The sequence below is a fragment of the Streptomyces sp. HUAS MS02 genome (assembly GCF_055702265.1).
Window position 1 is genome coordinate 1,760,009 of sequence record NZ_CM146747.1, and the last position, 115,343, is coordinate 1,875,351.

Here is a 115,343-nt window from a genome sequence, read left to right on the forward strand (position 1 = left end):
GTTCTCCCACCCCTCGACCTGACCACTCGCAAGGAGAAACACACCGTGACCACCGAGGGCAGCACCGTTTCGGGCTCCTCATCTCAGACCGTGCGCGACGCCGTCTTCGACGTGCTGCGCCGCCTCGGGATGACGACCATCTTCGCCAACCCGGGTTCGACCGAGATCCAGTTCCTCACCGGCCTGCCCGACGACATCGCATTCCGACTGGCACTCCACGAGGGCTCCGTGGTCGGTACGGCCACCGGATGGGCGATCGCCACCGGCCGCCCGGCCTTCGTGAACCTCCACACCACCGCCGGCCTCGCCAACGCCGCCGGAGCTCTCGCCACGGCACGGACCAACCGGGCACCGCTCGTCGTCGTGGTCGGACAGCAGGACCGGCGCCATCTCGCGTACGACCCCTTCCTCGCCGGACGGCTCGAAAGCCTCATCGGGGACTATCCCGTGTGGACCGGCAACCCCCTGCGCGCACAGGACGTACCGGCCGCGATCGCCCGAGCGCACCACGAGGCGATCACAGGCGCGGGGCCCGCCATCGTCGTGGTCCCCATGGACGACTGGGTTCAGCCCGCCGAAAGCCGCCGCGGCGCCGCGCCGCTCGACCTGCGCCGTGGCGCGGCCACACTGGGCGCCGAGCTCGACGACTTGGCACAGCTGATCGACGGCTCCCGCAACCCGGCGCTGGTCGTCGGCGCGGCCGCCGACGATGCCGCGAGCTGGGCCGCTCTGACGGCTCTGGCGGAACGGCTTGCGGCGCCCGTCTGGCAGGAGCCGTTCGGGGCACGGGCAGGTTTTCCGCAGGACCATCCGTCCTTCGCCGGACACCTTCCGCCCGGCCGATCGGGCGTACGGACGGCACTGGCCGAGCACGATCTGCTCCTCGTCCTCGGCGCACCCGTGCTGCGCCAGTACCCCTGCGAACCCGGCGACCTGGTGCCCGAAGGCGCGACAGTCGTCCAGGTCACGCCGTACGCCGACGAGGCGCACCACAGCATCGCCGATCTCGCTCTGGTCGCCGATGTGTCCGGGACGTGCCGTGCACTCGTCGAGCGGATCGGAGGCCGGACCGGCGCGCCTGCTGCGTTCCGTGTCCCGGCGGTCCCTCTGCCGGAGCCGACCGGTGGAGAGCCGATTCGTCCTGGGCACGTGTTCGACCTGCTCGCCGCGAGCCTGCCGGCCGACACGATCCTCGTCGAGGAGTCGCCGTCGAGCCGTCCCGAGCTGCACCGGCGTGTGCCCGCGCGTGCTCCGCTCGGTTTCGTCAGCGCCGCCGCCGGCGGACTGGGCTTCGGCCTGCCGGCCGCGATCGGGCTCAAGTCGGGTGCCCCCGAGCGGCCGGTGGTGGCGGTGCTGGGCGACGGCTCCTCGATGTACGGCATCCAGGGCCTGTGGAGTGCGGCCCATTACGAGATCGGCGTGCTCTTCCTGGTGCTGTCCAACGGCGGCTACGCCATCATGGACCGGCTTGCGGAGCAGTCCGGCCAGGGCAAACCGCCATGGCCGTCCTTCGCCGAGGTGCGGATCTCCGACATCGCCGCCGGTCTGGGCTGCCCGGCTCTGCGGGTCGACTCCTACGAGGAGCTCGCCTCCACCCTCCCGGAGATCCTCCAGGGCCTCGCCACGAGGACCACGCCGCTGGTCCTCGACATCGCCGTGGCCGCCGACCTCACCTACGGATAGGCCGGATCGGCGACCGACACACGGCATCCGCCGGCAGCGCCGAGAGCGCGCCGGTGATGCCGTGCGCCCGCCATCGACACGGTGCGACGGCCAGCCTTCCCCGCGGATGACGGAGAACGTCTGCGCTCGTAGCGGATCGCCGACTCGTGATGACTCTCATGGTCTGGGCGATCTCCATCCTCGGCGTCCTGGAAGGCGTTGGGGATGCCGGGCCACCGAGCCGTGAAACGCGTCATGGTGTCAGAACCTGAAGAACTCAACCGGATTGGTCACCAGCAGCGGCCGGGACAGCGCGTCGGTGGGCGCCATAGGCTCGATGAGGTCGACGAGTGCGCCGTCGTCGGGGGCCGCGCCGGTGATGTTGACGTGGGGGTAGACCTGCCCGTGGCCCTCACACCGCCGGCCGCGGGTGGGCCCTAGCCGCCCAGTTCCTGGTGGCGGGTCGACAGGTGGGTGCTGCCCTGATCCGTCAGGGAGCCGAAGAGGCGGAGGCGGGAGATGCCGCCGTCGGGGTAGATGTCGACGCGGGCGTGCGTGGCCAGGGCCGGGGCCGCGAGGACGAAGCGGTGGTTGGTGTCGGGCTGGAGGCGGGTGCGCGGGAGGATTTCCGTCCACTCGCCGTCGTCCCCGTCCTTCACCGAGACCGTGGCCCAGCCGGCCGCGTTGCCCTTGAGGTACGCCGTGTCGATCTCCAGGGCGCGGATCTCGGCCTGGGCGGCCAGGCGGTAGCGGATCCAGTCGTTGCCCTGGTCGCGGCGGCGCCGGGTCTCCCAGCACTCGTGCATCACCCGGGCGCGGCCGGGCTGGATGGTGTTGGTGGCGGGCGAGTAGAAGAGGTTGGAGGCGTCCTCGGCCCGGCCGCCGTTCTCCAGGGCGACCACGTCGAACGTGCCGAGAGCCGCGAGCCAGGCCGGGTCCGGTACGACCTCGCCGTGGACCCGGAGGCGGGCGATGCCGCCGTCGGGGTGCTGGTTCAGGCGGAGGTGGGTGAAGCGCTGCTCGACGGAGACGGCGAAGCCGTTGGCGGCGTGGCCGCCGACCGGGGTGCGCGGGACGAGCGTCGTCCACTTCACGTCGTCGGCGAGCAGTTCCTCCGGCGACGGGGAACCGGCCACGCAGGCGCCCTCGACGGACACCGCCTGCGGGTAGTTGCCGCGGAAGTGGGCCGTGTCGACGACGATCCCCCGGATCACACCGGGCGCGCCGAGGCGGATCAGCGCCCAGTCGTGGTCCTCGGCCGTCGGCCAGGGGTGCTCGGCGGAGGCACCCCGGCGGCGGCGCGTCTCCCAGCCGTCCATGACCTTGCCCTTGTGCCCGAAGTGCTCGGGGTCGAACTCGGCGCGCTCGGGCACCAGCAGGTTCTCCCGGTGGGCGAAGAACTCGTCGTTGGCGGCGATCACACCCGCGCCGAGCCTGCGGTCGGCGAGGTCGGCGTACTGGGTGAAGGGGAAGTCGGCGGTGCGGTAGTCCGCGTACGGGTCGCCGCCGACGTAGGGGTGCGCGTCGCCGGTGAAGCCCGCGAGCGGGGTGTGGTGCTGCGCCGTCACGATGATCAGGTCTGCCTTTCGGTGGTGGCCGCCGCGGGTGCGGGGGTGAATCAGGGTGTGCGGGTGAGGAGTTGTCCCTTCGGTTCGGTGAACTCGCCGTCGGCGACGATGCGTTCACCGCGCAGCCAGGTGGACTTGACCACGCCGTACAGGGTCTTGCCGGCGTAGGCGGTGACCCGGTTGCGGTGCTGGAGCGCGGCCGGGTCGACGGTGAAGGTCTCGTCGGGGGCGAGGACGGCGAAGTCGGCGTCGCGGCCGGGCTCGATGGCGCCCTTGCGGTCCAGTCCGACGAGGGCGGCCGTGCGGGTGGACATCCAGCGGACCACGTCCTCCAGGCCGTGGCCGCGCCTGCGGGCCTCCGTCCAGACCGCCGCGAGGCTCAGTTGCAGGCCGGAGATGCCGCCCCAGGCGGTGGCGAAGTCGTCGGTCTTGAGGTCGGCGGTCGACGGGGAGTGGTCGGTGACCACACAGTCGATCGTGCCGTCCGCGAGGGCCTGCCAGAGGAGGTCCTGGTTGGCGGACTCCCGGATGGGCGGGCAGCACTTGAACTCGCTGGCCCCGTCCGGGACTTCCTCGGCGGTGAGGGTGAGGTAGTGCGGGCAGGTCTCCACGGTGATCCGTACGCCCTCCCGCTTGGCCTCGGCGATCAGCGGGAGGGCGTCGCTGGAGGAGAGGTGGAGCACGTGGACGCGTGCGTCGAGCCGCCGGGCCTCGGCGACGAGGGCCGCGATGGCGGTGTCCTCGGCGTCACGCGGGCGGGAGGCGAGGAAGTCGGCGTACCGGGGGCCGCCCCGCTGGGGAGCCGCGTCGAGGTGGTGGGGGTCCTCGGCGTGGACGATCAGCAGTCCGCCGAAGCCCGCGATCTCGGCCAGGGAGCGGGCGAGTCCGTCCTGGTCGAGGTGCGGGAACTCGTCCACGCCCGACGGCGACAGGAACGCCTTGAAGCCGAAGACCCCGCTGTCGTGCAGCGGGCGCAGGTCCTTGACGTTGTCGGGCAGGGCGCCGCCCCAGAAGCCGACGTCGATGTGGGCCTTGTCGGCGGCGACCTCGCGCTTCGTACGGAGGTGGTCGACCGTGGTGGTCGGCGGGAGGGAGTTGAGGGGCATGTCGACGAGGGTGGTGATGCCTCCGGCCGCCGCCGCGCGGGTGGCGGTCCAGAACCCCTCCCAGTGGGTGCGGCCGGGGTCGTTCACATGGACGTGGGTGTCGACGAGGCCGGGCAGCAGGACGTGGTCGCCGAGATCCTCCAGGCGCGCGCCGTACGGGATGTCGGCGTCGTAGGGGAGTACGGCCGTGATCCTGCCGTCGGCGACGGCGACCGCGGCGGGGCGCGATCCGTCGGGGGTGATGACGCGCGTCGAGCGCAACACCAGTTCAGCCTCGGACACCGGGACCCCTCTCGCCGTACCGCTCTTCACTTCCGCGTAACGGTATTTACTTCCATGTAACGGAATTCAACGTTCTGTTGAAGGAGTTTTCACCCCTCCTCGCGCCCCGTCAAGGGCACCCCACTCCACTCTGCCTCCCATGGCACGCATGCTGCTTGTTTTCGCAAGACGGAATTATCATTCCACTGAGCAGAACTTAATGACGTACGAGCTCGTAGTCAACGAACCGCCGGGTAGGCTGCGACCTCGCCCGCCATCTCGAAAGGACCGCGCCCGTGCCGATGTCCAGCGCCAGCGCCCACACGACCGACTCCGCCAAGTCGTCCTCCGGTGGTGTCCAGTCCCTCGAGCGCGCCTTCGATCTGCTGGAGCGGATGGCGGACGCCGGCGGCGAGGTGGGCCTGAGCGAGCTGTCCGCGAGCAGCGGCCTGCCGCTGCCGACGATCCACCGGCTGATGCGGACACTGGTCGTCTGCGGCTACGTGCGCCAGCAGTCCAACCGGCGCTACGCCCTCGGCCCGCGCCTGATCCGCCTCGGCGAGTCCGCGTCCCGGCTGCTCGGCACCTGGGCGCGCCCGTACCTCGCGCGCCTCGTCGAGGAGACCGGCGAGACGGCGAACATGGCCCTGCTGGACGGCGACGAGATCGTCTACGTCGCCCAGGTGCCGTCCAAGCACTCGATGCGGATGTTCACCGAGGTGGGCCGCCGCGTCCTCCCCCACTCCACGGGGGTCGGCAAGGCGCTCCTCGCCGGGTTCCCGGCCGACGAGGTGCGCGCGCTGCTGGCCCGTACGGGCATGCCCGCGGCCACGGACAAGACGATCACCACGCCCGAGGGCTTCCTGAGCGCCCTGGAGGACGTCCGCCGGCTGGGATACGCGGTCGACGACAACGAACAGGAGATCGGCGTCCGCTGCCTCGCCGTCTCCGTCCCGAACTCCCCCACCGCCGCGGCCATTTCGATCTCCGGCCCGGCGGGACGCGTCACGGAGACGGCGACGGAACGGATCGTGCCGGTGCTGCAGCAGGTGGCGGTGGAACTGTCGGAGGCGCTGGCGAGCTCGGGCGCGGGGAGCTGAGCGGCGGGGTTCCGCTCATGTCTCCCGGTGCGTTGTCGGGTGCGGGTGCGTGGGGCTTCTCGCGCAGTTCCCCGCGCCCCTGAAAAGCAGGGCTTCACCCCGTGCTTTCGCCCCTGAGTGGCCGTAGGCCCTCAAGGGGCGCGGGGAACTGCGCGACCAGCCCCCACCGGACGGACGCCTGGGGGTCAAAGGGGCACAGCCCCTTGGTGGGGGCACCTCCCGCTCGAGCGAAGCCGAGAGTGGGGGAGGGACGGGTAGGGGCGGCGGGGGCGGAATACGCGGCGGTCAGCGGCGAGGCGGCTCGCCGAACAGCTCCACCGCCGTACGGACATCCGCCAACCCCTTCGCCAACGCACTCACCGACCCGATCGACCCCGCGATCAACAACAGCGACCGCCGCAACCGCGGAACCTCCGGCATCCCCGTGACGGCCATCGCCGCGAGCGCCGCCAGCTCGTCCTCCGCTATGCCCCGGTCGGGGAACTCCGCCGGATGCGCGGCCAGTTCACGACGCAGCCGGGACACGGCCGAGCTCAGCTCCGCCACTCTCGGATCCTCGTCACCGCCGGTCACTGGCCTCTGCCCCAAGCTCCGCAACACAGCCCTCTCCCCCCTCGCCCACGCCTTCGTGCACGAGTCATGGCCGTGCGACGGCGCACGGCCGCCCGCCCCGTGGCGTCGGTCGGGCGCCGGGGGTGGCGCGGGCCAGTAAACGCCAATCGGTGTGGCGAGCGCCACTGCGGGGACCGAAATTCAGTCCCCGGGCACCACAAAGACGGCACCCGGTCCGTGGGGCTTCGCGGGACGCCCGCGCCCGGTCGGGTATGCAGGGGACATGACGCACCACCAGTCCCGGAACACAGCCCGTAACACAGCCCCTGGCACGGCCTCTGACACAGCCCCCGACCCGGCCCACCCGGCGTCCGCGAGCGAGGTCGTCGGCCTGCTGCTGGCCGCCGGCGGCGGGCGGCGCCTCGGCGGTCGCCCCAAGGCCCTGCTCACCCACCGCGGCCGCCCGTTGGTCGAACACGCGGTCGGCGTGCTGCGGGCAGGCGGCTGCACCCGGGTCCATGTGGTCCTCGGCGCCGAGTCGGCGGCCGTGCGCGCCCGCGCCGACCTGCCCGGCTGCGTCCTGGTCGACAATCCGGACTGGGCCGAGGGAATGGGCTCCTCGCTGCGAGCCGGACTGGAGTCACTGACGGGGACGGGAGCGGATGCCGCCCTGGTGTCACTGGTGGACCAGCCGGGCATCGGGCCGGAGGCGGTGGCCCGCGTCCTCGCCGCGCACGGTTCGCGCCGGTCGCTCGTGGCGGCCGCGTACGACGGCGTGCGGGGCCACCCCGTCCTCTTCGGCGCCGACCACTGGGCCGGCATCGCCGCCACCGCCACCGGCGACCGAGGGGCACGCGCCTACCTGAAGGAGCACGGCGACACGATCACCCTCGTCGAGTGCGGGGACGTGGCACGGCCGTACGACATCGACACCGAGGCCGACCTCGTCCACCTTGAGTGAACGGGGTGACACTCAGCGCCACCCTGACTCGATCCGGAGAATCTCGACATCAACAAAACATTGAACTTCCACCATGAGGAAACTACTATCCACTGTTCAGAAGCGTCCCGCCCGTCCGGGGGCGCCCACAGCCCGACCCGGGTCGACTGACACCCGGTGCCACGCCCGCTGAAGGAAGTGACAGCTCATGTCCGCACCAGCGCCGTCCCCGCTGGCCATCGTCGACGCCGAGCCCCTGCCCCGCCAGGACGAGGTCCTCACCCCCGCCGCCCTCGCCTTCGTGGCCGAGCTGCACCGCCGGTTCACCCCCCGGCGTGACGAGCTGCTGGCCCGCCGCGCGGAGCGGCGCGCCGAGATCGCCCGTACCTCCACGCTCGACTTCCTCCCGGAGACCGCCGCGATCCGCGCCGACGACTCCTGGCGGGTGGCCCCCTCCCCGGCCGCGCTGGACGACCGCCGTGTCGAGATCACCGGCCCCACCGACCGCAAGATGACGATCAACGCCCTGAACTCGGGGGCGAGGATCTGGCTCGCGGACTTCGAGGACGCCTCCGCGCCGACCTGGGAGAACGTGGTCCTCGGCCAGGTGAACATGGCCGACGCCTACACGCGGAACATCGACTTCACCGACGAGCGCACCGGCAAGTCCTACGCGCTGCGCCCGAACGAGGAGCTGGCGACGGTCGTCATGCGCCCGCGCGGCTGGCACCTCGACGAGCGCCACCTCGTCGACAGCGCCGGCGACGGCCGGGCGGTGCCCGGCGCGCTCGTCGACTTCGGGCTGTACTTCTTCCACAACGCCCAGCGCCTGCTGGACCTCGGCAAGGGCCCGTACTTCTACCTCCCGAAGACGGAGTCGCACCTGGAGGCCCGCCTCTGGAACGAGGTGTTCGTCTTCGCGCAGGACCACCTCGGCATCCCGCAGGGCACGATCCGCGCCACCGTCCTCATCGAGACGATCACGGCCGCGTACGAGATGGAGGAGATCCTCTACGAACTGCGCGACCACGCCTCGGGGTTGAACGCGGGCCGCTGGGACTACCTCTTCTCCATCGTGAAGAACTTCCGGGACGGCGGCGCCAAGTTCGTCCTGCCGGACCGCAACGCGGTGACGATGACCGCCCCGTTCATGCGCGCGTACACCGAACTCCTCGTCCGCACCTGCCACAAGCGCGGCGCGCACGCGATCGGCGGCATGGCCGCCTTCATCCCGTCGCGGCGCGACGAGGAGGTCAACAAGGTCGCGTTCGAGAAGGTCAAGGCCGACAAGGACCGGGAGGCGAACGACGGCTTCGACGGCTCCTGGGTGGCCCACCCCGACCTGGTCCCGATCGCCATGGCCTCCTTCGACGCCGTCCTCGGCGACAGGCCCAACCAGAAGGACCGCCTCCGCGAGGACGTCGACGTCAAGGCCGCCGATCTGATCGCCGTCGACTCCCTCGACGCCAGGCCGACGTACGCCGGGCTCGTCAACGCCGTCCAGGTCGGCATCCGTTACATCGAGGCATGGCTGCGCGGCCTCGGCGCCGTCGCCATCTTCAACCTGATGGAGGACGCGGCCACCGCCGAGATCTCCCGCTCCCAGATCTGGCAGTGGATCAACGCGGGCGTCGAGTTCGAGCGCGACGGACAGACGGTGAAGGCCACGCCGGAGCTGGCCCGCGAGGTCGCCGCCGAGGAACTCGCCAATCTGCGGGCGGAGTTGGGCGAGGAGGCGTTCGCCGCCGGGCACTGGCAGCAGGCCCACGACCTCCTGTTGGAGGTCTCCCTCGACGAGGACTACGTCGACTTCCTGACCCTGCCGGCGTACGAGCAGCTCAAGGGCTGAGCTACGACCCGCCGATCTTGTCCGAGTGGCCCAGGGACCTTCCCGGGGCCACTCGGTCGCGTACGGCCTGCTTGACGGCGGTGGGCTCGGGGAAGCCCTGGTCACGGCGGTCCCAGACGACCTCGTCGCCCACCCGGACCACGAAGACGCCGCCCGTGCCGGGCTTGAGGGACAGCTCCGTCAGTTCGCTCTCGAAGGTCGTCAGCAGCTCCTGGGCCAGCCATGCGGCCCGGGGCAGCCAGCGGCACTGGGTGCAGTACTCGATCTCGACCCGCTGTGTCCGCGTCATCCCAGGTGCACCGACCAATCCTGTTCCGCCGCCGGCTTGCCGTGCAGGTCGGGGACCCGCTTCAGCCAGTCCGGCCGGCCTCGCTGAGTTTTCGCCGCGCGCAGGGCCTCCTCGGCGGCGAGTTCCTCCCGGGTGGGGAAGTCGGTGGGGAGCCAGCCGGCGGAGGCGGCCACGCGCGCGTGGAGGTAGCGCACATAGGCGTCGCGGACCTCGTCGGGCGAGGTGAAGCCGTCCTCGACGGGCAGCCAGCCGTCCGGTACCTCCGCGACGATGCGCCGCAGCAGGTCCTCGGTCACCTTCGGCGCGAGCTCCGCGTCGGCCGCGCGCACGTCCGGGGCGTAGTGGCCGAGGGCGTGGTGGCGGAAGTCGTAGGCCTTCGTGGGGTCCGAGGCGTCCCAGCGGTGGTGGAAGACGAGGGCCGCGCCGTGGTCGATCAGCCAGAGGCGCGGAGGCGCGATGCCGAGGGTGGGCCAGATCATGAGGTTCGAACTGTGCACGGTGCGGTCGACGTTGACCGTGAGGGCGTCGAGCCAGACGATCCGGCCGGCTTCCAGCGGGTCGACGCGGAACTCCCGCGCGACCTCCGGGGTGAAGTCCGCTGCGCCCGGCAGATAGTCCATGCCGAGGTTGAGGCCGGCGCTCGCCGCGTGCAGTTCCCGTACCTCCTGGTGCGGCTCGCTCTCGGCGATCGCCGGGTCGAAGCGCGCGAGGACCAGCTCCGGGAACCGCATCCCGAGCGCCCGCGCCAGCTCCCCGACGATCACCTCGGCGACCAGCGCCTTGCGCCCCTGCGCCGAGCCCGTGAACTTGACGACGTAGGTGCCCAGGTCGTCGGCCTCGACGATCCCGGGCACGGAGCCACCGGCACGCAGGGGGGCGACGTAGCGGGTCGCGGTGACCTCTCTCAACATCTTCCGCTCCCGGCCTTCGGCATGAAGGGACATAGTAACCAGGCGCCGTCGCCCGCCCGGCGGCCCCCGGTCACGGCATCGCCGTGACCGGGGCTCGGGATCAGCTGCGGCGGCGGGTGCCGGCCGCCGCTAGTTCCGGTACCGGAACACGATCCGGCCGCGTGTCAGGTCGTACGGCGGGAGTTCCACCAGCACCCGGTCCGCCAGCACGATCTTGATGTAGTTCTTGCGGATCTTCCCGCTGATGTGGGCGAGCACCTGGTGGCCGTTCTCCAGCTCCACCATGAACATGGCGCTGCGCAGGCACTCGACGACCCTGCCCTCGACCTCGATGACGTTCTTGTTCCTCGTCATCGCACCAGCTCCAGGTTGCTGCCGGCCCGCCGGGCGCCGACGCCTTCGAACAGCGCCGAGGCGGCGTGGTTGGACTCCTGCACCTCGGTCCACGCCTCGGTGAACCCGGCGCGGTGCAGGGTGCCCAGCGCGTGGCCGAGCAGCGCTCGCGCGATGCCCCGGCGCCGCTCACCGACCCGGACCGCGAGCAGCCCGATGCGCGGTCGGATCGGGATCACCACCCGGATCAGCCCGAGGTAGCGGTCCGGCGCCGCGGCCACCGCGTAGGTCGACGGGTCGACGACGGTGTCGCCCCCGGGGCCGTGCACCACCTCCGCGGGCATCGACTGCCACCCGACGGTCGCCTCGATCTCGTCACGGATCGCGCGGTCCACCGCCCGCAGCAGACCCTCGTCCGCCCGACCGGCGGGGACGATCGTCACGTCGGAAGGCGGCAGGACCTCGTCGAGCCCTGTGGCCCTCGGGTCGGTCGGTACGACGTACTCCCACTCGCGGCGCCGGATCGTGAATCCGGCCCGCCGCAGGCGGGCCGTCAGCTCCGCGTCGGCCTCGTCGACCACGGTGTGCAGCGGCGCCGGCAGGTCCGCCGACATCGCCTCGGCGAGCCGGTCGAAGGGCTCGTCGTGCCAGGCGTCGACGCTGACGAACAGCCGTCCGTCGGGCCGGTGCCGTGCGTGCCCTCGGCCGACCACCAGGTCGTCCTCCAGGGCGTGCCACTGCCCGTCGGCGACGCGCGTGATCATCACGGCGTTCTCGCCCGGACCGGCGGTGCAAGGTTTCGTTCTCATCGGAGTGTCCCTCCAGGAGTGCCTCGGTCTCAGGCGCTCCCGGCGACACCGAACGTCAGCCGCCGGACCGTGACGGGTTGAGGGAGCACCCATGGGTGACTGTGTTCACGGGGCTCACCTCCCTACGACGACTTCACGGTCCGCCACGAACCTAGCAACGGGGAACCGTCCGGCTCAAAGCATTTATCCGGCTCGCCCGAGGGCTGCCGCCGGTCAGAGTCTGCGCACCACGCGGGTGGCGACCGTGGCGTACCCGATGCCGACCGCCAGGGAGGCGAGGAGGGCGAGGACGGGGAAGTCGTCGCGGAGGAGGGGGTAGACCTGGAAGTGGGTCAGATAGATGTAGAGGGAACTGCTCGCCAGGACGCCGGCGACGCGGTTGAGCGGGCCCAGGCTCGGCAGCGTCGGCACCCAGATCAGCAGGGTCAGGCCCGCGACGACCAGGAGCGTGCGCTGCGGCTGGTCCTGGAACAGGCCGGGCGTGGTGAGCAGGAGCACCGCGGTCAGCAGGACCCGTTGCCGCGCGCTCGTCGCCCGCGCCGCCGCCCAGCCGAGCGCGAACAGCCAGAACACCACGGTCGGGCCCAGGTGGAAGCGGGCGGGCGCCAGGCCCAGCAGGTCGTAGCGGCCGACCAGGCCGATCGCCACGAGCGTCAGCGGGACCGCGAACGGGTGGCGCCGCTCCAGCCGGTCCAGCAGCGGCACGGCCAGCAGCGCGCCCAGCACGACCAGGAAGTGGACCAGCGCCTCCACGAACCAGTAGTGCCACTCGTGGCGCTCGGTGCCCTGGTCGAGGAGGCTGTTGACCAGCAGGGCGTTGGCCGGGTCGTACAGGCCGGTCAGCAGGACCGCGCAGGTGATCCACACCATGCTCGGCAGAGCTATGCGGGCGACGCCGCGCCACAGGTGGCGTACGCGGTCGCGGTGGGCGGCGGCGGTCAGGTGGAAGCGGGCGAAGTTGTAGCCCGCGACGCCGATCAGGATGTGGGCGCTGCCCTGGAGCGTGAAGACGGGGATGTGCGAGCCGACGACGAGCACGATCCCGACCGCCCGCAGCGCGATCCCGGTCTCCAGGGAACGCCGGGCACCTCGGGAGCGGGTCTCGCGCGCCCCGGTGTCCTCCTCCGGACGGTCCCGCAACTCCGTTGCCAGGGAGGCCAGTTCGCGAATCGGTCGCGCGGGCCAGTCCGTGGGGAGGGTGCCCAGGGCCTCCTCCAGCCGCAGGGACATCTCCACGTAGCAGAGCGAGTCGCCGCCCAGGCCGACGAAGCTGCTGTCGTCGGTGACGTCGTCGCGGTCGAGTATGTCGGCGTAGAGGCTCCGCAGCGCGGCCCCCGGGTCGGTGCTCCGCGGGGCGGTGGCCGGTTCCGCGCCCGCCTCTCCCGCCTCGCCCGCCGGGTCCGCCGCCGGGGGCCGCGGACGCGTGAGACGGCGCACGGCCTCGTGGTCGGGCTTTCCGCTGGCCAGGCGGGGCAGTTCCGGAACGAGGCGCACCCGGACGGCTCGTGGCGGGATCCCGCACTCCTGTGCCACCAGGCGGCGCACGCGTGTCTCGTCGGAGCGGCTCCTGCCGCCGTCCGTCAGCGCCGCCACCGCCAGCGCGTCCCCGTCGGCCACGCAGAACGCGGTGATCCCGTGCCGTTCCAGCAGGGCCTCCACGCGCTGGGGATCGATCCGCAGGCCGCAGATCTTCGCGAACCGGCTGCGGCGCCCGACTATCTCGTACAGCCCGTCGGGCGCGCGCCGCGCCAGGTCGCCCGTGTGCAGTTCCTGGACCGTGCGCCCGAGGGCCAGGTCGGCCGGGCCCCGCGCGTAGCCGAGCATGACGTTCGGGCCGGAGTAGACGAGTTCGCCGACGTCGCCCGCGTCGGGGCTCCCGGCGGTCCCCGGGTCTGTCGGCGTGTCGACGGGTGCCAGACGGAAGGAGCCGCCGGGGATCGCCACGCCGACGGCTTCCGGGCGGGATGCCGCGAGGTGCGGCGGCAGATAGGCCATGCGGGCCGTCGCCTCGGTCTGCCCGTACATCACGAAGAGTTCCCAGCCCGCCCGGCGCCCCTGTTCGGCGTAGCGGGCGACCCGTTCCGGCGCCAGCCGGCCGCCCGCCTGGGTGACGCGGCGCAGGTGCGGCAGCTCCATGTCGGCGAACCCGACGCGGTCGAGGAGGTCGAAGGTGTACGGCACACCGGCCAGCGAGGTGCCGCGGGCGGCGCGGAACTCCTCCCAGAACCCGGCGTCCGCCACCGACCGGTCGGTGAGGATCAGCCCGGCGCCGCGCACCAGGTGGCTGTGGATGACGGAGAGGCCGTAGCAGTAGTGCGGGGGCAGGGTCGTGGCCGCGCGGTCGGTGTCGGTGATGCCGAGGTACACGGCGATGGACGCGGCGTTCGACTGCACGTTGTCGTGCGAGAGCCGTACGAGCTTCGGGGAGCCGGTCGAGCCTGACGTGCTCAGCAGCAGCGCGAGGTCCGGGTGGAGGGTGTGGGCGGTGCCGGGCCTGCGTTCGTCGAGGGTCACGTGGCCGTGCTCGTCCTGACGGGCCACCACGTCCGGGTCGTACGCCTCGGTCAGCGCGCCGATCGTGCTGTCGCTGTCACCGGGGACGAGCAGGACCGGGTGTCCGGCGGACAGGGCGGCGAGATGGACGACGAGGGCGTCGACGCGGTTGGCGCCGGCCAGCAGGACCAGGCGGCGGACGGGGCCGAGGCGCCTGGCCGTGGCGGTGACCCGCCGGGCGAGCTCTCGGTAGCTGAGTTCACCCGAAGGCGTGATGAAGGCGACACGGTCGCCATGGGCGGCGAGTTGGCGCGCGAAGGTCACTCCGTGCGGTCCGGCGGAGGGCCGGACCGGCGGTGCCGACAGAGGGATCGGAGTCGAGAAGGGGCTCGCGGCCGGCGCCCGGAAGGGAGCGCGAAGGGGCTCGGGCGGTGAGATCACGGGCGCGCAACCTTTCTGCGGCAGCGTCCGCAAAGAGCACAGATCCCTTGACGCTTAGGCAAGGTTTACCTTATTCATAGCATGTTCATAGTTGGCTTGAAAACATCATTTCTCCGCCCGCCGACCGACCCCGCGCCCAGCGGTTCGCCGGTGGCTCCCGCAGGAAGGCACATCACCATGCGACGCCCCCTGGCTCGCCGGATCACCGCGCTCGTCGCGGCCGGCCTGCTGCTCCCCGCCCTCGCCGCCTGCGGCTCCGACGACGACACGAGCACGGCCGGGGAGGGGGGCGACTCCGCCCTCGTCATCTACTCCGGACGCAACGAGAAGCTGGTCAAGCCGCTCCTCGACAAGCTGGAGAAGGCGGTGGGCACCAAGGTCGAGGTGCGCTACGGCGACAGCGCGGAGCTCGCCGCCCAGATCCTGGAGGAGGGCGAACGCACCAAGGCGGGACTGTTCTTCTCCCAGGACGCCGGGGCCCTGGGCGCCCTCTCCAAGGAGGGCATGCTGAAGAAGCTCCCGCAGTCCTCGCTCGACGAGGTGGACGAGGCATACCGCGGCGGCGACGGCGATTGGGTGGGTCTGTCCGGACGCGTCCGGGTGATCGCCTACAACCCTGACGACCTCACCGAGGATCAGGTTCCGGACAGCGTCCACGACGTGGTGAAGCCGCAGTGGAAGGGCAAGGTCGGCTTCGCGCCCACCAACGCCTCCTTCCAGGCCTTCGTCACCGGCATGCGCGTCCTGGAGGGCGACGACGCCACCCGCGAGTGGCTGACGGACCTGAAGGCCAACGGCGCGAAGACCTACGCCCACAACCTCGCCACCCTCGACGCGATCGAGGCCGGCGAGGTCTCCCTCGGCCTGGTCAACCACTACTACTGGTACGAGCGGGTCGCCGAGAAGGGCGAGGACAAGGTCAACGCCAAGCTCCACTTCCTGCCCGGCGGGGACCCCGGCGCGCTGATCAACGTGGCGGGCGCGGGCATCCTGAAGGACAGCGGACAGACCGAGGCCGCGCAGAAGGCCGTCGACTACCTCCTCTCCGAGGAGGCGCAGACCTACTTCGCCGACAAGACGAAGGAGTACCCGCTGGCCGCCGGCGTCACCAGCACCGTCGAGGGACTGCCGCCGTTCGAGTCCCTGGAGTCCCCCGACATCGACCTCGGCAAGCTGGACTCCCTCCAGGAGACCCTGGCGATGCTCCAGGACGTCGGGCTCGTCTGACAGTCGTGAACACCACCGCATCCACGGCACCCCCGGCCGGCGCGGACGCTCCGGCCGGGCGCCGACGGGTCCGCGCCGCCCGGGGGGCCACCTCCGACGCCGGGCGCCGACCGCCCCTCGTCCTGCTCGTTCCCGCCTGCGTCGCCGCGCTGTTCGCGCTGCTGCCGCTCGGCTACCTCGCCGTGCGCGCCCTCGAACGCGGGCCCGCCTTCGCCTGGGACGTCGTCGCCGACGAGCGCACCCTCGCCCTCCTCGGCCGCAGCCTCGGCCTCACCGTCGTCGTCGTGGCGGCCTGTCTGGTCCTCGGCGTCTCCCTGGCCTGGCTGACCGTGCGCACCGCGCTGCCCGGCGCCCGCGCCTGGTCGGTGCTGGCCACGCTGCCGCTCGCCGTGCCCAGTTACGTCGCCGCCTTCGCGTGGTTGGCCGCCGAGCCCGACCTCGCCGGCTTCGGCGGCGCCGCGCTCGCCCTGACCCTCGTCAGCTTCCCGTACGTGCTCCTGCCGGTCGCCGCCGCGCTGCGCGGCACGGACCCGGCGCTGGAGGAGGCCGCCCGCTCCCTCGGACACGGACCCCTGCGGACGTTCTGGCGCGTCACCCTGCCCCAGCTGCGGCCCTCGGCGGCGGGCGGCGCCCTGCTCGTCGCGCTCTACGTCCTCTCCGACTTCGGCGCGGTCTCCCTCATGCGCTACGACACGTTCACCCGCGCCATCCACACCTCCTACCGCGCCTCCTTCGACCGCACCCCGGCCGCCGCGCTCAGCGTCGTGCTGGTGGTGATGACGGTGACCCTGGTCGCCGCCGAGGCCCGTACGCGCGGACGCGCCGGACACGCGCGGACCGGCAGCGGCACCGCCCGACCGGCCGCCCCGCTCCCCCTGGGCAAGTGGCGGCCGGTCGCCCTGCTGTGGTGCGCCGCCGTGACCGCCGCGGCGGTCGTCTTCCCGCTCGCCACCCTCGGCTACTGGCTGGCCGCCGGCACCTCCGCCACCTGGGACCTGCCCCTGCTCACGGACACCGCCCTGGCCACCCTCGGGGTCGCCGCCGCGGGTGCCGCCCTCACCACGGTCCTCGCCCTGCCGGTCGGGGTGATCGCGGCCCGCCACAAGGGGCGCGGGGCTCGGCTGCTGGAGCAGTCGGCCTACGCGGGCCACGCGCTGCCCGGCATCACGGTCGCGCTGGCCCTGGTCTTCTTCGCGGTCCGCTACGCCTACCCCCTCTACCAGCAGCTGCCGCTGCTGGTAGGCGCGTACGCCGTCCTCTTCCTGCCCGTCGCGGTCGCCGCGACCCGCGCCGCCGTCCTCCAGGCCCCGCCCGTGCTGGAGGACGTCGCCCGCTCGCTCGGCCGGCGCCCCTGGCAGGTACTGCGCGAGGTCACCGTGCCGCTGGCCGCGCCCGGCGTGGCGGCCGGGGCGGCCCTCACCTTCGTGGTCTGCATGAAGGAGCTCCCGGCCACCCTCCTTCTCCGGCCGACGGGCATGGACACCCTGGCCACCCGGCTGTGGACCGAGACGGGCGCCGGCTCGTTCGCGGCCGCCGCCCCCTACGCGGCCGCGCTGATCCTGCTGGCGGCCGTTCCCTCCTACCTCCTTGGCAGGCACCGCCCATGAACGCTCTCCGGATCGAGGGCCTGACGAAGTCCTACGGCCCCGACGCACCCGTCCTGCGCGGCCTCGACCTCACCGTGCCGTCCGGCAGCCTGGTCGCTGTCCTGGGCCCCTCCGGCTGCGGCAAGACCACCATGCTCCGGGTCGTCGCGGGCTTCCTGCGCGCGGACGCGGGCACCGTACGGATCGGCGACCGGGTGATCGGAGGTCCCGGGGTCCACCTGCCGCCCGAGCGCCGCCGGATCGGCATCGTGCCCCAGGAGGGCGCGCTGTTCCCGCACCTCAGTGTGGCCCGCAACGTGGCCTTCGGCCTCAAGGGCGCCGACCGAACCGAACGCCGGAACCGTACGGAAGAGATGCTGGACCTGGTCGGCCTCGCCGGCTACGGCGACCGCATGCCCCATGAGCTCTCCGGCGGCCAGCAACAACGCGTCTCCCTGGCCCGCGCCCTGGCCCCGCGCCCCCAACTCGTCCTCCTCGACGAGCCGTTCAACGCCCTGGACAGCGCCTTGCGGGCAGGGGTGCGGGCGGATGTGCGCACGGCACTGCGGGCGACGGGCGCGACGGCGGTCCTGGTCACCCACGACCAGCAGGAGGCCCTGTCCACCGCGGATCTCGTCGCGGTCGTCCACGCGGGCCGGGTCGTCCAGTGCGCCACGCCGCAGGACCTCTACCGCCGGCCCGCGGACCCCTGGGTGGCGGGGTTCGTCGGGGAGGCGGTACTGCTCCCCGCCACCACCACCGGCGGCGACAACACGGCCGACACGGCACTGGGCCGCGTCCCCCTCACCGGCCCGCCCACCGGCGTCCGGGAGGGCACGGTCCTGCTGCGCCCCGAGCAACTCCGGCTCACCGACCCCGCCACCGAGGGCGCCGTCCGGGGCCGGGTGACCGACATCAGCTACTACGGCCACGACGCCATGGTCACCGTGACCGTCCCGCACCACGGCTCGCCCATCGACATCCGCGTCCCGGGCCAGCCGCCGGTGAGGCCCGGGGAGGAGACGGGCGTACGGGTCACGGGCGAGGCGACACTGCACGCGAACGTCCCGTCGTGACGGCCACCCGCCGACGCCGGTCGCGGCCCGTGCGCGCGGCCGGCGGGAGGCGGGAGGCCGAGTCGGGGGCAGGCCCTTCAGGGCGTCGTTCCCGCCGTCTCCGAGGAGAAGCCCTCGCGCAGCTGCAGGGGTGCCATGCCGTGCCAGCGGCGGACAGCCCGGCGCAGGGCGCGTTCGTCGGAGAAGCCCGCCTGGCGGGCCACCTCGCGGAGGGTGAGGTGAGGGCGGTGCAGGAGCAGTTCGACGCGCTCCCGGCGGACGCCCTCGACGATCGCCTCGTAGGAGGTGCCGCAGTCGGCCAGGCGGCGGCGCAGCGTCCGCTCGCTCGACGCGTGTCTGCGGGCCTGCTCGGAGAAGGAGGGGACGAACGGGAGGCTCTGCGCGACGGAGATCTCCAGGATCTCCAACAGGTCCTGCTGACGACGGCGGGAGGCCATCTGTCCTTCGAGGAGTTCGAGGGTCGCGGCGTAGGTGACCGGATCGCGGCCCGGCATCGGCCGGTTGATCCATGCCTGCGGTACCACCAGCCGGTTGCGGGTGGCGCCGAAGTGCAGGGGGCAGCGGAAGAGGTCGAGGAAGGGCTGGACGTCGCGCGGGGCGGCGAAGGCGAAGTGGACCTCCTGGGGTGCGAGGCCGGCGTCGGCGGCGAGGCGGCCCAGGGTGACGACGCTCGAGAACGCCTCCTCGACAAGGAAGACGGCGACGTTCGGGTCGATCATCGGGTCCGGGAGGTCGGCTCGGATCACGTAGTCGGAGCCCTCCCGGCCCGCCGACCAGACCGTCATCGCCCCGGACACGTTCTGGAAACGTACCCCCGTCTCGATGGCGACCCGGAGGGTGTCGCCGGCGAGCATGGCGAAGCCCACCAGCCCCCAGGCGGTGAGGTGCTGCGCGGCTCCGACCCGCAGGCCCAGGTTCTCGTCCCCGGTGAGTTCGACAGCGCGCCGGATGACGGCACTGCCCTGGCGGTAGGAGACGCGCAGGGCCGCCGAGCGCATCAGGGTCTCGGTGAGACCGACCTGGTCCAGTTCCGGCTGCAGGTCGACTCCGTACTCCTCGGTGATCTGGTCCAGGTAGCGCAGGATGTTCGGGGAGATCGTCGCCGACGTGCTGCGGGTGGTGCCGTTCTCCGGACGGGTTGCCTCGGTCATGGCTTCTCTCCAGGGCCGTACTCGCGACCACTCTAGGCACCGGCGTCCGGTTTCGGCCGCGCTAGCGGGTGCGGATCCAGACGGTCTTCTCCCTGGTCCACTGCGCGAAGGCGTCGGTGGACCGCTCCGCCCCGCCGAATCCGGACTGTTTCCAGCCGCCGAAGGGGGCGGTGATGTCGCCCTCGCTGTAGGCGTTGACGGAGACCACTCCGGCCTGGATGCCGCGGGCGAGACGGAAGGCGGTGTCGAGGTCGTGGGTCCACAGTGAGGCGGCAAGGCCGTAGGGGGTGGCGTTCGCCGTCCGGATCGCCTCCTGCTCGGAGGCGAAGGTCTGGACGGTGGCCACGGGGCCGAACAGTTCCTCGGTGAGGACCCGGCTGCCGTCGGGGGCGCCGACGACGACGGTGGGCGGGTAGTAGGCCCCGTGCGGGTGCAGGCCCGCCGGCAACCCGGCGGTGTGGGCCACGGCGCCGGCGTCGACCGCCTCGTCCACGGCGCGGGCGACCCGGTCTCGCGCCACAGTGCTGATCAGCGGTCCCGTGCGGGTGTCCGGCTTGGCCGGGTCGCCGATGACCAGGGCCCCGGCGGCGGCCGTGAACCGTGCGACGACGTCGGCGGCGATGTCCTCGTGGACCAGGATCCGGGAGCCGGCCGTGCAGTTCTGTCCCATCGTCAGGAACGCGGCCTCGATCATGTCGTCGATGAGGTCGGCGCCGAAGTCGAGCGCGTCCGGCATCAGCACCTGGGGGCTCTTGCCGCCCATCTCCAGGGAGACCCGCTTGAAGTTGGTCTCCGCGGCGTCGGCCAGGATCCGCCGTCCGGTCGCCGTCGAGCCGGTGAACGAGAGCGCGCCGATCCCGGGGTGGCGGGCGAGCGCCCGGCCGGCTTCCGCGCCGTAGCCGGGCAGCACGGTGAGGGTGCCGTCCGGCAGCCCCGCCTCCGTCGCCAGCCGGGCCACGTGGAGGGCCGAGCGCGGGGTCGCCTCGGCGGGCTTGAGCAGCAGGCTGTTGCCCGCGGCGAGGGCGGGCCCGATCTTCCAGGCGGCCATGGCGAGCGGGTAGTTCCAGGGGAGGACGGCGGCGACCGCTCCGACGGGTTCCCGGCTGATCAGACCCAGGTGGTCGTGGCTGGTGGGGGCGGTGCGGCCGAAGACCTTGTCGGCCGCCTCCGCGAACCAGCGGATCGACTCGATCGCCCCCGGCACATCGCCGGTACGGCACTCCGTGATGGGTTTGCCCGCGTCCTCGCAGTCCAGGCGGGCCAGGATCTCGGCGTCGCGTTCCATCAGCTCGGCGAGGCGCAGCAGGACCGCGGCCCGCTCCCGGGGCGGCCGAGCCGCCCACACCCCGCTCGCGAAGACGCGGTGCGCCTGGTCCACGGCCGTGTCCACCTCGTCCGCGGTGGCGGCCGGCAGGGTGTCGAGGGTCTCCCCGGTGGCTGGGTTGACGACCCGGAGCAGGCGGTCGTTCGCTTCCGTGGTCATGATCATGCCTCCTTCACGAGTTCCCAGCGGCCGTCGACCTGCCGGGCCAGTCCTCTGCGCCGCAGGTCCTCCAGGTACCGGGCCAGGCCGCGCTCGCCGCGCTTGCGGAAGAGCGGGAGAAGGCTGGGGAGAAGGTTCGGCACCAGCATGGAGAAGCGGACCAGGAGCGATTCGCCGGCGCGTGGATACGCCTCGAGCCGGGGCCGGTCGAGCAGGCTCACCACCGCGGCGACGACGTCGGACGGCTGCTGCGGCGGGTCCTGGAACTGCAGCGAGTTGCCGCCGTCGACGGCCTCCCGGCGCAGCATCGGGGTGTCGGTGGCCGACGGCAGCACCGAGCCGACACGAATGCCCTTGGCGCCCAGGTCGAGGGCGATGGACAGCATCGCGCCGCGCAGCCCGAACTTCGACGCCGCGTAGATCGGGGTCTCGCCCTGGGGGAAGATGCCGGCGAGGGACACCGTGGTGACGACGCGGGGATCGGCGGAGGCCGTCAGCAGGGGAATGGCCAGCCGGGTGGCCACCAGCGGGGAGATCATGTTGAGGTCGATCTCCCGCTCGATGGTTTCCACGGCGCGTACGTCGAACCGCTCGGTGCTGGTCATGCCGACGTTGTTGACCAGCACATCGAGGCGGCCGAAGGCGGCGGCGACCTGTTCGAAGAGGTCCGCGACACCGGCCCGGTCCAGCAGGTCGCAGCCGAGGCCCAGGTGACCGGTGCCGGGCAGGCTGTCCGCGACCCGCCGTGCACGCTCACCGTCGATGTCGACGACGACACACACCGCGCCGCCGCTCGCGAACCGCCGGCACAGCGCGCTGCCGATGCCGCCCGCGCCGCCGGTCACCAGCATCACCTTGCCGGTGCAGTCGTAGCCGCTCATGCCACCGTCTCCTTGCTGCGGGCCACCGGCGCCGCCGGAGCACGTCCCTCGGTGGGCCAGCCCATGGCGGCGGCGACCTTGGTCAGGTACTTGGTGTACGCGGCGCTGTCGACGTAGCCGGTGTGGCGCGGGGAGTCCACGAACCGCAGACCGCCCGACAGGTCCGGGCGGTCACCGCGGATCATGCGGGCGAACCGCGCGGCGCTCGGAGTGCCCCGGCGGCTGTCCTGGATGAAACCGGCGATCAACTGGGCCTGGGAGTCGAAGAGTTGGTAGGCGCCGGAGTTGGTCTCGATGAAGCCGACGCCGAACAGCCCCTCGTGCTCGCGGGAGAACGACGACAGGTACAGGTCGGGGTGCTGCTCGTCGCCGAAGTAGCGCTGGGCGACGGGCACTTTGTGGACGTAGCCGGTCGCCAGCAGGATCAGGTCGAAGTCGTTGCTGCTGCCGTCGGTGAAGTGGACGGTGCGGCCCTCGGCGCGCAGGACGCCCGGCCGCGCGGTGATGTCGCCGTGCTGCAGGTGGTGCAGGAGCATCGAGTTGACCGTGGGGTGGGTCTCGAAGAGCTTGTGGTCCGGCTTCTGCAGGCCGAGGCGGGTCGGATCGCCGTTGACGATCCGCAGGAGCGCGCCGAACAGCCTCTGCTCCAGCCACTTCGGCATCCGGGGACCGACACCTTCGAGGGTGTCCACGGGCCTGCCGAAGAGGTGCTTGGGGATGAACCAGTAACCGCGGCGCATGCTGATCTCCGCGTGGTCGGCGGCACGGGCCGCGTCGCAGGCGATGTCGCAGCCGGAGTTGCCCCCGCCCACCACCAGGACCCGCTTGCCGCGCAGTTCGTCGCTGCTGCGGTAGCCGACCGTGTGCCGGATCTCGCCGCTGAAGTCACCCGGGATCTCGGGGATGTTGGGGTGCCACTGCGAGCCGGTGCAGACCACCACCTGCGCGTGGCGGCTGGAGTGCCCGTCGGCTCGGGTGACCGTCCAGGTGCCGTCCGTGTTCTTCGCCACGTCGCGCACCGCGGTGCCGAACTCGATGCGTTCCGAGAGCCCGTACGCGTCGGCGAACGACGTCAGATACGACAGGATCTGCCGCTGCGGCGGGTAGTCGGCGAAGTGGTCGGGCATCGGCCAGCCGCCGAAGCCCGAGAGGGTCTTGCTGGAGACGAAATGGGCCGACTCGTACATCGGGCTGCCCGGGTTGTCGATGTCCCACAGGCCGCCCGGACCGGTGTGCCGCTCGATGTGCGTGTAGGGAAGCCGTCGCTCACCGAGTGCCCGTGCCACTGCCAGCCCAGCGGGACCGGCACCGATGACACACGTGTCGAATTCGGACTCCTTCACGAGTCCACCTCCTCTCGTCGCCACTGTCGGCGTGGGAGGAACTTAGGCAGCACGCAAGCACCGGCGGACTGGCCCGTGCGGCCACAAAGGGGGCCGCAGCGGCCAGCCCACTGACCGTTGGGCTGTTGGCTCCTGGTTGCCCGGGCCGTCGCCGCTGGCCGCCAGGGCCCCCCATGTGGCCGTCGGTGTCCTCCGGCGGGCCGGTCCGGATTTCTACGGTTGCCCCCATTCGCGCACGCCGGCCCATCCACGGTCCGTGACAGGAAGAGGGTCCCCCATGAACGCATCCGTCGGAGCGACGGCTCCGCCCCGGTCCGTGAGCGGCGGCTCGCTCGCGGGAGCCCGTCGGGTCACGGCCACCGTGTTCGCCGCCCAGGGCGTGGCGGTGGCCGCCGTGTCCACCACCGTGCCTGCCGTGGCGAGCCGTCTGGGGCTGTCGTCCCTGGCGATGACCGCCCTCACGATCGCCCTGACCCTGGCTGCGGGCGCCGGCAGCTTCGCGGGACTGGCCGCCGTACGCCGCTCGGGTCCCGTCGCCGTCATGCGTGCGGCGGTGCTGACCGCGGCCGCGACCCTGCTGTCCGTGGCGTGGGCACCCGGCCCGGTCACCGCCTCGGCGGCCTACGTCCTCTTCGGGCTGGCGCTGGGCGTCATCGACGTGTCCGTCAACACCCGCGCGGCCACCGTCGAACGCCACTACGGGCGCAGCATCCTCTCCTCCTTCTACGCCGCATGGAGCGCCGCGGGCGTGGCTGCCGCGCTGCTGACGGCGGGCGCCTCCCGGCTGGGCTGGCCTGTCCAGTACGTCCTGACCGCGCACGCCGTACTCGTGGCCCTCCTGGCGCTGACCGTCCGGCCCCACGCCCTCGCGCCCGTGCCCTCCTCGGCCGGCGACCGACCGGCGCCGGACGACGAGATCCCGGGGCGGCGGGTGTGGGCGCGGCTCGTCCCCTTCGGTGTCGTTCTGCTCGTCGCCTACGTCGTCGACTCCGCGGTCTCGGCCTGGTCGACGGCCTACCTCCACCAGACGCTCGCCGCGTCCCTGGCCACCGCGCCCCTCGCGTACGCGGCCTACCAGGCGGGCACGGTGACCGGCCGGGCGGGCGCCGACCTCATGGTGCGCCGGGTCGGGCCGGTGGCGGTGGTCCGCGTCGCGGCCCTGCTCACCGCCATCGCCCTGGCCGGCCTGGCGGTGGCCCCGAGCTGGCCGTACGCGGTCGTCGCGGCATGCTGCGCGGGCCTCGGAGTCGCCGCCCTGATCCCGTTGTGCGTCGCCGCGGCCGGCCGGCTGCGCCCCGGTGCCCCCGAGACGGTGCTGGCCCGGCTCAACGTCTTCAACTACGTCGGCGTGCTCGTCGGAGCCGGCGCGAGCGGGGGTCTGGGGGCTACGGGCCACTTCCGCATGGCCTACGCGACAGCCGCTACCCTCGCCGTGGCCCTGGTGGCCACGGCGCACTTCTTCCGCCCGGGCTCGGCCCACGTCCTCCCCGTGTCCGTGGATGGTCGTAGGCCCTGACCGCGTTTTCCCGCCCGCCCGGCGGGGATCAAGCGGCTGCAGCGCACTGCTCTGCCGCGATCACGCGACCCGCACGACCACTGCTTCACCGACTGGCTCCACGGCCCCACCGCGCCGGCCCAGGACCCCTCGGCCCCCGGGGCGTCGTACGGGCCACGCGGAGGTCATCGGCCGCCGCGACCCGGCGGCCGGCGGAACGGGTTGGGCAGGGGGAGGTAGCGCGCCGCCGCGCCGTCCGCGCCCGTCCATCTGAGCAGCAGATTCGTCTTGCCGGGCAGCGTGGGCGAGTCGAGCAGGTCGGCGACCTCCGGTACGTGGCCGTGGCGCTCCAGCTCGCGTCGTACGGCGGGCCGGGGGTCGAGCGCCGGGTGGTGTTCGGTCAGGGCCGCCGCGATCTCCAGGAGGTTGTTGACGAAGAGGCAGTAGACCAGCCGTTCCCAGCCGGCCGCGCGCGTGACGTCCGGGAGGAGCTTCACCCCCTCGGCGTCGCGGTAGACCACCTGGACGGGGGTGCCCGAGGCGTCGCAGGCGACGACCGTGTTCTGCAGGTGGGCCTCCAGCACGACGCCGTGGCCGTGGAACGCGGCGAGGGCCGGGGGGACAACCGCCCTGAGATACGCCTCCCACCACGCCTCGGGGTCGGTGGTGCACGGGAGCGGGTTCCCCGGGAAGACCCCGGCGCTCTCGGTGAGGGCGGCGGCGAGCAAGGGGGTCGTGCCGGGGGGCACATGGCCGCCCAGGCCGTCCCGCACCAACACCGCCAGCTCCTCGAACGCGAAGGCGGCGGTGCGGTAGCCCCGGTCGCTCAGCCAGGCACCCGGCGACCCGGCGAAGGCCTCCGTGACCGCCCGGTCGGTGCGGCGCAGCCTGAGCAGGTCGTGCCGCCACAGCCGGCGGATGTCGTTGGTGATCCGCACATCGAGGCTGAACTTCAGGAAGAGGTCGGAGCGGGGACCGCTGACGGCCTCTGGTCCCGCCTCGAGTACCGCCTCGGGTACGGCCATGGGCACGTACACCGTGCGGATCGCCGCCGTCGGCCACGTCCGCCCTCGCGTCCGGCCCAGCCGTACGAGGCGGCCGTCCGCGAACGCCTCGCCCAACTCGTCGCCCACCAGGTCGAGTTGCCAGGGATGGGCCGGCAGGAGCCGATAGCCGGGCGGGGCCGTGCCCAGGGTGTCGAGGGCGGTGGTGTCGCCCTCCTCGACCACGGCGTCCTCACGGACGCCGAGGAGGACCAGCGGGAACCGGACATACGCCTCCGGGGCGTAGGGCAGCCAGGTGGCGGCCGGCCCGCCGCCGCGCGCCTTGGGCGCGGGATGGTACGGATGACCGGTGATCAGGGACTGTTCGGAGCGCCGGTACGGGTCCTCGGGCACCGGCGCGTGGGCGCGCCGGGTCAGGAGGGCGGCCACGGCCTCGCGGCTGTCCAGCATCTCGGCGGGCAGTTCGGAGTTGGCGAGGCCGGTGAGGGCACGCAGTTCCTCGGCGACGAGTTTGACGAGGTCGGTGTGGGTGAGAGCGTGCCAGCCGTCCTCCGTGCGCACCTCGGGATGGGTGGGGCGGCGGGTGCCGCGCACCCGCAGGAGGCGGCCGCTGCCCCTGAGGCGGTGCACCACGGTCACGCCCGACGACCCGGCCGGCTCTCCGTCCGGCCCTTCCTCCGGTCCTCCCCCCGGCTCCCCCTCCACCGCACCCGCCGGCTCCCCCGCCTCCCGCAGAAGGCAGTTGAGCAGGGGTGCGGCGGCGTGGGCGTCGGCGACGGCGCCGATGCTGTCGCGGGGCGGGGTGGCGTCCACGGGGTCCATTCGTTCCTTACGGTGCACTCGTGATCAGTATGTCTGCCCCTCACGCCTCGTCGCGAAGCGGCCATGAGGCGTCCGCCCGCGATGCCGTCATGCGTCGCGGAGGAGAGGGACGGGCAGTGGTCGTACGCCGACGTTCGAACCGACATCCCTGTCGCTACCCGTACCCGCCCGGCACCGCGCCCGCACTCGCCGCACCCGCACCCGCACCCGAGGAGCCCCTCCGTGGCCCGTCCCTCCGTGACCGACGCCGAAGCCGACGCCGAGGCCTCGCTCGGCGCCGAGTTGGGCACCGTACGCCCTGATCTGACGCTGCCGTACACGACCGCGCTGCCCGGCGCCCGGGCGGCCGTGCTGACCCGGCTGTGGCGCGGCCTCGTCCACGAACCGCTGCCCTGGGTGATGCGGCGGGAGACGGCCGGAGGGGACGGGGTCACGCTCCACCTCGCCGACGGCCGCCGGCTGCACGGCCCGGCCGTGGACCCGTACGGCACCGCGGCCCAGGTCGAACAGGTGTGGTTCGACGAGCGGCCGTACGACCGTCCGGCGCGGCTGATGAGCGCGCTCGCCGTTCCGCACAGTGCCGCCTTCGCCGCTGAACTCGACCACAGCGTGGCCTCGTTGGCCCTGTCGCGCGCCAACCGGGGTGCGCCGCCCGCCCCCTTGGCGAACTCGGCCCCGAGGGCGGGCTGGGAGTGGGAGCAGGCGATCGTCGACGGTCACCCCTTCCACCCCAACTGCCGTTCCCGGCCCGGTTTCTCGGCGGGCGACCAGCTTGCCTACGGGCCCGAGCACCGGCAGGTGGTACGGCTGGGGCTGGCGCCCGTCGACGACGCGCTGGTCGTCGGGGAGTGGCCGGACGCGCTGCGGGACGGCGGACGGGTGCTGGTCCCGGTGCATCCGTGGCAGGCGGCCCATGTCCTCAAGTGCCCCTTGGGGGAGGTGATCGAGGCCCATCCGCTGATGTCGCTGCGCACCCTCGCCCTCGCGGACGGCGGTCCGCACGTCAAGACCGCGCTCAGCGCCCGGCTGACCTCCTCCGTGCGGGACATCTCGGTCTACTCGATCGAGACCTCGGCGATCGTGTCGGACTTCATGGCCGAGGTCGCGGCCCGCACCGAAGGACTGCTGCACGTCACGCGCACGCTCGGCGCGGTCACCGCCGGTTCGCCGGATCTCGCGGCGGTGCTGCGCGAGTCACCGGACACGTACGCGGACACGGCGGCCGGTGAACGGATCCTGCCGGTGGCCGCCCTGGCGACGACCGAGCTGCCGCGGTCGCCGTCCTGGCTGGCGGACTTCACCCGTCTCGCGCTCACGGTCTCCCTCCGGCTGCTCGACGTGGGCGTGGCCCTGGAGGCGCACGGCCAGAACCTCCTGGTGGTCCTGTCCCCGTCGGGTGCCCCCCGCCGTCTCGTCTACCGCGACCTCGCGGACATCCGGGTCAGCCCGGCACGCCTCGCCCGGCACGGCATCGCGGCGCCCGCGATGACCGGCCGCATCGTCACGGACGACGAGAGGACCCTGCGCCGCAAGCTGTTCGGCGCCCTGATCACGGGCACGCTCGGCGCGACGGCCGGTTCGACGCCCGTCCTGCGCGAGGCGCTCGCAGCCGCCGTACGGGAGCTGCCGCGCACCGCGGATCTGGGCACGTTGCTGCAGGGCCCGGTACCGACGAAGGCGTTGACTCTGATGCGACTTTCGCCGGAGCGGCCCGGCGACATCTGGGCGGAGGTGCCGAGTCCGCTGCGGTGAACGGCCCGTCAACAGCGGGTCTCGTTTTGAAGCACGGCCCTCCGGATCAATAGGATCCGCCGATGATCACAAGACAACGGCTGGCAGCAGGGGTGTTCGCCCTGCTCGCCGCCCTGACGGCCGGGATCGCGGTCCCGACCACGGCCGTCGCCGACGAGACCACGGCCACCGCGCCCAAGGTCAACCTCCTGCTGGACGTCAGCGGTTCGATGCGGGCCCAGGACATCGACGGCGAGTCCCGCATGGCCGCGGCGAAGCAGGCGTTCAACGAGGTGCTGGACGCCACGCCCGAGGAGGTCCAGCTCGGCATCCGCACGCTGGGCGCCGACTACCCGGGCGACGACCGGAAGACGGGCTGCAAGGACACCGCGCAGCTCTACCCGGTGGGACCGCTGGACCGCACGGAGGCGAAGACGGCGGTGGCGACGCTCACGCCGACCGGCTGGACCCCGATCGGCCCCGCGCTGCTGAAGGCGGCCGACGACCTGGAGGGCGGCGAGGGCACCAAGCGGATCGTGCTGATCAGCGACGGCGAGGACACCTGTGCCCCGCTCGACCCGTGCGAGGTGGCCCGTGAGATCGCGGCGAAGGGCATCGGCCTGACCATCGACACGCTCGGCCTGGTCCCGAACGCCAAGCTGCGCGTCCAGCTCAGCTGCATCGCCGAGGCGACCGGCGGCACGTACACCTCGATCGAGCACCGTGACGAACTCACCGACCGGGTCAACCAGTTGGTCGACCGGGCCGCCGACCCCGTGGTCGTGCCGAAGGCCGTGGAGGGCGCCGAGCGTTGCGCGCAGGCGCCCACGCTGGCGTCCGGCCTCTACACGGACCGCCAGGAGTTCGGGCAGCAGCGCTGGTACCGCGTCGACCTGAAGCCGGGCCAGGAGCTGCGGGCCTCGGTGAGCGTCGCGGCGGACCGTGACGTCAACCCCGACTACGGGGTGCTGCTGCGCGCCGTGACCACGAAGAACCGTGAGATCGTACGCGGCGAGGCGGCCGGCACCGGCCGCACCGACGTCATCTCCACCGGTCTGCGCCATCCGAAGCCGGAGGCCGAGAACGCGGAGGACTCGGCGGACGAGGACGTCGCCGAGACCGTGTGCCTCCAGGTGACCCACTCCTACTCGCCGGCGAGCGGTGTCAAGACCACGCCCGGTCTGCCGCTGGAGATCACCGTCGATGTCGTGGACGGGCCCGACCAGGCCGCCGACGTGGCCTCCTTCGGCCTCGGCCGCGGCTGGTGGCTGCTCGGTGTGCTGGTGCTCGTCGGGTTCGTCGCGGGTGTGCTGTGGGGCTGGCTGTCACGCTGGCGGGTCGCGGTCTGGAGGACCAACTGATGCGGATCACACGTGTGTTGAGCGCGGCCCTGATGGTGCTGGGCCTGGCCGTCTCCCCGGCGGTAGCGGACTCCACGCCCTCGGCGAGCCCCTCGGACGGCGGTGACGCGCCCACCGAGGCGGGCACGTCCTTCCGTACGGCCGCGGAGTTCGAGCAGGGGCAGACCGCGACGGCCGACGCCTCGACCGGTGACTACCTGTACTGGTCGTTCCCGGCCGACGCGGGGCAACGGCCCACCGTGCGGGCGACCGTCGAGCTGCCCGAGGGGGCCGAGTCCTCCTCGACCTGGCAGATCGACGTGTACGACGGGCTGCGGCGCCGCCAGGCCTGCCAGTACGGCGCGCAGACCCGGACCGCCGGGGCGGGGGCGGGCTCCGTCGAGCTGTCCTGCACCCTGCGTACCGTTCGCGCGTGGTCGGAGGAGTGGGCCGACGACCCGCTGCCGGGCACGTACTACCTCCGGCTCACCACGACCCGGCTGGCCACGGCCGACCTGGGGCTGCCGGTCGGCGCCGAGGTCGAGGTCGACTCCCAGGACATCGGCGGGTCGGCGGCGGTCGACGGTTCGCTGGCCCAGCCACTGGTTCCGGGGATAGCGGTGACGTCCCGGCAGGAGGACGACGAGGACTCCTCGGCCGAGGCGGTCCTCTCCTCCCTCGAACCCGACGACGGGTGGGCCTCCGGCTGGTGGAGCGACCGCTGGGTGTGGACCGCGCTGGGGGCGGTGCTGGCCGCGCTGGCGGGGATCGGCGGGTACACGCTGACGCGGGGCACGGGACGGCCGACCCGGGTCCCGCCACCGGGAGCCTGACGGCACGTCGAAGGCCCGCCGAACCGTGCCGGTCCGGCGGGCCATTCGCCGGGCTGGGCCAGGAGGGGCCTCCGGGCACGCGCCGGCGGCGCCGGAGTGCGCGGGAGCCCTGCGGTCACTCCTCCGGCGTGTGGACGCCGAGGTCGTCGACGAGGCTTCCGCCGTCCGCGTCGAGGATTCCGCACAGGCGGTTGACCGGTGTGTACGAGGGCCTGGCGTCGGAGTCGACGCCGTCCTCGTCCTCGAAGTCGAAGAGGCGGTCGAACGGCAGGATGACGAACGGCGCCACGACCGGGTCGACCGTGACGGAGTCGGGGTGGTACTGCCACTGGGTGCCGCAGGTGCGGTTGTGGACCTCTCCCACGTACCAGGCGGCCGTCTGGAGGAAGTCGCTGCCGCGTGCCTCCCATGCCTGGTCGCTGCCCGCGTAGCGGGAGCGAACGAGTACCTCCAGGCGGTCGAGGGAGGTGGGGGTGAAGTCCCAGTCCCCTTCGTGCTGCCGGGCCCAAGCGGGGAACTCCTGCCGCCGGTCCCGGAGCCAGGTGTCCAGGACGGGATTGCTGGAGCGGATCCGGTCCAGTTCGGCCAGTTCCCGGTACTCCTCCTCGGTGATCTCCATACCGCCCGACCCTACCCGGCGACTGTGCGGATACCGCGAAGACGGGGCGTGGCAACCCCAAGCCGGTTGCATTCACAAAGAGTTGCGGTACAGACTGCCCGTCATTGGCGGTGTCATGTCACGGGGGCTCACACCGCCCTCACACGTCCCCCAAGCCCCCACAGGTAAGGGACAGAAGAGTTGAAATCCATACGTCAACGCGTGAGAGCGCGACTGGCCGCCGCTGTGGCGGTCGCCGCCGCGGCGACCCTCGCGCTCACCGGCCTGCCGAGCCTCACCTCCAACGCGGATGCCGCGCCGGGCAAGAAGCCGCCGAACCCGGGCATGCCGTGCCGGGACTACTTCGACCTGGCGGAGGACCTCCAGGCCGTCGTGGAGCTGCCCGAGGGGGACGCCTCGCGGGCCAAGTCGCAGTGGGACACGTACGAGTACGTGAACCCGGGCAAGCAGTACGACGGTCTCGGCGCACCGTCCGAGGACGACATCAAGCGGCTGCAGAAGGAGGCGAAGGTACCGCCGAAGTCCCGGCCTGTCGACCGGATCTGGTGGAGGTGGATCAAGGCCAGGGAGAAGAACCCGAACGCCTTCGGCGACTGGACCCACTGGCGCGACAACATCCAGATCAGGAACACCGGAAACGACCCGCGCGGCAAGGCGTTCGAGAAGAAGATCATCAGGGACCACGGGCTCGTCGGCGACGACTGGATCTGCCAGAAGGAGTTCGACTTCGTCGACCCCGACACCGGCGAGACCCACCGGCGCCAGTTGGACGCCTGGAACAAGCGCACCGGAAAGAGCCTGGAGATCAAGTCCAACGGGACCCCGGACACCAGGCAGAAGCCTGGCGACATCGCCTGGTCCAAGCAGAAGAACAGCCCGGTCACATCCCTGAAGTACGTCTTCGCCGAGCCGCAGGACAAAGCGGCCAGGGACCACCTGAACGAGCTGAAGAAGAACGCCCCGGGCAAGGTCACCGAGTACAACTACCGTTCTCGGAAGGTCGAGTTGGCCCCGGGCGGCGGTGTGCGGGACAAGACCACCACCTTGCAGCCCCCGGGTTCCAAGGGTGTCACGGGGGGCGGTGCGCAGGATCTGATCCGTGAGTCGCGCCCGAACCCGAAGGCCATGAAGGAGTTCCTGGACCGCAAGAACGCGGCCGACCCTCACCGGCTCCAGCCCAAGGGCCCCGGCGGGGTGGACTTCTCCACGCTGGAGCTGCGGTACATCGGCAAGCCGGTCAAGGGCAAGGGGGTCGACTACAGCTTCTCCGCGAAGGAGGTTCCGGAGGACACCGCCGGCTGGGGAGGCAAGGAGAAGTCGCAGCTCATCAATGACGCGTTCTTCACCTGGCTCGCCCTGACCCCGGAGAAGTTCTGGGTCAATCTCAACCCGGACCAGCCCGACAAGATCATGGACAGCGCGTTCGGGAAGACCGACGCCGGACGGGTCCTGCTGGAAGCGGATCTGGAACTGAAGAAGGACTTCGCCGATGCGATGAACCCGACCAAGCGCCCGGAGGCCGACCAGTACTGGAAGTCGCTGCCCCGCGACGCCGACGGTGTCCCCTGCTGGTTCCAGGTCCGCAACTGGATCGAGCCGGACACCGCGGTGGTCCGCGAGGAGAACGGCGGCATCCACATCCTGGACACACCGCTGAAGGTCCAGGCCCAGTACCTGAAGATCGACAACATGCCGGGCGACCCGTACTTGTGCGAGTTCGACGAGGCCGAGAAGAAGGCCACCGAGGACCGTATGAACCGGCTGATCATGCCCGAGGTCGAGAGGCGGGTGAACACCGACCCGCGCTACGCCGACCTGCGCCGCGTCTACACGGCCCGGGTGGCGGCGGAGTTCATCCGTCAGCAGGACGCCGCGTCACCCACCGACTACCACAAGGTCATCAACAGCGACGACGTGTCCGCGTGGCCGCTGCGCGGTGAGCACAAGGACTGGACGCGCGAGAGCGTCTACCAGGCGTATCTGAAGTCGCTGCGTGAGGGCGAGCAGCAGTGGGAGCACGACGCCGGCGGCGGTCCGTACACCATGAGTGTGGGCGGGGTGGACTTCTCCAAGCAGCCCAAGCGGAACATGAACAAGCTCAGTTTCGACACCGAGCACCGCTATCTGCCGCGTGAGACGAAAGCGTCGGTGCGCACGCTGGCGGACAACACCAAGGACGGTGACGCGAACCTGCTGCTCCTGGGCGGCAACACCGTCGCCTCCGATGTCTCCGGCGGCGACGACACTCCCGGCCCGGGACCGGATCCGACTCCGAAGCCGACGCCCACCGATGCGGACGATCCGACGGACAAGCCGTCCGACCCGGCGACGCCCCCGGCCGGCGGCGGCAACGGCGGCAAGGACGAACAGGACCCGACGGGCGACCTCGCCGACACCGGTACGGGCGCCCCGATGGGCCTGATCGGCGGACTCGCCGCGGCCCTGGCCGCCGTCGGTGGCGCACTGGTGTGGTGGAAGCGCCGCCGCACCGCCGACCAGGAGTAGACAGGACGTCAGGAGCGGCGCGAGGGTTCCCGCAACGGCTTTGGCCCCACCCGTCCAGCCACGGCTGGACGGGTGGGGCCAAAGCCGTCCAGCCGTTAACCGTCAGCCACGGAGCACACCGGCCGAGGGCGCCGTCCGCGCCCACCTCGACTCCCCCTGGCTCACCCCTCCCGCAACTCCTTCGCCAAGGCCCCGTCGCCCTCCATCTCGACCCGCCCCTGCCGTACGGCGTCCCGCAGGCTCAACTCCCCGCGGGCGAGCGCCCCGCAGGTCGCCACGTCGATCGACAGCCGGACGTCCGGCGACTCGGGCGCGGCCCCATCGCCGTAGACCTGCCCTTCCTCGGCTCCGACCCACACATGGAACAGCCCCTCCTCCAGCCCCACTTCCACGAGCCCGGCGGCACACCCGTCGAGCCCGCGCAGCAGCGGCAGGGCGAACCAGTGCGCACGTACGGCGTCTGTGGCCCGGCGCTCACCCAGCGCGGCCGCACCCCACTCCCCGAGCTCCTGCAGAACGGGCAGCAACTCGCGCCCCCGCCTGGTGAGTTCGTACACATACGCGGCACCCGGTGGGGGGAGCCGGCGCCGTGTCGTCAGTCCGTCCCGTTCCATGTCCTTCAGCCGGGAGGCGAGGACGTCGGTGCTGACTCCCGGGAGGTCCGCGTGGAGGTCGGTGTAGCGACGCGGCCCGGCCAGCAGTTCGCGCACGATCAGCAGGGTCCAACGGTCACCCACGACATCGAGGGCGCGGGCGGCGGAACAGTACTGGTCGTAGCTTCGGCGAGGTGGCATGCGACGCAGTCTAGACATGTCGTTGGACTTTCCAAGCTGGAACTTGGTAAAACCAAGCAACACACGAACCGGAGGGGCGAGCGCGCATGGAGTTCCGGCAGTCGAACAAACTCAGCGAGGTCTGCTACGAGATCCGCGGGCCGGTGATCGAGCACGCCGACGCACTGGAGAAGGCCGGGCACAGCGTGCTGCGCCTGAACACCGGCAACCCCGCGCTGTTCGGTTTCGAGGCACCGGAAGAGATCCTCCAGGACATGATCCGGATGCTGCCCCAGGCTCACGGCTACACCGACTCGCGCGGCGTCCTCTCCGCCCGCCGGGCCGTGGCGGGGCGCTACCAGACCCTGGGCCTGGAGGTGGGCGTCGACGACGTCTTCCTCGGCAACGGCATCTCCGAGCTGATCTCGATGGCCGTACAGGCGCTGGTCGAGGACGGCGACGAGATCCTGATTCCCGCCCCGGACTTCCCGCTGTGGACGGCCGTGACCACTCTCGCCGGAGGCAAGGCGGTCCACTACCTCTGCGACGAACAGGCCGACTGGTACCCCGACCTGGAGGACATGGCGTCGAAGATCACGGACCGTACCAAGGCCGTGGTCATCATCAACCCGAACAACCCCACTGGCGCGGTCTACCCCAAGGAGATCATCGAGGGCATCCTCGACCTCGCCCGCCGCCACGGCCTGATGGTCTTCGCCGACGAGATCTACGACCAGATCCTGTACGACGACGCCGTGCACCACTCGGTCGCGGCGCTCGCCCCCGACCTGGTCGTGCTGACCTTCTGCGGGTTGTCGAAGACGTACCGGGTGGCGGGCTTCCGCTCGGGCTGGCTGGTGGTGACCGGCCCGAAGCAGCACGCGAAGAGCTACCTGGAGGGCCTGACCATGCTGGCCTCCATGCGCCTGTGCGCCAACGCGCCCGCCCAGTACGCCATCCAGGCCGCGCTCGGCGGCCGGCAGTCCATCCACGACTTGACGGCCCCGGGCGGCCGGCTGTACGAACAGCGCACGGTGGCCTGGGAGAAGCTCAACGAGATCCCCGGTGTGTCCTGCGTGAAGCCGAAGGGCTCGCTGTACGCCTTCCCCCGCCTCGACCCCAAGGTGCACAAGATCCACGACGACGAGAAGTTCGTCCTCGACCTTCTCCTGCGCGAGAAGATCCAGGTCGTCCAGGGCACCGGCTTCAACTGGCCCACCCCCGACCACTTCCGCATCCTCACCCTCCCCCACGCCGAGGACCTGGACGCGGCGATCAGCCGGATCGGCCGGTTCCTGAGCGGGTACCGGCAGTAGGGGCCGAGGGCGGGGCGGTCTGGTCACACGCGTTGCCGACCGTCTTGTCGTCCCCCAGCCCCTGGTAGTAGGCCTCGCAGGTGGGCCGTTCACCGGGCGCGGCAGTCCTGGAGACCTTGAAGACAGCCACGGTGTGCCCCTCCGGTTTCTCGCGGCGCTCCCAGCTCAGGTCGATCTGCCCTCCGGCGCCCCGCCCCTCCGTCTTCAGCAGCTCCCCGTTGATGAACTCCGGCCGGAAGCCGGCCTTGGCCCCCGCCTTGTACAGGACGGTCGTGGCGTCGTACGCGAGGGCGATCGTCCCGTCCTCGAAGATCGGGTCGGTCACTTTCGGAAGCTTCCTGACCTCCAGTACCTCCGCCAGGTGGTCAGGCAGGGGCGAGGAGCCGAAGGTGTGGGCCGGCGCCGCCAGCGACGCGTAGTAGAGCGTCACGCCCTCGGGCATGTGCTCCCGGCCCTCCATGGCGATCGACTTGGTCACGTCGTCACCGGTGAGCAGTGCCAGCGGGCCGACGTCGCAGTTCGCGTTGTTCACCGCGTCGACCAGTCTGCCCAGATTCTCCGCCCGGTCGGTGAAGTACAGCGCCCTGACGTTCTTCCACTCGCACAGCTTCTCCCTCACCTCGTCCCACTCGCTGTAGCGCACCACACGGGGCGTCAGTTCCGCGGTCTCACCGAGTGCCTCCTTGGCGGCCCAGGCCTGCTGTCGGCTGTAGATGTCCTGTTCCGTACGGGACGGCGTGAGAATCACGGCCTCCCCCTTCTCCACATCCACCCGGCCTGCCTCGATCGCCTCCCGGAAGGCGCGGGCCTGTTCCTGGTTGGTGGCCGCGAGACTGACGAAGTTCTTCTCCTCCCGCGCCAGGCGGTCGTCTGAATTCTGGGGGCCACGACGTTCAGGCCCTCCTCGGCGAGACGCCGCACCGAGGAGTGCGTGTCCTCGTTGTCACGGCTGAAGCCCACCACCCCAAGCACCTGGCGCGGATGCTCACGCGCGTGCTCGATGATGTGGTCGACCGCCTTCGCCTGCTCCCCCATGAGGTGACCGCCGTTGGCCACCTCCACGACGACCTTGGGTTCTGTGCCGTCCTCGCTGGCGTTGAGGTACTTCTGCCTGGCGTGGACACCGGCCAACTCCCGGAGTCCGTTGAGCGCGGTCTTCGGGTCCTTCTTATGCGTCAGCTCACCCGCGTAGTACAGGATCACGTGCCGCTCGTCCCGTACCGCGTCGTTCTCGTTCTTGATGCTTCTCATCAGGCGCGCCACGTCGAACTGGGCGGCTCCCGCGCCCGTGCCGGGACGCCCGTACTTCCTGCCGTTCAGCCGCACACCACCGTTCGGATCGAACAGCACGGTGCCGTCCGAGATGCCGATGCACTGGCTCCCGACCTTTTCGGTGTCCTGGTCGAACAGGTGCAAGGACTCGGGATGGCAGCTCCTCGGCTGTGCGGCGGCGACCACGCCCCCGGCCGTCAGCACGCTCACGGCGACGCTCCCCGCCAGCAGGCGCGGAGCTCCACGCACCCAGTTCGGCGGACCGAGCGGAGACGCGTCGTGCGCCTCCGTGCCGCTCGGGGTGAGCAGGGTGTCGGGCAGGCGGATGGGCAGCACCCACGGCAGACTCGCGGCGGCGCTGGGCGACTGGCCGACTCTCAGGTGGTCGTGGACCCACGCCCGGTACAGCGCGGAGGGATCCGGTGTACCGGCCGGGTCGGTGAGCGGCGACGCCACCGCCGTACGGATGTGCAGGTCGGCCTCGTCCTGACGGGTGAGGCCGGCGACGACGAACAGCGGGTCGAGCCCGCTGCGACGGCTGCGTACGTCGCTGATGACCCTGAGGAGGACGACCCCGCCGTTCTCACGGGTGGCCCTGGGGATGAACACCATCGGTGGCAGCACATGCCGGCGCATGCGCAGCACCGGTCGGGGCCGGAAGTTGTGGCGCAGGTCGTCCAGGAAGGCCAGGGTGCGCAGTTCGAGATAGAACTGGCGAGCCCGCTCCCGTTCCGGCCCCTCGGGCCCGCCGACGGCCAGTTGGTAGACGTGGGCGACCTCGTTCACGCGGTTCGCCCGGGTGGCCCGGGACCGGCGCGGGCGCCAGATCGACCAGACCGGCGCGAAGTCGCCGACGACGGCCAGGAACGTCGTGGTCACCAGCCAGCGGCCGGCCGGTCCGTGCCAGGGCAGCAGCCCCTCGTGTTGCCGCGACCAGGCTCCGCCCACGACCGCCAGCACCACGGTGACCAGCACGAAAGGCATGAGTTCCGGGCTTTCGGCCGCCAGCGCACCGAGCGCCGCGACGACGGCGGCCCCGGCGAGGTGGAGCGGGCTCATCGCCGTCCGCAGCGCCTGCCGCGCCCAGCCGCCCGTGTCAGCGCCCACCTGCCGTGGCCGCCAGCGCATCCGCTCCAGCCGGACCAGGACGCTGTCCTCGTCGTCGGCCGCCACCGCCTGCTCGACGGCCTCCAGCAGCGCCGAGCGGGGGAAGCCGTAGGTGGCGGCATGCGGTCGGCGTGTGCTGTCCCACGGCTTTCCGGCCAGGTCACGCAGGACGGCCAGCCCTCGCTGGAAGTCGTCCCCGTCCTGGTCCGTCCTGACCACCCGGCACCGCAGCCCTCGCCGCAGGTGCATCGCGCGGAGGAACTCCACGCCCTTGCGTACGGCCGCGTCCGCCTCCGACGCGTCCTGGTCCGTCACCGCGCGGAGGGCCAGCAGGGGCATGGGTGTCCGTAACGGGTGATAGGTGGTGATCAGCTCCGTGCACAGTCTCATCACCCGGTCCGTGGCGCTGTTCGGCGCGTAGTCCGTCTCGCCCGTGCGCTGTCCCCACGCCGCCACATGGCCTCCCGAGGTCCACTCGTGTTCCCGGTGGTCGTTCGTTCTCGAAGGTAGGACGCTCCGGCAACGACGCCCCCGGGACCCCGGCGGCTTCACCCGCACGAGTGCTCAGGCGAGGGTGACCTCGCACCACACCGTCCTGGTGTACGGGTCTCCCCATGTCGTTCCCCAGTGCCCGGCCGGCGCCTCGCCGATGAGCAGGCCCCGCCCGGACTCCGCGTCGGGCGCCGGTGAGGGAAGGGAGCCGGGTCCGGCCGGGCGGCGGTCGGGGCGCGCGTCCGTCACCTCGATGCGGAGCGTGGCGTCCGGGCCGAAGAGCGTCAGCCGGAGGCGGAAGTCCCGGCCCCTCTCCCGGCCGTGGAGCGCGGCGTTCGCGGGAGTTCGGCGGCGAGCAGCGCGGCGGTGTCGTTCGCCTCCGAGTCGTGCGGCCACCCCCACATGTCTCGAGGTCGCGAACGCCCCGGGCACCGTCCACGTACGGGACTCGAAGAACAGGCGTGGCCCTCGTCTCGCATTCGGTCCGGACCAGTGGTCGGCCTTCGTCGCCCATGCCGCCGCCGGTCACTGACCCGCCGACCACCCCCGCCCCACACCCCGTCGAGCACGGGGCGCGAGACGTCGGCGTACCCGGGGTCGGGGCGTCGGCGTACCCCGGAGGTGGGTAGCCCTTCCTCATGACGGATCGCCCGCTGCTCCTCCTCGACGTCGACGGCCCCCTGAACCCGTTCGGCGCCCGCCTGTGGCGTCCTCGCGGCTATGTGACCCACCGGGTGCGCCCGGCCTACTGGTCGTCCCGGCAGAAACCGGGCTCCCGGCGGCTCCGCCGGGGCCTGCGGATCCGGCTCAATCCGGTGCACGGCGAGCGACTGCTCGCGCTGCCCTACGAGTTGGCGTGGGCGACGACCTGGATGCACGAGGCCAACGAGATGATCGGCCCGGTGATCGGGCTGCCCCGCGACCTGCCGGTCATCGAGTTCGCCGGCCTCTTCGCCGAGGACCCGGACGGGCTGTACTGGAAGACCCGGCAGGTTCTCCGGTGGGCGGCGGGACGGCCGTTCGTCTGGGTCGACGACATGATCACCGACCTCGATGTCCGGCATGTGGCCGAGCACCACGACACCGCCGCGCTGCTGCTGCGGATCGATCCGCGCCGGGGGCTGCGGGAGGCGGAGTTCACGGAGTTGGAGCGGTGGGCCCGTGCCCTGTGAGGCGCGGAACGCCGTCGGGCGCCACGGACTCGTAGCCTGGGGGCATGGGTGATCTTCTTCTTGTGCGGCACGGTGAGACCGAGTGGTCGGTGTCCGGGCAGCACACCAGCTGGACCGACATCTCACTGACGGACCACGGCCGCGAGCAGGCACGCGGCCTCGCCCCGCTGCTCGGCTCGCACCGCGTCGGAACCGTGTTCGTGAGCCCGCTCAAGCGCGCTCGGGAGACCGCCGACCTGGCCGGACTCAGTGGAGCGCGCATCGACGCCGACCTCGTCGAATGGGACTACGGCGGGTACGAGGGCGTCACCACCGTCGAGATCCACCGCACGCGCCCGGACTGGTTCCTGTTCACGGACGGCGTGGCGCCGGGGCCGCCGGAGCACCCCGGGGAGAGCCCGGAAGAGGTCGGTGCCCGTGCCGACCGCATACTGGCCAAGGCCCACGCGGCGCTGGCGAACACGGAGGGCAGCGTGGTGCTCGTGGCCCACGGTCACTTCCTGCGCGTGCTCACCGCCCGCTATCTCGGGCTGCCCGCCTCCGGCGGCGCGCTGTTCCAGCTGGCCACGGGCACGGTCTGCCGGCTCGGCACGGAGCACGGGCGTCCGGTCCTCGCGGGATGGAATGTCAGACCCCCCTCGTAGTCTTCGTGTCCGTAGGCGTGACCCATGGCCGGTTCGGGTGAGGGAGGGTGCCGTGACACGACCGCCGACCGCCGCCCAGCGGCGCATCATCGACGCCGCCGAGCCCGTGACCGGGCGGCTGACGGGTACGGAGCACCAGCTCGCGGCCCTGGTGAAGCGGGGCCTGGCCTTCCGGCATCCGCGCCCGCCGCACGACCACTTCCTCACACCGGCCGGGCATCGCATACGGGAGACGGCGCCGGCACCGCTCCCGGAGACGGCCCCCCGGGAGCAAGCCCGGACGGACACCCCTCCCGCCGGTACCGGCGTCTTCGCCGCGCGGGTCGGCGGCGAGGAGGCCGCCGCCACCGGACCGGCTCGGGCCCGTGAGGTCCACAGCGCCTGGCAGGGGCTTCTGGAGCTGCGCCGGATGACCAACACCGGCGGCGCCACGGACCGCCCCTGCGGCTGGGAGCGCACGCATCTGGTGCAGGCCGCCGCACTGGCACTGGAGGCCGCGGGCCACCGGCCCGCCGGAGCGGACCCGGCGGGCGGGGGTTACCGCGTGCGGGCCACGCCCCAGCCCGAGGCCGTCGCCGTACGGGAGCCCGACGCGGAGGCGCTGCGGGCCTGCGGGGCGACGCTGGAAGAGGCGGGCTGGCACGCGGGCGAGCACACGGATCCACGGACGCGCGAGCGCTATCTGCTGGCTTCGCCGAGGCGCGTCTAGCGGATCGCCCATCGGGTCGGGTCGGGCAGGTCCCGTCGGGTCGGGTCGGGTCTGAGCAAGCGCTCAGTAAGCTGGTGAGCGTTCCGTTCGCCTCAGATAGGGGGAGTCATGGCCGAGCCCTTTTCCGTTCCGGTGACCGTGCGCGGGTACGAGACCGATGTGCAGGGGCACCTGAACCAGAGCGTGTACCTCCAGTACGGCGAACACGCGCGGTGGTCGCTGCTGCAGGCCGCCGGGATACGTCAGGCCGACCTGCTGGCGAAGGGAGTCGGCCCCGTGGCGCTGGAGACGACGGTCCGTTACCGGCGCGAGCTGCTGGCCGGTGACGAGGTCGAGGTGACGTGCGCGTTCGTGTGGGGCGAGGGAAGGACGTTCCGCGTCGAGCAGACCGTACGCAGGACGGACGGCACGGTGGCCGCCGAGATCACCGGTGTCGGCGGGCTGATGGACCTGAGGATCCGCAAGCTGGTGGCCGACCCCCGGGAGTACTTCCGGGCCCTGGCGACGGACCCCACCCTGTTCGGGCTGTAGGCACGCCGACGGACCACGCGCCGCCCGGGGCTCGGCAGGGCTACGGGTCCTGGCGTCGCCGACCGGGCTCGACGCGGGGACGGGTCCCGGCGTCGTGGAGCGAGGGCTCGCGCTCACGGCCCACGACACCGGGGACTCACGACCGGTGGCCGCTCAGCCCAGCGGGTTCAGCAGCTCCGGATCGTTCTCGAAGGCGAAGAGCAGCAGGTCCGCCATGGTGAACCTGCCCTTCCGGTGGGAGGGGAGGCTCGGGCGCCAGCCCGGGTGCTTCACGATCGACCTCCGGCTGCCCTCCATCGCCCGGTGGAAGACCTCCGCGACGAGGGTGCCCCCGACCCCGGTGAGGCTGCCGGGGCGCGCTTCGTTCACCTCGGCCTCGCGCAGCACGTAGAACCACAGCGGGGTGTGCTCCACGAGCTGGGTGCGCTCGGCGTCGGTGAAGCCGTCCAGCACGGCTCCGCCGCTGCCGCGCAGGATCTGGTCCTCCGTCAGGGGCTTGAACCCCATCTGGGCGGCCAGTTGCGGCCCGGTGGCCAGCTCGACCATCGAGGCCCGCACCAGGTTGCGGAACGCGAGGTTGCGCTGGATCGGCGGCGGGGCAGGGCGGCCCCGGCCGTCGAAGGTGCCGGTGGGCAGCGTGGACAGGGGGTCGACGAGCAGAGTGTCCAGCCGCTTGGCCACGTTGAACTCGCGCTCCGGCACGACCAGGTCCTCCCGGCCGATCTCGCCGAAGTCGAACAGCCGGCGGAAGTCGACGATCCAGTTGCTCGGCAGCCGCAGGTTCTCCCCCGAGTCCGGGTCGTCGAGGTCGCTCAGGTCGTCCGGTCCCGGGGTGAGGTTGCCCGCCGTCCCGCTGAAGCGGAACAGCAGTCCGAGCGAGGCGATCGGACCGGGGCCACCCGCACGGAACACGCTGTTCCACTGGTAGGCCCCGCGCACCATGCTGTGCCCGAGGCGGTAGGCCGCCACCGAGAACTCGATGGGCATCGTCGGGAAGTCGCCGGGGCGGACGTACCCGGGGCGCTCGAAGTGCCTGCGTCCCCGGGTGAAGACCCGCTCGACGATGTCCGGGTCGACGATGCGCGGCAGGAAGTCGGTGCGCAGCACCCACTGGTAGTGCTTCACGACGAGGTCCCGGGCCGCCTGGAACAGCCGGTGCTCGGGCACTCCGCGCTCGGCGAGGTGGTCGACGACCCGGTTGTGGAAGCGGATGAAGGCCAGGTGGAGCTGGCCGACCGCGAGGTTCTCGTCGTTGCGCGCGTCCGGGATGAGCGGGGCGCGCTGGTCGGCCCGGGTGCCGCCGGCCGCCTCGCCGGCCCTCGGCAGGTCGAAGCCCTCGCGGTCGATGTTGGACGTCGACTCGGGCGGGAAGTCCACCCCGAGCGTCGTGCCCACTCGCAGACGGCCACCGGGCTCGTAGAAACGGGCGCTGCCCGCATGGCGCGGGCCCATGCCGTAGAGCGAGTCCAGGTCGAGGGCGGGGCTGCGCCCCTGCACCAGGTCCTCGACCGGGACCGGTTCGCCCAGGCCCACCTGGGTGCGGTCCAGGGTCAGGTCGTGGTCGACGAACTGACCGAGATATGTGAACCCCGCCGGGACCGACGCGCCGGGCTCCCCCGAGTCCGGGTCGGCGCCGCCGGTGCCCGTGGTCATGGCCACGGCCAGCTTGCCGAGCAGTTCCTCGTCGAGCTGGACCCCCTTCTCGCCGAACCGGGAGAAGCGGAAGGCCATCTGCTGCTCGGTCGCGCTCGGCACGCGCGCGACCGCCGCCCCCTTCTCGAACTCCAGGATCCGACCCTCGTTGACGACGTAGTAGGTCTCGCGATGGTGTCGGTGCACCATGTGTGTCCCCGTTCTGTCCCCCGGCTCCGCGAACGGTCACAACCGGACTTACCGGTTCTCCCCGTCGGTACCGGCCCCCACCGGACGCGAAGCGATCATTCGGATAAATCCCTGTTTCCCGACAACGCGTCGGCCGCGAGGAGCGGTTCCCGAACCGGGAAATCTACTCATATTGGCGTAGGAAGCAGCCGTTCACGTCGGGTTCTCCCCCGTGTGGCCGCGTGTCCGCGCACAAGTGGGGTGTCGGCGGGTATTCCTCCCACGGCGTACCCCCCACCGCACCCCCGGAGACACCATGCCGCTCGCCCGCCGTGCCCTGCTCACCGCGTTCGCCGCCGGTTCCGCCGCCGCCTGCACCACGGCCCGCGCGATCCCCTCGGACGACGCGCCCCGCACCGACAAGGCACAGCGCACGGCCTCGGTGGCGACCAGAAGGCTGCTGCCGGACCACTGGCGGCAGATCACCTTCCTGGAGGGCAGGGAGAAGGACACCTTCCGCGTCTCGGGCAGCACGGGCCGCATCACCGTCGCCGGTGACACCCCGGCCACACAACTCACCGGTCTCAACTGGTACTTGAAACACGTCGCGTACGCCGACATCAACTGGGCGGGCGAGCAGACGGACCTCCTGCCGCGTGAGCTGCCGGGCCTCGACCAGGCGGTGAGCCGCCGGGCGAACGTAGTCCACCGCTTCGCCCTCAACGACACCAACGACGGATACACGGGCGCGTACCTGGACTGGGGGTACTGGGAGCGCGAGCTGGACGTGCTGGCGCTGCACGGCTACAACGAGGTCCTCGTCTACGCGGGCGCGGACGCGCTGTACCACCGGGTGTTCCAGGAGTTCGGGTACGGCGAGGAGGAGCTGCGGGCGTGGGTGCCGGGCCCGGCCCACCAGCCGTGGTGGCTGCTGCAGAACCTGTCCGCCTTCCCCTCCCCCGTCTCCCGGCAAATCCTGGACGCGCGGGCCGTCCTCGGCCGCCGGATCGCCGACCGGGCCCGGGAGCTGGGGATGACACCGGTGTTCCCCGGCTACTTCGGGACGGTCCCGGCGGGCTTCGCGGAGCGGGTCCCGGGGGCACGGACCGTGCCGCAGGGCGAGTGGATGGGCTTCGCGCGCCCCGACTGGCTGGACCCGCGCGGGGCCGAGTTCGCCACGGTCGCTGCCGCCTTCTACCGGGTGCAGGACGAGATGTTCGGTCCGTCGACGCTGTACAAGATGGACCTGCTGCACGAGGGCGGCGACCCGGGTGACGTCCCCGTGGCCGACGCGGCGAAGGGCGTCGAGCGCGCGCTCCAGCGGGCGCATCCGGGGGCCACCTGGGTGATCCTCGGCTGGCAGCACAACCCGCCGCGGGCGATCGTCGACGCCGTCGACAAGGAGCGCATGCTCGTCGTCGACGGCCTCTCCGACCGCTTCCCCACGGTCACCGACCGCGAGGCCGACTGGGGCGACACCCCGTACGCCTTCGGTTCCATCTGGAACTTCGGCGGGCACACCGCGCTCGGCGCCAACACCCCCGACTGGGCCGCGCTGTACGAGAAGTGGCGCACGAAGGACGGCAGCAGGCTCCGGGGGATCGCCCTGATGCCGGAGGCGGCGGACAACAACCCGGCCGCCTTCACCCTGTTCTCGGAACTCGCCTGGCGAGAGGGCGAGTTGGACCTGAAGACCTGGTTCGCCGAGTGGGCGCACGCCCGGTACGGCGCCCTCGATCCGCATGCCGGGGCCGCCTGGGACATCCTGCGCCGCACCGCGTACGGCACCACCCGCGCCGACTCCTGGAGCGAGGGCGCCGACGGCCTGTTCGGTGCCAGGCCGGCCCTGAACGCCGTACGGGCCGGACGCTGGTCCCCGAAGCAACTCCGTTACAGCGCGGCCGAGTTCGAGCCCGCCCTGGACGAACTGCTGCGGGTGCGGCCCGAGTTGCGGGTCTCGGCGGCGTATCGCCGCGACCTCCTCGACGTGGCCCGCCAGGCTCTCGCCAACCGCAGCCGGGTGATGCTGCCGCAGATCAAGGCGGCCTACGACGCGGGGGACACCGCGCTCTTCGCGAGGTCGAGCGCGGACTGGCTGTCGCTCATCGATCTGCTGGACGAGCTGGTGGCCACCGACTCCCGTCATCTGCTGGGCCGTTGGGTCGCTCAGGCCCGCTCCTGGGGCGCGGACGCCGCCGAGCGGGACCAGCTGGCGTACGACAACCTGTCGCTGCTGACCGTGTGGGGGACCCGGAAGGGAGCGGACGCGGGGCTGCGGGACTACGCCAACCGGGAGTGGGCGGGACTGGTCGGTGGGCTGTACCGGTTGCGCTGGTCGACCTACTTCGCGGAGCTGAGGGCCGCGCTGGCCGCGGGCCGGACACCGGCGAAGATCGACTGGTTCGCCCTGGAGGACCGCTGGGCGCGGAACCCGGGGACGCTCGCGACCGAGCCGGCCGGCGACACGTACACGGTCGCGACCCGGGTCCGGGACCGGCTCGCGGCACTCGCCTGACGGACCCCGCCGGCGCGTGCGGCCCACCCGGGACGGCCCGCCCGGGACACCGTTCCGGGGCGCGCACGCGCGTGCGCGCCCCGGAGACGGCTGCCGTGGACCTCACCGAGGTCCACGGCTCTGGTCGAGGGCCGTCCCCCTCGACCAGAGCTCAGCGGGTCAGGCCCCGGCGGCGATCCGCGCCAGCCGCCGTGCCTCCTGCCGCGTCGAGCGGGCGATCGCGTCCTCGTCGACGTGCAGCAGACGGTTGTTCTCCACGATCTGCCGGCCGTTCACGAACGACGCCGTCACCGGGGCAGCCGCGCCCAGGACCAGGGCGGCCACCGGGTCGGCGATCGAGGCGTGCGCGAGCGTGTCGAGCTTCCAGAGGACCAGGTCGGCGAGCTTGCCGGGCTCCAGGGAGCCGATCTCCCGCGCCCGGCCCAGGACCTGGGCGCCGCCGAACGTGCCGAGCCGGAGCGCCTGGCGGGCGGTGAGGGCGGCCTCGCGGTGGGCGCCGAGGCGGTTGATCAGGAGCGCGTTGCGCAGCTCGGTGTGGAGTTCGCCGGACTCGTTGGAGGCCGTGCCGTCGACGCCGAGGCCGACCGGGACGCCGGCCGCCAGCATGTCGGGGACCCGGGCGATCCCCGCCGCCAGCCGGGCGTTGGACGACGGGCAGTGGGCGACACCCGTCTTCGTACGGGCGAAGGCCTCGATGTCGGAGTCGTTCATATGGACGCAGTGGGCCATCCACACGTCCTCGCCGAGCCAGCCCGTGGACTCGAAGTAGTCGGTCGGGCCCATACCGAACAGCTCGTGGCAGAACTTCTCCTCCTCGACCGTCTCCGAGCCGTGGGTGTGCAGCCGCACCCCGAGGCGACGGGCCAACTCGGCGCCCTCACGCAGCAGTTCGGTGGAGACCGAGAACGGCGAGCAGGGCGCGACGGCCACCTGGGTCATCGCACCGAAGGAGGCGTCGTGGTGCTCCTTGACAGTGGCCTCGGTCGCCGCGAGGGCGCCTTCGAGGCTCTCGACGGCGAAGTCCGGGGGCAGGCCGCCGTCCTTCTCGCCGCGGTCCATGGAGCCGCGGGCCAGGGTGAAACGGACGCCCGTCTCGCGGGCGGCGCGGATGATCGCTCCCGACAGGTCGCCCGAGCCCTTCGGGTAGACGTAGTGGTGGTCCATCGCGGTGGTGACGCCGCCGCGGGCCATCATCGCCAGGGAGCCCTGGGCCGCCGCGTGGACCATCTGCTCGTCGATGCGGGCCCAGGTCGGGTAGAGCGCGACGAGCCAGTCGAAGAGGTTGTGGTCGGTGGCGAGGCCCCGGGTGATCCACTGGTAGTAGTGGTGGTGGGTGTTGACCAGGCCGGGGGTCACCAGGTGGCCTGTCGCGTCGATACGGCGTACGACGTCCGGCAGGTCCTCGGGGGCCCGCCCGCTGCCGAGCGACTCGATGCGGTCGCCGGCGATGACGAGATGGCCGGTGGCGTACTCGGTGTCGTCGGCGTCCACGGTCGCGATCGAACAGTTCTCGATCACGATGCGCTGAACTGATGTCATGGTGCGCCCCTCAGAGGTTGGTCAGGTCCGCCGGGATCTTCGCCTCGCACCCGTCCCGCAGGACCGTGGCCTCGATCAGGCCGTAGGGGCGGTCGGCGGCGAAGTACACCTCGTTGTCGTTCTTGAGCCCGAAGGGGGCCAGGTCCACCAGGAAGTGGTGCTTGTTCGGGAGGGAGAAGCGGACCTCGTCGATCTCCTCGCGGTGGTCGATGATCCGTACGCCCATCTGGTAGAGGGTCTGCTGGAGCGAGAGCGAGTACGTCTCGGCGAAGGCCCGGAGCAGGTGCTGCTTCACCTGCTCGTAGGACGCCTCCCAGTCGGGCATCGGCTGCTCGTCGTCGGTCCAGTTGAAGCGCCAGCGGCCGGAGACCTCGGTGGCGAGGATGCGGTCGTGCGCCTCGGGCAGGGTCGTGTACTTGTCCTTGACGTACCCCCAGAACTCGGAGTCCGTCGAGTTCATCACCGTGAGGTCCTTGAGACCGGAGACGACCTCCCACGACGAGCCGTCGTGGGTTATCTGGGTCAGCCGGGTCTCCTGGCCCTGCCGGACGAAGGAGTGCGCGCCCTCGCCGCCGTGCTCGATGCGCTCCCAGGCGTACTGCTCGATACGGATGCGGGCCCGGTGGATGGCCGGCTGGGAGGTCACGAAGTGCCGGGCGAGATGGATGCCGAACTGTTCGGCGGACTCGATGCCGTGCTCCTTGGCGAAGGCGTACACGGTGTTCTTGGTGGTGTCCGTCGGCAGGACGTTCGCGTTCGAGCCCGAGAGGTGGACCTCGTCCATGTCGCCGCTCAGCGAGACCGAGACGTTGAGGTCCTTGATGTGGTGGGTGGCGCCGTCCCGCGTGATGCGTACGACGCGGTTCTCGGCCTTGCCGTACTGGTTGGGTCCAAGGATGGGCATAGCTAGCTCCCTCGATAAACGGAGTAGCCGAACGGGTTGAGCAGCAGCGGTACGTGGTAGTGCTCGCCGGGTGTCACCGTGAAGGTGATGACGACCTCGGGGAAGAACACGGCACCGCTGTCCCGATTCGCGGGGGCGTCCTGCTGCGCATCGGCTTGCTTGTGCACGGTCTGTGCGGCGTTCCGGGCGAGGTACGGCTCGACCTCGAAGTCGAGTCGCACCTGTGTGGTGCCCTCCGGCAGGGCCGGGAGGTCCTTGCAGCGGCCGTCGGCGTCGGTCGCCGAGCCGCCGAGCGCCCGCCAGTCCGCTTCCCGTCCGGAGCGGGCTGCGACGTGGACGGCGACGCCCGCGGCGGGACGGCCGACGGAGGTGTCCAGGATGTGCGTGGACACCGAGGCGGTCGTGCTGGTGCTCATGATCGGGCTTCCTCTTCGACGTCGACGAGCCGGGCCAGGCGGATGCGGTTGATCTTGCCCAGTTCGGTGCGGACGATCTCGCGTTCCCGCTCCGGCGCGTTGCCGATCCGGTCCCGGACCGCGTCGCGCATCTGCTCGCCGGTCCGGCCGGTGGCGCAGATCAGGAAGACATGACCGAACTTCTCCTGGTAGGCCAGGTTCAGTTCGAGCATCTCCGCCCTGAGCTCGTCGGAGGCGCCGGCCATGCCGCGCTGCTCACGGGCCGAGGTCGGGTCGCCCGGCTTCGGACGGCCGATCGGGGGATGCCCGGCCATGGCCTGCGCCAGATCCTCCTCGCTCAGCTCGGCCATGGCGGCGTCACTGGCGGCGAGGAGGTCCTCGACGGCGGCGTAGGGGCGGCCGGCGAGGAGTCTGCGCCCCCATGCTTCCGAGGCGCACGCCTCGTGGAGCGCGGCGACGGCCGCGTGCTCCTCCAGGGCGTTGAAACGGGCGAGGCCCGGTGTCGAGGAACGCGAAGTACGCGAAGTCACGGGAGCCTCCGTCGCCGTGGTGCTGGACTGGCTACGGCAAGCTAACGCCCCGCGGCGACATCGCGTCAACAGTTTGTTGAAAAATCGCGGTTACGGCACTCGGCCGTGGGGCTCAGGACTCTTTGTCCCGGTTTAGGTAGTTGTAGACGGTGAAGCGGCTGACCCCGAGGGCGCTCGCGACGGTCTCCACGCCGTGGCGCACGGAGAAGGCGCCGCGCGCCTCCAGGGTCCGTACGACCTCCTGCTTGGCCCTGCGGTCGAGGTCGGCGAGCGGCCTGCCCTTCTGGCGCTCCATCGCGGCGAGGATGTGATCCAGCGATTCGGCGAGCTGCGGCAGCCGTACGGCGACGACGTCGGCGCCCTCCCAGGCCAGGACGACGTCGTCGGGGCCGGCCTCGTCCGGCGGCAGCATGAGGCCGCCCATCGCGTCGACCAGCGGCTTGACGGCCGCGACGAAGCGCTCCTCGCCGGCGCCGGTCACTCGCCGCCCTCCCCGATCACATTGACCTGGAGCGAGATCCGAGTGGCGCCGGACTCCAGGGTCCGGCGCAGCAGGGTGTCCACGGCCGTGAGCACGGCGTCGGCCCGACCCTCCGCCGTGTTGCCGAACGGGCCGACGTCGACCGCGTCCAGGTCGGCCGCCTCGACGACCTCCCGCGCCACGAGCGCGTGCGCCGGGGCCTCGTCGAGGTCGAAGGGCTCGGTCGTGAACTCCACTCTCAATCGCACGCGCACAACCTAACGCGCGGTGCCGTTTTCCATCGAGCCCTCTTGACAAGCTCCGACCGCCGACGGCAATCTTCCATTAAGCAGAAACTAGATTCCATCATACGGAATATTGTCCGGATGGAAGCAGCGAGTGCACGGAAGGGAGCGTCCGAGGCCCCATGGGATTCGCGGAGCAGCGCTACACCGTCAACCTGTCGATCCTCTTCACGGCACTCCCGCTCCTGGAGCGCCCCGCGGCCGCCGCCGCGGCCGGCTTCACCGCGGTCGAGCTGTGGTGGCCCTGGGTCGACTCCCCCACTCCCCCTCGGTCCGAACTCGACGCCCTGCGGGGCTCGTTGCAGGACGCGGGCGTGCGGCTGACCGGGCTGAACTTCTACTCGGGGGTGCTGCCGGGGCCGGACCGGGGCGCGCTGTCGATCCCGGGCGAGGAAGCGGAGCGCTTCCGCGCCAACGTCGACGTGGTCGCGGAGTTCGCCGAGTCCGTCGGCTGCGGGGCGCTCAACGCCCTGTACGGCAACCGTGTCACCGGTGTGGACCCGGCCGAGCAGGACGCCCTGGCCCTGCACAACCTGGTCCTGGCCGCCCGGGCCGCCGACCGGATCGGCGCGATCCTGCTGATCGAGGCCCTGAACAAGGTGGAGTCACCGCTCTACCCCCTGGTGTCGGCCCCGGCCGCCGTCGCCGTCGTCGACAAGGTCAACGAGGCCTCGGGCCTCGGCAACGCGCGCTTCCTGATGGACCTCTACCACCTGTCCATGAACGGGGAGGACCTCCCGCGGGTGATCGCCGAGCACACCGGGCGGACCGGGCACGTGCAGATCGCCGACAACCCCGGCCGCGGCGTCCCCGGCACCGGGGCCGTCCCCTTGGAGGACCTCCTCGACCAGCTGGGCAAGGCCGGTTACGAGGGCCTGGTCGGCCTGGAGTACAAGCCGGGCGACCGGCCGAGCTCCGCGGCCTTCGAGTGGCTCCCCCGGGAGGCCCGCGCGGCCGGCTGAGGCCCACCCCACCGCCGTAGCAGAGCAGTCAGAGAGGCCCCCTCACCATGAGCAATCTCCCCAAGGTCGCGTGGATAGGCCTCGGCATCATGGGCTCCCCCATGTCCGAGAACCTGATCAAGGCGGGTTACGACGTCACCGGCCACACCCTGGAGCAGGACAAGCTGGACCGGCTGACCGCCGCCGGCGGGACCGCTGCGGCCTCCGTCGCCGAGGCCGTGCGCGACGCCGACGTCGTCATCACGATGGTGCCCGCCTCCCCGCAGGTCGAGGCCATCGCGTACGGCCCCGACGGCATCCTGGCCAACGCCCGGCCCGGCACCCTGCTGATCGACATGTCGTCCATCACCCCGCAGACCTCCGTCGACCTGGCGAAGGCCGCGCAGGAAAAGGGCATCCGGGTGCTCGACGCCCCGGTCTCCGGTGGTGAGGCGGGCGCCGTCGAGGCCGTGCTGTCCATCATGGTCGGCGGCGACCGGCCCGACTTCGACGAGGCCGCACCGCTGTTCGAGGCGCTCGGCAGGACGATCGTGCTGTGCGGTCCGCACGGTGCCGGGCAGACCGTGAAGGCCGCGAACCAGCTGATAGTCGCCGTCAACATCCAGGCGTGCGCCGAGGCCGTGGTCTTCCTGGAGAAGTCGGGTGTCGACCTGGCGGCTGCCCTCGACGTCCTGGGTGGCGGGCTCGCCGGCTCGACCGTGCTGACCCGCAAGAAGGACAACTTCCTGAACCGGGACTTCAAGCCGGGCTTCCGCATCGACCTGCACCACAAGGACATGGGCATCGTCACCGACGCGGCCCGCACCGTGGGCGCCGCCCTGCCGGTCGGCGCCGTGGTAGCCCAACTGGTCGCCTCGCTGCGCGCCCAGGGCGACGGCGGCCTCGACCACTCCGCCCTGCTGCGGGCCGTGGAACGCCTCTCCGGCGCCCAGGTCTGAGCGAGCCCGCACCCGAACTTCCGGTCCGCGGCGGCGCCGACATCTGTCCTGTCGCGCCCAGGCGCCGCCGCGGGCCGGAACCGCCGTCCCGGGTACGCCGACTTCCTGAGCGACGTCGGCGGGCCCGCCTCGACGGCCGTACGACCCCTGACGGGGGGTGAAGCTCGGGCCGTCGCCGGCGGGTGTGCAGTGCGCCCCGCCCCGGCGATCGACTTCCTCCATCCCCTGCCATCCCCGATCGGCGTCCGGTCCCTGGTGGACACCCATCAGCCACCGGACGCACCGCCCGCGACCGTTTCCGACCGACCCGGATGAGGGGTGAGCGTCGGCCGCTCGCGGGCAGGGCACGGACCGCGGCGGCACTGCGCGCCAGTGCGGTGGTGAAGGCCCCGGCCCGCGTCTCGACGTGAGGGACGCGAGGCCGGAGCCGCCGCGGCCGCCGCGGTCCGACCCGTCGATCCGACCCGTCGTTCTCGCTCCGCCCGCGCACCGCCCAGCCGGTGCCGGGCCTTTCGCGATCAGGGTGCGACACCCCGATCACCGGCGGCCGTCGGCGCCCGCTGCCTACGCAAGGCTGCGTAGAGCGTCTACGGAACCCTCAAATCAACCTCTGAAAGCACGCCTGGGGGCTTCAACTGCCCCTGGGGCAGGGCACATTCTCGACACACGAGGCCCGCCGGCACGGGGGCGGCGGGCCTCGACGGGGGAAAGCCCCACGGGGGAAAACGGGGGCACGGGGGAAAGAGCCCCACGGGGGAACCAACGGGGGAATCAGGGGAAACGCAAGAACGGGGGAACGGGGGAACGGGGGAAACGGGGGAAACGGGGGCCCGGGGATCGGGGGTGAACCGGGGCAACGGGGGAGGCCGAGCGCGGCGGCGCGACAAAGCGGCTCGCATCACGCGAGGTCACGTCGCCGCAAGGCCTCCCTTCTCCCTGTCCGCCCGCCCTCTCCGAGACGCTCGGCGCCGTACGAGGACCCGGGCACGGGACGGGGCGGCCCACCCCCCGGATGAGCCGCCCCTGAATCCAGCGAAACACCGCCGACGCCCTGGTCACCGGCGATGCTCCACACCACCGCGGATGCCCTTCAGACCCGCAGACCCGCAGACCCTCAAGCCTTCAGGCCCTCAGACCCGCAACGGCTTGACGGACGTGGGCGCGTGCCCCGGCTCCGTCGCGGTCTCCTCGAACTCGACCACGTTGCCGATGTCGTTCGTCGTCGACATCGCGATGTTGGTGACGCGCTCCAGGATCGCCTCGACGACCACCGGCACCCGGTACTCCGCCGCGAGCTTCTTGGCCTGCTCGAACGCGGCGCCCAGGTCGGCCGGGTCCGTCACCCGGATCGCCTTGCAGCCGAGGCCCTCGGCGACCTTGACGTGGTCGACGCCGTAGACGCCCAGCTCGGGCGAGTTGACGTTCTCGAACTCCAGGTTGACCTGGAAGTCGATGTCGAAGGCGCGCTGGGCCTGCCGGATGAGGCCCAGGTAGGAGTTGTTGACCAGGACGTGGACGTACGGGATGCGGTGCTGTGCCCCGACGGCCAACTCCTCGATCATGAACTGGAAGTCGTAGTCACCGGACAGGGCGACGACGGAGGCCTCCGGATCGGCCTTGGCGACGCCGAGCGCGGCCGGCACGGTCCAGCCCAGGGGGCCCGCCTGCCCGCAGTTGATCCAGTGGCGCGGGCGGTAGACGTGCAGCATCTGGGCGCCGGCGATCTGCGAGAGGCCGATGGTGGAGACATACCGGGTCTCGGGCCCGAAGGCCCTGTTCATCTCCTCGTACACACGCTGCGGCTTGATCGGGATGTCGTCGAAGTGCGTACGGCGTTGGAGACGGGCCCTGCGGTCCTGCGTGTCGGCCGCCCACGCGGAGCGGTCCGGCAGCCGGCCGGCCGCCCGCAGCTCCCGTGCCACCGCGACGAACAGCTCCAGCGCGGCCTTGGCGTCGGAGGCGATGCCGTAGTCGGGAGCGAAGATCCTGCCGATCTGGGTGGGCTCGACGTCGACGTGCACGAACGTGCGTCCGGCCGTGTAGACGTCCAGCTTCCCGGTGTGCCGGTTGGCCCAGCGGTTGCCGATGCCGAGGACGAAGTCGGACTCCAGGAAGGTGGCGTTGCCGTAGCGGTGCGAGGTCTGGAGGCCGACCATGCCGGCGTTCAGCTCGTGGTCGTCGGGCAGGACGCCCCAACCCATGAGGGTGGGCACCACCGGCACGCCGGTCAACTCGGCGAATTCCACGAGGAGTTCGCAGGCGTCGGCGTTGATGATCCCGCCGCCGGCGACGATCAGCGGCCGCCGCGACGCGTTCAGCATCCCGATCGCCTTCTCGATCTGGGCGCGGGTGGCGGCGGGCTTGTAGACCGGCAGCGGCTCGTACGTGTCCGGGTCGAACTCGATCTCGGTGAGCTGCACGTCGACGGGAAGGTCGACGAGGACGGGCCCGGGGCGGCCGGAGCGCATCAGATGGAATGCCTTCTGGAAGACGCCGGGGACCTGCGCGGCCTCCAGGACGGTGACGGCCATCTTGGTGACGGGCCCCGCGATGGAGGCGATGTCGACCGCCTGGAAGTCCTCCTTGTGGATGACGGCCGTGGGCGCCTGGCCCGTGACGCAGAGGATCGGGACGGAGTCACCGATGGCCGAGTACAGCCCGGTGATCATGTCGGTGCCGGCGGGCCCGGAGGTGCCGACACAGACCCCGATGTTCCCGGGGTGGGTGCGGGTGTACCCCTCGGCCATGTGCGACGCGCCCTCGACGTGCCGGGCGAGGGTGTGCTGGATGCCGCCGGCCGCCTTCAGGGCCGCGTAGAAGGGGTTGATCGCGGCACCGGGGACCCCGAACGCGTCACGGACTCCCTCGCGCTTGAGGATCTCGACTGCCGCGCGGGCAGCGGTCATACGAGCCATTGCGTACTCCTGCTTCAGCTGCCGGACTCGCGCTCCCGTCGCGCCCCGCGGTGAGCACTTCCGTGATCTGTCGGTGTGAGTTCCGCAACTGCTCATTGATTCCACATTGCGGAAATTGTTTTCTACTATCTGGAAAGCAATGTAGGGGGCGGGTCAGGGAGCGTCAAGGGCGTGGGGCCCGGAATCCACCGGGGCGTCTCGGGGTGTTTCCCTGCCGGAGGGGCCCTGCCCGGGGGACGATGAGGAGGCGTTTTCGACGGGCCCGGCGGTGGGGTGGGGAGCATGAGCGAGAGCATGGCGGTGCGGTGCCCGGACTGCGGGCGGGAGCACCGGTACGCGGCCCCGGCCTACCCCTGTGCGTGCGGCGCCCCGGTCGCCCCGGCCCTCGACCACCGCGCCGCCCCCGCCACGGTCACCCACCGCACCTGGGACGAGGACTGGGTCACCGTCCGCTGCGGGAACTGCGGCCGCGCCGACCAGTGGCCCCACCCGGAGCTCGGCTGCTCCTGCGGGACCGTGCTGCGCGTGCCCGTGGCCGGCGCCCTGCGGCCGCTGGGCCCGGGCGACGCCGTGGAGACGACCGGGGCGGACGACGGCCCCCGGGCGGCCTTCCGCCCCGTCACCATCCGCACGGCCCGCGACGCGGTCACCGCCGTGGCCCTCTATCTGCGCTGGCTGGGCTACCAGGACATCCGCCGCGCCGACCAGCGCCAACCCGCGGGGATCGGGCTCGCCGCGCGGGGTGTCCTGGCCCAGGTGGACCCTTCGGTGCGCCCGGCCTCGCTGCGCGACGTCGAGTGCCTGTGGCTGACCGCCATGACGGAGTCCACCGACTGCGTGTACTTCTCCCTCGCCGGGTACGCGGACGACGCCCGCGACCGTGCCGACGGCCTGGGCGTCTCGCTGTTCGTCCTGGATCTCACGGGCACCCCGCAGCCGGTGAACCGCGCGGCGACGGAGCTGGTCGCCACCGGCGCGAGCACCTGAGCGACGCGCCACGCCGCACCGCACGCGCGGCCACGGACCACATGGCTATCCGGCGGCGTACCGCTCCCGCAGTTCGACCTTGCGCACCTTCCCCGACACCGTCATCGGGAAGGCGTCCAGGACGCGCAGCGCGCTGGGGATCTTGTAGTGCGCCAACCTCCCGTCGCAGAAGGCCCGCAGCTCCTCCAGGGTGGGTGGTTCGGCGGCCTCGCGCGGGATGACGCAGGCGAGCACCTCCTCGCCGTACCGCTCGTGCGGCACGCCCACCACCTGGACGTCGGCGATCTTCGGGTGGCCGTACAGGAACTCCTCGATCTCGCGCGGGTAGATGTTCTCCCCACCACGGATGATCATGTCCTTGATCCGGCCGACGATCTCGACGTACCCGTCCTCGCGCATCGTCGCCAGGTCCCCGGTGTGCATCCACCGTCCCGCGTCGACGGCCTCGGCGGTCTTCTCCGGCTCCTCCCAGTAGCCGAGCATCACGCTGTAGCCACGGGTGCACAACTCCCCCGCGCTGCCGCGTGGTTGTGTCGCCCCCGTCACCGGGTCGACGATCTTCACCTCGATGTGCGGCAGGACGCGGCCCACGGTGCCGGTGCGGTGGGCCAGGTCGTCGTCGCGCCGGGTCTGGGTGGAGACGGGCGAGGTCTCGGTCATGCCGTAGCAGATCGAGACCTCCGTCATGTGCATCTCGGCCACCACCCGCTTCATGACCTCCACCGGGCAGGGCGAGCCCGCCATGATGCCGGTACGCAGGGAGGACAGGTCGTGGGCGGCGAAGTCGGGGAGGTTCAACTCCGCGATGAACATGGTCGGTACGCCGTACAGGGAGGTGCAGCGCTCCCGCTCGACGGCCTCCAGGGTGGCCCGCGGGTCGAAGGAGGGGGCCGGGACGACGACGCAGGCGCCGTGCGAGGTCGCCGCGAGGTTGCCCATCACCATGCCGAAGCAGTGGTAGAACGGCACGGGCACACAGATCCGGTCCTGCTCGCCGTAGCCGAGCAACTCCCCCACGAAATAACCGTTGTTGAGGATGTTGTGGTGAGAGAGCGTCGCCCCCTTGGGGAAGCCCGTGGTGCCCGAGGTGTACTGGATGTTGATCGGCTCGTCGCAGGACAGGTCGGGGTACGGCACCGGTGTCCCGCGCGCGAGCAGCGCGTCCCAGCTCGGGTCGCCGATGTAGACCGTCTCCCTCAACTCCGGGCAATTGCCGCGCACTTGCTCGACCATGGCCCGGTAGTCGCTGGTCTTGTGACTGAGGGAGGCGAACAGGAACGAGACCCCGGCCTGCTTGAGGACGTACTCGACCTCGTGGGTGCGGTAGGCCGGGTTGATGTTGACCATGATCGCGCCGATGCGGGCCGTGGCGTACTGCACCAGCACCCACTCGGCGCAGTTGACCGCCCAGATGCCCACCCGGTCGCCCTTGGCCACACCGCTCGCGAGCAGCGCGTACGCCAGGTCGTCGACGTCCGAGGCGAAGCGCGCGTACGTCCAGCGCCGCCCGGACGGCACGTCGACGAGCGCCTCGTGGTCCGGCCAGGCGGCGACGGCCCGGTCGAGGTTGGCGCCGATGGTGTCGCCGAGCAGCGGGGTCGCGCTCGTCCCGTGGGCGTACGAGGTCACCGGAAGTCCTCCTCGCGGTACTCCGCGTCCGATCCCGCGGCCGTGGCCTCGCGCAGCGCGATGCGGCGGATCTTGCCGGAGACGGTCTTCGGGAGTTCGCCGAACTCCAGGCGGCGCAGGCGCTTGTAGGGGGCGAGGACCGTCCGGGAGTGCTCGAAGAGCACCTTCGCGGTGTCCGGGCCCGGTTCCCACCCGGCCGCGAGCACGATGTACGCCTTCGGCACGGCGAGCCGCACCTCGTCCGGCGCGGGCACCACGGCCGCCTCGGCGACCGCCTCGTGCTCCAGCAGGGCGCTCTCCAGCTCGAAGGGGCTGATCTTGTAGTCGCTGGCCTTGAACACGTCGTCCGCGCGGCCCACGTAGGTGAGGTAGCCGTCCGGGTCCCGGGAGCCGATGTCGCCGGTGCGGTAGTAGCCGCCGGCCATGGCCTCCGCCGTACGGTCGGGGTCTCCGTGGTAGCCGGTCATGAGGCCGACGGGGCGGCCCGAGAGGTCGAGGGCGATCTCTCCCTCGTCGGCGTCGGGGGCGCCGGTGACGGGGTCGAGGAGGACGACCTTGTAGCCGGGGGCGGGGCGGCCCATCGAACCGGTCTTCAGCTCCTGGCCGGGGCTGTTGGAGACCTGGACGGCGGACTCGGTCTGGCCGAAGCCGTCCCGGACGGTGACGCCCCAGGCGCGGCGGACCTGCTCGATCACCTCGGGATTGAGGGGTTCACCGGCCGCGACGACCTCACGGGGCGGGGTCCGCAGCTGACCGAGGTCGGCCTGGATGAGCATGCGCCACACGGTGGGCGGGGCGCAGAAGGTGGTGACCCGCGCGCGGTCCATCTCCGCGAGCAGTCGGCTCGCGTCGAAGCGCGTGTAGTTGTGGAGGAAGACGGTCGCCTCCGCGTTCCACGGGGCGAAGAGGTTGGACCAGGCGTGCTTGGCCCAGCCGGGCGAGGAGATGTTGAGATGGACGTCGCCGGGGCGCAGACCGATCCAGTACATGGTGGCCAAGTGGCCGACGGGATACGACACATGGGTGTGCTCGACCAGTTTGGGCCGGGCGGTGGTGCCCGAGGTGAAGTACAGCATCAGCGGGTCGGTGGCGTTGGTCGCGCCGTTCGGCTCGAAGCGGGCGGGGGCCGCGTAGGCCTGCTCGTACGGCCGCCATCCCTCGACCGTGGCGCCGACCGCGGTGCGGGTGTAACGGCCGGGCACGTCCGCGAACTTGGCCGCCTCCTCGGCCCGCGCGATCACGTGCCGGACCCGGCCGCGCTCCACGCGGTCCCGCAGATCGGCGGGGCCGAGCAGCGGGGTCGCGGGGATGACGACGGCGCGCAGCTTCATCGCGGCGAGGGCGGTCTCCCACAACTCCGCCTGGTTGCCGAGCATCACGAGGACGCGGTCGTCGGCGCGGACGCCCCGGTTCCGCAGCCAGTTGGCGACACGGGAGGAGCGTTCGGACATCTCGGCGAAGGAGAGACGGGTCTCGGTGCCGTCCTCCTCCACTAGGTGCAGGGCCGTGCGGTCGTTCCCGCGTGCGATCACGTCGAACCAGTCGAGCGCCCAGTTGAAGTACTCGGGGCGGGGCCAGTCGAAACCCTTGTAGGCCGTGGCGTAGTCCTCGCGATGGGCCAGCAAGAAGTCCCGGGCCGCCCGGAACTCCTCCGTGGCGCTCGTCCTCGCCGACATGTGTCCTCCTCATTGCCGGACCGTTGCCTGACATCGTGTAATGCGTGATACACGTCTCACTACCCCCGAACGGGGGTGCGCCGCGTGGAAGGGGCGAGTTCGTGGCACTGCATCCCTCGGATTCCGTCGGGCCGGCCTGGTCGGGCCGGGCGGACCTGCGCGGCGCACTGCACCGGCTGCGGCGGGTCACAGGGCTGCCGCTCGCCTTCGCCGGTCTGGTCGAGCCCGGTCCCGGGCAACTGCGCATCAGCGAACTCCAGGGGAACCGGACCACCTCGCTCCAGGGTCTGGCCGTGCACTCCGGCAACGGTCTCGGCGGCAAGGCGGTGGCCCTGGCCCGGCCGTGCTGGGTGACCGACTACTCCGTGTCGCGCCGGATCAGCCACGAGTACGACGCCGCGGTCGCCGCCGAGGGCATCCGCTCCGTCCTCGCGGTCCCCGTCGTCGTACGGCGTCAGGTGCGCGGCGTGCTGTACGGCGCCCTGCGCGCGGCCCAGCCGCTGGGCGACCGCACGGTCTCGGCCGCGCTGGACGCGGCGCGGGACATGGAGCAGGCGCTGGTGGTGCGCGACGAGGCGCGGAACCTGCTGGCCGCGACCGCCCCGACGCCCGAGGGGGACTCGGCCGGGGCGTGGGAGGAGGTCCGGGAGGCACACGGGGCGCTGCGCGCGCTCGCTCCGCGCGTCGACGATCCGGAGCTGCGGGCGGAGCTGCTGCGGGTGTGCGGGCGCCTCGCCGGAGTGGCCGGCGGGGGAGGCGCTCCGCCGGAGGGGGTGCCCCGGGTCGTCCTCACGGCGCGTGAGACGGATGTGCTGGCGTGCGTAGCGACAGGTGCGAGCAACCGGGTCGCCGCGGAGCGTCTGGGGCTGCGCCCCGAGACGGTGAAGGCGTATCTGCGGTCGGCCATGCGGAAGCTCGGGGCGCACGGGCGGTGGGAAGCGGTGGTGGCCGCCCGCCGGGCCGGGGTGTTGCCATAGCGAAGCGGGGTGCCGTGCGGTGCACGAAGCGGGGTGCGGTGCCGTGCGGTGCACAGTGCGGGGTGCGGCGCGGTGCACAGTGGGGGCCGGTGGGGGCCGGTGGGGGCCGGTCGCGCGGTTCCCCGCGCCCCTGACGGAGCGCGGCTGTCGTGTCCCGGGAGGATTCATGTAACGGGCCTGTGAAATTCCCTATGCCGTACCCTTCCTGTTATTTCCCACACCGGGCCGCGTTCCGAAATTCAAAGACAGGACGCCTAATATTGGCCCGGACACGACACTCGAGGGGAGCGGTGGCCCGTGCGACGGGAGTTCAAGGAGCCTGGGAGACCCCGCCCCGACCTGGTCATTGGCAGGGAGGAGCTGTTCGCGGGGGCGCGCGAGCAGCTTTCGCGGGGCGGCAGCGTGCTGGTGCACGGCTCCGCGGGCATCGGGAAATCGACCGTCCTGCGCGCCCTGGCCGCCGAATACGACGAATCGGCGCGGACGGTGCTGCGCTGCTCGGCCACCGAGTCCGAGTCGCATCTGCCGTTCCTCGCCCTGACCGACCTGCTCGGGCTGGTCATGGACGAGGTCTCCGATCAGCTGCCCGCGCCGCAGCGCACCGCGCTGGAGTCCGCGCTCACCGGCCGCGGCGAGTCCACGCTCCAGCGTGACGGGCTGGCCCTGCGGCTCGCCGTGCTGTCGACGCTGCGCGCACTGGCCGCCAAGGGCCCGGTGCTGATCGTCGCCGACGACCTCCAGTGGCTGGATCCGGCCAGTGTGGAGCTGCTCGGGTTCGCCGCGCGGCGGCTCGGGGAGATGCCCGTGCGCATGCTGTGCGCCGTACGCACGTCGACGGACCCCCATGGCCACGAGCAGGACAGGTATCTACGCGCGTCCCCGCCCGACACCCTCGCCCTGCGGGTCGCCCCGCTGTCCCGGGCGCACGTCGCCGAGCTGCTGGAGAACCGCGGCTACACCGGTCTGCCCCGCTCGACCGTGCGCGACATCCACCGCACCAGCGGCGGCAACCCGCTGTTCGCGCTGGAGCTGGGCCGCGCTCTCGCCGACAGCTCGACCCCGCCGCGCCCCGGCGAGCCGCTTCCCGTGCCGACCTCGCTGCGGACCCTGGTCCTGAACCGGCTGGACATGCTCTCCGCCGAGGCCCGCCGCACCCTGCTGGTCGCCAGCGCCGGTGCCCGGCCCACGGTGGCGCTGCTGCGCGCCGCCGGGCGGGAGAACGCCGAGGCGGAGACCGCGCAGGCCGTCGAGCTGGGCCTGCTCGCACCGGAGCGTGAGGCGCCGGGCGTACGGTTCGCGCACCCCCTGGTCTCGGCGGCGCTGTACGCCGAGGCGACCGCGCAGGAGCGGCGGGCCGCCCACGCCGCGCTGTCCACCGCCGCCGTCGACCCCATCGAACGGGCCCGGCACCTGGCGCTGGCCACCCAGGGCACCGATCCGCAGGTCGCCGCACGGCTCGGCGAGGCCGCCGCCGTGGCCCGGGACCGGGGCGCGCCCTCGGTCGCCGCCGAGCTGGGACTGCTCTCGGCCCGGCACACCCCGGCGGACGCGACACCCGGCCCGGACGGGCGGCGTCTGCAGGCGGCCGAGGACGCGATCACCGCCGGGGAGAACGACCTCGGCCGCGACATCGCCCGTGAGGTGCTGAGCCGGGCCACCGAGCCCGCCGAGCGGGTCCGGGCCTGGATGGTGGTGATCGACGCGGCCGGGCAGTCCCTCGCCGAGGTCGACGCCGTCTACCCGCAGGTCCTCGCCGACGCGGGCGACGACCCGCGGCTGCTCGGGCTGGTCCGCTACCAGCTGGCCTGGCGGGCGCTGGTCCTGGAGGGCGACTTCGCGCAGAGCCGGGAGGAGGCCGCGCGCGCCGCCGAGCTGGCCGGACGCGCCGAGGACCGGCGCACCGAGCTGCTCGCGCTCGCCTTCCAGGCGCAGACCGAGATGCTGATGGGCCACCCGGACGCGCCCATGACGATCAAACGGGCGCTCAAGGAGCCGCAGGACCCGCTGCTCGCGTGCCACCACAACGGGGCGGGCGCGACCCGCTTCCGCTGGCTGCTGATGAGCGACCAGCTCGGCGAGGCCCGCGCCACGATCACCTCCCTGCTGCGGGAGGTCCGTCGGCGCGGCATGGTCGAGAGCGAGGTGCACTACGTGCGCTTCCTCGCCGAGACCGAGCTGCGCTCCGGGCACTGCGGCCGGGCCCTCGACCTCGCCCGCGAGGGCTATGTCCTGGCCCGGGACTCCGGCATCGGCGAGGGCGCGTCCGCCATGCTCACCTCGCTCACGGAGGCCGCCGGCGGCGATGTGGAGCGGGCCCGGGCGCTCGCCCGCGAGGCCGCCGACCGCGCCGAGCAGGACGGCGACCTGATGTACCTCTCCCGCGCCCTCGGTGCCCTCGGGCACGCCCAGTTGGTGGCGGGTGACGCGCCGGGAACGGTCCAGTCCCTGCGTCGCGTACGGGAGTTGGAGGACGGGCTGGGGATCAACGACCCCGCGCGCGGCCGGTGGCACGGCGACCTCGCCGAAGCCCTGGTGCGGGTGGGCGAGTTGGCGGAGGCACAGGACGTCGTCGACGTCACCCGGCAGCAGGCGTTGCGGCTCGGCCGGGAGAGCGTGCTCGCCGTGCTCGACCGCGCCGAGGCCCTGGTGCGTGCGGCACGGGGTGAACAGGACGCCGCCGTACGGCAGTTGACGTCGGCTCAGGACCGGCTCGCCAAGCTCGGCTACGGCCTGGAGGAGGCGCGGGCCGCATACGCCCTGGCGGGGCTGCGCGCCGCGCCGCAGGGCCTCGGTGCCGCCCGGCCAGGGGGGACGCCCGCGCCGGGCGCGTACGACGAGGCGTCCCGGCTGTTCCGCCGGTGCCGCGCCCTGCCGTGGCTGCGCCAGGTGGAGAAGGCCTCGGTCGCCCCGGCGCCGCCGCCGCAGCCCGCGATCGCCCCGTCCGCGCTGGACGCCCTCGCCGTGCTCGCGGCGACGGAACGCCAGGTCGCGGAGCTGGTCATGGAGGGCGCGACCAACCGGGAGATCGCCGGCCGGCTGTACATCAGCGTGAAGACGGTCGAGGCGACCCTCACACGCGTCTACCGGAAGCTGGGTATCCGGTCGCGTGTGGACATCGTGCGTCTGGCGGCGGGACACCGTACGAACTGACCTCCCCGGGACCGGCTGACGAGCCCCTCCCGGGACCTGCGCCCTGTCGCGTCACATTCCCGTCTGCGTGTCGTCTGCCGCGCCGCGGAGGCATGCGTGTGCGGGCGGCGACCTTGCGGCTCCAGCCTAGGCTCAAACCCCGGCCCGGGTCATCGAGGGTTTTCCCTCCCCAACTCGCCTAGGGGGATCCCCCCTTGGGAGCGGCTCGCTCCGACTCTTAGTTTCTGTGACGTGCCGCACGCCAGGGCACACAGACCGGCCCGCCGCCCCCGCTCGGCTCCCCCGAGCGGGGGCGGCACCGCAGGCTCTGTGCACTCCCCCCACCCGCGCGTCCCCCACCGGCAACCCCCCATGAGGAGAACCATGTTCGGGTTCAACCGCGCCAAGAAGTCGATGGTCGCCGCCGCTGCCACCGCCGCCGCTGCCGCCGCCGCACTCCTGACCGCGCCCGGCGCCGTCGCCGCTCCCCAGCCCATCGTGGGTGGCACCACCACCACCGCGAGCGCGTACCCGTACGTCATGCAGATCACGAACGCCTCGCAGAGCCAGTTCTGTGGTGGCACCCTGGTGTCGCCCACCAAGGTGATCACCGCCGCGCACTGCATGGTCGGCAGAACGACCTCCAACACGCGCGTCGTCGGTGGCCGCACCTACCGCAACGGCACGAACGGCACCGTCAGCACGCTCAGCAGGATCTGGATCCACCCGAACTACAACAGCTCCACCATGACCAGCGACGTGGCCGTGCTGACGCTCGCCGTCGCGCAGCCGTACACCACGGTGCCCTACGTCAGCTCCTCCCAGACGGGCGTCTACGCGGCCGGCTCCACCGCCCGCATCGTCGGCTGGGGCACCACCTCCTCGGGCGGTTCCTCCTCCAACCAGCTGCGCACGGCGACCGTGCCGGTCGTGGCCGACTCGGTCTGCGGCAGTTCCAGCTCCTACGGCTCCGAGTTCATCGCGAGCTCCATGGTCTGCGCCGGATACTCCTCCGGTGGCGTTGACACCTGCCAGGGCGACAGCGGCGGTCCCCTGATGATCGGGGGCGTCCTGGCAGGCGTGGTTTCCTGGGGTTACGGCTGCGCCGACGCGCAGTACCCCGGTATCTACACCCGGCTGACCACCTTCTCCAGCGCGGTGGCCGCGCAGGTCAACTCGTAACGGAAGACACGGGAAGAAGCGACCGGAAGAAGTCGGCCCAAGGACTCCTGAGGCACGTCCTCAGGTGATATCAGGGGGCGCCTCGAACCTGCCACGAGCGGTTCGGGGCGCCCCCTCTCCACTTGTGCGACGAGGGGGCGCGTCACCGGTCGGCGGCTGCCACGGTTCCGAAGCGGATGTCGTACGACCCGGTGCCGTGCAGTGCTTCGAGCAGGCGGGCGGCCTCCTCCACCAGCTCCGCGCGCTGCCGCGCGGTGAGAGTGCCGAAGGGTTCGAGAGTCACGACGTCGCCGTCGAGCTTCCAGATGCCGGCCAGGAAACCGTCGACGAGGAAGGTGCGGTGGGCCTGGTTCCCCTGCCAGGAACGGCCCTTGAGGCCGGGTGGCACGACCCGGGAACGGTCGGCGTGCGAGAGGAGCAGATTGTCGAACTCGGGGAGCAGCCGGGGCGGCGCCGGAGTCTCCGGGTCCGGGCGGGGCGCGTCCGGGAGGTCGAAGAGCTCGGTGCCGCGGTCGTCCCGGAAGGTGACCAGCTCCGGGCGCAGCCGCTCGAACGCCTCGCGCAGACGGGTCAGTCCCGCCCAGGTCTGCATGTCCTTGACGGAGGCGGGCCCGAAGGCGGCGAGATAGCGCCGGACCACGACCTCGGGTGCCGGGGCCTCCTGGGCGGACCGGCCGAGCCAGTGTTCGGCGGTGGTCAGGGCGGCCTGCCCGCTCCTGCCCCACAGGCCGCGCGGGGTGACCTGGACGAGCGGCAGCCGGCAGCGCGCGGCGAGACCGAGGGCGAACGGGTCGGCGTCGGGCCACTCCACGACCAGGGCCTCGCGCAACTGCTTCAGCGTGCGCGGCTCGTCCTCGACGAGTTCGCGGGCGATGGCCTCCAGCCGGTCGAGGTCGACGCCGACCAGCCCCTTGCGGAACAGGTTCAGCTCACGCTCCCGGGCCGGCTGCACCAACGGCTGCAGGGTGAGGCAGTCCTCGGCGGTGTGCGTGTGGATCGTGGACCGCATGCTGACGATGCGGACGACCTCCCGATCGGCCATCAGCCCCGACAACCGCTCCGGCGTGAAGCCGTCCAAGCGGGCCGCGAGCGCGTAGTAGGGCGGCTGGACGTTCTGCGCCTGGAGGCCGAGGAGATGCTCGACGGCGTCGTGGGCGGTCATCTCCACCCGGCCCAGCAGGAGTTGACGGGCCAGGGTCGCGCGGTTGAGAGCGAGGGTGCCGAGCCGGGGAGCGGCGGTCTGGGGCGCCTTGTTCGTCATGCTGAGCACGCTAGCGGGCGTTGCGGACAACTTCTGTCCTCGACATCGAGGGCGGACAGATTTCACCGCCGAACTCCGCCGCCCCTCTGTTCGCGTCCTGTCCGTAAGCCCGTCCATGAGCCTGTCCGCAATCCCGTCCGCAATCCCGTCCGCAATCCCGTCCGTATCCTGATGGGTGATCACACAGTCCTACTAGTCCGCCCTACGAGTCCGCGCACCTCGGGAGGCATTCGCGATGGCCGATCGACGCGCCCGCCCGGCACCGAAGAGCACCGGCCCCACTTCCAAGAGCGGCCGGAAGTCCGTCTGGCGCCGTGCGCTGTCCTCTCCGCCGACACCGCCCGGCGGGCCGACGGCACCGAGCCCGGACACGACGCCGCCGGCCGCGGTCGAGCGGACGGCCAGTGTGGTGGAGGCGGCCTTGTACCAGGACGGAGTACGCGTCTCCTCCCCGGCCACCCTCGCGGACACCTTCCGCGAACTCCGCCGGGCCCCGGCGGGCATGGCGTGGATCGGCCTCGCGCGTCCGACCGAGGCCGAACTCCTCTCCCTGGCAGCCGAGTTCGACCTGCACCCGCTGGCGGTCGAGGACGCGATGGAGGCACACCAACGCCCCAAGCTGGAACGCTACGGCGACACCCTCTTCGTCGTCCTGCGCGCCGCGCGTTACCTCGACGCGCTGGAGGAGGTGGACTTCGGCGAGCTGCACGTCTTCGTGGGGCCGGACTTCGTCATCACGGTCCGGCACGGGGCGGCACCGGACCTGTCGGCCGTGCGCCGCCGGATGGAGGAGGAGCCGGAGCTGCTGAGGCTGGGCCCCGAGGCGGTCCTCTACGCCATCCTCGACGCGGTGGTCGACGGGTACGCGCCGGTCGTCGCGGGGGTGCAGAACGACATCGACGAGATCGAGACGGAGGTCTTCCGCGGCGACCCGGAGGCCTCCCGCCGCATCTACGAACTCTCGCGCGAGATGGTCGAGTTCCAGCGCGCCACGCGCCCGCTGGTCGGCATGCTCCACGGCCTCATGGCCGGCTTCACCAAGTACGAGACGGACGAGGAGCTCCAGCGCTATCTCCGCGACGTCGCCGACCACGTCACCCACACCAGCGAGCGCGTGGACGGCTTCCGCCAGGCGCTCACCGAGATCCTCACGGTCAACGCCACCCTCGTCACGCAGCAACAGAACGCGGAGATGCGGGCTCTGGCGGAGGCGGGCTTCGAACAGAACGAGGAGATCAAGAAGATCTCGTCGTGGGCGGCGATCCTGTTCGCCCCGACGCTGGTCGGGACGGTCTACGGGATGAACTTCAGCCACATGCCCGAGTTGCACTGGGCGCTCGGATACCCCTTCGCCGTCGCGCTGATGGCAGTCGTATGCACCAGTTTGTACGTCATTTTCAAACGACGTGACTGGCTCTGAGCAGTCGCCTACTGTCGGCGTGCGGCACCCGCACGGCTGACGCCCAGCGACGACCGCTCGGCGTCAGCCGCCTACGCGTTCACAGGACTGGGTCGTCTCAGAGGACGACCTCTCGATGCGACTCGACCAATTCTGCTATCCGGCGGTCGATCCCAGCGGGCACATCGGGTTCATTCTTGATGAGGGCGGCGATCAGCCGGCCGAGCTCCCCGCATTCCTCGACGGTGAATCCCAGGCGGGTGATCTCCGATACCCCGAGGCGAAGGAAACCGTCCACGTTGATGCGGTGACGCCCCAAGTGGTCGCGCAGCCTGCGGGCCTCGTCCAGGGGGACATCGACGAGGATCTGGTGACAGTACGTCAGTTCGGTGAAGTTCCGCGCGGCCGTCCCACGCAGAGCGATGCCAGAGTCCAGAAGCGCCAAGGCGACGCTTCGCGCATTGTCCACGATCTGCTTCGCGTACTCCGTCCAAGAGGTCTCTTCCAAGACGATCCCGAGCGATGCGACACGCGCGAGGTGCGGGTTGCATATGAGGGTCGGGCCACTGAGCGGGCGGAGGTTGGACAGGGCCTCCACCCGCTCGTGGACGTCCTTCCTGTCGGTGAGAATCAGGCCGCCCTGCGGTCCGGGGAACGTCTTGTGCGTCGACCCGAGCAGCAGGTCGGCGCCTTCGCGCAGCGGGTCCTGGTACTGGCCGCCGGCGATCAGGCCCAGCGTGTGCGACCCGTCGTACGCAACCAGCCCGCCGTAGGAGTGGACGATGTCGCTGATCTCCCGCACCGGCATCGGGTACGTGACGATCGACGACCCCAGGACCACCAGCGGCGGTCTGACGTCGCGGAGGAGGGAGACCGTCGCGTCGAGGTCGACCTGCCAGTTCTCGTCGGAGAAGGGCAGCGGCAGCGGGCGGCGGTCGAACACCGCGTAGTCGAGGGGGTAGCCACCGCCCGGGAAGAAGGGAGGTATGCGGCCGACGTGGTCACCGGTCCCGGACAGGGCGAACACGGCGGCGAGCAGGCTCATGTTGCCCGAGATGGGAGAAAGGTTCACGTACCGCGCTTCGAACGTGTCGGAGGCGAGTTTCGTCACGTACTCCGTCAGCTGCCGAGCGGGCGCCGTACCGGAGTAGAAGTCCGCGGCATAGCGCTGAGATATGTCGGAGGCCAACGGAGCTCTCGCCCGATCGCTCATCCGATTCTCGCTCACTATGAGATTCAGTGAGTCAAGACGTGCACTTTCATGCTTCTTCATCAGGGTGTCGACGGATTCCACCAGAGAAACTCCTCGTCACTGGTCCCTCATTGCCCATCAAAGTCCCGCAAGTCCCGCACCGGACGAGCGGACCGGCGCGCCGCACAGGAGTGCCCCCCGCGCGGCGCGCCGGTCCGCAGTCGGCTGCGCCCGGATCAGCCCTTGGGGAGTTCGGGACGGTCGATGATCCGAAGCCAGGTGCCATCCCCCTGGAGCTGAGCGACCTGCACCCGGCCACCCGTGTTGTCGGAGTCCCGCGTGGAGGTGAGCGCCAGGTCGCCGTACCGGACCGTGGGCAGGGGCTCCTCCACGGGGAACGGCAGCGGCACGTTCTGCAGCATCCGCTCGTACACGGCCTGGATCGCCTTCCTGCCCACGGTCGAGGCCCCCGGCGGGTAGGCCAGGACCGCGTCGGGCGCGTACAGCTCGGACAGACCCTCGGCATCCCGGGCGTTGGCTCGTTCCACGAACAGCCGGGCCAGATCCTCGGGGGTCGCAGCAGTGGACATGCTCAGTTCCTTTCAGCCAATGGGGTTTGTGGCACCGCGAGTTGACACGACAGGGCGCGCACTCGGAGTCGGGAAGGGGAGGACGGATGCCGCGCGGTGGCGAGCAGCGGCCACCCGGTTCCTCCCGGCACGCCGGGACCGGAGACTCCCACGAGCGGCGCCTCCACGCCTCTCGGGCCGTCGCCGATCCGCACGTACCGGTCCGGCCGGCATCCGTCCGGCCGGACGTGCGGTTGCCGAGTGGCCCGGGAGCTCCTCGACGACCAACGCGCGTTCATCTCCTTCACGGCAGATCGGGTCGACACGACCCGCTGCCCGAGCACATGAAATGTCCGTATCCCTCGCGATCACTCTTGTGCAGCGCGCGCAGGAAGTCCAAGACTTGTGAGGTCTCGGTGCCAGAACCGATGGTTATGACACCAGAGCAGTCGGTGTCGGGCGCCGGGAAACCATGGCCGCCAAGGACCGGATCATCAACCCGAGAAAGCCGACGGTCCACCCATCGAAAGGCTTGGACACTGCAAACAGCCGGGCCCATCCATGACGATCCGGGTTCACTGACCAATGGCTTGTACACTCGAATCCCGCTTCTCTACTGCAAATCCTCGGGGCTCGAAGTCGACCGGCGCCGGCGAACGAATCCTTCCAGGAGGGATTCGGCGACGCGAGCACACCACTGCCAGGCGAGCCCACCGCGCCACGGCCAAAAGTTGCAGGTCGGCACGTAGACAGAGCAAGGGCACAAAAGAGAACGACTCACCCCCTCCTCTTGCCGTCAGCATGAAGGCGTGATGAAGTTTGTTGAATTGCGTTTCCGTCCCAGTCTGACATCGTTAGCATCATTCTCGTCCGTGGCAGGCCACTTCCCTCTTCTTGCATGCCCGAAAGAAACTTGACTCAACACGTGGTCCCCTCCTCCCGTGTAGAGCGTACTCAAGGAGAACCAGATGGAAATCAAAATTCTGGGTCCTGTAGAGGTCGAGCGTGAAGGACAGTCCATGCAGCTCGGGGGAAGAAAACCGAAGACGATCCTGACAGCCCTTGTCCTGGCGGACGGGAAAGCAATATCCAAAACCGAGATCAGTGAAGTGCTGTGGGGATCCTCTCCGCCCGCGACCCAGCAGGCCCAGATCCACACCTACGTATCCCGCCTCAGGAAGGCGCTCGGCCCCCGTGCGCCGATCAGACGTCGCGCAACGAGCTATTTATTACCGACCGACGCAGTGAAAGTGGACTACAAGGAATTTGTGCGCCTGGCCGAGGCCGGGAGGGCGAAGCTGTTCCAGCACCGGTACGCGGAGGCGTCGAGCTACTACTCCCAGGCACTTGCGTTCTGGCGCGGCCCCGCTCTCGGCGGCGTCACCCCGCACCTCTCCGACATCGAACTGCCACGCATCAACGAGTTGCGGGCGACGGTCGTCGAGGAGAAGGCGGAGGCGGACCTGGGCCTGGGCCGGCACGGTCGGCTGGTAGCGGAACTGACCTCGCTGGTCGAGAAGTTCCCCCTACGCGAGCGACTGCGGGCCCTGCTGATGACGGCCCTGTACCGCAGCGGCCGTCAGGCGGAGGCTCTCGACGTCTACCACGCCGGCCGGGTGGCACTCGTCGAAACGCTCGGAGTGGATCCGAGCGCCTCCCTGAAGGCCGTCTTTCACGCCATACTCAACGGAGACCCGGCTCTCAGCTCCTCCTACCCGCTGGAGACCGGACCCCGAAGATATACCGAAGCGCCGTACAGGCTTCCCGCGGGAATCACTGACTTCACCGGACGCGAAACCCTGCTACGGGAACTGTCGGAGCGTCTTCGCCTGTCGGCCACTCCCCGGCCCCTGGTGATCCACGGAATGGCCGGGACGGGAAAGAGTGCGTTGGCCGTACGGTTGGGGCACAACAGGGCGGCCGATTTTCCTGACGGGCAGTTGTACGTCAAATTCTCCTGCACTGCGGGGCCCCCGCGCAGAGTGTACGACATTCTCGGAGAATTCATCGAGGCAGTCGATCCGGAGGAGACTCTACCCGACTCCCTGATCGACCGTGCATGGGTGTACCAAAGGATCCTCAGCGGTCGGAAAATGCTCATCCTGCTCGATGACATAACCGACGAGGAGCAGACCAAAGCGCTGGTCCCGTCAGCTGGTGAGTCCCGCGCCATCCTGACCGCGCGTTCCTACAAGGACACCGTGGAGAACGCGTACGCCATCAGGATCGGTGAATTCGAGCATGCCGAGGCCGTCGCGCTGGTGCGCCGGATCGTCGGCGACAGCAGAGTGGACAGAGAACCAGAGGCCACCGACGCGCTGGTGGATCTGTGTGACCGTCTGCCGTTGGCCGTACGAACGGCCGCGACGAGACTGGCCGGGAAACCCCATTGGCCGGTCTCCCACCTCGTGCAAAGGATGACCGATACCTCTCGGAACCGGCTCGACGAGCTACGCCTGGCACGTCTGGATGTCCGGGCCGCGTTGGCGCGGAGCTTCGAACAACTCCCCGGAGACGTACGACGGGGGCTCGTACGACTGGCCCTCATGTCGAACGGAACGGTATCCGTGAAAGAGACCGCCGAGATCCTCGGCACCACCGAGGCCGAAGCAGAGGACATACTGGAGTTCCTGGTCGAGCAGAACCTGCTGAGAATCCGTGGATCGAGTGGCGCGCCCGGGAATTTCATCTACTCCTTCTCGAGTCTGGTCATGATCGCCGCCACAGAGACGGCTGAGCACCTGACCCTGTGATTCCACGGTCGCCGCGCCGTCGCGATCACACAGACGACCACGGGCGGGGCGCCGCCGGACCGATCCGCCCGCGGTCCGTCACTCGGGCCTGCCCCGCCCCGATCCGGCGCTCCGCGGTCGGGCGGAGCCACTCGGCACCAGCCTCGTCGTTCCGGTGCCGGCGGCGCCACCACTCATCCGCGCCACCGCTCATCCGCGCCACTACTCATCCGCGGGGCACAGACCGCCTCACCGCGGGCGCCGCGCCACCCCACTCGGTCCGCACGACGGGCGGGGGGGGAGCACGTCGCATGAGTGTTCTGAGTACCGACCAACTGATTCCCGTCAAATTGACACCGGTGAAACGCCGTTCATACCGTGATCGAGAACTGCCAAAGGAGCCCAGCCCCCACACGGGAGTGCGATATGACGGATCAGGGTCAGGCCTCCGGACCGGCGTCGAACGCACAGATCAGGTCCTGTTTCCCGATCGCACCGACATCGGTTTCCGCGATCACTCTGGCCATCTTCTCTCTCCTCACCAAGCAACCTTCTCCGGCCGACCTCTGCTCCGGCTGTCTGCTTCGGGAACGGAAGTTCATCGGCTCGCACGCTTTCTGACCGACCGGCTCCCCGGCAGTTCCGCCGAGACGGCTGCCGGACCGAGACGGGCCGGCGGGTCCACCCGAATGCCCACCTGAGCTGCGAGTCCGTGAAGCGGCCCGCACGGCGGTCTCGGGCGATATCCGCAGAAGTCACCTTCCCTCGGCGCGCGTCCACGCGCCATGAGGCGAAACGCCTCGCACACCCATCAGCCGCATCCGAGAGGTCCGACGCGGCCCTGACGCATGCCCAGAACTGCCCGACGGACCGGAAAGTGAGTAACCACCATGAGCGTTCAGGGGTATTCCAGTTCCCAGCACGAGATACCCATCGCCGTCATCGGAATGGCCTGCCGTCTGCCCTTGGATCTCAACTCCCCGCAACAGTTCTGGCAGTTCCTGAAGGAGGGCCGGGAAACCGTGTCCGTGCTCCCCGGCACACGCTGGGACGGCTACGCGTCGAACGCCGAGAACAGCCGGGCGTTGAAGGACACCACGAAGGCAGGGCACTTCCTTTCGGACATCGCCGGTTTCGACGCGGCGTTCTTCGGGATCACGCCGCGCGAGGCTGCGGAGATGGACCCCCAGCAACGCATCACGCTGGAGGTGGCGTGGGAGGCCCTGGAGCACGCCGGAATCCCGCCCCGCGACCTGGCCGGCGGCGACACCGGGGTGTTCATCGGCGTGGGCACCGACGACTACGGGCGCCGGCTCCTGGAGGACCTTCCCCGCATCCAGGCATGGACGGGGATCGGCGCCTCCCTCTGCGCGGTGCCCAACCGCGTCTCGTACACCCTCGATCTGCGCGGGCCCAGCATGGCGATCGACACCGCCTGCTCGTCCTCGCTGGCCGCCCTGCATCTCGCCTGCGCCAGTCTGCGCAGCGGTGAGGCTCCGGTGGCCCTGGCCGGGGGCGTCATGCTGATGGCCGGACCCGGACTGACCATGGTGCTCGACAAGGCCGGTGCCATCGCCTCCGACGGGCGGTCCAAAGCGTTCAGCGCCGACGCCGACGGTTACGGCCGGGGCGAGGGGTGCGGGATCCTGGTGCTGAAACGACTGGACGACGCGGAGCGCGACGGCGACCGCGTCCTCGCGCTGATCCGGGGCAGCGGCGTGCACCAGGACGGCAAGACCAACGGAATCATGGCCCCGAGCGGCGAGGCCCAGACCCATCTGCTGCGCCGTACCTGGGAGCGCAGCGGGCTGGATCCGGCGACGGTCGGCTACATCGAGGCGCACGGCACCGGCACGCCCGCGGGCGACCCCATGGAGGCGAGTGCCCTGGCCGCGGTGTTCGGAGCCGGGCGCACGGCGGACGACGCGTGCCTCGTCGGCTCGGTCAAGACCAACATCGGGCATCTGGAGGCCGGTTCCGGGGTCGCCGGAGTGATCAAGGTGATCCTCGCCCTGCGGGAGGGTCTCATCCCGGCCAGCCTCCATGCGGCCACCCCCAACCCGGCCATTCCCTGGGCCACTTCCGGCCTGCGCCTGGTCGACACGGCCACACCCTGGCCGGACCACCCCGGTACACCGCGCCGTGCCGGGGTCTCCGGGTACGGATACGGAGGAACCATCGCGCACATCATTCTGGAGGAGGCTCCCGACCCGTCCCGTCCTACGGCCGCCCCCGCCGGCAAGCGGTACGAGCCGTCCTCCGCGGAGCTGACCACGCCCCGCCTCTTCCCCTTGACCGGCGGCTCTCCCGCCGGCCTGCGCGCGGGTGCCGAGCGGCTGCTGGCCCAGCTCTCGGACGAGACCAGGACCGTACGGCCGGCCGACGTCGGGCACACACTCGCCCACCGTCGGGCCCATCTCGCCCATCGCGCGACGGTCGTGGCCACCGACCGTGAGAGCCTCGTCGACGGGCTCCGCCAGATCGTGGAGGCCGCACCCGAGTCGGTGCCGCAGTCCGGCGGGCCGGTGTGGGTGTTCTCCGGGCACGGCTCCCAGTGGATCGGCATGGGCCGCGGACTGCTGCGGGACGAGCCCGCGTTCGGGGCCGCCCTGGACGAGATCACGCCGGTGTTCGAGGAGGAGATGAAGCTCTCCCCGCGGCAGGTGCTGATCGACGGCGACTTCGAGTCGACGGACCGCGTCCAGGCGATGATCTTCGCCGTCCAGATCGGCCTCGCCGCGGTGCTGCGGTCGTACGGCATCACACCCGCCGCCGTCATCGGGCACTCGGTGGGTGAGATCGCGGCATCGGTGGCCGCGGGCGCGCTGACGCCCGAGGACGGCGCCCGGCTGGCCTGCCGGCGCTCCTTGCTGCTGCGCGAGGTCGCCGGGCAGGGCGCGATGGCGATGGTGAGCCTGCCCTTCGCCGAGGTCGAGCGGCTGCTGGGCGACCGGACGGACGTCGCCGCCGCCATCGCATCCTCGCCGGAGAGCACCGTCGTCTCCGGAGACCCGGACGCGATCGACGCCCTGAGCGCCCGATGGGAGCAGGAGCGGGTGCGCGTACGCCGCGTCCAGAGCGATGTGGCCTTCCACAGTGCGCACATGGACGGGCTCACCCGGGTCCTCGCGGACGCCTGCCTCGATCTGTCGCCCCGCCCCGCCACCGTGCCCCTGTACTCCACCGCGCTGTCCGACCCACGGGACCCCGCGCCGCGGAACGGCGACTACTGGGCGGCCAACCTGCGCAACCCGGTGCGGCTCACGGACGCGGTTCGCGCCGCCCTGGCCGACGGCCACCGGCTGTTCGCCGAGATCTCCGGTCATCCCGTGATCACCCACTCCCTGGTGGAGACCTTCATCGCCGACGACGTCACGGACGCCTCCGCCACCTTCCTGCTCCGTCGCGACACGGAGGAACTGCCGTCGCTGCTGCGGGGGATCGGCGAGATGTACCGGCACGGCACGGACGTGGACTGGGCGAGGCTGCAGCCGGACGGCGAGCTGGCGGACCTGCCTGTCATCGCCTGGCAGCACGTGCCGCACTGGCGTGAGCACGTCACCGCGCACGCCGGTGACCAGGCGGGCCACGACACCGGCGACCACAGTCTGCTGGGCGCGCGGTCGACCGTGTGGTCCAGCACTCCTCTGCACACCTGGCGCACGCGGCTGGACTTCGACAACCGCCCTTATCCGGGCGACCACCCGGTGCGCGGCACCGAGATCATCCCCGCGGCCGTGCTCCTGAACACCTTCCTTCGCGCCGCGGCCGACACGGGTGAGTACGGCGGTCGACCGGCGCTCACCGACGTGGCGCTGCGCGTTCCGGTCGCGGTCGTCGGGCGCCGCGAGCTCCAGGTCGTCCACCAGGACGGCGGCCTGCGGCTGGCCGGCCGTCTCCTGGACGAGCACACCACGGACGACTTCGGCGCCTGGCTCACCCACACCACGTCCTCGACGGAGGAGGGCGGCACGGTCGAAGGCGTCTCTCTCGAGGGGTTCCAGGAGCGTTGCGCCGAGGAGGCCGACCCGGACTCCCCCATCGCCCGCCTCGCCGGTGTGGGGGTCGCCGCGATGGGCTTCCCCTGGGCGGTGCGCCGGCTGGGCCTCGGCGACGGCGAACTCCTCGCCCTCGTCACGGTGCCGGAGGAGAAGGGCGCCGATCCCACCTCCTGGGCGCCCGCGTTCGACGCGGCGTTGTCCATCGCGTCGACCGTGTTCCCCGGGGCCCAGGCGCTGCGCATGCCCGCGCGCATCTCCCGGGTGCAGACGGTCGACGCACCGCCGTCCGACGTGTGGATCGCCGTCCGCGCGACGGACGAGCCCGACACCGCGGACGTGCACCTGCTCGACCTGTCCGGGCGGGCCCTGGCCGTGCTGCGCGGCCTCGCCTTCGGAAGGATCGACGCCGATCCCACGGCCTCCGCGCACCCCCGGCGCCTGGTGCACGAAAGTGTGTGGCGTCCCGCCGAGACCGACGAGGACCGGCCGGTCTCCCGTGCTCTGTTCGTCGACCCGGAGGGGCGGCTCGGCCGACGTCTTGCCGCCGGGTGGCGGGAGCAGGGCGTGCACTGCCGGGTCGTCGCCGATGTCACGGACGCCGACGGCCCGGACGGGGCCGACACCGTGGTCTTCGTCTCGCCACGTGGCCCTGCCGGGGACTCGGTGTGGGCGCTCGCTTCGACGCTGCGGGCTCTGGAGGCCGGCAGGACCGCCTCCGGCACGGTCCGCCTGTGGTGTGCGACGGAGGGCGTGAGCGAGTCCGTGGCCGAGCACACCGTGGCGCAGTCCTCGCTGTGGGGCTTCGGACGCATCGCCGCGACCGAACACCCCGACGTGTGGGGCGGTGTGGTCGACCTGCCGTCCGGCACGAGCGAGCACGGTGCGGCGCTGCTGCTGTCGGCCGTCCGCTCGGTGCCGTTCGGCGAGGTGGTCGCGCTCCGGGACGACACCTTGCTGGTCGAACGTCTCGCGCGGGTGCAGCAGGAGGCCGTGCAGGGGCCGTTGCGGCTCCACCAAGGCGGCACCTACCTCATCACCGGGGGCTTCGGCGTCCTGGGCCTGGAGGTCGCCCGCTGGCTCGTCGGGCGGGGTGCGCGCCGGCTGGTGCTGGCCGGCCGTGGGGGACTGCCGCCCCGTGCCGAGTGGTCCCGGGTCCCGGATCCCTCGGTTCGGCGCCGGATCGAGGCGGTGACCGAGCTGGAGGCGCTCGGTGTGAGTGTGCATCCCGTACAGGTGGACATCACCGACCTGGAGCAGGCGCGACGCGCGCTGGACGCGGACGCCCTGGGGCTGCCGCCGTTCCGTGGCGTCGTGCATGCGGCCGGGGTGCTCGACAACGCCCTCCTCGCGGATCTCACCCGGGAGTCCCTGCGGAAGGTCCTGGGGCCGAAGGAGGCGGGGGCCCGGGTGCTGCACGAGCTGTTCCCGCCGGGAAGTCTCGACTTCCTGGCCCTGTTCTCGTCGGCCGGGCTGCTCCTGGGCCTTCCGGGCCAGGCCAGTTACGCCGCCGGCAACGCCCTGCTCGACGGCCTCGCCCGGCACCGCCGGGCTCTGGGCGGCACGGACACCGTCAGTCTCGCCTGGACGTCGTGGCGCGGTCTGGGCATGTCCACATCGTCAGCGGTCATCGACGTCGAGCTGGCGGCGCGCGGAACCGCCGACATCACGGCCGACGAGGCCTTCCAGGCCTGGGACTTCGTGCACCGGCACGACCTGCCGTACGCCGCCGTCCTGCGCACCCTGCCGACCGAGCCGGGGGTGACCCGTCCGCTGGTCCTGGACGGCCTGCCCGAGGACCAGGCACTCGGCGCCCCCGCCGACCGGGCCGGCGGCTCCGACTGGGAGGCGGTGCCCTCCGACGAGCTGGAGGCGTACGTGATCGCGGAGGTGGCCGGCAAGGTGGCCGAACAGATGAACCTCGCCGCCTCGGCAGTGGATCCCCACCGGCCGCTCGCCGAGATGGGGCTCGACTCGATCATGTCGGTGGTCATCCGACGCGGGCTCGAACGGCAGTTCCGGCTGAGCCTGCCGTCGACCCTGCTGTGGAACCAGCCCACGGTCACCGCGATCGGCAGGCTCGTCACAGGGCTGCTCACCGAGGCCGGCGACGACGCCCCCAGCGCCGACGGCCAGGTCCCCGCCGCCACCTGAACCGGCCCATCAGCCCGTCGCCCGTGAGTGCGGCCCCCCACAGGACGGTGGGGGGCCGCACTCACGGGCGGGTCCCGCGGCTCACGCCTTCGCGGCAGGCACGATGTTGTGGTTGAAGCGGAACAGGTTGGCCGGGTCGTGGACGGCCTTGATCTCGGCGAGCCGCCGCAGGTCCTGCGGCGAGTAGACCAGACCCGTCTGATCGGGTGTGGCCTCGTCGGCGTAGATGAAGTTCAGGTTGCGGCCGGTGGTCCACGGCCGCAGCTCCTCGTACAGCCTCTCGTGCACGGGGCGTGCGGTGTCCACGTCGCCGATGGCCAACGGCGTCAGAACGCGCAGGATGTACTCCGCCTCCCGGCTGCCGATCGCGCTGGGCACGGCGGGCGGCCGCGAGAAGGCGCCGCCGAGGTGGCGCACGTCGACGATGCACGGGGCGTCCGCCTTCGGGCCCACCAGGTCGAGCACGGTCTGCGCCAGCGTGGGGGCCGCCTCACCCAGCATGACGTTGTTCCCGTAGTAGGCGTGGGGGAAGGCCGGGTCGTTGTAGATGGAGCCGCTCGCGGTGTACGGCATCTCGCCGACGCTGTCGATCAGCCGCGGCCCTATCGCCCGCAGGGGTTCCACCAGTCGCTCCCCTACCTCCGCGTCGCCGGTGTAGGCGACGCGGATGTGCGCGGTGTAGCGGCCCTTGAGGGGGGCCGGGATCGGCGGGAGGTCCGGGTAGCCCATCAGGGAGATCGAGGACGTCAGCTCCTCCGGCACCGTCCTGGTCCACCGGAGGTAGGTGGACAGCGCCTCCGGGACCAGGTCGGTGTCGAAGTACAGGCCGCCGCCGTAGATCCGGGTCAGCGGGACCAGGCCGACCTCCAGAGCGGTCACGATGCCGAAGTTGTCCCGTCCGCCGCGCAGCGCCCAGAACAGGTCGGGATCGCTGTCGGCGGTGACGTGGCGGAGGGTGCCGTCGGCAGTGACGACATCGATGCTGCGCACGTGGTCGGCGGTGTAGCCGAACTCGCGGCCCAGCACTCCGACGCCGCCGCCGAGTGTGAAGGCGACGGCGCCGACGTGCGGGGCGGAGCCGTTCAGCGGCGCGAGTCCGTGCGTCGCCGCTTCCCTGACGACCTGCTCCCAGCGCACGCCGGCCTCGATCCGGACGGTGCGGGCCTGCGGGTCGATCCGGACGTCGGTCATCCTGCCGGTGCTGATCAGGACCCCTTCGCCCTGCGCGGCGACCGACAGTCCATGTCCGGTGGCCTGCACCGCGACCGGCAGTCCCCGGTCCGCGGCGAACTTCACGGCGGCCCTCACATCGTCCGGTCCGGTCGCACCCACGATCACTGCCGGGCGGTGCCGGAACGCGGTCTGGAAACCGGACCGCTCGTCGTCGTATCCAGGACGGCCGGGCGTGAACACCGGGCCCCGTACCTGTTCGCCGAGCTCTTCGAACTCCGCCGGAACATCGCTCATCGCTGTCGTGTCTCCTTTCCGCTCCGCCGGACTCACAAGGGTCCGGCGTGCGGCGTCTGCGGGACGGTCCACCTCACACTGGGCCCTGAAGGATCAGAAGTCCAAGATCTGGAATGTATCCTTGCTAGAATCATTGGTTATGGAGCTGAGGCAGTTGGAGTACTTCGTAGCCGTGGTCGAGGAAGCGAGTTTCACCAAGGCGGCCGCCCGGCTGCACGTCGCGCAGCCGGGGGTGAGCGCACAGATCCGCCGGCTGGAGCGAAAGCTGGGCCAGGAGTTGCTGGACCGTTCCGGACGTCTGGTGCGGCCGACCGAGGTGGGCGAGGCGGTGCTCCCCTACGCCCGTGCCGCGCTCGCGGCGATCACCGACACCCGGCTGGTCGTCGACGAGCTGACCGGTCTCCTGCGCGGGCACGTCGCGATCGGGATGGTGCCGTCCTGCGGGGGGTTCGCTCTGCCCGCACTGCTCGCCGAATTCCACCAGGACCACCCGTCTGTGGAGATCACCCTCTCGGAGGGGAACTCGGAGGCGATGATCGAGTCGCTGAGAGAGGGCCGGCTCGACGCGGCGTTCGTCGCGCTGCCGGGCGTCGCCGGGCCAGGCCCCGTGGGTCTGGCGACGCACGTGGTGGCGGACGAGCGGCTGGTCGCCGCCGTGGGTCCCGGCGATCCGCTGGCCGCCCGCAAGGAGATCACCCTGGACGACATCCGGGACCGCACCCTGATCAGCCTCCCGCCGGGCACCGGCATGCGCACCAGTCTCGACGCGGTCTGCGCCAAGGCCGGCATCGCCCTGCGGATCGGCTTCGAGGCCGGGAACCCGAGCACCCTCGCGGAGCTGGCCGCCTGGGGCCTGGGAGTGGCCGTCCTCCCGGAGTCCCTCGCCAGGTCCCACCCGGCACAGTTGTGCGCGATCCCCTTCTCCCACCCCGAGTTGCGCGGCCAGGTCGCCCTCGGCTGGCGCCTCGACGGCCCGGTCAGCCCGGCCACCCGCGCGTTCATCGACCGCGTGCGCGCCGCCACGGCACAGTCCGGGAGCGCCTCGGCGAATCCCCGGCCGGACCGCGATCGTGGCTCGGTCACGGACGCTTCGGTCCTGCCTCCCCGCTGACGCGCCGCCAGACCAGCACCCGGTGCCGCCTGCGTCCGGTCAGCGAGTCGCCGTGCAGCGTGAGCGTGTCGCCGGCCAGGGACAGGTCCCGGACCTGGTCGGTCCCGATCCAGCCCGGCTCCGGGGCGACCGTGATCGTGTGGACGACCTGGTCACCGGCCCGCCGCCATGTGCCTGAGTAGCTCATGTAGTTCTGCGGCGGTCCTTCCCCGGAGTCACCACGGGACGCCTGGAGTCCCGTACGCATCATGTGTACGGACACATGCCCCTCGACGGAGTAGAAGAGCAGTCCGTCGGGTTCCGGGCCCAGCGGCCCCTCCCGCGTCCCGCCGTCCTCGTCGACGTCGTGGAACGACAACAGCCGCCAGACACCGATGAGTTCGCTCGCCGTCATGTTCCGGCCCGTCCTTCTCGTCCGATTCCTTCTTCACGACCACGGCCCGGATCGTGCCTCATGCGACCGGGGTGTCCCTGACCCGTACGCGTCCGGCGTCGCCGCCGAGCATCCGCTCCAGGGCGGCGGTGCTCACCTCGTGGGGCGAGCCGAGCGGCACCGCACTGACCTCGTCCAGACGGGCGAGCTGTTCACCGGTGAGCTCGACGTCGAGGGCGGCGAGGTAGTCGTCGAGCTGGGCCACCGTGCGCGGCCCGATGACGGGGACGAACGCGGTGCGGGCACGCCGGGCCCTCTCCCGCACCCAGGCGACGGAGACCTGTGAGGCGGGCGTCCCGGTCTCCTCCGCGACTGCCATCACGGCGTCGAGGACGGCGGTCCGCTGGTCGTCGCTCTCTGTGCGGATCACCCGGCCCTTCCAGTCGGTGAGCCGCCCCTCGGCGCCGGAGCGGTACTTGCCCGTCAGCAGCCCGCCGCCCAGCGGCGACCACAGCCCGGCGCCCAGGCCGAGACTCTCCGCCATGGGCAGCAGTTCCCGCTCGGCGGTGCGGTCGGCCAGGCTGTACTCGGTCTGGATGGCCACGACCGGCGCCTGGTGCCGGTACTCCGCGACGGTCACCGCCCGGGAGACCTGCCAGGCGGGGAAGTTGGACAGGCCCACGTGCAGGATCTTCCCGGCCCTCACCAGGGCGTCCAGGGCCGCGAGGATCTCCTCCGTGGGCGTGACCGTGTCGGGGAAGTGCGCCCAGTACAGGTCGATGTAGTCGGTGGACAGCCGTTTCAGGCTCGCCTCCACCGACCGGACGATGTTCTTGCGGCTGTTGCCGGTGCCGGAGATCCGGGGCTGCGGGGCCGATCCGTAACCGAACTTGGTCGCCACCACGAAGTGGTCGCGGTCGGCGGCGAGGAAGTCGCCCAACAGTTCCTCCGCCTGACCGAACTGGTAGCAGTCGGCGGTGTCGATCAGGGTGCCGCCCGCGTCGGCGAACCGGTCGAACACCTTGCGTGCTTCGTCGGGCTCGGCCCCACCGCCCCATCCGGTACCGAAGTTGACTGTGCCCAGCCCGTACTCCGACACCCGCAGGCCCGTGTCACGGCCGAAGGTCGTGTACCGCATGGCGACTCCCGTCACTGCTGTCCTCGGGGCACCCGGGCCCCCGGCATCGATTCGCCCACCCTGCGCAACAGTTCACGCCGCTCCGCCCGGAGGTAGAAGTGCCCGCCGGGCAGATGGACCGAATCGAACGAGGCGTTGGTGTGCGCCTGCCAGCCCTCGATGTGGAGGGTGTCCCGCTCCTCGGTGCCGGCGAAGGCCGTGATCGGGCGGTCGAGCGGCTCGCCGGGGACATGGTCATATGTTTCGAACAGCTCGATGTCGGCCCGGTAATGGGCGAGCACGATCTCCAGGAGCGCGGGGTTCGCGCGGACCGGCTCCGGCAACGGCCCCCATCGGCGCTCCACCGCGAGGAGCAGTTCGGCGTCGGTGAGCGTGTGCAACGGCGGGCCGGTGAGGACGACGGGAGGCGGCACGGCCGACGACAGGAACAGCCGCTCCGGCTGCTCCCGGCCGCGGTCGCGCAGGGCACGGGCCGTCTCGAAGGCGACCAGCCCTCCGAGGCTGTGGCCGAAGAACGCGAACGGCCGCTCGAAGACCACCTGTTCCACCAGCGCGTCGACCAGCGGCTCCATCCTCCTGTAGGGCGCTTCGGCACGGCGGGAGGCCCGGCCGGGCAGTTGCACCGCCCACACCTGTACGTCCGGCAGGTCGTCGGACCACCGTACGTACTCGCCGGGCGCCCCGCCCGCGGGGGTGAAGCAGTACAGGGCGGCGGTGGCCGCCGGCCGGTGCTCACGGCACACCAGCCACGGTTTCCCCGACACCGTGCGGGACGCACCGGCGACGGCTTGCTTTCCATCCACTGCGACGGCTCCTCAGGAAGTGGTGTTCGACGGGCTGTCGTGGCCGCCCGCGAGCGTGTCCACGAGCGCGGCGAACTCGGTCACCGTCTCGGCGTCGTACAGCGCCAGGACGTCGATCTCCACGCCGAAGTCCTCACGGGCACGGGACAGCATCTGGACGGCGATGAGCGAGTCACCGCCCAGGTCGAAGAAACTGCTCTCGGGGGCGACGTCCGCCAGGCCGAGGGTCTCGGCGAAGAGCCGGGCGACCCGGTGCGCGGTGCGCGCTCCCCCGCCCCCTCCTTCCGGCCCGTTCCCGTGGCCGGCGTCGTGCGCGACGGCCTTCTGCGCAACGGCCTCCTGGGTGCCGGCGGACACGGGTTCCGGTTCAGCCGCCGCCACGAGGTGCCGCCTCCGTTCGAACGGGTACGTCGGCAGCGGGACCCGGAGCCTGCGGGCCGCGTGGACCTCGGCCCAGGAGACCTCGGTGCCCGCCAGCCACAGCTCTCCCAGCGCGGTGAGCAGCGCGGGAGGCCCGTCGGACACGGCGTCCCCGGCCAGGGGTGCCAGGAGTACGTGGTCGTCCGTGTGTCCGGGGCGCCGCTGGGCAGCGGCCAGGGCACTTCCCACGCCGACCTCGACCAGGACGGACCGGGGGTCCTCCAGCACCAGGTCGAGGGCGCGCTGCCACTGGTTCTCCCCGCGCAGGTACGCGGACCAGTGCCCGGGAGCCGCCGCGTCCGCCGGGGTCAGCACGCGGCCCGACGCCCCGCAGACGACGGGGATGCCAGGGGCCCGGGGGCCGGCCTCGCGGACGAGGTCCTCGAAGCGGGCCACACCGTCCGTTCCGGGCGCCGTACCGGTCGTGCCCAGCAGCCGGATTCGTTCCGCCGCCAGCCGGATCGCGTCCCGAACGGAGAACACACCGGCCACCGCGGCGGCCGTCAACACGCCCACGCCCGTGCCCAGGACCGAGGCCGGCCGCACGCCCCACGCGATCAACGTCCGCGCCAGCGCGTACTCCTCGGCGAAGGCCAGCAGTTCGGCCGCGGCCGGGTGGCCGGGCCTCACGCCCGGTCGGAGGTCCCGCGCGTCGACGCTCCCGATGGCGCGCGCCGCGGTGCGGCAGGCATCGAACGCGCGGCGGAAGGCCCGGTGTTCCGTGTAGAGCCGCTCGGCTTCGCCGGGCGCTCCGGCGCCGGGGAACAGCAAGGTCACCGACCGGGTCTGGGGGGAACCGCCGGAGCCGACCAGGCGTCCGTCCGTGCCGGACAGCGCCCGCACGGCGTCCGGTGTCCCTCCGACGACCGCGTACCTGCGGTGGCCGTGCTGCCGGCGACCGGTCTGGAGCGTCCATGCCACGTCGGCGATCGGTGCCCCGGGGTGCGCGTCCAGATGGGCGGCAAGGTTCTCCGTGACCGCCTCCAGGGCGGTCCGGGTACGTGCCGAGAGGACCAGCAGCTGCCAGGGGGCGGCGGGTGCCGTCGGCGCGGCCGCAGGGGCTTCCTCCAGGACGACGTGGGCGTTGGTGCCGCCGATACCGAAGGAACTGACCCCCGCGCGCCGGGGTGTTCCGGCCGGCGTGCGCCATTCCTCCAGGCGGTCGGCCACCCGGAAGGGGGTGGCGGCGAAGTCGATCCCCGGGTTGGGTTCGCTGTAGTGCAGGCTCGGCGGGATGGTGCCGTGCTCCAGGGCGAGGACCGTCTTGATCAGGCCTGCCGCGCCGGCGGCGGCGTCGGTGTGGCCGATGTTCGTCTTGACCGACCCGATCCGGCAGAACCCGCTGCGGTCGGTGCCGTCCCGGAACGCCTTGGTCAGCGCCGCCACCTCGATGGGGTCGCCGAGCGGCGTGGCGGTGCCGTGGGCCTCCACATAGGTGACGGTTGCGGGGTCCACCCTGGCCACGGACAGCGCGTCCCGGACGACGGCGGCCTGCCCGTCGACGCTGGGAGCGGTGAAGCCGATCCGGTCGGCGCCGTCGTTGTTCACCGCCGTGCCCCGCAGCACGGCGTGGACGTGGTCGCCGTCCGACACGGCCTCCGCGAGCCGTTTGAGTACCACGATGCCCACGCCGTCGCCGCCCACGGTGCCGCCCGCGGCCGCGTCGAAGGTCCGGCAGACCCCGTCCGCGGACAGGATCCCGCCCTCGGTGTAAGGGCTGTTGCGGGCCGGGACGTGCACGGCGGCACCACCGGCCAGGGCCACGTCGCAGTCACCGGACAGCAGGGCCTGGACGGCCGTGTGGACAGCGACCAGGGAGGTGGCGCACGCCGCCTGCACCGTGACGGCCGGCCCGCGCAGCCCCAACTTGTAGGCGATCCGCGTGACCAGGTAGTCGTTGGCGTTGCCCAGCAGGATCTCCATGTCGCTCGCCCCCGACACGCTGTCCGCCCCCGACCTCGCCAGCTGGGCGTAGCGGGTGTCGGTGCCGCCGCCGTAGACGCCGATGGCTCCGGGACACCGGGCCGGGTCGTAGCCGGCGTGTTCCAGGGCCTGGACCGCGCACTCCAGGAGGACACGGTGCTGGGGGTCGATGATCCGGGCCTCGCGGGGCGAGTAGCCGAAGTAGTCCGCGTCGAACCACTCCGGTTCCTTCAGCAGGCCGCGGGCCGGTACGTACGAGCGGGTGGGGCCGCCGCCACCCGGGACCGGCCGCGGATCCGAGCGGGTCACGGTGTCCAGGCCGTCGGTGAGGTTCCGCCAGAACTGGCCGATGTCCTCGGCTCCGGGGAACCGGGCCGCCATGCCGATGACGGCGATGTGCTCGGCGTCGTCCGCCGGCTCGCCGATTCCGTCGTCACTCACGTGTCCCGCCCTGGTCCCGTGCGGCCGACCGGCTCCGCTGGGCACGCTGCTGCTGAAGTCGCGCCCGCCCGCCGGCCCGCTTCGCCGCGCTCCCGGAGTGAGTGGGTCCGGCCGTGTCGCCGTCGAGATGACGAGCCAGCGCCCGGATCGTCGTGTACGTGAACAGGTCGACCAGGGACGGCTTCTTGCCCAGCACCTCATCGATCCGGTCCTGGACCAGATGCAGCAGCACCGAGTGCCCGCCGAGGTCGAAGAAATTGTCCTCGACACCCACCTGACGCTCTTCCAGAACCTCCGACCATATTTCGGCGATCGCCCGCTCCGTGTCCGTGGCCGATGGCCGGGCAATTTCTCTCCCGGAAAGGTCGGTTAAGGAATCCTGCGGCTCCGGCTGAGAGTCCACTTTTCCTCCCATAGCTTTTCGCGGCCTTCCAGGGATTTCTAATTGACCGCCCCTGCACATGTCAACGGAGCTCATTGGACAGCCGCGCCGTACCGGGCCGCGGCGTGGCCGTCCAACTGGAGAATCTCGCCGGTTGGCGGCGCCGGGCTCCTCACCCGGTCCGCCGTCCCGGAGCCCGGTCCGACCCGACCGCCGGGCCGGTCACCGCGGCTGTGAACTGAGTAGATGCCACTCATGGCCCGGCCCGCAGGACTCGTGGTGTTCTCGTTCGGCCCCGACGACGTCGTGCGCATCGGTGGTGGACGCGACGGTCCGGACACCGGTGAAGCCGTCCCTGTCCGGTACCGGACCTCCCGACATCCGTGAATCCGGCGGACCGCGGAAACCCCCGCGAAAACACATGCCGGTCGACTTATGGATCACGGGAAAAATGGGCCGCCGGCAGGAGAAAGAGATCTCTGATTATTCCTGACACAAGACTGACACAAGGAAGTGAAGGCATGACATGCGCTCATTCCTGAAGGGCAGTCCCATGGCCTCGGGGAACGCCTCATCCCGGGACTCCTTGCGTACGTACCCGGCCGCCCAGCAGCCGGAGTGGCCCGACCGGTTCGCCCTCGACGCCGTCACGAGGAAGCTGGAGACCCTTCCCCCCCTGGTCTTCGCCGGCGAGTGCGACCGTCTCAAGGACCGGCTGGCCGCCGTGGCCCTCGGCGAGGCGTTCCTGCTGCAGGGCGGTGACTGCGCGGAGACCTTCGACGAGGTCCGGGCGGACACCACGCGGGACAAGCTCAGCACCCTTCTGCAGATGGCGGTGGTGCTGTCCTACGCGAGCTCGGTTCCCGTCGTGAAGGTCGGGCGGCTCGCCGGGCAGTACGCCAAACCGCGCTCGAAGCCGACCGAGACCCGGGACGGGGTCGTGCTGCCGGTCTACAGGGGCGACGCGGTGAACGGCTTCGACTTCACCGCGGCCTCCCGCGTCCCGGACCCGACCCGGCTGCTCACGATGTACCAGGCATCGGTGACCACGCTGAACCTGGTCCGCGCCTTCGCCTCGGGCGGGGACGCGAACCTGCGCCAGATCCACGGCCTGACCCGGGACTTCGTCTCCGGATCGCCCTCAGGACACCGCTACGAGTCCATCGCCGACGAGATCGACCGGGCGCTGCGCTTCATGCACGCCACCGGCGGCGGGGCGGACACCGAGGAGTTCTTCGTCTCCCACGAGGGGCTGCTCCTGGACTACGAGGCCGCGCTCACCCGCGTCGACACCTCCACCGGGCTGCCCTACGCGACCTCGGGGCACATGCTGTGGATCGGCGAGCGGACCCGGGATCTCTCCGGTGCCCACGTCGAGTACTTCTCGCGGATCAACAACCCGATCGCCGTGAAGCTCGGCCCGAAGGCCGACGCCGACACCGTGCTGCAGCTGATCGACCGGCTGGACCCGAAGCGCGAGCCGGGCCGGCTCACCCTCATCGTCCGCATGGGCGCGAACACGGTGCAGGACGCGCTGCCCCCGCTGGTGGAGAAGGTCACCGCCTCGGGGGCGAAGGTCGCCTGGGTGTGCGACCCCATGCACGGGAACACGCTGGAGGCTCCGTCCGGGCACAAGACCCGGCGCTTCGACGACGTGCTCGACGAGATCCGGGGCTTCTTCGACGTCCACCACTCCCTGGGCACCCATCCCGGTGGCATCCACGTGGAGTTCACCGGCAACGATGTCACCGAGTGCGTGGGCGGCGGGCACCAGATCCTCTTCGAGGACCTGGCCTCGCGCTACGAGTCGGTGTGCGACCCCCGGCTGAACCGGAGTCAGTCCCTCGACCTCGCCTTCCTCGTCTCCGAGTTCCTCGGGACACGCGACCGCCGCCCGGCACAGCCGCTGTCCGTGACGAGCGGTCCGCCGCTCTGATCCCGCGCCCGCATCCCTGTCAGAACTCGTGAGGAGAGCGTCGTTGAGCAGTTTGCGTTGGCTGACGGCCGGTGAGTCGCACGGCCCCGCGCTCGTGGCGACCCTGGAGGGACTGCCCTCCGGTGTCCCGGTGACGAAGAGGATGGTGAGCGAGGCGCTGGCGCGGCGCAGGCTGGGCCATGGCCGCGGCGCCCGGATGGCCTTCGAACGTGACGAGGTCACCTTCCTCGGCGGCGTACGGCACGGGCTGACCCTGGGCTCCCCCGTGGCCGTCATGGTCGCGAACACCGAGTGGCCCAAGTGGCAGCAGGTCATGGCGGCCGATCCGGTGGCCCCGGAGCTCCTGGCCGGCCTGGCCCGCAACGCACCGCTCACCCGCCCCCGCCCGGGCCACGCCGACCTGGCGGGCATGCAGAAGTACGGCTTCCCCGAGGCACGGCCGGTACTGGAGCGGGCCAGTGCCCGGGAGACCGCGGCCAGGGTCGCGCTGGGCACGGTGGCCCGGTCCTACCTCCGCGAGACCACCGGCGTCGAGATCGTTTCGCACGTCGTCGAGCTGGCGGCGGTCGGCACCCCGTACGGGCTGCTGCCCACGCCGGAGGACACCGAGCGGCTGGACGCGGACCCGGTGCGGTGTCTGGACCCGGACACGAGCGAGCGGATGGTCGCCGAGATCGACAGGGCCCATGCCGACGGCGACACCCTCGGCGGTGTGGTGGAGGTGCTGGCCTACGGAGTGCCGGTGGGGCTCGGCAGCCACGTGCACTGGGACCGGCGTATCGACGCCCGCCTGGCGGCGGCCCTGATGGGCATCCAGGCCATCAAGGCGGTCGAGGTCGGCGACGGGGCCGAACTGGCCCGGGTGCCCGGCTCCCGGGCGCACGACGAGATCGTCCCCTCGCCGGGCGGACTCCGCCGGGCCTCCGGCCGGAGCGGCGGTACCGAGGGCGGGCTGAGTACCGGCGAACCACTCAGGGTGCGGGCGGCGATGAAGCCGATCGCCACCGTGCCCCGCTCCCTGGCCACCGTCGACGTGACCACCGGTGACACCGCCCGCGCGCATCACCAGCGCTCCGACGTGTGCGCGGTCCCGGCCGCCGGAATCGTCGCCGAGGCGATGGTCGCCCTGGTCCTCGCGGACGCCGTCGCCGAGAAGTTCGGTGGCGACTCCGTGCCGGAGACCCGCCGCAACGTCATCGGGTTCCTCGACCACCTGGCCGTCCGGTGACGGGGCGCGCGCCGGGACCGGCGGTGGTTCTGGTCGGCCCCATGGGGGTCGGCAAGACCACGGTCGGCCAGGTGGTCGCGGGACGGCTCGGGCTGCCGTTCAGGGACACCGACGCCGACATCGTGGCCGCGCAGGACAGGTCGATCGCCGACATCTTCGCCGAGGAGGGCGAGGCCCGTTTCCGGGAACTGGAGCGGACAGCGGTCCGTACCGCCCTGGCGGAGCACACCGGTGTCCTGGCCCTGGGCGGCGGGGCGGTACTCGACGCCCGGATCCGTGCCCTGCTGGCCGGGAAGCCGGTGGTGTTCCTGGACATGGAGCCGCACGACGCCCTCCAGCGCGTCGGAACCGGCCCCGTACGGCCTCTGCTGGGGGTCGGTCCTGAGGCGGTCCGGGCGGTTTGGCGCGCGACGCGCGCGTCGCGCCGGCCCCTGTACACCGAGGTGGCCCGCGTGGTGGTCGACACCGGCGGCCGTACCCCCGAGGACGTCGCCGACATCGTGCTGGAGGCGTTGGCGGCGACGTCGGCGCCAGGACGCTGAGTAGCGCCTACTCAGGAAGCCACCGTGGTCGCCGTGCTCTGCTGAGCCCGGCTCGTCCGCGGAAGACGACATGCGCAGGGAGAGGCAAGTACCGCGATGAAACTTGAGAACATCTACCTCGCCGGGGTGGGCACCTACATCCCCGAACTGATGCCCGTCGAGCAGGCGGTGAAGGCCGGTCTCTACACCGAGGAGGAACACCGGGCCTCCGGCATGGAATCGGTGGCGGTCGAGGACAGCCTCGGCGCACCCGACATGGCGATCCGGGCCGCCGAGATCGCGATACGGCGGTCGGGGCACCACCCCGACGACTTCGCCTCTCTGCTGCACAGCACCACGTTCCTGCAGGGCCCGCACGACGGCTGGTCGCCCTCGCACTACATCCTGCTGAACACGCTGGACCGGCCGATCAGCGCCGCCGTGATCCAGCAGGGCTGCAACGGCCTGATGACCGGGATCGAGATGGCCGCCCACCGGCTCATCGCGTCCCCCGACAAGGACGCCGCCCTGGTGACGGGAGCGGACAACTTCAACACCCCGTTGGTGGACCGCTGGCGCGCCTCCGGACTGTTCTTCATGGCGGACAGCGGCTCGGCCATCGTGGTGTCGCGGCGCGGTGGGTTCGCCAAGGTGCTCGCGGTCGGCTCGGTCTCCGACCCGAAGCTGGAGTGGCGGCACCGCACCGAGGGTTCGCTGATGCCGCCGCGCGAGGCGTCGCACAAGCTCCTCGACTTCGAGACCCGGGTCAAGTTCTGGCAGCGCAAGTGGGCCGAGGGCGCCCCGCCGCCCGGGGGCAACTTCATCGATCTGCTCGCCGACGTCGCGCAGCGCACCCTGGCCGAGGTCGGCCTGACGATGGACCAGGTCGCGCGGGTCACGCACGTCGGCTTCCACCACGACTCCCTCCACGCCCTGTATCTGGAGCCGCTCGGTATCGACGCCGACCGCGGGACCTGGGAGCACAGCCGGCGGATCGGTCACGCCAGCATGTCCGACGTCGTCATCGGACTCGAACACCTGTGGCTCACCCGCCAGGTGAACCCGGGCGACCGGGTGCTGATGATCGGCACCACCCCCGGCATGGAGGTCGGCTGCGCGGTCGTGGAGATCACCCAGGGACCGGACGACGCGTGACCGCCTCCGCGGTCCGGGGCGCGCCGGGCCGGGGCGCTCCCCCGCTCCCCGCGCCGACCTGTTCTCACGAGATGCCCACGCCCACGAACGACCGAAGGAGACGACCGATGCTCGACGGATGCACGCCCTGGCCGGATGAGTATGCCGAGCGGTACCGCGCGCAGGGCTACTGGAGCGGCGAGACCATGCTCGACGTCCTGGAGTCCTCGGCCGCGCGGCACGGCTCCCGAACCGCGCTGGTCCAGGGGGATCACCGGGTCTCCTACGACGAGCTGGCCAGGCGGTCCCGCCGGGCAGCGGTCGGGTTCCGGGAGCTGGGAATCGCCGCGGACGACCGGGTGGTGGTCCAGCTGCCCAACGTGGTGGAGTTCGTGGTGGTCTGTTTCGCCCTGTTCCGGCTCGGGGCCAAGCCCGTCTTCGCGCTCCCGTCGCACCGGGCCAGCGAGATCCGGCACCTCGTCGACATCTCCGGTGCGGTCGGCTACGTCCTGCCCGGCGTGCACCGCGGCTTCGACCACCCCGCCCTCGGCCGCCGGATGCGCGACGAGACCGACACACTGCGGTACCTGTTCACCCTCGACGAAGCGGCGGCGGACGACGGCATCGTCGCCCTCTCCGCGGTGGAGGCGGCAGGGGCCGCCGCCGATCCGTCCGGCAGTGCGTCCTTCCCCGTCCCGGACCCTGCCGACGTGGCGTTCTTCCTGCTGTCCGGCGGGACCACCGCCCTGCCCAAGCTGATCCCCCGCACCCACGACGACTACGTGTACATGATGCGCGCGGCGGTCGAGGCGATCGGGCTCACCGAGAACGACGTGTACCTCGCGGTGCTGCCGGTCGAGTTCAACTTCACCTTCGGCTGCCCCGGCGTGATCGGCACCCTGCTGTCCGGCGGTACGGCGGTGCTCGCGTCGGACGCCACGCCGGAGCTCTGCTTCCCGGTCGCCGAACGGGAGAAGGTCACCGTCACCTCGGTCGGCCCGAGTGTCGTCCAGCTCTGGCTGGACGCCGCGGAGTGGATGAAACCCGACCTGTCGTCCGTACGTGCCCTCCAGATCGGCGGCTCCAAGCTCCACCGGGACCTCGCAGAACGTATCCGGCCCGAACTCGGGTGCGGAATACAGCAGGTCTTCGGCATGGCCGAGGGACTGATCTGCTTCACCCGGGAGGGCGACTCCGAGGAGGTCCTGCTCACCACCCAGGGCCTGCCCATCTCCCCCGCCGACGAGATGAAGATCGTCGACGACAAGGGCCAGGAGGTCCCGGCCGGAACGATCGGCGAACTGCTGACCCGGGGTCCCTACACTCCACGCGGCTACTACCGGTCCCCGGAGCACAACGCCCGGGCCTTCACCGAGGACGGCTTCTACCGCAGCGGCGACCTGGCACGGCTGACGCCCGAAGGGCGGCTGGTCATCGAGGGCCGGATCAAGGACCTCATCAACCGGGGCGGCGAGAAGGTGTCCGCCGGCGAGGTCGAGGGGCACCTGGAGACCCACCCCGCGATCGCACGGGCGGCGGTCGTCCCCGTGCCGGACGACTACCTCGGCGAGCGCATCTGCGCCTACATCGTCCCCGTCGGCACGCCTCCGTCGCTGCCGGAGATCAAGGCCGCGCTGACCGAACGCGGGCTGGCCGCCTACAAGTTGCCGGACCGTGTGGAGGTCGTGGACGAGCTGCCGGTCACCGGCCTCGGCAAGATCGACAAGAAGATCCTGGCGGCCCGGAGCCGCGGCGCGGCCACCCCCGCCGCCTCGGCCTTCCTGGCCGCCACCCACGCCGCGGGGACGGACCCGGACCGTCCCGCCAGCTGACGCGGCACCACGACAGCGACAGACAGAAGGGCACCACCATGGCCGACGAGCCGGTCTCCACCTCCGATCAGGTACGCAACGCCGTAGCGGCGCTGATCGGAACCGCCCCGCACGACATTCCGGGGGACGCCAACCTCGTGTTCCTCGGGCTCGGTTCCCTGGACGTCATGCGACTGAGCAGCCGCTGGCGCCGCGAGGGCCTGCCCGTGGAGTTCGAGGTCCTGACCGCCGACCCCACGATCGACAGCTGGGTGCGTCACCTCGACTCCCTCCGTCCGCGCTCCAACTGATCACCTCGTGAAAAGGAGAGTCGACATGGCAGCTCCGTCCATCCCCGAGATAGCGGCCTATCCCATGCCCAGGGCTGTCGACCTGCCGGAGAACACGGCGAACTGGACGATCGACCCGCGGCGCGTCGTGCTCCTCGTGCACGACATGCAGCATTTCTTCCTCCGCCCCTTCCCGGCCGGCCGGCCTCCGGTGACCGACCTGGTCGCTCATGTCGCCCGGCTCCGGGAAGCCGCCGTGGCAGCCGGCGTCCCCGTGACGTACACCGCGCAGCCCGGCGACATGACCGCCGAACAGCGCGGTCTGCTCAAGGACTTCTGGGGCCCGGGGATGAGCGCCGACCCCGAGCAGCGGGGCGTGCCCGACCAGCTGGCGCCCGGCCCGGACGATGTCGTCCTCGACAAGTGGCGGCCGAGCGCGTTCTTCCGGACGCCGCTGCTCGACCTGATGCGCGAGCGAGGCCGGGACCAGTTGGTGCTGTGCGGCGTCTACGCCCACGTGGGCATTCTGCAGACCGCCTGCGAGGCGTTCGCGCACGACATCCAGACGTTCCTGGTCGGTGACGCCGTCGCCGACTTCTCCGCGCAGGACCACCGGATGGCCATCGACTACGCGGCCGCCCGCTGCTCCATGGTGGTGCCGACGGACACCGTGGCGAACGCCCTGGGCAGGGTCGTCACGGGAACAGCGCTGTGACCGCTCACGACACGGCCGACGCTCTGCTCGACAGACTGACGGGCGGGACGCCGCCGCCCTCGTTCGCCCTGCTGCACCGGCCGAAGGCATCGGGCGTGGGCCTGATCGATCTGCTTGTCGGAGACGTGTCGGAGGTCGAGTCGACGGCGGACATCCCGCTGCCCCCGGAAGGCGCTCGCGACCGGCATGAACTGCTGGCCCTGCTGCCGTTCCGGCAGATCGCGGAGCGCGGCTACGAGCACAACGACGACGGTGAACCGCTGCTCGTCATGAAAGTCACCGGGCAGGCCACCGCGCAGACCGACGAGGTGCTGGCCCGGCTCCCGGACCTGCCCATCGAGGTTCGCGACGGCGGCTTCGACATCGACGACGAGGAGTACGCCGCCACCGTACGGCGGATTCTCACCGACGAGATCGGCACCGGCACCGGTGCCAACTTCGTCATCAAACGCGCCTTCACCGCGCAGGTCGCGAACTGGTCGGCGCAGACCGCGCTCACCCTGTTCGGCCGACTGCTGCGGCATACCTCGGGCGCCCACTGGACGTTCCTGATTCGGGTGGAGGACCGCACCTTCATCGGCGCGAGCCCGGAGCGGCATCTCACGCTGGACGGTGGCACGGCGGTGATGAATCCCATCAGTGGCACCTACCGCTATCCGCCGTCCGGCCCCACGCTCGAAGGCGTGCTGGAATTCCTGGACGACCGCAAGGAGGCCAACGAGCTCTACATGGTCGTGGACGAGGAACTCAAGATGATGTGCCGGGTGTGCGACGGTGGCGCCCGTGTGGTCGGACCGCGGCTGCGTGAGATGGCGCACCTCGCGCACACCGAGTACTTCATCGAGGGACAGGTCACCCGCGACATCCGCGAGGTCGTCCGGGACACGCTGTTCGCGCCGACCGTCACGGGCAGTCCGCTGGAGAGCGCCTGCCGTGTCATCGCGAAGTACGAGAACGAGGGCCGGGGTTACTACGCCGGCGTGGTGGCCCTGCTGGGCCGGGACGCCGAGGGTCTGCGGCGGCTGGACTCGGCCATCCTCATCCGGACCGCCGACATCGACCGCACCGGACGGCTGCGGCTCGGCGTGGGCTCGACCCTGGTGCGCGACTCCGACCCCCTGGCCGAGGCGGAGGAGACCCGGGCCAAGGCGTCGGGCCTGCTCGCCGCCCTGTACGCGGACTCCGGCACGACCACCGGCACCTCGCGGCCTCCCGTCGACGTGCCCCGGCTGAGCGGCCTGTCGGAGGTGGCCGGCGCACTGGCCGCCCGGAACACCCCGATGGCCGACTTCTGGCGACGGCCGCCCGCGGCCCGGGGCGGCGGGTCGTCTCGGCTGTCCGGGCGAAAGGCCTTGCTCATCGACGCGGAGGACACCTTCACCGCGATGGGCGCGACGATGATGTCCGAACTGGGTCTCGACGTGACCGTGCGCCGCTTCGACGAGCAGTACCGCTTCGGGGGCCACGACCTGGTCGTCGTGGGACCCGGACCCGGCGATCCGCGCGATACCAGCCACCCCAAGAACGCACATCTGCGTGCGGTGACGAGGCGTCTGCTCGACACGGACATGCCGTTCCTCTCCATCTGCTTGGGGCACCAGGCGCTGAGCGGGGTCCTGGGACTGGAACTGGTCCGCAAGGACGTACCCAACCAGGGGGTGCAGCGGGAGATCGACTTCTTCGGGCGGCGGGAGACCGTGTACTTCTACAACACCTTCGCCGCCGTCAGCCCGCAGGACTCCTTCCCCGGCCCGTCGACCCGACCGGGCCGGGTCGAGGTGTGCAGGGACCCGGTGGACAACGAGGTGCACGGCATGCGCGGCCCGGGGTTCGCCTCGGTGCAGTTCCATCCGGCGTCGGTGATGTCCCGCGACGGCTCTGCCATCCTCAGCCGTATGCTCTCGGACTTGCTTCACACCATGTGACCTGAGGCCCCGTCCGACGCGACCGACCGACGCTTCGGCCACCCCGGCGGCCGAGGCCATACCGGACACGCCCGCAGGGGGGCGGGGCGCACGCGGGCCGGGCCGGCAGAGCGACGTTCCGGCCCGTGACCGCGCCGCCTTCGATCCGCCGATCCCGACGTGCCCTGCCGACCTGCCCGGCTCGACCGCCGAGCCGACAGGCGACAGCCGACAGGGCGACGCCTTGTCGGCGCCTCCGCCCGAGCACCCGAGGCCGGGAGCGGGCGGGCCGTCGACGGCCGGGACGGCAGTGTGACGGGCCGGTCGTCGGCCGCGTCTCTCAGGAGCCGCCCGCTCCGGCCCTGCCGAGCCGTTGCCCCGTCCTGTCGGAGTACGGCGGTGCGTGGCCGGAGTCCGGGACGCGCGGCGCACGTCCGCGGCCACGCACCGGACCGTTCCCGAACCCGTCCGTGGCCGGTCTGGAGTCCAGGCGCCGGGCGAGATCGGCCCGCGTGGTGACGCCGAGTTTGCCGTAGGCGCGGTGCAGATGGTTCTCCACGGTGCGCACCGACACTCCCAGGCGGTCGGCGACATCCTGGTTGGAGAGCCCGGACGCGGCCAGCGCAGCGACCTCCCGCTCTCGGCCGGTGAGCTCGGCCGACTGCTCGGGGCCCTGCGCGTCCAGTGCGGCCCATACCGGCAGTGTTCCGCCGAACCGCTGCAGCAACGCGTGGCAGACGGTCCGAGCAGCCCGGCTCTTGCGGTGCCTCCCGGCCACCTGATGGGCCCGGGACGCCTGCGCCGACGCCTCGGCGGCCAGCGGCAGCAGCCCCGAGATCTCGAACCGTTCGGCGAGTTCGGAGAGCGCGTCGCCGTCCGCGTCGGCCAGCGCCCGCACGTGCTCGGCCTGGAGTTCGGCAAGGCCGGAGTCAAGGTGTTCAGCGAGGTCGGAGGCCCGCTCGGTGACGGCGCGGGCCTCCCCTATCCGGGCCGCCAGATGCAGCGCGCCGAGCGCTTGGAAGGCGCGGCCGGCGGCGGCCGCGCGCTCGCCGAGTTCCAGTGCGTCGTGCAGCGCGCCGGCGAAGTCTCCGACGTGCGCGAGGACCAGCGCGCGTTCCATGGCCACCCCGTCCGCGGCGAGCGGGTACCGCACGGTGCCGCTCTCCTCGGAACGGACCTCGACCAGGACGCGCATCGCCTCGGCGTGTTCGCCGACCTCGGCGAGCGCCCCCGCCATCTGAGCCAGCCGCCACGCCCTGGTCGTGAGCCAGTCACGGGTGTCCGGCATCGCGCTGACCCGCCGCAGCAGGGCGATCCCCTCGGCGTACCGGCCCGAACTGCGGTACAGCCGTGCCCGTACCGACGCGGTCCACAGGTCGCCGGTACGGTCGTCGTCCGCGTCGTGGGCGGGCAGGCCGTCCAGGACCGCGGCCGCCACGGCCACCGCACCGGTCTGCAGTGCGGCGCAGGCCGCCACCAACTGGTGGGCCAGGCGCGCCTCGTCGCTCCAGGTCTCCGGGTCGGGGCGGCAGCGCTGGAGAAGAGAGAGTGCGCCGACCGCGTCGCCCAGTTCGTTCTGGGCGAAGGCCGCGGGCGGCAGGACCCGCTGGACCACGGCCGGATCCCGCGGCTCGGCAAGCACCGTCTCGCCCATGGCGGCGGCCTCATCCAGTCGGTCGCCCAACAGCATCATGACGGTACGGGTGCCTTGCAGCAGCCCCCGGTCCGCCTCCGGGGCGGTGCCGACCGCCTCGTCCAGGACGGTGACGGCGTCCTGGACGAGGTGCAGCCCCCAGGCCAGGTTCTCCGAGCGGGCCTGCACGGCCTCGGCCCACACCGCGGGGGCGGTGGGAGCGTCTGCGGCGGACACCGAGGCGAACAGTGTCTCGGCCTCGGCCTGACGTCCCTGGCCCTCCAGGGCCCTGCCACGCAGCAGTGTGAGTGCGGGAACGTCGGCGTCGGGTGCGGGAAGCGCGAGCAGGCACAGCCGTTCGGCGAGCGCGAAGCGCAGCTGACGCAGCGCGGTCCGTGCGGCGGACTGCAACCGCTCGGCACACGGCAGTTGCCCGGCGTCGATCCGCAGGACGACCGTGCGCAGGACGTCGTCGTCGCGACGCAGGCCGGTGTCCTCCAAGGCGTCGGCGAGCCTGCGCCGCAGCCGCAGACCGGTCAGTTCGGGCAGGCTGGAGACGAGGACGGGCCGGTATAGGGGGTAGGCAAGCCGTAGACGCAGTCGCAAGCCGCTGAGTTCGGCGGTGATGAGGCCCCGGCTGTCGAGCGCCTCCACGGCATGGGCCAGCTCGGCGACGGCCGACAGCTCCGCTTCGAGCGGTTCGGCGAGGGCGATCATCTGCACGAGCCGGCGCTCGTCCGGTGAGAGGTGGCCCAGCCGCAGATGCACCATGTCCGTGAGGCGCCCGCCTGGGCGGCCGTTGAGTCCGTCCCACAGCCAGGTGCCGTCCTCTCGGCGCAGGCTGCCGTCGGCGAGTGCGGAGTCGGCCAGTTCCGTCAGCAGCAGTGCGTTCCCGTGGGTGAGCCGCCACAGCCGCTCCTGCGCCGCTGCGGAGACATGCCCGCCGAGCCTCGCGTGGACGACGTCGGCCGCCGCCGATCTGTCGAGTTCCGCGATCTCCATCCGCTCGACCAGCCGCTCCACCCAGAGCCTGTTGATCCCGTCAGGCGCCGGAACGCCGGTCCGCACGGCGGCCACCAGGGTCAGCCGTCCCTCGGCAACACCTGTCCGCAGGCGTGCCGCGAACCCCGGAGCCAGGGAGTGCGCGTCGTCGAGACCGAGGACGAACTGCCCCTGGAGACCTTCTGCGGAGGGCGTCCTCCGGCTGGGGAACGTCTCGTCGAGAAGATGCCGGGAGGCGTCAGGCTGTTCACGGCCGGGGCCGCTCCCCCACCCGGTGAACAGCGAGGACACCTCCGCCCCGCACATCCCCGCCCCGCTGACCAGCCTGACCTCGGCCCCCTTCTCCGCCGCCCGGCGCAGCGAGGCACGCAGCAGCCGGCTCTTGCCGACCCCGGGGCCTCCGGTCAGCAGGGCACCGTGTCCGCGGGCCACCGCCGCCTCGATCCTGTCCAGTTCGGTGTTGCGACCGGCCATGGGCCACTCGGTCACCGTGTCTTCCGGCATCACTCAGCGCTGCCCGTTCCGCTCGGATTCCTGTCCGTCACAACGGCTCACCGTGCGCGTCATACCCGGATGGTTCCCTCGGCGACGATGACGGCGGCTCCGCCCACCTCGACCGAGGTGATCCGGTCCGCGGTGCCCTCTGCCCTGGCGATCATCGTCGACGGCCGACCCATCTCGACGCCCTGGAGGATCTCGATCCGCTGGCCGAACCGGCCCAGGCCGTGCCGCGCGAGGTGAATCGCCAGCGGTCCCGCGGCCGATCCGGTCGCCGCGTCCTCGGCCACCCCGTAGGCGGGTGAGAACATCCTGCTCCGCCAGTGCCCGTCCGCCGGGGCGAAGCAGTTGGCGGCCATGTCGGGAAAGCGCGCGAGCACGCGGAGGTCGGGCCGCACGGCGGACAGCGCCGCCACGTTCTCCAACCCTACGAAGACGTGCCGCGGCCCGTTCCGGTACGCCTCCACCGGCAGTGTGGACGACGCCAGACCGAGGCCCGCGAGGAGTTCGTCGGCGTGCTCGTACGGTTCCCAGACGGGGACCGGCTGCTGCATGCGGACGGAGGTGACCTTGCCGTTCTCGCGGTCGAGGTCGAAGGGAATCACGCCCATGGCGGTCTCAAGGAGCAACCGGTCGCCCTTGAACGTGTCGCCCAGGACGGCGGCGGTGCCCAGCATCGGATGTCCCGCGAACGGCAGTTCGTTCACCGGTGTGAAGATGCGGATACGCGCGTCGCCGCCCTTCTCGGCAGGGAGCACAAAGGTGACCTCCGAGAGGTTCATCTCCCTTGCTATTTTCTGCATACGCACGTCAGGAATGTCGTGGGCGTCGAAGAAGACTGCGACCGGATTTCCTTCGAGCGGCATGTCCGTAAAGGCATCCGCGACTACGTAGCTATGCATATCGGTGAAGCTACCAGCGGCCCCACCACGCCGAAAGCCGTGCCTCCCGCGGCGCCTGACGGCCGATCGACGGCGGATTCCCCAGCCCTGACGGCCGCTTGGCGCTGGTCCAGGCCGCCCCGAACGACGTTCGATGCATACCAGCAACCCTGCCGAGGCAGCCGCACGATATAGAAAAAATATAGCCTCCGCCCATCGAAATATAGCCTCGAATCTCATGATTGCAGCCTGAGACCGCCAGCACACAGGAAAGGCCAAGGAGGGATTTCGGTGACCCGTAGGACCGGCACCACAAAGTCCTTGCCCGAGAACCCGGAAATCACTGTCGAACCATCCGCGGAGGAGACTGAGACCGCGCCGGTGGACCTGCTCGTCCCGGGGTACTCCCCGCGTATCGGCGGCGAGATCACCAGCCATGTGCAAGCACTCGCCGAGACGGAGGGGACGCTCCCTCCCATCATCGTCCACCGGCCGAGCATGCGGGTCATCGACGGTATGCACCGGGTGCGGTCCGCGATCCTCCGCGGCCAGCAGAGGATCCGGGTGCGGTACTTCGACGGCACCGAACAGGATGCCTTCGTGCTCGCCGTCCGGCTGAACGTCAAACACGGGTTGCCGCTCACCCTCGCCGAGCGCCGAAGAGCGGCCGCGCGGATCGTCGTGTCCCACGCTCAGTTGTCGGACCGGGCGATCGCCTCGCTCACGGGGTTGTCCGGCAAGACGGTGGGCGAGATCCGTAAACGCACCGCGGAGGGAGCGCACCAGCCACTTGCCAGGGTCGGCCGGGACGGACGCACCCGGCCGCTGAACACCGAGCGTGGGCGCCGGCTGGCGGCCGAGTACCTCAGTGCCAATCCGGGCGGCTCGCTGCGGGAGGTCTCCAGGGTGGCCGGCATATCACCGGAGACCGTCCGAGATGTCCGAGACAAACTCAGCCGCGGCGAGGACCCCATACCGGTGCGGCAGCGCTTCCTCCCGGCCGCGGACCAGGGAGCGAAGGCCACTGCTCCGCCGGTGAGGAACGAGCAGGACGGCCCTCGACGCTTCGAGCGCTCCGGGGCCGTCCATCGGATGCCGGCCGACGGCCGGCGCGCCCTGAGTGTCCTGCGCAAGGATCCCTCGCTGCGGTTCACGGAAGCCGGCCGGGTGCTGCTGCGCCTCATGGACCCTCACCTCTTGTTCGCCGACCGCCGCGAACAACTGCTCAAGGACCTTCCCGAACACACCCTGGGCATGCTCTCCAAAGCCGCCCGGCAGTACGCCGCCTCATGGAGCGAAATCGCGGACGCACTCGAGGAGCGGGCACAGCAGGCGGCCCTCAATCCGCAGTCGTCCGCGGAAATCCGCATCAGCTGACAAGGAGTCACCGTGTCACGAGAGGCCAATCCGGTCCTGGACCTGCCCTTCGACGTCCGGCCCGATCCGGACGAGTTCATCCAGGCCGCGATGGAGTGGCATTTCAGTCCGGAGACCGGATCCCCCTACTGGCTGGAACGCGCCAAGAAGCTCGACTTCGACCCGCGGACCGACGTCACGAGCCACCAGGACCTCCGGCTCTTCCCCAACATCGTCAACGAACTGCGGGACGTCCCCGCCCAGGATCTCCTGCCCCGGGGCTACGACGCCCCCGACATCGTCGGCGTCTACGAGAGCGGCGGCACCACCGGCGCACCGAAACGGGTCGTGTGCCTGGCCGACTGGATGGACCGCGTGGTCGCCTGGAGCGTCGCCAATCTGGACGCACACGGCTTTCCGCGTGGTGCGAACTGGCTCGGAGTCACCCCCACCGGGCCCCACATCGTCGGCGAGCTGTTCTCCCGCTCCGCGGCCGCCCACGGTTCCCTGAGCTTCCCGGTCGACCTGGACCCGCGGTGGGTGAAGCGGCTCATCGCCGAGGGGAAGACCGACCAGGCGGACGCCTACGCCGAACACGTGGTCGACCAGGCCGCGTTCGTACTGCGCACGCAGGACATCGGGGTCATGGCCATCACGCCCCCGCTCCTGGAGCGGCTGACCCGCCGTGACGAACTCGTCGACCTGGTCAACCAGAAGGTACGGGCGATCCGGTGGGGTGGGACGCAGATGGACGCGGACTCGCGCCATCTCTACCGCACCGAGGTGTTTCCCGACACCACGCTCTACGGTCACTACGGCAGCACCATGATCCTGGGGATCGCCGGGCAGCGCCCGGACCTCGGCGACGACGGCCCCTGTGTCTTCGACACCTTCTCGCCCTACATCACTTTCTCGGTCGTCAACCCCGAGACCAGGAAGACCGTTCCCTACGGCGAGCGCGGCCAGGTGGTGATGAACCACGTCAGCAAGTCGCTGTTCCTGCCCAACAACCTGGAACGCGACCTCGCCACGCGGATCGCGCCGCTGCCGGGACAGACAGGTGACGCGGTCGCCGACATCGCCCCGGTCACGCACTTCGAGGACGAGGCCGTCATCGAGGGGGTCTACTGATGACGCGGTCACCGTCACGGAGCCGGCCCCAGCCCCAGCCCGACGTCGTCACACTGGACGCACTGGGCCCCAACGGCTCCTACGCCTCCCGCCAACACCAGGAGATCAAGGACGTCGCCGGTAACCCGGCCGCTCGGCTGGGCCTGGTACCGACCCTGTTCGTCACCCGTGCCATGTCCGCCCTGCGCAGGGCCGTCCCCCTGCCGGTGGACGAGAGGATCGCCGCGATCGCCCGCGCTGGCGAGTTGTTCTCCACCGCCACCCTGGGCGGCCTGTCGGTGAGCGCGTACGAATACCGGGTCAGCCGGGTCTCCGGACTGCCCATCTCGGTGGTCCGGGAGGCCACCCGGACCGCCGCGCACCGTGCCGCGCACGTGTACGACAGCGTGCAGTACGCCCGACCCCGGGGATCGGCCGGCGACTGGCGCGACCCGCTCACCCGCACCGGCCGCGCCGTATGGAGCCGACGCGGCGAGGTGCTCGCGGTCCATGTCTCCGGAGTGCACCCCGGGGCACACAGCCTCTGGCTGGAGGCACTCGCTCTCGGCTTCAGGGTGGCGGTGCGACCCACCCGCCGGGAGCCCTTCACCGCGCACCGGCTCGTCACGGCACTGTGGGCCGCGGGGTTCGGGACCGACCATGTCGTTCTGCTCCCGACCGAACAAGAGCCTGGTGAAGCCCTGTTGCGCGGTGCCGACCTGGCTTACGGCGGCGACGACGTGATCCGCAAGCACGCCGAGAAGCGCACCGTACTGTCCCAGGAGCCGGGCCGTTCCAAGGTCCTGCTGACCGCCGGCACCGACTGGCGCGACCATCTGGACATGATCGTCGACTCGGTTGCCCACCACGGCGGCACCGGCTGCGTGAACGCCACCGCGGTGCTGGTCGAGGGCGACCCGGCGCCGGTGGCCGAGGCTCTCGCCACACGGCTCGCCGACCTTCCCAGCCTGCCTCCCGAGGACGAGAAGGCGGTCCTCCCGGTCCAGGCCCGGATGCCCGCCCGTGCCCTCGAACGGTATGTGCAGTCCAACGCCGCCGGAACCCGCGCCTGGCTGGGCGGCGACGGCTTCGTCGACGAGCTCGGTGACGGCAGCGCGGTCGTACGGCCCACCGTCCACCAGCTCGACGACCCTACCGCCCCACAGGCTGACCTCGAACTGCCGTTCCCTTGCGTCTGGGTGGCGCCGTGGACGGCCGAGGCCGGTCTGGAACCGCTGAGGAACACACTGGTGCTCACCGTGGTCACCGATGACGAGCGACTCGTCGACACCCTGGTGAACGAGCCGACGATCGGCAATCTCTACGTCGGCGGACACCCCACCCACTGGACCGACATCGGCATGCCCCACGACGGCTACCTCTCCGACTTCCTCATGCGTACGAAGACCGTCATCCGCGACTGACCCGGCGATCCGTTCGCCAGGCGTCCTGGAGAACATTCGGAATTCGGACCTCGGAAGAGACACCGATGGGCGCCGTCCCCTTTCCTGCGGGGCGGCGCCCATCGGCGTCCGGTGAGCCGTCTCAGGACTCAGGGCTGCAAGCGGGAGACGCTCCAGCCTCCGGCGGTCCGGGAGTAGAGCAGCCGCTTGTGCAGACGGTCCTTGCCGGTGTGCCAGAACTCGACGGATTCCGGCGCCAGGTGGTACGCGACGAACCTCGCGGGCCGTGGCAGCGGGAGCCCGGCTTCGGCCAGCCTGCCGACCTCGGCACGCAGGGCCGCCGCGTCGTCGAGCGGTTCGCTCTGCCGCGACACGGTCGTCATCGCCTGCGCGTCGATCGACCGTATCCTCCACAATGCGTCGGACTCGGCGTCAGGAAGCCGCACAATGCGGCCGGTGAGGACGGTCTGCTGGTCGGTCTCCCGCCAGTACAGTACGGCCGAGCCCCAGGCAGTCGCCTCTATGTCGCGGGCCTTGGGGCTGGTGTCGTGCGTGGTGAACACGAAGCCGTCGGAGGTCACGGGGCCCAGTTGGATGATCCGGTTCGACGCACGACCCTGTGCGTCGGCCGTGGCCAGAGCCAACGCCCCTGGCTCGCGTACGCCGTTCTCCGCCGCGTCGGCCAGCCATATGCGGAACAGCTCGATCGGGTCGTCGGGGGGCGTTCCGGACTCCGACAGCGCGTCGGCGGACTTCGGAACGATCTTCTGTGGGATCACGCTCATGGGGTTCTCCGTCTGTCCGGTGTCCGGCCGTTCACTTCTCCAGGGCCAGTCCCAGCCCGGCCAGGGCCGGCAGGGAGTGGATGCCCTCGGTCACGGCTTCGATGTCGAACCAGGTCCGGTGCGTGGGCGGGTATCCGATGAGTTCGGCGGGACTCCTCGGGTGCGGCGGGGCAGCGGCCTCGGCCGACTCCCACAGCATGACCGCGCCCCAGCGGTTGTTCTCCCGGTCGGCGATCCAGAACTTGAGCGGCATGCCCCGTACCAGTGCCCACGCGTCCACGGCCTCGTCCCGCAGGAAGTCCCGCAGCGAGTCGATGGTCTGGTCGGATTCGTCGAGTGCCCACCAGGCGATCATCGCCCTCACAGCGCCCGCACCTCTTCTCTTCGGTACTGTGCCCGGCTGTTCACCACGTCAGGTGGGAATTCCCTCCCGCTTGATCTCCGGCACCGGGATGCCCAGTGCCCGCAGCTGCTCGAACGGGTTCATGAACTCGCGGTTCTGCACGACCTTCCCGTTCTCCAGCAGGAACGAGTGCAGGAAATGGTTCTCGTAGTACCCCTCGGGATACCCGGGAAAGAGAATCTTCCCCTTGCCGTCGCACTCGACCCAGAAGCGGTTCGGATCCTGGGTCTCAAAGACCTCGATGTTGTACCAGACCCAGTCGGGGAAGCACTTCAGCGACCACACGGCGTGCTCACCGAGCCTGTCCCGGCCGCGGATCACGATCGGCTCGCCGGTGTCGGTGGTCCACAGCCCGCCGGATCCGTTCTCGGTGAAGAGCAGGTGCCGCTCCAGCCGGTCCTGCCCCGTCGTGTGCATGTACTTCTCAACCGTTTCCCGGTTGATCCGCCGGAGTTCTGCGTGGTCGTCGAACCCCTGCTGCCTGGCGTCAGCCATGGATGATGCCCCCATAGGTAGCCATCACGGAACGTCGTCCACGTCATCCTGACGATGCCTGCTATATCCGCGGCCACGCAGACCATCATTTTTCTATACGCCCCGACGTGACGGTCCCCCGGTTTTGGCGCACCGTCGAATTCCGCGCTCCGGGCACGGCCGGGGATCTTCTCCAAGTGGTACGCCGCCCACAGACGTTCCAGCGTCGCGACGCAGGGGCGCCGATGGGGAAGCAGGCTCGGAGCGCCGCGGTCGCGGGCCGCGGAGCGCTCCGAGCGAGCCGGTCAGAACTGGCAGGTGTCCATCCAGCGCGTGACCAGGGAGGTGTTGTTCTTGTCGGCATCACGAGCGGGACCGCACAGGAACGGGGTGAAGCGGGTGTCGGCACGCAGCCAGAGGCTGAAGAACGACACGATCCACTTGCCCTGCTTGGCCTTGTTGCCGTAGCCCGTCATCGGGCACAGATGGTCGCCCGGAACCTCGATGTAGAGCTTCTCGGCCTGGGACATGGAGTTGTACCAGGGCACCGCGTAGGTGTTGCCGTGGGCGACGGGGTCGCTCTGACAGGTCAGGAAGAAGGTGGGCTCGGTGACTCCGGAGAAGTTCGCGTTCGGGAGGTACGGGGCCGTCGGCACGCCCGCCCGGAAGCGCGCGTCGTCCCGGAGGGCCGCCATGACGCCACCGCCGCCCATCGAGTGACCGGTCGCGCCGAGCGTGCCGTTGAGCTTCCCCGAGAGCGGGTTGCCTGGCGCGTTGCCGAGCGCGAGCAACTGGGTGCCGGCGGCGGTGATCTGGCGGCCGCGCGATTCGGGATCGTCGGTGAGTGTGTTGGTGCCGACGTTGATGACGACGAAGCCCCAGGAGGCGAGGCGGGGTGCGAGCCACTGCAGGTTCTGCTGTGTGCCCTGATAGCCCGGCATCAGCACGACGCCCGGGTACGAGCCATTGGCCGTCGGGTACGTGACCGTGCCGGAGCCGTATCCGCTCGGGTTGGGAACGGTGTAAGTGGCCGTGGACAGCGGCCCGTCGGTGGCCTCCAGGGAAGCGGTCGTCGGGTCCGGGATGCCGTTGCCCGGAGTGCCCTCACCGGAGCCGTACACCTGGAACTCCCACAGCGAGTAGCCGTAGGCGGTGCCGCGCTGGCTGCCGTGGAGGCGGATGTACCGGCCGTCGCCGCTCACGTCGAGGGTCTGCGTGCCGCCGGCGCCTGTGGTGGTCGAGTAGACGGTGGTCCAGGCGGTGCCGTTGTTCGAGGTCTGGATCTGGAAAGAGCGCGCGTACGCGGCCTCCCAGCGCAGCACCACTCGGCTGATGGTGGCGGTGGCGCCCAGATCCACTGTCAGCCACTGCGGATCACTGAACGTGCTGGACCAGCGCGTTGCGGTGTTGCCGTCCACCGCCGCCGACGCGGGGGTGGACGCGTTCTCGGTGGACGAGGAGGTCACGGGCTTGCCTTGGGACAGCAGGTCGGCGGCGGCTGCCGGTGCGGCGGCGGCGGTCAGCAGAGTCAGTGCCAAGCCGATGGTGGTTGCCAGTGCGACCAGTGCCGTCACCGTACGGGATCGGGTCCGTAACGGCGCGGTGGTGGTGGTTGAACGACTGCATGGCTGCATTGCTTTACCTCCGGAGGCGATGAGAGCGCGGTACCGGACAGCGATGTGCGCCCGCACTGTGTGCGTTGCCGAAGTTCACCGGAAGGTGAACTCTCACAGTGCGGAGGGAACGAAGAGATGGCCGGCCTCTCCTGACCGGGGCGGACCGAAGAGGTCGGCCGGCTACTTGGACTGTGCGAAGAGCCAGTCGACGACCACGTCGTTCTCGTACGTCTGGGCCCATGACAGGTGCGGGTTCACCGGTGTCGTTCCGGCCGTGTAGCTCGTGAACAGTACGTGGCTGCGCGTGGCCCGGGCCTCTCGCAGGAGAGCCCGTGACCGGGCCTCGAACTGTGCCTTCGGCAGATCGTTGGCCCATTCCCCACGGGTGACCCGTGCACCGGCGGTCTCCAGCGCGTTCATCAGGGTCCAGGTGCCGGGGTTGCCGAACCGGCCCTCCCGGTAGGGGACGACCGGGTCGTCGATGGAGTGGTCGGCCCACATCGGGATGTGCGTGATCCGCTCCATGGTGGCCGCGTCGCCCCAGCCGGCCGTGGGCAGGGCGGCCGCGAACACGTCGGGGCGCTTGGCCAGCAAACTGTAGATGCCGCGACCGCCCGAGGACAGGCCGACCAGATAGAGCCGGTCGGTGTCCACGTTGCGCGAGTGCTCGCGCACGAAGGTGTCGACGAGTTCGATCAGCGCGGCCTGGACCTTCGCGTCGGTCCAGTCCGTGCCGTCGGGTCCGTCCATGGGACGGGGCAGGGGAATCTGCGGAGAGAGGACGAACGCGGGGTCGCGGCGCTGCCTCTCCGGTTTGGCGAACGTGACCGCGATCCGGTTGGAGGTGAGCTGGGTCATGTTGTTGTCCGCGACTTCGCCACCGCCGTGCAGGGTGACCACGAGCGGGTACCGCTTGCGCGTCTGCGGGTTCCGTACGAATCCCGCAGGCTGGTACAGCCGGAAGTCCAGTTCGAAACCTGTGGAGTCGGTGAAGGAACCGGCCGCGAAGTCGTCGACGACGGGAGTGATGACGTCGTCGTTCCGCTTCGTGAACGGACCGGCCTCAAGCACCGGTTCACCTTCCGGGGTGCGCACGTCCGCCACCTGTCTGACGGAGTACGCACGGTCGAGGGGAAGGGGATCGGTGCCGGCGGCCCGTGCGTTGGGGTCGTTCGGATCGAGTTCGATGATCAGGCGGTCCCCCCGTCGTCCGGGGTGAGAGCGGTCGTCGACTTCGGCGGAGGTGTTGGAGTAGACCCGGGTCACCGTGCGAGCCGCTGTCCGTCCGCCCACGGTGGCCTGCACCTGGAAGGCGGTGGGCGGGACCGTCCCGCCGCGTAGGTCGATGCGATGCGCGTACTGGATGGCGACGGCCGTCACCAGCCAGTTGTTCCTCGGCGTCACGTGCGTCAGGAGGTCCGTCCGCAGGACCGGATTCAGTCCGGAGGCCGCTTGCCGTCCTTCGGACGGGGCTGTCGTGGCGTCGGCAGCCACCGCGGTCGCCGTGCTCACCGCCGGCGCCGCGACCGCGCCTGCGGTGGCGGCGAGCACCGTACGTCTGGGGATCGGTCTCATAGGTCCTCGTCTCGGTCGGTGGGGCACCCGGTCCGGGTGCCGTGTGGGTGGATCCGGTCGCCCGGCTCCCGACCTGCGGGAGCCGGGCGGCACTTCGGGGGCCATGACGCGGCATGCGCGGTGGCTGCCGGAGGTCCGCGGCCGACGGGGACTCCGCTCGGGCCCGCGGGCCCGCGGTCACCCCCTGACCCGGGACACGGTCACAGCGAGAAGGCTCCGGTCAGCAGGGCACCGGCGGTCATGACGAGGGTGGTGGCGAAGGCCCAGCGGAAGATGAAGCGCTGGTGTTCGCCGAGCGACACACCGCTCATGCCGACCAGGATGAACGTGGACGCGGTGAGCGGACTGAGCGGGAAGCCCGTGGTCATCTGGCCGAGAATGGCGGCGCGGGCGACCTCCGCCGGCTCCGTGCCGAACCCGCTCGCGGTCTCGGCGAGTACGGGCAGTACCCCGAAGTAGTAGGCGTCCGGGGTGAAGACCAGGCTCAGCGGCATGCCGGTGACGGCCACCGCGACGGGCAGGTGCGACCCGAAGGAGTCGGGGACGACGGAGACGAGTGCCTCGGCCATCTCGTCGATCATCCTGGTGCCGGTGAGGATCCCGGTGAGGACGCCGGCCGCGAAGATCATCGTGGTGACCAGGACCACGCTCTTGGCGTGCTTGTCGAGCAGCGCCTGCTGCTGTTCCCAGGTGGGGTGGTTGACCAGCAGCGCGATGGCGAACCCGAGGACGAACAGCACCGGAAGCGGCATCACTTCCAGGATCAGGCAGACCACGAGGGCGATGGTGAGCAGGAGATTGAAGATGTTCAGCCCGGCCCGCGGCAGCGGCGGGACCCGGACGGTACCGGGCCCGTCGCCCGGCGACCGGAGGGCCGGACGCTCCTGCCCGTCGGCCGGCGACCGGAGGGGCGGATGCTCCTGCCCGTCGGCCGTCGGGGAAGTGGCCCGCAGGCTCGACTCGGCAGGTGCGGCAAGTGCGGCAGACTCGGCAGACGCCGAAGCGGCGGGTTCGCGGTCGTCCCGCTCGCCCTCGCCCGTGCGCACGTCCGGGGCCGGACCTCCCGGGGACAGCGCACCGAGACGGTTGCGCTCCCGGCGACCGAGCAGATACGAGGCCACCAGCACCCAGGCCACGCCGAAACCCATGGCAGGCAGCACGGGGGTGAAGACCTCGGAACTGTCCAGTTCCAGCGCCGCCATGGCGCGTACGGTCGGGCCACCCCAGGGGACCATGTTCATCACGCCCGCGCCCAGGCAGACCACTCCGGACAGCACCAGAGGGCTCATACCGAGCCTCTTGTATACCGGCAGCAGCGCGGAGACGGTGATGAGGAAGGTGGAGGCGCCGTCGCCGTCCAGGGCCACGCACAGCGTGAGGACGGCCGTGGCGACGGTGATCCGCAACGGGTCGCCCCCCGCCACGCGCAACAGACCGCGGATCAGGGGGTCGAAGAGCCCGGCGTCCACCATCAGACTGAAGTACAGGACCGCGAACGCGATCATGATGCCGGTGGGGGCCACCTTGGACAGCCCACCGAGAATCAACTCGCCCAGATCGCCCGCGAAGCCGCCGATGAGCGCCGCCAGCACCGGAAGCAGGATCAGAGCGACCAGGACCGAGGCGCGTCTGGTCATGGTGAGCAGCAGTAAGACTGCGATCGTGGCGAAGCCCAGGGCTGCCAGCATGGCGGCGCTCGCTTTCTCGGGGACGGCCCTCGGCGGCGGTGGGCGGGAACTGGGCGGGCAGGCCGAGGTGTTACGCGAGAGTTTCGGAGCACCACCGGATCGGTGTCCAGCATCAAACCGGGATCTGTCCATGCGATAAGCGCATCAATTCAGGTGGACGCGCCCTATGCTCGTCGGCCATGGAGGCCACCACCTTGCGTCAACTGGCGGCGTACACGGCCGTAGCCCGGGCCGCGAGCTTCACCGCGGCCGCCGCGCAGATGCACGTGTCCCAGTCCTCGCTCAGCCGCGCGGTCGCGGACCTGGAGCGACAACTCGGCGTCCAACTGCTCGAACGGGACACCCGTAACGTGCAGTTGACCCCGGCGGGCGCCGAGGCCCTGCGTATCGCCGAGCAGATCGTCACCACTCACCGGGCGGGCATGACGGAGTTCAGGCGATTCCTGCTCGGCGAGTCCGGAACGGTCGCCGTGGCGACCCTTCCCTCGGTTGCCGCGGTGCTCCTGCCGCAGGTCATCTCCGACTTCCGGGAGCGGCGCCCACAGGTGGCGGTACGCCTCCTCGACGGCCTGGAGCGGCTGGTACTGGACCGGGTCCTGTCCGGTGACGCCGACTTCGCGATCACCACCGTCGGCAACCCGCCCGAGCAGTTGGAGCACCGCCCCCTGGTCAGGGACCGCTTCGTCGCGGTGCTGCCGGAAGGCCACCCGCTCGCCGAGCGCCCCGAGATCGCCTGGGAGGACCTGGCTCGTCAGCCCTTCCTCGCCGTCGGGCGCGACTCGAGCGTGCGTCGCCTCACCGACGCGGCGTTCGCCCAGATCGACGTCCATACGGCACCGGCGGCCGAGGCGGGCAGTATCGCGACGGTGGGCGGACTGGTGACCGCCGGCCTCGGCGTGTCGGCGATGCCTGCCCTCGTGCTCCCGCTGATGGGCGCCGGGCCCATCGTCTGCCGTCCCCTGGTGGACCCCGTGGTGGACCGGCGCCTGGACATCGCGCTGCGCGCTCGGCGAACGCTCCCGACCGTGACGGAGCGGTTCCTTCAGACGCTCGAAGAGTTCCGCCTCCAGAGCCGCGCTCTTCCCCCCGGAGTGTCGTGGGCCTGACGCCGTGAGGCGTACCCGGGGCCCGAGGCTCCGTATCGCCCCGGTCGCCCTGGTCGCCCACCGCACCCGCGCACCGACCGCTCCGGCGATTCATGCGTTCTTCGCATTGATTGATTGCCTTCTGTTGCTCGACATGCATTTCTCCGCTCATGCAGTCTGAAGACCCGGCCGGCGACGACGTGGCGCAACCACCGCGGACGACGCGGCCGGGGACCAACGCGAACAGCACGGGTGAGGGAGCGCATCGGTGTCGGACGACGAGCGGAACACCACCGGACGCGGGCAGTTGCAGGGGTTGAAAGTGGTCGAGTTCGCGCATGTGGTGGCCGGGCCGCTGGCAGGCTCGATGCTCGCCGACCAAGGGGCCGACGTCGTGCACGTGGAACCCCCCGGCGCCGGAGACGCGGCCCGCGCCATGGGGCCGCAACGAGACGGCGTCCCCCTGTGGTTCAAGGTCGCCGGCCGCAACAAGCGCTCTGTCACCCTTGATCTGCACCACGAGGCCGGCCGGAGTGTCGCCCACCGGCTCGTCGCCTGGGCGGACGTCGTCATCGTCACGCTGCGCGCCGGACGCCTGCGCAGCTGGGGACTCGACTGGGACTCCGTGCACCGGATCAACCCCCGGGCCGTACTGCTGCAGATCTCCGGCTTCGGCGCCACCTCGTCGCAGGCGGACGCCCCCGGCTTCGGCAAGATGGGCGAGGCACGCAGCGGAGTCGTCCACCTGACCGGCTTTCCCGACGGCCCGCCCGTGCACACCGGCTTCTCGCACGGCGACGCCGTGACCGGCCTGATGGGCGCCTACGCCGTCCTCGCCGCCCTCCACCGCCGTGACCACGACCCCGGGTTCGACGGCGAGTGGATCGACCTCGCTCTCTTCGAGTCCCTGTTCCGTCTGGTCGAGTGGCAGGTCATCGTCCACGACCAGCTGGGACGAGTACCCGAACGCTCCGGCAACCAGTTGGCGGTCGCCCCGGGGGCCGTGATCAACACCTACCGCTCCCGCGACGGCGACTGGATCACGGTCACCTCCGCGACCCTGCGCTCCGTCCGCAACATCGCCGGCCTGCTCGGACTCCCCGAGAAGGAGTTCGCCACGGCGCGGCAACAGTACGACCGGCGGGGGCAACTGGATGAGGGCCTGCGGAACTGGGTGGCGGAGCGCGACACCGGCGAGTGCCTCGCAGGGTTCGCCCGCGCCGAGGTCGTGGCCTCACGGGTGTTCGACGCCGCGGACATCGCCGCCGATCCCGTGTACGCCGAACGCCAGGACATCATCACCGTCGACGACCCCGAACTCGGTCCGGTGCGTATGCAGGCGGTGATCCCGCACTTCCGACAACAGCCCGGCCGGGTCTGGCGGACCGGGCCCTCCCTCGGGCAGGACAACCGCCTTGTCTACGGGCAGTGGCTCGGACTCGGCGAGGACGAGATCACGGACCTGGAGAAGAGCGATGTCATCTGAGGCGCCTTCCAAGAGGGCTGCCGAGGCGGACGCGAGAGCGGCCGGCCGGCCGCCGCTGCGCTCCCTGCTCTTCGTCCCCGGCACCAGAACCGACTGGCTGCCCAAGGCCCGGGCGGCGGGCGCCGACGCCGCCATCATCGACCTGGAGGACGCGGTGCCCGCCTCCGCCAAGCTCGCCGCCCGGGCACAGGTGGTCGAGGCCATCGCGCAGGCCGCCGCGTCCGCCGATCAAACGGGACGCATGGCGCTGTTCGTCCGTGTCAACCCGCTGGACGGCTGGGCGGGGTCCGAGGAACTGCGCGCGGTCGTACGACCCGGGCTCGCCGGCATCGTGCTCCCCAAGGTCCGCTCCGCCCAGGACGCGAAGCTTGCCGACCGGCTGCTGGGCTGGTGCGAACAGGAACAGGGCCTGCCGCCGGGACGGGTCGCGCTGGTGCCTCTGCTGGAGACGGCCCGCGGCCTGCGGGAGGCCTACGACATCGCCCGGTCCGCCTCCCGTATCGCCTACTTGGGCGCCCTCACGGCCCCCGGCGGTGACGTGGAGCGCGCCGTCGGATACCGCTGGAGCGCAGAGGGAGCCGAAACGGTGGCGCTGCGCTCCCGCGTCCTGCTGGACGCCAGGGCAGCCGGGGTGCCGTGCCCGGTCAGCGGATTGTGGACGCGCATCACCGACCTGCCGGGGCTGCGCGCCTTCGCCGAACAGAACCGCTCCCTCGGCTACGAGGGGATGATGGCGATCCATCCCTCGCATGTCCCCGTGATCAACGAGGTGTTCTCTCCCGGCCCCGACGAACTCGCCCGCTGCGCACGGTTGATCGCGGCGGTCGAGTCGGCACAGCGGGACGGGACGGGCGCTGTGGTGTTCGAGGGTGAGATGGTCGACGAGGCCATGGCCGGTATGGCACGACTGGCTCTCGAACGACACGGGGCGCATGTTCGTGCGGCTGACCCATCACCGCCGTCCGGCTCCTGATGACGAAGCGCTGCCGCTGCCGGCGAGGCCGTTGCCCGCAGCCGGCGGCGCCGCCACCACGCCCAGCGGTTCCCGTACCGCCCGGCCCGGCACGCCCTGCTCCTGCGCGCTGAGCACCTCACCGCGCGGCGCGGTGATCGCGGCCGCCGCCCCGCGCGGGATGTTCGCCGTTGATACGCGGTGATCCCGCGTCCTTGCGTATCTCGCCGGGGTGTCAGGACGGCTGGGACACGGTCTGTTCCGTCAGTTCGGAGGCTCCCGCCTCGACACGGTCGGCGGCCCGGGTCATGCCGGCCGCTTCCTCCGCCGGCAGGTCCCAGGCCGCGATGCGGCGTACGCCCTCGGGCCCGAGCTCGACGGGCACGGTGAGGCTGGTGCCGTGCACGCCGTACTCGCCGTCCAGCACGACGGAGGCGGGGACGAGGGTCCCGGAACCGGTGGCGATCGCCTCGATGAGACGGGCGGTGCCGAGGCCCGTGGTCCAGGTGGAGGTACGGCCCGAGTCGAGGGCCACGTGCTTGGAGTACCAGGTGTCCACGTACTCCTCGGCGGCCGTGCGCTGTTCGCCGGTGAGGACGACGGGTTCCCCGCCGACCCTGACCCGGCTGTAGAGCGGGACCTGGCCCTCGCCGTGCTCGCCGAGCATCCAGGCGTCGACGTCCTTCGGCGCCACGCCGAGCGCGAACGCGATGCCGGTGCGCAGCCGGAGGCTGTCGTTGAGGGTGTAGCCGATCAGCCGCTCGCGCGGCAGCCAGCCCTGCCGGTGCACCCAGGTCAGCAGCGGGTCGACGGGGTTGGTGAGCATGAGCACCAACCCGCCGAAGTCCGCTCCCGCCTCCCGCACGGGCCGCAGGCACTCGTTCACGATCCGCGCGTTGTCGGCGAGGAAGACGGAACGGGAGGAGTTCAGCCGCAGCGGGACGGCAGCGCTCAGCACGACCACGTCCGCGTCGAGCGCGTCCTCGGGGGTGCCGCCCCGCACGGTGTCGGCGGTGGCGCCGAGGCCGAGGGCGTTCTCCAGGTCCATGGTGTGGCTGGTGATCATGTTCGGCCGGGTGTCGACGAGCACGATCTCGTACGTCCCCTGCGCGGAGAGCAGGTTGAACGCGGCGGAGGAGCCGATGCCGCCGGCGCCTCCGATGATGACGACCTTCACGTGTCTGTGCCTTCCGTGCTCAACGGGTCAGTTCAGCGAGTCAGTTCAGCGGGTCAGGAGGAGTAGTGGGCGTCGGCCTCGACGGCGACCTCGAGCACGAGCGGCTCACGCCGGTCCGCCAGTGTCGGCAGGACCTTGTCCAGGACGGACAGCAACGCGGTGTGGTCCTCGACCCGTTCGGCCGGGCAGCCCAGGCCCTCGGCCAGGGTCGACACGCTCAGCTCGGTGAAGGCGGGCCAGGCCGGGGCGGCGGAGCCCTCGCGCTCGGAGAGGCGGTCCATGATCGCGTAGCGGCCGTTGGCGAGGACGACGAACAGGACGCCGATGCCGTAGTGGGCGGCGCTCCACAGGGCCTGGACCGAGTAGAGGGAGGAGCCGTCGCCGAGGACGGCCACGACGGGCCGGTCGGGGGCGCCGTGACGGACGCCGATCGCGGCCGGCATGGCGAAGCCCAGTCCGCCCATGGCCGCGCTGAGGAAGCCGAGCGGCGCCCGGGCGGGCAGCAGCCGGTGCAGGTCCGGGCGGCTGGAGGGGGTCTCCTCCACCACCACGGCCTTCGGGTCGAGCCGCTCGGCGAGGGCGGCCAGGACGTGAGCGGCACGCAGGGGCTCACCGGGGAGAGGCGGCTGGGGTGCCGTCGGCCGGTTCGGCGCCGAGGAACGCGGGACGGCGGGCACCAGCGGGGCCAACCGGCGTACGGTGTCGCCCGGTTCGGCGAGCAGCACCAGCTCCGCCGGGCTGCGGTGGGCCTCCTCCGGGTCCTCCGTGATGACGGCGACCCGGGTGCCCGGCTCGGTGAAGTCGCCGGGGGCGTAGGTGTATTGGCGGAACGCGGCCGCTCCGACGGTGAGGACCGTGTCGTACGGCGCGAGCGCCTCGCGCAGTGCGGGGCGCACCGCGGGCAGGTGGCCGGCGAAGAGACGGTGGTCCTGGGGGAAGCCGGCGCGGGCGCCGAACGGCTCCTGGTAGACCGGGCAGTCCAGGCGCTCGGCCAGCGTGACGAGCG

Annotated in this window: 88 protein-coding genes and 2 pseudogenes (1 of these 90 cut by a window edge); 43 read left to right on the top strand and 47 right to left on the bottom strand. The window is 71.4% G+C overall.

Annotated elements, in window-relative coordinates:
- Positions 1-45 precede the first annotated feature (45 nt).
- Complete coding sequence (locus ACZ9QC_RS07600) at positions 46-1,683, top strand: thiamine pyrophosphate-dependent enzyme (RefSeq protein WP_472919429.1); 1,638 nt, start codon at positions 46-48, stop codon at positions 1,681-1,683.
- Between the two features lie 416 nt (positions 1,684-2,099).
- On the opposite strand, the gene alc is transcribed toward ACZ9QC_RS07600, so the two are convergent.
- Both alc and allB read right to left on the bottom strand, forming a co-directional pair.
- A complete protein-coding gene (gene alc, locus ACZ9QC_RS07605) occupies positions 2,100-3,230 on the bottom strand; it encodes an allantoicase (protein ID WP_472919430.1) in 1,131 nt (376 codons plus the stop codon).
- A 50-nt stretch (positions 3,231-3,280) separates the two neighbouring features.
- Entirely contained in the window at positions 3,281-4,618 is a 1,338-nt protein-coding gene (gene allB / locus ACZ9QC_RS07610; protein WP_472919431.1) for an allantoinase AllB, read from the bottom strand.
- A gap of 281 nt (positions 4,619-4,899) precedes the next feature.
- On the opposite strand from allB, the gene ACZ9QC_RS07615 reads away from it, so the two are divergent.
- Positions 4,900-5,697 (top strand): IclR family transcriptional regulator, encoded by a 798-nt coding sequence (locus tag ACZ9QC_RS07615; protein WP_184903871.1) that lies wholly within the window; start codon positions 4,900-4,902, stop codon positions 5,695-5,697.
- 285 nt (positions 5,698-5,982) lie between these two features.
- On the opposite strand, the gene ACZ9QC_RS07620 is transcribed toward ACZ9QC_RS07615, so the two are convergent.
- The gene (locus ACZ9QC_RS07620; RefSeq protein WP_230213488.1) at positions 5,983-6,297 is read right to left on the bottom strand and encodes a DUF5955 family protein; all 315 of its coding nucleotides are present in this window, start codon (positions 6,295-6,297) and stop codon (positions 5,983-5,985) included.
- Positions 6,298-6,532: 235 nt separating this feature from the next.
- Here ACZ9QC_RS07620 and ACZ9QC_RS07625 point away from each other — a divergent pair, with 235 nt between their 5' ends.
- Entirely contained in the window at positions 6,533-7,210 is a 678-nt protein-coding gene (locus tag ACZ9QC_RS07625; protein WP_472919432.1) for a nucleotidyltransferase family protein, read from the top strand.
- Positions 7,211-7,397: 187 nt separating this feature from the next.
- The gene (aceB, locus tag ACZ9QC_RS07630) at positions 7,398-9,038 is read left to right on the top strand and encodes a malate synthase A (RefSeq protein WP_472919433.1); all 1,641 of its coding nucleotides are present in this window, start codon (positions 7,398-7,400) and stop codon (positions 9,036-9,038) included.
- A gap of 1 nt (position 9,039) precedes the next feature.
- Here aceB and ACZ9QC_RS07635 read toward each other — a convergent pair whose 3' ends face one another.
- From ACZ9QC_RS07635 to ACZ9QC_RS07655, 5 genes are all read right to left on the bottom strand, one after another.
- Entirely contained in the window at positions 9,040-9,327 is a 288-nt protein-coding gene (locus ACZ9QC_RS07635) for an Rdx family protein (RefSeq protein WP_472919434.1), read from the bottom strand.
- Entirely contained in the window at positions 9,324-10,238 is a 915-nt protein-coding gene (locus ACZ9QC_RS07640) for a HipA family kinase (protein WP_472919435.1), read from the bottom strand. Before ACZ9QC_RS07640 ends, ACZ9QC_RS07635 begins: the two co-directional genes overlap by 4 nt.
- Before the next feature lie 129 nt (positions 10,239-10,367).
- Positions 10,368-10,592: a translation initiation factor IF-1 gene (infA, locus tag ACZ9QC_RS07645; protein WP_472919436.1), complete on the bottom strand. Its 225-nt coding sequence runs from the start codon at positions 10,590-10,592 to the stop codon at positions 10,368-10,370.
- Positions 10,589-11,380: a GNAT family N-acetyltransferase gene (locus ACZ9QC_RS07650; RefSeq protein ID WP_472919437.1), complete on the bottom strand. Its 792-nt coding sequence runs from the start codon at positions 11,378-11,380 to the stop codon at positions 10,589-10,591. Before ACZ9QC_RS07650 ends, infA begins: the two co-directional genes overlap by 4 nt.
- Before the next feature lie 213 nt (positions 11,381-11,593).
- Positions 11,594-14,197: an AMP-binding protein gene (locus ACZ9QC_RS07655; protein WP_472919438.1), complete on the bottom strand. Its 2,604-nt coding sequence runs from the start codon at positions 14,195-14,197 to the stop codon at positions 11,594-11,596.
- A 294-nt stretch (positions 14,198-14,491) separates the two neighbouring features.
- On the opposite strand from ACZ9QC_RS07655, the gene ACZ9QC_RS07660 reads away from it, so the two are divergent.
- Genes ACZ9QC_RS07660 through ACZ9QC_RS07670 form a run of 3 tightly spaced genes read left to right on the top strand, consistent with a single transcriptional unit; the run spans position 14,492 to position 18,203 of the window.
- Entirely contained in the window at positions 14,492-15,541 is a 1,050-nt protein-coding gene (locus ACZ9QC_RS07660; protein ID WP_472919439.1) for an iron ABC transporter substrate-binding protein, read from the top strand.
- Between the two features lie 5 nt (positions 15,542-15,546).
- Positions 15,547-17,148 (top strand): ABC transporter permease, encoded by a 1,602-nt coding sequence (locus ACZ9QC_RS07665; RefSeq protein WP_472919440.1) that lies wholly within the window; start codon positions 15,547-15,549, stop codon positions 17,146-17,148.
- Positions 17,145-18,203 carry an ABC transporter ATP-binding protein gene (locus ACZ9QC_RS07670; protein ID WP_472919441.1) on the top strand — a complete coding sequence of 353 codons (1,059 nt, stop codon included), beginning with the start codon at positions 17,145-17,147 and terminating at the stop codon, positions 18,201-18,203. The genes ACZ9QC_RS07665 and ACZ9QC_RS07670 overlap by 4 nt, the downstream gene beginning before the upstream one ends.
- 77 nt (positions 18,204-18,280) lie before the next feature.
- On the opposite strand, the gene ACZ9QC_RS07675 is transcribed toward ACZ9QC_RS07670, so the two are convergent.
- The 4 genes from ACZ9QC_RS07675 to ACZ9QC_RS07690 all read right to left on the bottom strand — a co-directional run bounded on the left by ACZ9QC_RS07675 (position 18,281) and on the right by ACZ9QC_RS07690 (position 23,061).
- Positions 18,281-19,354: an AraC family transcriptional regulator gene (locus ACZ9QC_RS07675; protein ID WP_472919442.1), complete on the bottom strand. Its 1,074-nt coding sequence runs from the start codon at positions 19,352-19,354 to the stop codon at positions 18,281-18,283.
- Between the two features lie 61 nt (positions 19,355-19,415).
- The gene (locus ACZ9QC_RS07680) at positions 19,416-20,837 is read right to left on the bottom strand and encodes an aldehyde dehydrogenase family protein (protein ID WP_472919443.1); all 1,422 of its coding nucleotides are present in this window, start codon (positions 20,835-20,837) and stop codon (positions 19,416-19,418) included.
- Positions 20,838-20,839: 2 nt separating this feature from the next.
- A complete protein-coding gene (locus tag ACZ9QC_RS07685) occupies positions 20,840-21,718 on the bottom strand; it encodes an SDR family NAD(P)-dependent oxidoreductase (protein ID WP_472919444.1) in 879 nt (292 codons plus the stop codon).
- Positions 21,715-23,061, bottom strand: coding sequence for a flavin-containing monooxygenase (locus ACZ9QC_RS07690; RefSeq protein ID WP_472919445.1), 1,347 nt, complete (start codon positions 23,059-23,061; stop codon positions 21,715-21,717). Before ACZ9QC_RS07690 ends, ACZ9QC_RS07685 begins: the two co-directional genes overlap by 4 nt.
- A gap of 277 nt (positions 23,062-23,338) precedes the next feature.
- On the opposite strand from ACZ9QC_RS07690, the gene ACZ9QC_RS07695 reads away from it, so the two are divergent.
- Entirely contained in the window at positions 23,339-24,577 is a 1,239-nt protein-coding gene (locus ACZ9QC_RS07695) for an MFS transporter (protein ID WP_472919446.1), read from the top strand.
- A 164-nt stretch (positions 24,578-24,741) separates the two neighbouring features.
- On the opposite strand, the gene ACZ9QC_RS07700 is transcribed toward ACZ9QC_RS07695, so the two are convergent.
- Complete coding sequence (locus ACZ9QC_RS07700) at positions 24,742-26,382, bottom strand: IucA/IucC family protein (RefSeq protein WP_472919447.1); 1,641 nt, start codon at positions 26,380-26,382, stop codon at positions 24,742-24,744.
- 222 nt (positions 26,383-26,604) lie between these two features.
- On the opposite strand from ACZ9QC_RS07700, the gene ACZ9QC_RS07705 reads away from it, so the two are divergent.
- The 3 genes from ACZ9QC_RS07705 to ACZ9QC_RS07715 all read left to right on the top strand — a co-directional run bounded on the left by ACZ9QC_RS07705 (position 26,605) and on the right by ACZ9QC_RS07715 (position 30,286).
- Positions 26,605-28,134: an IucA/IucC family protein gene (locus ACZ9QC_RS07705; protein WP_472919448.1), complete on the top strand. Its 1,530-nt coding sequence runs from the start codon at positions 26,605-26,607 to the stop codon at positions 28,132-28,134.
- A 62-nt stretch (positions 28,135-28,196) separates the two neighbouring features.
- Positions 28,197-29,474, top strand: a complete 1,278-nt coding sequence (locus tag ACZ9QC_RS07710) for a VWA domain-containing protein (RefSeq protein WP_472919449.1) — start codon at positions 28,197-28,199, stop codon at positions 29,472-29,474.
- On the top strand, positions 29,474-30,286 hold the full coding sequence (locus tag ACZ9QC_RS07715) for a hypothetical protein (RefSeq protein WP_472919450.1): 813 nt from the start codon (positions 29,474-29,476) through the stop codon (positions 30,284-30,286). Before ACZ9QC_RS07710 ends, ACZ9QC_RS07715 begins: the two co-directional genes overlap by 1 nt.
- Before the next feature lie 115 nt (positions 30,287-30,401).
- Here ACZ9QC_RS07715 and ACZ9QC_RS07720 read toward each other — a convergent pair whose 3' ends face one another.
- On the bottom strand, positions 30,402-30,905 hold the full coding sequence (locus tag ACZ9QC_RS07720) for a hypothetical protein (RefSeq protein WP_472919451.1): 504 nt from the start codon (positions 30,903-30,905) through the stop codon (positions 30,402-30,404).
- A 201-nt stretch (positions 30,906-31,106) separates the two neighbouring features.
- Here ACZ9QC_RS07720 and ACZ9QC_RS07725 point away from each other — a divergent pair, with 201 nt between their 5' ends.
- Positions 31,107-33,410, top strand: coding sequence for an LPXTG cell wall anchor domain-containing protein (locus ACZ9QC_RS07725; RefSeq protein ID WP_472919452.1), 2,304 nt, complete (start codon positions 31,107-31,109; stop codon positions 33,408-33,410).
- Positions 33,411-33,571: 161 nt separating this feature from the next.
- Here the strand turns inward: ACZ9QC_RS07725 and ACZ9QC_RS07730 are convergent, their stop codons facing one another.
- Entirely contained in the window at positions 33,572-34,204 is a 633-nt protein-coding gene (locus ACZ9QC_RS07730) for a winged helix-turn-helix transcriptional regulator (RefSeq protein WP_472919453.1), read from the bottom strand.
- Between the two features lie 86 nt (positions 34,205-34,290).
- Here ACZ9QC_RS07730 and ACZ9QC_RS07735 point away from each other — a divergent pair, with 86 nt between their 5' ends.
- Positions 34,291-35,499, top strand: a complete 1,209-nt coding sequence (locus ACZ9QC_RS07735; RefSeq protein WP_472919454.1) for a pyridoxal phosphate-dependent aminotransferase — start codon at positions 34,291-34,293, stop codon at positions 35,497-35,499.
- Here the strand turns inward: ACZ9QC_RS07735 and ACZ9QC_RS07740 are convergent.
- The 3 genes and pseudogenes from ACZ9QC_RS07740 to ACZ9QC_RS07750 form a co-directional block, all read right to left on the bottom strand.
- Positions 35,459-36,247, bottom strand: a complete 789-nt coding sequence (locus ACZ9QC_RS07740; RefSeq protein ID WP_472919455.1) for a hypothetical protein — start codon at positions 36,245-36,247, stop codon at positions 35,459-35,461. The genes ACZ9QC_RS07735 and ACZ9QC_RS07740 overlap by 41 nt on opposite strands.
- Positions 36,244-38,334 carry a hypothetical protein gene (locus ACZ9QC_RS07745; RefSeq protein WP_472919456.1) on the bottom strand — a complete coding sequence of 697 codons (2,091 nt, stop codon included), beginning with the start codon at positions 38,332-38,334 and terminating at the stop codon, positions 36,244-36,246. Before ACZ9QC_RS07745 ends, ACZ9QC_RS07740 begins: the two co-directional genes overlap by 4 nt.
- Before the next feature lie 108 nt (positions 38,335-38,442).
- A pseudogene (locus ACZ9QC_RS07750) lies at positions 38,443-38,771 on the bottom strand (ATP-binding protein); the annotation flags it as partial.
- Positions 38,772-38,809: 38 nt separating this feature from the next.
- Between ACZ9QC_RS07750 and ACZ9QC_RS07755 the strand changes: the two are divergent.
- The 5 genes and pseudogenes from ACZ9QC_RS07755 to ACZ9QC_RS07775 form a co-directional block, all read left to right on the top strand.
- Positions 38,810-38,902 (top strand): annotated as a pseudogene (locus tag ACZ9QC_RS07755) (DUF397 domain-containing protein); the annotation flags it as partial.
- 106 nt (positions 38,903-39,008) lie between these two features.
- Positions 39,009-39,542 carry an HAD domain-containing protein gene (locus ACZ9QC_RS07760; protein WP_472919457.1) on the top strand — a complete coding sequence of 178 codons (534 nt, stop codon included), beginning with the start codon at positions 39,009-39,011 and terminating at the stop codon, positions 39,540-39,542.
- Between the two features lie 44 nt (positions 39,543-39,586).
- Positions 39,587-40,186, top strand: a complete 600-nt coding sequence (locus ACZ9QC_RS07765) for a histidine phosphatase family protein (protein ID WP_472919458.1) — start codon at positions 39,587-39,589, stop codon at positions 40,184-40,186.
- A gap of 52 nt (positions 40,187-40,238) precedes the next feature.
- A complete protein-coding gene (locus tag ACZ9QC_RS07770) occupies positions 40,239-40,895 on the top strand; it encodes a hypothetical protein (protein ID WP_472919459.1) in 657 nt (218 codons plus the stop codon).
- A 108-nt stretch (positions 40,896-41,003) separates the two neighbouring features.
- A complete protein-coding gene (locus ACZ9QC_RS07775) occupies positions 41,004-41,426 on the top strand; it encodes an acyl-CoA thioesterase (protein WP_472919460.1) in 423 nt (140 codons plus the stop codon).
- A 153-nt stretch (positions 41,427-41,579) separates the two neighbouring features.
- On the opposite strand, the gene ACZ9QC_RS07780 is transcribed toward ACZ9QC_RS07775, so the two are convergent.
- The gene (locus tag ACZ9QC_RS07780) at positions 41,580-43,268 is read right to left on the bottom strand and encodes a peroxidase family protein (RefSeq protein WP_472919461.1); all 1,689 of its coding nucleotides are present in this window, start codon (positions 43,266-43,268) and stop codon (positions 41,580-41,582) included.
- Positions 43,269-43,563: 295 nt separating this feature from the next.
- Between ACZ9QC_RS07780 and ACZ9QC_RS07785 the strand changes: the two genes are divergently transcribed.
- Positions 43,564-45,762 (top strand): alpha-N-acetylglucosaminidase, encoded by a 2,199-nt coding sequence (locus tag ACZ9QC_RS07785; RefSeq protein ID WP_472919462.1) that lies wholly within the window; start codon positions 43,564-43,566, stop codon positions 45,760-45,762.
- 159 nt (positions 45,763-45,921) lie between these two features.
- On the opposite strand, the gene ACZ9QC_RS07790 is transcribed toward ACZ9QC_RS07785, so the two are convergent.
- From ACZ9QC_RS07790 to ACZ9QC_RS07815, 6 genes are all read right to left on the bottom strand, one after another.
- A complete protein-coding gene (locus tag ACZ9QC_RS07790) occupies positions 45,922-47,301 on the bottom strand; it encodes an 8-oxoguanine deaminase (RefSeq protein WP_472919463.1) in 1,380 nt (459 codons plus the stop codon).
- Between the two features lie 10 nt (positions 47,302-47,311).
- Positions 47,312-48,205, bottom strand: a complete 894-nt coding sequence (pucL, locus tag ACZ9QC_RS07795; RefSeq protein ID WP_472919464.1) for a factor-independent urate hydroxylase — start codon at positions 48,203-48,205, stop codon at positions 47,312-47,314.
- Between the two features lie 2 nt (positions 48,206-48,207).
- Positions 48,208-48,621: a hydroxyisourate hydrolase gene (gene uraH / locus ACZ9QC_RS07800; RefSeq protein ID WP_472919465.1), complete on the bottom strand. Its 414-nt coding sequence runs from the start codon at positions 48,619-48,621 to the stop codon at positions 48,208-48,210.
- The gene (gene uraD / locus ACZ9QC_RS07805) at positions 48,618-49,151 is read right to left on the bottom strand and encodes a 2-oxo-4-hydroxy-4-carboxy-5-ureidoimidazoline decarboxylase (RefSeq protein WP_472919466.1); all 534 of its coding nucleotides are present in this window, start codon (positions 49,149-49,151) and stop codon (positions 48,618-48,620) included. The genes uraH and uraD overlap by 4 nt, the downstream gene beginning before the upstream one ends.
- A 112-nt stretch (positions 49,152-49,263) precedes the next feature.
- Positions 49,264-49,632, bottom strand: coding sequence for a helix-turn-helix domain-containing protein (locus ACZ9QC_RS07810; protein ID WP_472919467.1), 369 nt, complete (start codon positions 49,630-49,632; stop codon positions 49,264-49,266).
- Entirely contained in the window at positions 49,629-49,880 is a 252-nt protein-coding gene (locus tag ACZ9QC_RS07815) for a YkoF family thiamine-binding protein (RefSeq protein WP_472919468.1), read from the bottom strand. Before ACZ9QC_RS07815 ends, ACZ9QC_RS07810 begins: the two co-directional genes overlap by 4 nt.
- A 158-nt stretch (positions 49,881-50,038) precedes the next feature.
- Here ACZ9QC_RS07815 and ACZ9QC_RS07820 point away from each other — a divergent pair, with 158 nt between their 5' ends.
- The gene (locus ACZ9QC_RS07820; RefSeq protein ID WP_472919469.1) at positions 50,039-50,878 is read left to right on the top strand and encodes a TIM barrel protein; all 840 of its coding nucleotides are present in this window, start codon (positions 50,039-50,041) and stop codon (positions 50,876-50,878) included.
- 47 nt (positions 50,879-50,925) lie between these two features.
- Positions 50,926-51,816: a 2-hydroxy-3-oxopropionate reductase gene (locus ACZ9QC_RS07825; RefSeq protein WP_472919470.1), complete on the top strand. Its 891-nt coding sequence runs from the start codon at positions 50,926-50,928 to the stop codon at positions 51,814-51,816.
- A gap of 1,130 nt (positions 51,817-52,946) precedes the next feature.
- Here ACZ9QC_RS07825 and gcl read toward each other — a convergent pair.
- Positions 52,947-54,731: a glyoxylate carboligase gene (gene gcl / locus ACZ9QC_RS07830; RefSeq protein WP_472919471.1), complete on the bottom strand. Its 1,785-nt coding sequence runs from the start codon at positions 54,729-54,731 to the stop codon at positions 52,947-52,949.
- A gap of 282 nt (positions 54,732-55,013) precedes the next feature.
- Here gcl and ACZ9QC_RS07835 point away from each other — a divergent pair, with 282 nt between their 5' ends.
- Entirely contained in the window at positions 55,014-55,718 is a 705-nt protein-coding gene (locus tag ACZ9QC_RS07835; RefSeq protein ID WP_472919472.1) for a hypothetical protein, read from the top strand.
- A gap of 45 nt (positions 55,719-55,763) precedes the next feature.
- Here ACZ9QC_RS07835 and ACZ9QC_RS07840 read toward each other — a convergent pair whose 3' ends face one another.
- Together ACZ9QC_RS07840 and ACZ9QC_RS07845 are read right to left on the bottom strand one after the other, a co-directional pair.
- Complete coding sequence (locus ACZ9QC_RS07840) at positions 55,764-57,347, bottom strand: AMP-binding protein (RefSeq protein WP_472919473.1); 1,584 nt, start codon at positions 57,345-57,347, stop codon at positions 55,764-55,766.
- Positions 57,344-59,023, bottom strand: a complete 1,680-nt coding sequence (locus ACZ9QC_RS07845) for an AMP-binding protein (RefSeq protein ID WP_472919474.1) — start codon at positions 59,021-59,023, stop codon at positions 57,344-57,346. Before ACZ9QC_RS07845 ends, ACZ9QC_RS07840 begins: the two co-directional genes overlap by 4 nt.
- 101 nt (positions 59,024-59,124) lie before the next feature.
- Between ACZ9QC_RS07845 and ACZ9QC_RS07850 the strand changes: the two genes are divergently transcribed.
- The 3 genes from ACZ9QC_RS07850 to ACZ9QC_RS07860 all read left to right on the top strand — a co-directional run bounded on the left by ACZ9QC_RS07850 (position 59,125) and on the right by ACZ9QC_RS07860 (position 64,311).
- Entirely contained in the window at positions 59,125-60,000 is an 876-nt protein-coding gene (locus ACZ9QC_RS07850; RefSeq protein WP_472919475.1) for a helix-turn-helix transcriptional regulator, read from the top strand.
- Positions 60,001-60,297: 297 nt separating this feature from the next.
- Positions 60,298-63,150 (top strand): helix-turn-helix transcriptional regulator, encoded by a 2,853-nt coding sequence (locus ACZ9QC_RS07855; protein WP_472919476.1) that lies wholly within the window; start codon positions 60,298-60,300, stop codon positions 63,148-63,150.
- Positions 63,151-63,513: 363 nt separating this feature from the next.
- Positions 63,514-64,311, top strand: coding sequence for a S1 family peptidase (locus ACZ9QC_RS07860; protein ID WP_472919477.1), 798 nt, complete (start codon positions 63,514-63,516; stop codon positions 64,309-64,311).
- A gap of 142 nt (positions 64,312-64,453) precedes the next feature.
- Here ACZ9QC_RS07860 and ACZ9QC_RS07865 read toward each other — a convergent pair whose 3' ends face one another.
- Complete coding sequence (locus tag ACZ9QC_RS07865; protein ID WP_472919478.1) at positions 64,454-65,572, bottom strand: winged helix DNA-binding domain-containing protein; 1,119 nt, start codon at positions 65,570-65,572, stop codon at positions 64,454-64,456.
- A 235-nt stretch (positions 65,573-65,807) separates the two neighbouring features.
- On the opposite strand from ACZ9QC_RS07865, the gene ACZ9QC_RS07870 reads away from it, so the two are divergent.
- Positions 65,808-66,992 (top strand): magnesium and cobalt transport protein CorA, encoded by a 1,185-nt coding sequence (locus tag ACZ9QC_RS07870; RefSeq protein WP_472919479.1) that lies wholly within the window; start codon positions 65,808-65,810, stop codon positions 66,990-66,992.
- 97 nt (positions 66,993-67,089) lie between these two features.
- Here the strand turns inward: ACZ9QC_RS07870 and ACZ9QC_RS07875 are convergent, their stop codons facing one another.
- Both ACZ9QC_RS07875 and ACZ9QC_RS07880 read right to left on the bottom strand, forming a co-directional pair.
- On the bottom strand, positions 67,090-68,244 hold the full coding sequence (locus ACZ9QC_RS07875; protein ID WP_472921627.1) for a PLP-dependent aminotransferase family protein: 1,155 nt from the start codon (positions 68,242-68,244) through the stop codon (positions 67,090-67,092).
- Between the two features lie 155 nt (positions 68,245-68,399).
- The gene (locus tag ACZ9QC_RS07880) at positions 68,400-68,753 is read right to left on the bottom strand and encodes a YybH family protein (protein WP_472919480.1); all 354 of its coding nucleotides are present in this window, start codon (positions 68,751-68,753) and stop codon (positions 68,400-68,402) included.
- 947 nt (positions 68,754-69,700) lie between these two features.
- Here ACZ9QC_RS07880 and ACZ9QC_RS07885 point away from each other — a divergent pair.
- Complete coding sequence (locus ACZ9QC_RS07885; protein WP_472919481.1) at positions 69,701-71,485, top strand: AfsR/SARP family transcriptional regulator; 1,785 nt, start codon at positions 69,701-69,703, stop codon at positions 71,483-71,485.
- An 869-nt stretch (positions 71,486-72,354) separates the two neighbouring features.
- Positions 72,355-77,616, top strand: coding sequence for a type I polyketide synthase (locus ACZ9QC_RS07890; protein ID WP_472919482.1), 5,262 nt, complete (start codon positions 72,355-72,357; stop codon positions 77,614-77,616).
- Between the two features lie 81 nt (positions 77,617-77,697).
- Here the strand turns inward: ACZ9QC_RS07890 and ACZ9QC_RS07895 are convergent, their stop codons facing one another.
- Positions 77,698-79,083 carry an FAD-binding oxidoreductase gene (locus ACZ9QC_RS07895; RefSeq protein WP_472919483.1) on the bottom strand — a complete coding sequence of 462 codons (1,386 nt, stop codon included), beginning with the start codon at positions 79,081-79,083 and terminating at the stop codon, positions 77,698-77,700.
- A gap of 139 nt (positions 79,084-79,222) precedes the next feature.
- On the opposite strand from ACZ9QC_RS07895, the gene ACZ9QC_RS07900 reads away from it, so the two are divergent.
- Entirely contained in the window at positions 79,223-80,194 is a 972-nt protein-coding gene (locus ACZ9QC_RS07900) for a LysR family transcriptional regulator (RefSeq protein WP_472919484.1), read from the top strand.
- Here the strand turns inward: ACZ9QC_RS07900 and ACZ9QC_RS07905 are convergent.
- From ACZ9QC_RS07905 to ACZ9QC_RS07925, 5 genes are read right to left on the bottom strand one after another with little or no spacing between them, the layout of a single operon-like run.
- Positions 80,163-80,588: a lipocalin-like domain-containing protein gene (locus ACZ9QC_RS07905; RefSeq protein WP_472919485.1), complete on the bottom strand. Its 426-nt coding sequence runs from the start codon at positions 80,586-80,588 to the stop codon at positions 80,163-80,165. The two genes, ACZ9QC_RS07900 and ACZ9QC_RS07905, sit on opposite strands and share 32 nt — an antisense overlap.
- A gap of 58 nt (positions 80,589-80,646) precedes the next feature.
- Complete coding sequence (locus ACZ9QC_RS07910) at positions 80,647-81,705, bottom strand: aldo/keto reductase (RefSeq protein WP_472919486.1); 1,059 nt, start codon at positions 81,703-81,705, stop codon at positions 80,647-80,649.
- A gap of 11 nt (positions 81,706-81,716) precedes the next feature.
- Positions 81,717-82,508 (bottom strand): thioesterase II family protein, encoded by a 792-nt coding sequence (locus ACZ9QC_RS07915; RefSeq protein ID WP_472919487.1) that lies wholly within the window; start codon positions 82,506-82,508, stop codon positions 81,717-81,719.
- A gap of 12 nt (positions 82,509-82,520) precedes the next feature.
- Complete coding sequence (locus ACZ9QC_RS07920; RefSeq protein ID WP_472919488.1) at positions 82,521-85,292, bottom strand: type I polyketide synthase; 2,772 nt, start codon at positions 85,290-85,292, stop codon at positions 82,521-82,523.
- Positions 85,285-85,566 carry a phosphopantetheine-binding protein gene (locus tag ACZ9QC_RS07925; protein WP_472919489.1) on the bottom strand — a complete coding sequence of 94 codons (282 nt, stop codon included), beginning with the start codon at positions 85,564-85,566 and terminating at the stop codon, positions 85,285-85,287. The genes ACZ9QC_RS07920 and ACZ9QC_RS07925 overlap by 8 nt, the downstream gene beginning before the upstream one ends.
- Before the next feature lie 661 nt (positions 85,567-86,227).
- Between ACZ9QC_RS07925 and ACZ9QC_RS07930 the strand changes: the two genes are divergently transcribed.
- From ACZ9QC_RS07930 to ACZ9QC_RS07965, 8 genes are all read left to right on the top strand, one after another.
- Positions 86,228-87,610 carry a class II 3-deoxy-7-phosphoheptulonate synthase gene (locus ACZ9QC_RS07930; RefSeq protein WP_472921628.1) on the top strand — a complete coding sequence of 461 codons (1,383 nt, stop codon included), beginning with the start codon at positions 86,228-86,230 and terminating at the stop codon, positions 87,608-87,610.
- A gap of 43 nt (positions 87,611-87,653) precedes the next feature.
- Complete coding sequence (aroC, locus tag ACZ9QC_RS07935) at positions 87,654-88,838, top strand: chorismate synthase (protein WP_472919490.1); 1,185 nt, start codon at positions 87,654-87,656, stop codon at positions 88,836-88,838.
- Between the two features lie 41 nt (positions 88,839-88,879).
- Positions 88,880-89,380: a shikimate kinase gene (locus ACZ9QC_RS07940; protein WP_472919491.1), complete on the top strand. Its 501-nt coding sequence runs from the start codon at positions 88,880-88,882 to the stop codon at positions 89,378-89,380.
- A gap of 96 nt (positions 89,381-89,476) precedes the next feature.
- Complete coding sequence (locus tag ACZ9QC_RS07945; protein WP_472919492.1) at positions 89,477-90,514, top strand: ketoacyl-ACP synthase III family protein; 1,038 nt, start codon at positions 89,477-89,479, stop codon at positions 90,512-90,514.
- A 107-nt stretch (positions 90,515-90,621) separates the two neighbouring features.
- Positions 90,622-92,325, top strand: coding sequence for a (2,3-dihydroxybenzoyl)adenylate synthase (locus tag ACZ9QC_RS07950; RefSeq protein WP_472919493.1), 1,704 nt, complete (start codon positions 90,622-90,624; stop codon positions 92,323-92,325).
- Between the two features lie 38 nt (positions 92,326-92,363).
- Positions 92,364-92,615, top strand: a complete 252-nt coding sequence (locus tag ACZ9QC_RS07955; RefSeq protein ID WP_472919494.1) for a phosphopantetheine-binding protein — start codon at positions 92,364-92,366, stop codon at positions 92,613-92,615.
- Positions 92,616-92,640: 25 nt separating this feature from the next.
- A complete protein-coding gene (locus ACZ9QC_RS07960; RefSeq protein ID WP_472919495.1) occupies positions 92,641-93,309 on the top strand; it encodes an isochorismatase family protein in 669 nt (222 codons plus the stop codon).
- Positions 93,306-95,234 carry an anthranilate synthase family protein gene (locus ACZ9QC_RS07965; protein ID WP_472919496.1) on the top strand — a complete coding sequence of 643 codons (1,929 nt, stop codon included), beginning with the start codon at positions 93,306-93,308 and terminating at the stop codon, positions 95,232-95,234. The genes ACZ9QC_RS07960 and ACZ9QC_RS07965 overlap by 4 nt, the downstream gene beginning before the upstream one ends.
- A 319-nt stretch (positions 95,235-95,553) precedes the next feature.
- Here the strand turns inward: ACZ9QC_RS07965 and ACZ9QC_RS07970 are convergent, their stop codons facing one another.
- Positions 95,554-98,352, bottom strand: a complete 2,799-nt coding sequence (locus tag ACZ9QC_RS07970) for a helix-turn-helix transcriptional regulator (RefSeq protein WP_472919497.1) — start codon at positions 98,350-98,352, stop codon at positions 95,554-95,556.
- A 59-nt stretch (positions 98,353-98,411) separates the two neighbouring features.
- Positions 98,412-99,248: a PhzF family phenazine biosynthesis protein gene (locus tag ACZ9QC_RS07975; protein ID WP_472919498.1), complete on the bottom strand. Its 837-nt coding sequence runs from the start codon at positions 99,246-99,248 to the stop codon at positions 98,412-98,414.
- A 270-nt stretch (positions 99,249-99,518) separates the two neighbouring features.
- On the opposite strand from ACZ9QC_RS07975, the gene ACZ9QC_RS07980 reads away from it, so the two are divergent.
- The 3 genes from ACZ9QC_RS07980 to ACZ9QC_RS07990 are packed head-to-tail and all read left to right on the top strand — an operon-like array spanning position 99,519 to position 103,117.
- Complete coding sequence (locus ACZ9QC_RS07980) at positions 99,519-100,604, top strand: ParB/RepB/Spo0J family partition protein (protein ID WP_472919499.1); 1,086 nt, start codon at positions 99,519-99,521, stop codon at positions 100,602-100,604.
- A 12-nt stretch (positions 100,605-100,616) separates the two neighbouring features.
- Positions 100,617-101,714 (top strand): phenylacetate--CoA ligase family protein, encoded by a 1,098-nt coding sequence (locus ACZ9QC_RS07985; RefSeq protein WP_472919500.1) that lies wholly within the window; start codon positions 100,617-100,619, stop codon positions 101,712-101,714.
- Positions 101,714-103,117, top strand: coding sequence for an aldehyde dehydrogenase family protein (locus tag ACZ9QC_RS07990; protein ID WP_472919501.1), 1,404 nt, complete (start codon positions 101,714-101,716; stop codon positions 103,115-103,117). The genes ACZ9QC_RS07985 and ACZ9QC_RS07990 overlap by 1 nt, the downstream gene beginning before the upstream one ends.
- 128 nt (positions 103,118-103,245) lie before the next feature.
- On the opposite strand, the gene phzG is transcribed toward ACZ9QC_RS07990, so the two are convergent.
- From phzG to ACZ9QC_RS08020, 6 genes are all read right to left on the bottom strand, one after another.
- Positions 103,246-103,881 carry a phenazine biosynthesis FMN-dependent oxidase PhzG gene (phzG, locus tag ACZ9QC_RS07995; RefSeq protein WP_472919502.1) on the bottom strand — a complete coding sequence of 212 codons (636 nt, stop codon included), beginning with the start codon at positions 103,879-103,881 and terminating at the stop codon, positions 103,246-103,248.
- A gap of 31 nt (positions 103,882-103,912) precedes the next feature.
- The gene (locus ACZ9QC_RS08000; protein WP_472921629.1) at positions 103,913-104,236 is read right to left on the bottom strand and encodes a hypothetical protein; all 324 of its coding nucleotides are present in this window, start codon (positions 104,234-104,236) and stop codon (positions 103,913-103,915) included.
- Between the two features lie 57 nt (positions 104,237-104,293).
- Entirely contained in the window at positions 104,294-104,779 is a 486-nt protein-coding gene (locus ACZ9QC_RS08005; RefSeq protein ID WP_472919503.1) for a PhzA/PhzB family protein, read from the bottom strand.
- A 284-nt stretch (positions 104,780-105,063) separates the two neighbouring features.
- A complete protein-coding gene (locus ACZ9QC_RS08010) occupies positions 105,064-106,296 on the bottom strand; it encodes a poly(ethylene terephthalate) hydrolase family protein (RefSeq protein WP_472919504.1) in 1,233 nt (410 codons plus the stop codon).
- Positions 106,297-106,554: 258 nt separating this feature from the next.
- On the bottom strand, positions 106,555-107,949 hold the full coding sequence (locus ACZ9QC_RS08015; RefSeq protein WP_472919505.1) for a prolyl oligopeptidase family serine peptidase: 1,395 nt from the start codon (positions 107,947-107,949) through the stop codon (positions 106,555-106,557).
- A gap of 200 nt (positions 107,950-108,149) precedes the next feature.
- Positions 108,150-109,637 carry a CitMHS family transporter gene (locus ACZ9QC_RS08020; RefSeq protein ID WP_472919506.1) on the bottom strand — a complete coding sequence of 496 codons (1,488 nt, stop codon included), beginning with the start codon at positions 109,635-109,637 and terminating at the stop codon, positions 108,150-108,152.
- A gap of 179 nt (positions 109,638-109,816) precedes the next feature.
- Between ACZ9QC_RS08020 and ACZ9QC_RS08025 the strand changes: the two genes are divergently transcribed.
- The 3 genes from ACZ9QC_RS08025 (at position 109,817) to ACZ9QC_RS08035 (ending at position 113,181) form a co-directional block, all read left to right on the top strand.
- Positions 109,817-110,743 carry a LysR family transcriptional regulator gene (locus ACZ9QC_RS08025; RefSeq protein WP_472919507.1) on the top strand — a complete coding sequence of 309 codons (927 nt, stop codon included), beginning with the start codon at positions 109,817-109,819 and terminating at the stop codon, positions 110,741-110,743.
- 247 nt (positions 110,744-110,990) lie between these two features.
- On the top strand, positions 110,991-112,208 hold the full coding sequence (locus ACZ9QC_RS08030) for a CaiB/BaiF CoA transferase family protein (protein ID WP_472919508.1): 1,218 nt from the start codon (positions 110,991-110,993) through the stop codon (positions 112,206-112,208).
- Entirely contained in the window at positions 112,198-113,181 is a 984-nt protein-coding gene (locus ACZ9QC_RS08035; protein ID WP_472919509.1) for an HpcH/HpaI aldolase/citrate lyase family protein, read from the top strand. Before ACZ9QC_RS08030 ends, ACZ9QC_RS08035 begins: the two co-directional genes overlap by 11 nt.
- Before the next feature lie 214 nt (positions 113,182-113,395).
- On the opposite strand, the gene ACZ9QC_RS08040 is transcribed toward ACZ9QC_RS08035, so the two are convergent.
- Both ACZ9QC_RS08040 and ACZ9QC_RS08045 read right to left on the bottom strand, forming a co-directional pair.
- A complete protein-coding gene (locus ACZ9QC_RS08040) occupies positions 113,396-114,337 on the bottom strand; it encodes a malate dehydrogenase (RefSeq protein ID WP_472919510.1) in 942 nt (313 codons plus the stop codon).
- A gap of 53 nt (positions 114,338-114,390) precedes the next feature.
- Positions 114,391-115,343: the 3' portion of a thiamine pyrophosphate-dependent enzyme gene (locus tag ACZ9QC_RS08045; RefSeq protein WP_472919511.1), read on the bottom strand. 676 nt of this gene lie beyond the right edge of the window; the window shows 953 of its 1,629 coding nt (coding positions 677-1,629); the start codon falls outside the window, past its right edge — the gene reads right to left on this strand; it ends in the stop codon at positions 114,391-114,393.

What these genes read in the sequence shown, in the direction of transcription:
- ACZ9QC_RS07775 (WP_472919460.1), top strand. Translation starts at nt 41,004, where the DNA reads ATGGCCGAGCCCTTTTCCGTTCCGGTGACCGTGCGCGGGTACGAGACC.
- uraH (WP_472919465.1), bottom strand. Translation starts at nt 48,621, where the DNA reads ATGAGCACCAGCACGACCGCCTCGGTGTCCACGCACATCCTGGACACC.
- ACZ9QC_RS07825 (WP_472919470.1), top strand. Translation starts at nt 50,926, where the DNA reads ATGAGCAATCTCCCCAAGGTCGCGTGGATAGGCCTCGGCATCATGGGC.
- ACZ9QC_RS07875 (WP_472921627.1), bottom strand. Translation starts at nt 68,244, where the DNA reads ATGAAGAAGCATGAAAGTGCACGTCTTGACTCACTGAATCTCATAGTG.
- ACZ9QC_RS07710 (WP_472919449.1), top strand. Translation starts at nt 28,197, where the DNA reads ATGATCACAAGACAACGGCTGGCAGCAGGGGTGTTCGCCCTGCTCGCC.
- ACZ9QC_RS07870 (WP_472919479.1), top strand. Translation starts at nt 65,808, where the DNA reads ATGGCCGATCGACGCGCCCGCCCGGCACCGAAGAGCACCGGCCCCACT.
- ACZ9QC_RS07895 (WP_472919483.1), bottom strand. Translation starts at nt 79,083, where the DNA reads ATGAGCGATGTTCCGGCGGAGTTCGAAGAGCTCGGCGAACAGGTACGG.
- ACZ9QC_RS08000 (WP_472921629.1), bottom strand. Translation starts at nt 104,236, where the DNA reads ATGATCGCCTGGTGGGCACTCGACGAATCCGACCAGACCATCGACTCG.
- ACZ9QC_RS07885 (WP_472919481.1), top strand. Translation starts at nt 69,701, where the DNA reads ATGGAAATCAAAATTCTGGGTCCTGTAGAGGTCGAGCGTGAAGGACAG.
- ACZ9QC_RS07955 (WP_472919494.1), top strand. Translation starts at nt 92,364, where the DNA reads ATGGCCGACGAGCCGGTCTCCACCTCCGATCAGGTACGCAACGCCGTA.
- ACZ9QC_RS07820 (WP_472919469.1), top strand. Translation starts at nt 50,039, where the DNA reads ATGGGATTCGCGGAGCAGCGCTACACCGTCAACCTGTCGATCCTCTTC.
- ACZ9QC_RS07860 (WP_472919477.1), top strand. Translation starts at nt 63,514, where the DNA reads ATGTTCGGGTTCAACCGCGCCAAGAAGTCGATGGTCGCCGCCGCTGCC.
- ACZ9QC_RS08020 (WP_472919506.1), bottom strand. Translation starts at nt 109,637, where the DNA reads ATGCTGGCAGCCCTGGGCTTCGCCACGATCGCAGTCTTACTGCTGCTC.
- ACZ9QC_RS08005 (WP_472919503.1), bottom strand. Translation starts at nt 104,779, where the DNA reads ATGGCTGACGCCAGGCAGCAGGGGTTCGACGACCACGCAGAACTCCGG.
- ACZ9QC_RS07675 (WP_472919442.1), bottom strand. Translation starts at nt 19,354, where the DNA reads ATGACCGAGGCAACCCGTCCGGAGAACGGCACCACCCGCAGCACGTCG.
- ACZ9QC_RS07660 (WP_472919439.1), top strand. Translation starts at nt 14,492, where the DNA reads ATGCGACGCCCCCTGGCTCGCCGGATCACCGCGCTCGTCGCGGCCGGC.
- ACZ9QC_RS07905 (WP_472919485.1), bottom strand. Translation starts at nt 80,588, where the DNA reads ATGACGGCGAGCGAACTCATCGGTGTCTGGCGGCTGTTGTCGTTCCAC.
- ACZ9QC_RS08025 (WP_472919507.1), top strand. Translation starts at nt 109,817, where the DNA reads ATGGAGGCCACCACCTTGCGTCAACTGGCGGCGTACACGGCCGTAGCC.
- ACZ9QC_RS07930 (WP_472921628.1), top strand. Translation starts at nt 86,228, where the DNA reads ATGGCCTCGGGGAACGCCTCATCCCGGGACTCCTTGCGTACGTACCCG.
- gcl (WP_472919471.1), bottom strand. Translation starts at nt 54,731, where the DNA reads ATGGCTCGTATGACCGCTGCCCGCGCGGCAGTCGAGATCCTCAAGCGC.
- ACZ9QC_RS07975 (WP_472919498.1), bottom strand. Translation starts at nt 99,248, where the DNA reads ATGCATAGCTACGTAGTCGCGGATGCCTTTACGGACATGCCGCTCGAA.
- ACZ9QC_RS08035 (WP_472919509.1), top strand. Translation starts at nt 112,198, where the DNA reads ATGTCATCTGAGGCGCCTTCCAAGAGGGCTGCCGAGGCGGACGCGAGA.
- ACZ9QC_RS07900 (WP_472919484.1), top strand. Translation starts at nt 79,223, where the DNA reads ATGGAGCTGAGGCAGTTGGAGTACTTCGTAGCCGTGGTCGAGGAAGCG.
- ACZ9QC_RS07760 (WP_472919457.1), top strand. Translation starts at nt 39,009, where the DNA reads ATGACGGATCGCCCGCTGCTCCTCCTCGACGTCGACGGCCCCCTGAAC.
- phzG (WP_472919502.1), bottom strand. Translation starts at nt 103,881, where the DNA reads ATGAGCGTGATCCCACAGAAGATCGTTCCGAAGTCCGCCGACGCGCTG.
- ACZ9QC_RS07910 (WP_472919486.1), bottom strand. Translation starts at nt 81,705, where the DNA reads ATGCGGTACACGACCTTCGGCCGTGACACGGGCCTGCGGGTGTCGGAG.
- ACZ9QC_RS07695 (WP_472919446.1), top strand. Translation starts at nt 23,339, where the DNA reads ATGAACGCATCCGTCGGAGCGACGGCTCCGCCCCGGTCCGTGAGCGGC.
- ACZ9QC_RS07615 (WP_184903871.1), top strand. Translation starts at nt 4,900, where the DNA reads ATGTCCAGCGCCAGCGCCCACACGACCGACTCCGCCAAGTCGTCCTCC.
- infA (WP_472919436.1), bottom strand. Translation starts at nt 10,592, where the DNA reads ATGACGAGGAACAAGAACGTCATCGAGGTCGAGGGCAGGGTCGTCGAG.
- pucL (WP_472919464.1), bottom strand. Translation starts at nt 48,205, where the DNA reads ATGCCCATCCTTGGACCCAACCAGTACGGCAAGGCCGAGAACCGCGTC.
- ACZ9QC_RS07990 (WP_472919501.1), top strand. Translation starts at nt 101,714, where the DNA reads ATGACGCGGTCACCGTCACGGAGCCGGCCCCAGCCCCAGCCCGACGTC.
- ACZ9QC_RS07720 (WP_472919451.1), bottom strand. Translation starts at nt 30,905, where the DNA reads ATGGAGATCACCGAGGAGGAGTACCGGGAACTGGCCGAACTGGACCGG.
- ACZ9QC_RS07635 (WP_472919434.1), bottom strand. Translation starts at nt 9,327, where the DNA reads ATGACGCGGACACAGCGGGTCGAGATCGAGTACTGCACCCAGTGCCGC.
- ACZ9QC_RS07950 (WP_472919493.1), top strand. Translation starts at nt 90,622, where the DNA reads ATGCTCGACGGATGCACGCCCTGGCCGGATGAGTATGCCGAGCGGTAC.
- ACZ9QC_RS07940 (WP_472919491.1), top strand. Translation starts at nt 88,880, where the DNA reads ATGGGGGTCGGCAAGACCACGGTCGGCCAGGTGGTCGCGGGACGGCTC.
- ACZ9QC_RS07765 (WP_472919458.1), top strand. Translation starts at nt 39,587, where the DNA reads ATGGGTGATCTTCTTCTTGTGCGGCACGGTGAGACCGAGTGGTCGGTG.
- ACZ9QC_RS07960 (WP_472919495.1), top strand. Translation starts at nt 92,641, where the DNA reads ATGGCAGCTCCGTCCATCCCCGAGATAGCGGCCTATCCCATGCCCAGG.
- aceB (WP_472919433.1), top strand. Translation starts at nt 7,398, where the DNA reads ATGTCCGCACCAGCGCCGTCCCCGCTGGCCATCGTCGACGCCGAGCCC.
- ACZ9QC_RS07890 (WP_472919482.1), top strand. Translation starts at nt 72,355, where the DNA reads ATGAGCGTTCAGGGGTATTCCAGTTCCCAGCACGAGATACCCATCGCC.
- ACZ9QC_RS07685 (WP_472919444.1), bottom strand. Translation starts at nt 21,718, where the DNA reads ATGAGCGGCTACGACTGCACCGGCAAGGTGATGCTGGTGACCGGCGGC.
- ACZ9QC_RS08015 (WP_472919505.1), bottom strand. Translation starts at nt 107,949, where the DNA reads ATGAGACCGATCCCCAGACGTACGGTGCTCGCCGCCACCGCAGGCGCG.
- ACZ9QC_RS07670 (WP_472919441.1), top strand. Translation starts at nt 17,145, where the DNA reads ATGAACGCTCTCCGGATCGAGGGCCTGACGAAGTCCTACGGCCCCGAC.
- ACZ9QC_RS07970 (WP_472919497.1), bottom strand. Translation starts at nt 98,352, where the DNA reads ATGCCGGAAGACACGGTGACCGAGTGGCCCATGGCCGGTCGCAACACC.
- ACZ9QC_RS07640 (WP_472919435.1), bottom strand. Translation starts at nt 10,238, where the DNA reads ATGTTGAGAGAGGTCACCGCGACCCGCTACGTCGCCCCCCTGCGTGCC.
- ACZ9QC_RS07880 (WP_472919480.1), bottom strand. Translation starts at nt 68,753, where the DNA reads ATGTCCACTGCTGCGACCCCCGAGGATCTGGCCCGGCTGTTCGTGGAA.
- ACZ9QC_RS07625 (WP_472919432.1), top strand. Translation starts at nt 6,533, where the DNA reads ATGACGCACCACCAGTCCCGGAACACAGCCCGTAACACAGCCCCTGGC.
- ACZ9QC_RS07790 (WP_472919463.1), bottom strand. Translation starts at nt 47,301, where the DNA reads ATGACATCAGTTCAGCGCATCGTGATCGAGAACTGTTCGATCGCGACC.
- ACZ9QC_RS07785 (WP_472919462.1), top strand. Translation starts at nt 43,564, where the DNA reads ATGCCGCTCGCCCGCCGTGCCCTGCTCACCGCGTTCGCCGCCGGTTCC.
- ACZ9QC_RS07715 (WP_472919450.1), top strand. Translation starts at nt 29,474, where the DNA reads ATGCGGATCACACGTGTGTTGAGCGCGGCCCTGATGGTGCTGGGCCTG.
- ACZ9QC_RS07835 (WP_472919472.1), top strand. Translation starts at nt 55,014, where the DNA reads ATGAGCGAGAGCATGGCGGTGCGGTGCCCGGACTGCGGGCGGGAGCAC.
- ACZ9QC_RS07700 (WP_472919447.1), bottom strand. Translation starts at nt 26,382, where the DNA reads ATGGACCCCGTGGACGCCACCCCGCCCCGCGACAGCATCGGCGCCGTC.
- ACZ9QC_RS07650 (WP_472919437.1), bottom strand. Translation starts at nt 11,380, where the DNA reads ATGAGAACGAAACCTTGCACCGCCGGTCCGGGCGAGAACGCCGTGATG.
- ACZ9QC_RS07780 (WP_472919461.1), bottom strand. Translation starts at nt 43,268, where the DNA reads ATGGTGCACCGACACCATCGCGAGACCTACTACGTCGTCAACGAGGGT.
- ACZ9QC_RS07865 (WP_472919478.1), bottom strand. Translation starts at nt 65,572, where the DNA reads ATGACGAACAAGGCGCCCCAGACCGCCGCTCCCCGGCTCGGCACCCTC.
- ACZ9QC_RS07845 (WP_472919474.1), bottom strand. Translation starts at nt 59,023, where the DNA reads ATGTCGGCGAGGACGAGCGCCACGGAGGAGTTCCGGGCGGCCCGGGAC.
- ACZ9QC_RS07680 (WP_472919443.1), bottom strand. Translation starts at nt 20,837, where the DNA reads ATGACCACGGAAGCGAACGACCGCCTGCTCCGGGTCGTCAACCCAGCC.
- ACZ9QC_RS07945 (WP_472919492.1), top strand. Translation starts at nt 89,477, where the DNA reads ATGAAACTTGAGAACATCTACCTCGCCGGGGTGGGCACCTACATCCCC.
- ACZ9QC_RS07730 (WP_472919453.1), bottom strand. Translation starts at nt 34,204, where the DNA reads ATGCCACCTCGCCGAAGCTACGACCAGTACTGTTCCGCCGCCCGCGCC.
- ACZ9QC_RS07735 (WP_472919454.1), top strand. Translation starts at nt 34,291, where the DNA reads ATGGAGTTCCGGCAGTCGAACAAACTCAGCGAGGTCTGCTACGAGATC.